We start from the raw sequence: 115,343 nt of genomic DNA on the forward strand, positions 1-115,343 counted from the left end.
GCTACCGCAATTCGTTTCGGCATGAGTCATACTTTTATTCTCCACCTTTATCATAATCTGTTATGCGGACATGATATCAGACGGTTAGCGATGAAACAATGCCTTTTCGGATGGCGGATTATTATCTACGCTTAAAACGCAAGTTTCCAGAGCGAGATATTCACCAAGTAGTTATCTATCTCAAACCCACAAGTTCGGATTTAGTGAGACAAACAAGCTATAAAACTCCCGTAATGACTCATAAGTTTAGAGTAATTCGGTTATGGGAAGAACCTGTAGATGTGTTTTTAAGTACGCCAGGACTATTACCTTATGCGGTACTAAGTCGAGCAACAGATAAAGAAAGGGTGTTAGCGCAGGTCATGAGAGAGTTAGAGCAAATCACAGACTTTAGAGAACAGAGTAATTTAGTAGCGGCAACGAGTATCTTAGCTGGCTTACAATTAAATGAGCAAACGATCCAACAATTGATGAGGAGTCCAGTCATGCGTGAGTCTACAATGTATCAAGCTATTTTACGTGAAGGTCGGGCTGAGGGTCGCACCGCCGAAGGTAAAGCGCTAGTCCTCAAGCAGCTTACTCGTAAATTGGGTAGTCTATTAGATGAAGTGACTGCAAAGGTAAGCAATTTAAGTCTGGAAAGATTAGAGGCTTTGGCTGAGGATTTGTTGGATTTTACGAGTACGGCGGATTTGGAATCTTGGTTAAGATAATTGATTTAACTAATGCCTAATTTTTGAGTTCTCAAAGGCGTTCTTAAGTAAGGAGTCTACTTACTTTATTACTTTACTGTTTGAATAGTCGTCAAGATAAAATTGCTATCGCACTCTCAATATTTTCCCGCAGAGATTCAGCGCAAGTATGCAGCGCAGCTAATTCCGTCTCCGTAAGATTTAGTTCCCATATCTTGGCAATACCACCACAGCCTAGACTACAGGGAACACCGATAAAAATATCTTTTAATCCATACTCACCTTGCAAGTAAGCGGCTACAGGCAATAACCGCGATTGGTTGATTAGTATTGATTCCACCATCAAACAAATAGAAGCCGCCGGAGCAAAATAAGCGCTTCCCGTCTGCATCAATTCAACAATCTCTGCGCCACCATTACGAGTTCTAGTTACTAAACGCTCAATAGTTGCCTCATCCATCAATTCTGTAATTGGCACACCCGCCACCGTAGAATAACGCGCTAGAGGAACCATCAGGTCGCCGTGACTGCCCAAAACCATCGTTTGCACATCCATTACCGATACGCCTAATTCCATCGCAATAAACGCCTGAAACCGGGCTGAATCTAATACTCCCGCCATGCCCATAATGCGATCGCGCGGTAATTTTGTCGCTTGCCATGCTAAGTACGTCATCACATCTAAGGGATTTGTAACAACAATTAAAATTGCATTAGGAGAATAAGCGATCGCACTGGTTGCCGCTTCTACAACTATTTTGGCGTTAGTCTGCATCAACTGATCTCGACTCATTCCCGGTTTGCGCGGTAATCCTGCCGTAATTACCACTACATCAGAGTCAACGGTATCTGCGTAGTCTGTTGTCCCTTTGATTTGGCGATCGCACTGGGAAATGCCTTTAGCTTCTACTAAGTCTAATGCTAACCCTTGGGGCATTCCCTGCATTACATCTAGCAGTACAACATCGGCTAAATTTTTCTCAACAACTTTTTGGGCTAAAGTGCTGCCAACTTTACCCGCGCCAATGATAGTAACGCGGGGTGGATTGCAGACCAGAGGAGATGAAACAGCAGCTTGCATAGACAAAAGCGATCGCTCTAAGGGGTAAATTGTTCTAATTGATCTACACGCAGCCAAATATTAGGCGTAGGTACTTGTCCAAACACTACTAAGGCGTATTCTCCTCTAATATCCACCACCTGACCTTTAGTTTCAAACAGATAAGGTGGAAAACGAATGTCACTAGCTTGCGCTTCTAAACTATTTTCTAACTTTTCTCGGACAGCACGGACTGAATCGCCTTTTTTGACTGCCATAACTTGCTTTAATACTTAATGCGTACTTAGAGATTCTAGAACGTTTACGCACTTAGTCAAGTGAAAAAAATGGTGATTACTGTAGAGACGTTGCACTGCAACGTCTCTACAAATAGATTTTTCCCTGACAGTGGGGGCAAAAGTGAGATGATCGCCCAGCTAACCTAATTCGCTCAATTGGCGTACCGCAAATTCGACAAGGGTTGCCTGTGCGGTTGTAAACCCATGCTAGACCGCCATAATTGCCGTTAATCCCTTCTACGTTCAAAAAATCGCTAAAAGTAGTCCCACCTGCCGCAATACTGGCTTCTAGTACCTGAATAATCGCCGCTCTTAATGCTGTTATTTGCTCAATTTGCAAGCAATTACATAATGTTGCCGGGGGGATTTTAGCGATAAATAATGCTTCATCTGCGTAAATATTGCCAATTCCCGCAATAATTGTTTGATCTAACAAAGCTGCTTTAATCGAACGGCGGCTATTGCTGAACTTTGCCGCTAAATATTCTCCTGAAAACTCAGCACTGAAAGGATCTAAACCTAATTTTGCAAGTCCTGTAATTACTGAATAAATCGGTTTTTCTGGGGGAACCCACCACATTTGACCAAAGGTGCGTTGATCGACAAATCGTAATTCGCGATCGCCTCCAAAAAATAATCTTACTCGCGTATGCTTATGTAATAGCGCAGTAGGATGAACCCAAAGCAATTGTCCAGTCATCCGCAAATGTACGCCAAGATAGCTACAATTACTTAACTGTGCCAGCAAATATTTACCCTGACGTTGCCAGTTAGCGATTACATTTTTTTGCAATCCCTTTAAAAATTCATCATTAGAAAGCGGGTAGGCGATCGTGCGACTAAGTAGCACATCGCCCCCCGTAATTTCTTGGTTTAGTGTAACTTTATCTAAACCGCGCCGGACTGTTTCAACTTCAGGCAGTTCAGGCACAATTTACCGAGATTCCGTACCTTGGTTAGCATCGCCAACTACTACACCACTGCTATCGCCAGACTCTGGACTAGCAGCCGGGTTAGAAGCTTTTGGACTTGAAGGCGTACCTTGCCCTGTGGTGCGGGTGCGCTCGTCCAGGGTGGTTTGCTGACCGCCAGGAGCCGCCGTAGAGGCTTTTTTGGCTTTTGCTGTTGGTTTTGCTACTTCCAATAGTTCGCTGGTGGCGAAGTTATTGGTGTTTACACCTGCATAATTGAGGTTAGTGAAGCGCACAATTACCGGATAGCGAATGCCACTTTGGTCAATTGAAGCTACTGTTCCGGTATCTTGAAACCAGTAAGATTCTGGTCTGAGAACCCGCACTTTAGAACCACGTTCTACCATGAGTATTTTCCCTTTGATTTATTAATCGCCCAGTGAATACGGCTAATTGTTCTCACTCTACAACAAGGGCTGCAACCTGCTGTGCTATTTGGTGTTTAAGTTTTGTTGCTAGAGCTAAATTAGTAGCTACTTTCTAAACAAACTGTTCGCACTAAGTAATTATTTTAGCTATGTCCAGAAAAAAATATCCCACGACTCGCAGGCGCAGACCTAACATTGGAAAAATGCTTTTAACAGCAGTAATCAGCTTTATAGCCATGCTATTACTAATTTACGGCGGTTTAGGTTTAACTCGTCCACCCCGTACAGATTTAGAGCAACAATTGTTTACTGGCGTTAGTTATCAGCGTGAATTTCGTTCTATACCGCGCCAAACTATGCTGCACATTGTCACTATTGACTTAACTACCCCTAATCTGAAGTTCTTAGTTACCCCCGGAACACCCAGTACCGATGGCAAAGAAGTTAAAGCCCGGACAACTTCAAACTTTTTAAGCGAGTTTGGAGTAAAACTTGCAATTAATGCCAGCTTTTTTATGCCTTTTTACGAGCGAACGCCTTGGAATTATTATCCGCACGTTGGCGATCGCGTCAACATATTAGGTCAAGCTATTTCTAATGGCAATATCTACTCTCCTGGCGAAAAAATTTGGCCAGTAATGTGTATTTCTCCCAGTAACTCAATTCAAATTCGCGCCGAAAAGTGTCCAGAAGGTACTATTCAAGCTATCTCTGGTAATAGGTTGCTGGTAGAACGCGGCGAACCGATACCTTTAGACATTGATGAGTCGGAGGCTAAATTTTTGCCTTGTACCGCCGTAGGAATTAACGAAGCGGGGGACAAATTGTGGATTATTGTGGTGGATGGTCGTCAGCCTTTCTACAGTGAGGGACTCAATTTAGCTCAGTTAAGAGATATTTTTATAGAGTTAGGTGTTTACACGGTTTTGAATCTCGACGGTGGCGGTTCTTCAACCTTAGTTGTGGCACAAAATGGGCAACCAAAGGTATTAAATGCACCTATTCATACGCGCGTCCCCATGCGTCAGCGTCCCGTTGCTAATCATTTGGGTATTTATTTTGGTAATGGGTAATGGGTAATTAGTAATTGGTAATTGGTAATTGGTAATTTAGGCGGGAATGGCGGCTAAGTGGGACTCAATAGCTGCGGGGTTAAGTTTGCGTCCGATAAAAACTAGCTTTGTTTGCTTTAATTCATCTTGTTTCCAGGGGCGATCATAAAATTGCTCAAATCGTGTCCCTACTCCTTGCAAAACTAGCCGCATAGACTTGTTTGGGACAGAGATAAACCCTTTAATTCGATAGATATCTTGCTCTTGGGCGAGTTGTTGCAACTGGGTTTGTAAGGCTATAGGGTTGAAACTGCGATTTAAAATTACATGGGTTGAATTAATTTCCTGATCGTGATCGTGGTCTTCTTCGGTGTCGTGATGGCTGGGACGGTTATCTAGATTGTCTTCTACCGCCGCTTGTAAGCCCAAAAGGATTGATAAATCAAGTCCTGTGCGATCGCACTTTACAATTTTTACACCTTGGGGTAATTCAGGTTTAATCGACTTTAGTACGCTTTCTTGGGTAGCCTCATCAACTAAATCCGTCTTATTCAAAATCACTAAATCAGCACAAGCTAACTGATCCTCAAATAGCTCTTGTAAGGGCGTTTCGTGTTCTAGATTAGGATCTGCCTGTCTTTGAGTGTCTACGGCTTGCGGATCGCTGGCAAACGTCCCCTTAGCTACCGCTTCGCAATCAACTACCGTAATCACTGAGTCCACCGTTGCCGCGTTACGAATTTCTTGCCAGCGAAAGGCTTTTATTAATGGTTTTGGTAAAGCTAACCCCGAAGTTTCAATCAAAATCCAATCTAGTTTGTCTCGTCGCTTGAGCAATTCCAGCATTGTCGGCAAAAATTCTTCTTGGACGGTGCAGCACAAACACCCGTTAGTTAATTCAACTATATTTGCTTTTTCGTCGGCATCATCAGGGCAAACTTGACAAGAATTGAGAATGTCGCCATCAATCCCTAATTCGCCAAATTCGTTAACTAATACAGCGATTCGTAACCCTTGATTATTTTGCAGCAGGTGACGAATTAGAGTAGTTTTACCGCTACCCAGAAAGCCAGTGATTACCGTTACAGGAAGTTTTGCAGCCATTGAGAAAGTTAATACAGGTGTAGTTATAGTATTTTAGTTTGACGGAGGCGATCGCGCTTTATCCCTGGCGTTACTAAATTCACGGATAAAAATGATTTCGCGCGATTTTAAGACAATGTAGAGTTGCAATGCAACGTCTCTACATTAAAATTCATAGCAACATTTCTACATCAAAATTCATTCTTCATTAGCCTAGTTTGCCAAAAATCAAGGGGCAGATTTCGTAATTTTTCCCAGCTTCTCACCGAAAAAAACTACCAAACCTGCCCCAAAAACTCTACTTATTGCTTACTCAGCAGTAGCTAGTTCTGTGCTACCACGATTGCGGCGACGGGTGAGAGTATTAAACAACATTTGTCCGATGGATTTAATCAAGCTACCTTCCATTTCTTGAAATAGCTTCATATTCATGCCAAAAGCGGCGTTTGCTTCTTCAACAATGCGACTTGCTGTAGCATCATCTATAGGTAGCTCGTCTAAAGCTTGTCTATAGCCGACCTTAAACTGCTTTTCGTCGGGAATGTCTTGGAACTCATAAAAAGCTGTACCTTCGCCATCAGCTAGGTTCATTGCCCGGACAGCGATGTTTTTGAGGATTTGTCCCCCCGACAAGTCGCCAATGTAGCGAGTGTAAGAGTGAGCAATCAGCAATTCGGGAGCAGAATTAGCAATTTCCCGAATCCGGTTTACATAAGCTTGACCTGCGGGAGAAAGTACGATTTGCGACTTCCAATCAGCACCATGATAAAAGTTCAAGTCTTGCTCTAAACTGCGCTGGCGGTTTAGCTGCTGGTAGTAAATTTTGCCTAGTAAAGGATGATCTTTATGGCGATCCATTTCTTCTTCCATCGCGCTGTAGATGAAATAGAAATTGCCGATTAGCTTGCGGTAAGAATTTTTTTCTACCACTCCTTTTAAAAAGCACTTCACAAAACCCATGTTTTCCGCCATGCTGTGGGCTTTTTTAGTCCCTTCACGTAATTTTGTTGCTAAATTGCTACTCATGTAAATTTCCAAATTTTAAGGTTAAGTTTTCTGGAATAGAGAGGAAAAATTAAAAGCCACTAAATCGTTAGATTAAAACAATTTGATGAGAATTTCTGTTAAAAATTCTAAAGCCAGCCTAAAAATTAACAAACTTTAGGCTGGCTATAGGCAGAAATGTTTAAGCTATGTGCTTAAATGTCAAGTTCGGCAAAGTTGAGACGAGGGCCATAGGTTTCAATAAATTCACGCCTAGGAGCAACGCGATCGCCCATCAACACTGTAAAAATGCGATCAGCTTCGGCAGCATCTTCAATCTCTATCCGCTTCAGGGTACGCGATTCGGGGTTCATAGTTGTATCCCACAGTTGTGTTGGCATCATTTCACCCAAACCTTTAAAACGCTGGATAGTGTAGTTAGCGTTGGCGGGAAACTCGTTTTGAGTCAAGTTATTAAGTTCGCGTTCGCTGTAACAGTAGTAATGATTGCGTCCGCGCTCAACTTTGTACAAGGGAGGACAAGCAATATAGATATATCCTTGCTCTACCAGACTGCGCTGATAGCGATAGAAAAACGTCAAAATTAGGGTTCTGATGTGCGCGCCATCTACGTCAGCATCAGTCATAATCACTATACGGTGATAGCGAAGTTGAGTAGGATCAAACTCCTCGCCTTTAACACCTAATCCGAGGGCGGTAATTAGTGCCTGGATTTCAGTATTTTTGTAGATTTTGGCATCGTCAGTTTTTTCGATATTGAGGATTTTACCGCGCAAAGGTAGAATTGCTTGGAATCTGCGATCGCGTCCTTGTTTGGCGCTTCCCCCCGCACTATCTCCTTCAACTATATAGATTTCCGATTCGCTGGGATCTCTGGTGCTGCAATCTGCTAGTTTTCCGGGTAAAGGGGACGATTCTAATACAGATTTACGTCTAACTAATTCTCGCGCATGACGGGCGGCTTCGGCGGCTTTAAATGCCTGAATTGCTTTATCTAAAATTTGGTCGGCGACGGGGGGACGAAACTCTAAATACTCTGTGAGAACTTCTCCCACCAAAGAATCAACAATTCCTCTAACTTCGGTATTGCCTAACTTTGTCTTGGTTTGTCCTTCAAATTCTGGATTGGGAACTTTAACAGAAATAACCGCCGTTAAACCTTCTCGGACGTGTTCGCCGCTAAGGTTTGGTTCATTGTCTTTGATTTTATTACGCTTACGGGCGATCGCATTCATGGTTCGCGTCAGCACCGCCTTTAATCCTTCTAGGTGCGTTCCGCCGTCTACAGTACGAATATTATTCGCAAAACCCAGCACGTTATCTGTATACGAATCTGTACACCACTGCAAAGATACTTCTACGTGGACGTTGTTGCGTTCTCCCTGCACATAGATAATTTCTTCGTGCAGAGGTTGCTTATCGCGGTTCATGTAAGAGATATATTCTTTAATACCGCCTGCATATTCGTAAGTTTCTGTTTTTGGTTCATCGCTTTTGAGCAATTCTAAGCGGCTATCGGTGAAAGTTATTTTTACTCCCGCATTCAAATAAGCCAATTCTCGCAAACGACTAGCTAAAGTAACGTAATCAAACTCTATACCAACAGTAAAAATTTCCGTGTCTGGCTTAAAAGTGATAGAAGTTCCAGTACGTGTTTCTTTGTCTGGTTTTGACTGGAGGTCGCCGATGGGAATACCGCGCTCAAATCTTTGCGTGAATACGCGCTTTTCTCGCCATACTGTAACTTCTACAAACTCCGACAGAGCATTGACGACCGAAATACCAACGCCGTGCAAACCTCCCGAAACTTTGTAACCGCCGTCGCCAAACTTGCCCCCAGCATGTAAAACTGTCATTACAGTTTCTAATGCCGATCTTCCGGTTTGGGGGTGGGTATCGGTGGGAATCCCTCTCCCATCATCGGTGACGGTTACTGAACCATCGGCGTTGAGTGCTGCTTCTATATGGGTGCAGTGTCCCGCCAGAGCTTCATCAATCGAATTGTCTACTACCTCGTAAACTAAATGATGGAGTCCCCTAGGCCCGGTAGTGCCGATGTACATACCCGGTCGCATCCGGACGGGTTCCAAATCTCTCAGAACTCGGATCTGATCTGCACCGTAGCTACTCGTCATAAAACAGGTTCTCCAAAATAAGGTTACAATCGCCTATTGGCTTATAAAACAAGGAATTAGTTATTAAGTCTAACATAAAAGGCTCTAGGGCGACGTTAGAGCAGTCTAAAGACCAATTTATTTAAGGGACGTACCCAGCTATTTATTCTAATTCTAGTTTGATTGTAATTTGCGGCGCTACAGCTACAGGAAAATCTAGCTTGGCTTTAGCTTTGGCAAAAAGGTTAAAGGCGATAATTATCAGCGCCGATTCGCGTCAAGTTTACCGCGAGTTTGATATTGGGACGGCAAAACCCACTTTAGCAGAGCAAAAAGCAGCAGCGCATTATTTGATTGATATTTGCGAACCTACAGAGACTTTGACTTTAGCAGACTATCAGCAGCAAGCCCAAGAATTAATCAATTCTGGCGTTTCTCCGGCTTTATTGGTGGGGGGAACGGGTTTATATATTCGCTCGATAGTGCAGGGTTTGAAAATTCCCAGAGTTGCGCCTAATTATGAATTACGAGGTCAATTGCAAAAGCTTGGTCAACTCCAACTCTACGCTATGTTGCAACAAGTAGACCCCGTAGCGGCGCGAAAAATCCATGCTAACGATGGGGTGCGGACATTACGAGCGTTAGAAGTGTTTTATGTCACAGGATGCCCGATTTCTGAGCAACAAGGGGAAAATCCGCCTAATTATCCAATTTTACAAATTGGCTTAGATTGTCCTAACTTAGAAGATTTACAAAAGCGCGTTGAACAACGTACTGAACAGATGATTGAGGCGGGATTAGTTGCAGAAGTTGAGTTGTTGTGTCAAAAATACGGTGTGGATTTGCCTTTACTCAATACTTTAGGCTACCAAGAAATTAAAGAATATTTGCTAGGCAATATTAGCTTGTCTGAAGCAAAAAAGTTAACGGTTTTGCATACGCGCCAATTTGCTAAACGTCAGCGTACCTGGTTTAGAGCTTATCCAGAAATTGCCTGGTTTGACTCGGACGATCGCCAATTAATTGAAAAAGTATGCCAAAAAGTTGGGGAATTTGGGCAATTGCTGTAAAAACCAATACTATGCGATCGCCCACAGCACAATAAATTAAAACAATCTTGTCACTACAAAGGATTCACAGCTTTAGGCGGAATACGAAATGACAACCCAGCCTGTAACATAGGTTGGTCATTATGAATCATCACCAATTACCAATTACCCTTAAATGCCCAATATTTATAACCTTACAACTTTACCTCTATTAGTTTTTATAGCTTTTTTTACCGCTCAACCAACCTTTGCGGCTTTTCTCCAACCACTAACAACTAAACGGGGAATGGTAGTATCCGCCCATCCTTTAGCAAGTCAAGCAGGACTTGATATACTGCGGAGTGGTGGTAATGCGGTAGATGCTGCGGTTGCAACAACTTTTGCTATTTCTGTAGTTGAACCCTTTTCGGCGGGAATTGGTGGCGGTGGTTTTTTGCTCTTACATCAAGCCAATAAAACGGAAATGAAGGCGCTAGATTTCCGCGAACGCGCTCCTTTAAAAGCTACCAGAGATATGTATTTGGACGCTCAAGGCAAAGTACGCCCAAATTTAAGTATTGATGGCTATTTGTCTGTGGGCGTACCGGGTACAGTCGCCGGACTTTATCAAGTGCATCGCCAGTATGGAAAATTACCTTGGGCGAAATTAGTTGCCCCGTCTATTAAGTACGCTCAAGAGGGGTTTGTCGTAACAGAGCGGTTTGTAGGGGCAGTGGAAAGCCGCAAAAAGCAAATTTTGAGTAATCAAGCCGCTCGACAGGTTTTTACGCGCAATGGCACAATGTACGCGGCTGGAGATAAGTTAATACAAAGGGACTTAGCGAAAACTTTACAACAAATTGCTACCGAGCCTCAGAGTTTTTATACCGGAAATATTGCTAGGGCGATCGCATCTGACATGGCAACTAATGGCGGTTTAGTTACTTTAGAAGACTTAAAAACTTATGAACCTATTTGGCGTACCCCAGTTTGCGGAACTTTCCAAAGTGCGCGAATTTGCTCTATGCCGCCGCCTTCATCTGGGGGCGTACACTTATTACAGATATTAAATCTCATTGGCGACACCGATCTAAAAGCCAAAGGATGGCATAACCCGGACGTACTGCACTTAATGGTAGAAGCGATGCGAATTGCCTACGCTGATAGATCGGAATATTTAGGCGATCCCGATTTTGTCAAAGTGCCAGTACAACAGCTAATTAGCCCCGAATATGCAGCTAAAAGACGGCAAGAAATCCGCGCCAATGCTACCCCGTCAACTAGAGTAAAACCCGTCAATAAAGCTACTTTAGAACGCTTTACCAAAGCTGAATCGCCCGACACTAGCCATTTAACGGTTGTAGATGAACAGCGCAACGCCGTTAGTTTAACTTTTACTATTAATTACGGCTTTGGTTCTGGAGTCGTTACGCCGGGAACGGGTATTTTACTTAACGATGAAATGGACGATTTTGCCGCCGCTCCTGGCGTACCCAATGCTTACGGATTAATTGGCGGAGACGCTAATGCGATCGCACCACGTAAAACTCCCCTTTCTAGCATGACACCCACCATAGTTACCCAAAATAATCGCTTCAAAATGGCAACGGGTGCGCCCGGTGGTAGCACAATTATTACTACTGTTTTGCAAGTTATTCTGGGCGTTCTAGCCTACGATATGAACGCCGGGGAAGCGGTTTCGGCTCCCCGCATTCATCATCAATGGTTGCCTGACGAACTGAGAATGCAGCCCTTTGGGTTAGATACGGCTACTATTGCCGAACTAAAACGAAAAGGACATAAAATAGTTGTGCGAAATCCTTGGGGAAATGCCAATGCGATCGTTGTTACCTCAGACAATAAGCTCGAAGGAGCCGCCGATCCACGCGGTGAAGGTTCTCCTAGTGGTTATTAAAAACTTCTACTTCCATCGGGGCAAATTCTTTAGCTCTAGCACTAGGTACTAAAGTCCAGCCTGCTTTTAGCAGTTTTTGGTAAGTTGCCCAACCTTTAGATCCTCCTGGTACGCGATAGTCGGGTACGGCAAGATGGCGAAAAGCTGTATAAGGTTGCCAAGAACTACTTGTTTGCGTCTGCAAATGCAGTATTTTTTCACCATCATCGCCATGTCTAGATAACCAACACATTTGCCCTGCCATATAACCACTCCTCAATTCAATAGAACCTAAAACAGGTACTTTGCTTTGTGCAAAACAGCAATAAGAATTAATACTCAATATTCGGGTATACGGCTAAGTATTTTAGTATCCAAGTTAACAAAACTTAAAAAATCTTTACTTTACCTCGCATCACCCGCTTCTAAAAAGGCTTGGACTTTGCCGTTAGGATTAAACCGCAAGCGGATTCTAGGACTTTGACCATTTTGGTTTGCTGAAACAAAGCGTTCGCCAATTAAAGGCATTCCTGTGCGGTCGAGATAAGTTCTTGAGGCTAATCCATAGGGTTCAATGACTTGAATGCTACCGTCTACATCTAGAACAATGCTGTACTCTAAAGAACTCCTCAAGTTAGAAGGTGGCTCCCAACGCCCGTTAAAGTAATTGCTAACTTCAGCTACTTGAGGATTGGCAACAAAAGCGGTACGGGTAGCGGTAGTAGTAGGCTTGGGTGGTGTTGGCGCTTCCCTAGAATTACTATCTTGTTGGACTTTTACAGTAGTGGTTGTTGTAGAAGGGCTAGGAGTGGCTGATGATGATAAGTTAGGACTGGGTAAAATAGCAATCGGTGGCGTTGTCCGATTAGTCGCTCCAGGAACAGTTACGGTAGTCGTAGTGGTGGTAGTTTGTGCCGCCGGAGGATTAATAACAATTGGTTGGGGTGGTAAGCCGTTAGCTACAGGATTAATTTTAGTGCCGGGTCTTACCGTTTGTGGGACTGGAGCCGTACTTGGTGTAGAAACCGCACCAGTAGCAGGAATACTACTATTGGGTGACGGTACTAAGATTGTTGTTGCCGGAGATAAGCTAGGAGGTGAGGGGACAAGGGCAACTTGGGGATTAGGAGTGGTTTTAGGACGATTATTGATATTATTAGCGGTTTGGGGATTAGGACGATTAAAAACTTGCAATCCTACCGCCGTAACGCCCACACCTAACAGCAACACTGCCGCAATATTTGCCCAAGCTAAAAGAGGGGAAGTTTGAGAGTGGCGAGCAAGAGTTGGTAAGGCGATTAGATCGTTCTTATATTCATCAAGAGCGGTCGCTAAATCAAATAGTTGCAGTACGCTAAGTTTGACAAGTTCCCCTGTTTGTGGTGTAGCTAAAGCTCCGAGAAATAGGTTATGAGCTACTTTTGATGCTGGTTTAATGGCAAAAGAATTACTTTGAGCAATTAGGCGATCGCCCTTTGCAGGGTTAGGGGGAAGATCCTCCGCAGGCAATAGCCACACATCGCTTTCAACGTCTACTGGTGGTGACAGTGTTTCTTGACCTAAAGCTGCAAAGCTTTCTGGCGATAAGGTGAGTAACTCTTGAATATAGTCTGTAACTACTGTGTGGAGAGATTCTAATTGCTGGCGATCGCCTGTAATGCTAAATTGTTTCTCGGACGGGGATCTTGGATCGTCAAAACGTAAGTCAAACTGTACTTCTTTTACTACTTTAGAACCTACCCAACGGGATACAGGCGAACTATAAGCCACAACTTGCAGCGTACAAGTAGGGGGAGTATAGCGATGTAGAACCGAATTTGATAAGGACATAGTGGGTAATAGTTTTGATCGGTGTGAGTTGGGAATTTTTTTTAATCAAATCTCCTGGTGAGGAGCTAGTTATTTTTGACTGCGATCTAAAAGTGCCAACCACAAACGCCGATGACCTCCAGGACTACTATAAAACAGCAAATCTACTAAAAGTTTGAATGCTAATTGAGTTAGGTTCTCAGTAGAAATGTTGCGATCGTCTTCCATGCGTTCTAAGTAGGTGTTGTTAAAAGCATCAAGATAATCTCCAAGCATTGCCGTTCTATGAGGTTCGCTGTCATTTTGGGCTGCTTGTTCGAGCAAGTCAATGGCACGGCGGATTAGTTCTTGGTGCTGTTTGGCAAGAAAGCAGCTAATTAACACCAGACTTCGCGCTTCTTCTATATCCAGCTTTTTGCGTCCACCTTCACCTTTGCGTAAGGGATTTGATTGGCGCAATCGCCACAAAGTCACGCGATCGGGTATTTTTGATTCTAGGTTCAGCGCTGATGCGGCTTGCAGCATAGCCTCAGACCCAATACCCGCTAAGGATTCCAACGCTAACAGCACCAAATCTATTTGAGTTTTGATGTTGTCAAGTTGGGTTGTGTCAGGCTGGGCGCGGTTTAGTTCATCCCACACCGGAGATGACCCAGCGCTAGAATGCGTATCTTTAAGCATATAAGCTAAGACAGGTATCGATAGAGTTGTTACCTATTTTGAAACCAGACTCTTTTAAAGTAAATTTGGTTTCTAATAGCATAATCTGTCCGCTTACACCTGTCAGCTATTAGCGCTTCAGTTTTGAGCAGGCTACTACTTGTTTGCTTACTTAACAATTCTACTTACTCAAGTTATTTGCTTACAAGCTTGACATAGTGTGATTTTTATTCCTTGCCAGTGGAGCAATTCCGCTATTAACTCAGTAAATATACATAAAGACTCATTTACTTTAATACAAAATTGAAATAATATATACCAAAGGTACGTAAAGAAGTAAGCAAAAAACGAATATTTTTCGGTCTGGAAAATAAGCGTTAGTTGAAACACACTTTATCTAAAGTTTGAATAAAAAATTACATTGGAGTTTAATTTGTGAATAAGCTAAGTTTACGTGCGATCGCATTAATAGCCGTTACATCAGGCGTAGCGATCGCCCCTCAAGTTCAGGCAGTAGGTTTAACTGGTTTAACTGGAGACAATACTTTAGTCAATTTTGACTCTGCAAGCCCTGATTCTGCTAGTTTTGTCCAAGTTACAGGAGTTGTTGGTAACTTACTAGGAATTGATTACCGTCCAGCCGATGGTCAGCTTTACGGGCTTGCAACTAGCAACAACATTTATACAATTAATGCTGGCACAGGAGCAGCAACTTTCGTTAGTACGCTTTCTGTTCTTGCATCATCAGTAGGCGTAAAATCAGGACTAGATTTCAACCCTGTTGTTGATCGCTTACGGGTGGTTGGTAGCAACGATCAAAACTTCCGCATCAATGTAGATACTGGCTTAACTTTAGTTGACGGAACCTTAGCTTATGCGACAGGGGATACCAATTTTGGGGTTAATCCTAATCTTACTGCTGCATCTTATACCAATTCATTTCTCGGCGCTCCTAGCCCTACTCGGACAACGGAGCTATACAACATTGACTTTGCCCTTGACACCTTAACAGAACAGAATCCTGCTAATGCTGGCACTCTTACAACCGTCGGTTCCCTTGGCTTCGACTTCAGTCCTAGGGGGGGATTTAGTATTTTCACTGATAATAATGGTGTAAATACAGGTTTTGCTGCTACGGATTCTGAACTATATAGCATCAACTTGAATACTGGTGCATCTACTTCGTTAGGCGTTATCGGTGGCAGTCGGTCATTGATTAGTCTTGCGTCAAAACCCGTACCTGAGCCTAGCAGTGTAATCGGTTCATTAGCTGCGGTTACTTTAGGTGGTGTAGCGGTAATGCGTCGCCGTCGTCAGATCAAGTTTTAAGCCTCTTCAAAAATTTAGAAATTAAAACTGAGAAAGCCTGCGATCGCAGGCTTTTTTTGCTCGTAAATAAGCGATAGTTTTTATACCAGATAAGCTACCGTTACACCTGTACCACCATCAACTTTTTGCGCGTCTTCGTAGCGGCTAATTAAAGGATGCTGGCGCAAAAACTCGCGCACTCCTTGCCTCAATTTTCCCGTACCGTGTCCGTGAATAATCCACAGTTGCCCGGTAGCGGTTGAAATTGCATCGTCTAACGTCCTCTCCGCATCGGCGACTCGTGACCCGCGTAAATCTACAGTGTTTTTAGAAGTCCGAATTACTGGTACTGGAGTAGTTTCTACAGGTTTTTCTTCAATTGGTTCTGGTTTTTTCTTTTTAGCAACTACTGGTTTTTCACCGTCTAATGATTCAATATCTTCTAGGTTTACAGTCATTTTCATGATTCCAAACCGGACAATTAGATCCCCTTCGTCACTGGGGACGCTTAAAACTTCTGCCGTTTGACCTAACTTTGGAATGCGAATGCGATCGCCTAGCTGTGGTTTAAATCCTGCTTTTGGTTTTAATGGTGGCGCTATATAGTTGGCGGCAATTTGATTAAGTTCGTTAGTTGCTTGCTGCGCGTCGGTCGCCGTTACTGTACCTTTTTGCAGGCGGCGAATGACCTGGGCGATTTCGCCTTTAGCTTCAGAAATCGCATTTTGCACAGCAACATCTTGAGAGGCGCGTAAATCTCGTTCCCGTGCTTGCAAGGCGGCAGCTTTTGCCGATACTTCTTGATAAAAACGTTCAGCTTGTTCTACTAACTTTTGCGCTTCGGCGGCTTTGGTTTCTTGGCGTTTTCTTTGCGCCTCTAAACCCGCAATTACTTGGTTTACATCGTCATTTGCACCGCCTAAATGCTTTTTAGCTTCCTCAATAACCTCTCGTTTTAAGCCTAAGCGCTCGGCAATAGTTAGGGCGTTAGAACGTCCTGGGATTCCCCACAGCAGCCGATAAGTTGGCGAGAGGCTGATTTCATCAAATTCTACTGAGGCATTCTCAAAGCGATCGTCTTCGTATTTTAGGGCTTTAAGTTCGCCAAAGTGGGTTGTAGCAATACTTAATTGAGCGTTGTTAGCTAAGTATTGTAATAATGCGATCGCTAAAGCGCTTCCTTCTACCGGATCTGTTCCCGCTCCCACTTCATCTAAAAGCACCAAAGAGCAGCTTGATTCGTCTATAGCAGTTAAAATTCGACTAATTCGGCGAATATGACCCGAAAATGTCGATAAACTTTGTTCTAATGATTGCTCGTCGCCGATATCGGTTAATACCTGCTCAAACCACGGCATTTCTACGGGTTCGCGCGCGGGAATAAATAAACCCACTTTTGCCATCAAAGCGGCTAAACCTAGAGTTTTGAGGGTGACAGTTTTACCGCCCGTATTTGGACCTGTAATCGTGACAACGCGAATGTTAGGTTGAATAAATAAATCGACAGGTACAACATTGCGATCTTGTTCGTGCTGCTGTTGCCATACTAAAAGCGGATGGCGCAAGGCGCGCAAATTAATACTTTCGCCATCATTGCGGTTGATAAAGCGGGGTGGATTGGCTTTAAGCCAAAAACTGTAACGAGCGCGAGCGGTGGCAAGATCGATAATAGTTGCGATCGCTAATAATCTTTCCAAGTCTGTACTAACTTCGGCGACAAGCTTAGTTAAAGTGCGGCGGATTGCTTCTTCTTCTACCTGTTCTTTGCGGACTAATTGCCGTAACTGATTGCCCAAAGGAACAACGCCACTTGGTTCTATATACAAAGTTGCGCCGCTTGTCGAGGTATCGTGAACAATGCCAGGGATAGCATCTTTTTGGGGTGCTTTAACAGGAATTACAAAGCGATCGCCCCTTTGGGTAATTATTTGCTCTTGGACGGCGTTAGGGTGGCGTTGTAAGATGTTTTGCAGCGAGCGATTAATTTGGGTTCTTAGCTGTTTTATTTGGGTGCGGAGGTCGCCTAAAATCGGACTAGAGCGATCGGTTACTTTTCCTCGCTCATCAATACATCTATGAATTTCTTGCTCTAACTCTGGATAAGTTCGCAACTGCGAGACTAATTGCTGTAGTACGGGAATAAATGGTTGATTATCGATAAAGCGGCGCAATTGCCTAGCACCAAATAAAGTTGTGGCAATTTCTAGCAACTCATTTCCGGCTAAAATTCCTTGTAACTGCGCCCTTTCTAAAGAGTCGCCAATATCTTGAATACCATCAAAAGATAACCCTGTAGTTAGCCGAGTTTCTAAGTCATAAACTTCTTTAGTCTGAGCTAATAATTCTTCGCTCTGTAATTGAGATGTGGGTATTTGGAGATTACGCGCAGCAACAGATCCGAGTTTAGTAGCTGCAAAGGTAGATAAATGTTGACAAAGGCGCGACCATTCTAATAGTTCTAGAGTCTCAGATTGGATCAAGGCTTACCTGTAAAATCGCGTTAAGAAAGCTAATTCTATTCTAGCGGATACATTTACAGCTAGGCAGTGTATCGGGCGATCGCCCCCCGCAATTTGATAGGCTATGTTTTAACAGAATCGGAAGTGAGACAAAACAAAAGTGGATATCGAAATTGGGCGGGGTAAAAAAGCAAGGAGAGCTTACGGAATCGATGAAATTGCTTTAGTACCAGGCAATAGAACCCTAGATCCGAGTTTAGCAGACACCAAATGGCGCATCGGTAATATTGAGCGAGAAATTCCGATTATTGCTAGTGCTATGGATGGGGTTGTAGATGTTCGCATGGCGGTTTTATTATCCGAACTCGGCGCACTAGGTGTACTCAATTTAGAGGGTATTCAGTGCCGTTACGCCGATCCTAAACCAATTTTAGAACGCATTAGTTCTGTAGGCAAAGATGAATTTGTCGGCTTGATGCAAGAATTGTATGCCAAACCTATCGAACCACAATTAATCGCCCAGCGTATTCAAGAAATTAAACAACAAGGGGGAATTGCCGCCGTCAGCGCTACTCCCGCCGGAGCAATGAAATACGGCGAAATGGTAGCAAAAGCAGGAGCAGATTTATTTTTTGTCCAAGCAACGGTGGTTTCAACTTCTCACCTGTCGCCCGAATCTTTGACACCCTTAGACTTGGCGCAATTTTGCCGAGAGATGCCGATTCCAGTAATTTTAGGCAACTGCGTTACTTATGAAGTTACCCTGAATTTGCTCAAAGCTGGAGCGGCGGGGGTATTAGTAGGAATTGGGCCAGGAGCCGCTTGTACCTCTCGTGGAGTCTTGGGGGTGGGCGTACCTCAAGCTACGGCGATCGCCGATTGTGCAGCAGCCCGTGACGACTATTATCAAGAAACAGGCAACTATGTACCAATAATTGCCGATGGCGGCTTAATTACTGGGGGCGATATTTGCAAATGTATTGCTTGCGGAGCCGATGGGGTAATGATTGGTTCGCCCTTTGCAAGAGCTTCAGAAGCTCCAGGAAATGGCTATCATTGGGGCATGGCAACCCCCAGCCCTATTTTGCCACGCGGGACGCGGATTCGGGTGGCTACAACGGGTACTTTAGAGCAAATTTTACGGGGGCCGGCTTTATTAGATGACGGTACTCACAACTTGCTAGGAGCTTTAAAAACCAGTATGGGGACTTTGGGAGCCAAAAATCTCAAAGAAATGCAAGGTGTAGAAGTTGCGATCGCCCCTTCGTTACTCACTGAAGGGAAAGTTTACCAAAAAGCTCAACAATTAGGCATGGGCAAATAGCAAAAAATTGGCTATTGCCTTGTTGCTCAATTGGAACTATCATCCAGCAAAACCATTTCCTGTCGCTTACAATAAGAAGGATCGGAAAAAAAAATTTTCCGTTCACTCCTCACACCACACTCCGCCCAATTAATATTGGGCGGTTTCTTATTTTTAAATAAGTCTTCGCTCCCTATTGGGAATTGTTCATTGAAATTACTACCCATTACCAATTACCCATTCAGCTATATCGATGTATCCATAGCAGGGTTTTTTAGCTTTATATTTTTGTTTATACTCCTTTGGTGGGCGTGGATTGGGACAACATTCTATGCCAATCGTTTTGACTAGAAGTAAGTATCGGTTTGTCGCCGCCGCCTTGCTGATTATTCTAGCGACTTCTGGAGTTGGTTTGTCTCCCCTAGTTATAATCGCTCTTGTAGCAGTAGTTTGTGCGACTCAAGTTAGGCAAGATTTGTATCAAAGCGGTCAATTAATTCAATGACAATGTTAGAAGTACAGCAGATATTACGCGATCGCTATCAATTACAAAAACTGTTAAGTCATAATCCTTTACGGCAAACTTGGCTGGCAATGGATACTGACCGCCAAGAGCAAGTTGTAGTCAAAATATTGACTTTTGGGGCGGTAGTAGATTGGGCTAATGTTAAGTTATTTGAGCGGGAAGCAAAAGTTCTCCAACAGCTTAATTATCCCCAAATTCCTCAGTATCGAGACTATTTTTGCCATGAAGCGCCAGATCCTAAGTTTGTACTTGTCGAAGATTATATTCTTGGCTTTTCTTTTCAAGAATTATTAAACCAGGGGAGAAAGTTTAGCGAACTTGAAGTAGAACATATTGCTAAAGAAATTCTGCAAATTCTCATTTATTTGCACGAACAAAATCCCCCGGTACTCCATCGAGATATCAAGCCTAGCAATCTAATTTTGGGGGAAGGCGATCGCGTACATCTAATAGATTTTGGAGCCGTACAAGACCGTGTAGCAGTTGTAGGGTCTACTTTTACGGTAGTAGGAACCTATGGTTATGCGCCGATGGAACAATTTGGCGATCGCGCTGTTCCCGCTACAGATTTGTATGGTTTGGGTGCAACTTTAATTCATTTAGTTACAGGGACAAGTCCGGCGGATTTACCCCAAAAAGAACTAAAAATTCAGTTTAAAAGTTGTGTTAGTCTTAGCCCATTTTTTACTCAATGGTTAGATCACCTAACCGAACCTGCACCCGAACGCAGACCTAGCAACGCTCGTCAAGCGTTGGAAATGCTAGAACTTAAGCAACCTATAGTTTCTAGTATTAGTAAAAACTTTCAACCTCAAGCTACCCGAATTAAGTTAACTAAATCTATTGATGAATTAAATATAGCTATACCGCCGATAGATAAAAAGATTGGCAGCTTACCTTTTTTTCTCATATCAACAGTTTTTATTACGCCCTTTTTAGCTGTTGCCTCAATGCTAACAGTAGGGTTTTTACTCGAACCGGGGATTACTTATCTGATTCCATCGGTAATTATTTGTTCGATTTTAATTCCTTTTGTATTTATGTGGTTTCGCACGTTAGAAAGTTCTTGCGGACGAACGGAAATTGACTTAAACAGAGGAAATTTTTTAGTTAAATTAAAGTTATTTGGCTTTACTTACAGCCAAAAGCAAGGCTATAGTTCAGAAATCCAAAACATTTTTCCGACAACGTTAGAAAGAAATATTGAATATTCTAGGCTGGCATTAGTTATCGAAACCGTCGGCAAAAAATATTCATTTTCTCCACCGTTAACAGAAGTAGAACGTCTTTGGTTAATTCAGGAAATTAAAGAGTGGTTAAAAATTAGCTGAAAACCCAATTTTAGTTGTTATAAGCGCAGAAAAAAGGCGTTTTTTTTTGAATAAACTAAGTAGCGATCGCGTTATCAAACCTTAGAGGACGAGTTAAAAGTCTTTTGATTATTACCCGATTGTTATACTCTTGCTTCAAAATGGTGGCTAATAGATATTTTCCCCCTTTTTTAAGGGGAGTCAAAAAGCGGTGTAGCTGAACCTGATCGCTTTGTTGACGTGGGTTAGGGGGGATCTACCGCGCAACGGAGTGTTGCAAAACAGAGATGATTTTTACGGAGTTGACTAATTAACCAAACGCCCTAATGTCCCCACAATCAACCCAAAAATTCCGGTTCCTGCCAATATTAAATTTGTGTGAAATTCACTGAAAGATAATAGTAATTGACTTTCCGCACTTAACAAGCTACAAACACCAACCCAAGCAGTACCAACAACAAATATCCAAATTACAGTAAACGTAATGCCACTTGTAACTGAGCCTAAAACTATACCTATACCGCAACTTAAAAGCCAACCCCAGCCTAAAAGTTTAACCCAACTGACAATGCCTACTTTAGTCCAAGCCAAACTCCAAGTTAAAGTCAAAACCAAAACGGCGATTGTAACTCTTAGTAATACTAAATCCTTGCTATTAGATAGAGCTTCATTTACGCCCAAAGCATCAGCCCAAAGTGAAGCCCAGGCAAAGGAAGATCCAACTATTACATAGCACGATAAACCAAAGAGCAATTTGATTAAAATAACAAGATCACTCAAAATCGCTCCTAAATTGACTCTTATGCACCAAAATAACCCGAAGTTTGGCGCTGATGCTTACCCTTTTGAGCAACGCAAAAACTGGTATAGTTCTGTAGCAGAAGCTTACAATCAGGTTAGACCGCGTTATCCCCAAGCTTTGATAACTCGCATAATTGAACTAACCCAACTTCCCCCCAGCGCAGCAATTCTCGAACTAGGATGCGGCCCAGGAAATGCAACCGTTGCCTTTGCTCAAAAGGGTTACAAAGTAGTTTGTATTGAGCCAAGTAAGGCTGCTTGTCAGTTAGCTAAACAAAACTGCGCGACTTATCCACAGGTAGAGATTAACAATACTACCTTTGAGGAGTGGGAACTAGAGGCGGAAAGATTTGATGCTGTTTTGGCTGCAACTTCTATTCATTGGATGACACCAGAAATTGTTTATTCAAAAGCGGCGGCAGCTTTGCAAAATAACGGCTATCTAATTTTGCTCTGGAATATGACAGCGCAACTCCCCTATGAAGTTTGCCAATCGTTAAAAGAAGCTTATCAAAAATACGCTCCAGCCCTGGGAAAATACGAAGACAAGGAGACTCAAACAGAAATTCTCAGAAAGTTGGGACAGATAGTTGCTGATTCTGGGCATTTTGGCGGCTTGGTGTCCGAACAAATAGCGTGGGAGGTTACTTACAGCCTTGATGATTATGTATTGCTACTAAACACTTATACGCCCTACATAGAGCTAGAACCACAGCAAAGAGACAAATTATTTGCTGCGCTAAAGGAAATATTAGAACAAGACGGCAAAAAAAGCGTTCAACTGTCTTATCTCTCAGCTTTCCATATTGCTCAAAAAACGCCGTAAGAGCAAAAATTTTACGCAATACTGGAAGAAATAGAAGCTTTGAGCGAGATACAAAGGATGGAAATTCGAGCAGTTGATACGCCATTATTAGATTGGGCTGGCGATGCCCTAGTATTGGGTTTATTTGAAGATACTGTAGAACAATCGGATTTATTGACCCAGTTAGATCAAAAATTTGCTGGTGTGTTGAAAGAAGTAATCGCCGAGACAGAATTTAAGGGCAAAGATAACAGTAGTGTTGTAACTAGAGTCGGTGGCGCAAGTTCGGTGCGTAAAGTGCTATTAGTAGGACTTGGCAAACCAGACAAACTAAAATTAGACAATTGGCGGCGGTGCGGCGCTGCGATCGCTAAGTTAGCCAAAAAAGAAAAGTGTCAAACTGTAGGTATTAGTTTACCCGTCTGGAACGACGATCCAGAAGCCACTGCCGGAGCCATTTGTGAAGGAATTGAACTTGGTTTGTACCAAGATCGGCGCTTTAAATCAGAGCCAGATGAAAATAATTTTAATCTAGAACGAGTAGATTTAATTGGTTTTTCCGGGCAAGAAAACGCAATTTCCCGCGCCCAGCAAATCTGTTCGGGAGTAATCTTAGCCCGTCAACTGGTAACAGCCCCAGCGAACACCGTAACCCCGATGAGTATGGCGCAAACAGCCGAAGAAATCGCCACTTCTTATGGTTTGCAAGTAGAAATTCTCGAACGCGAAGAATGCGAACAGTTGGGTATGGGTGCTTTTTTAGGTGTCGCCCAAGCCTCAGAAATGCCCCCGAAATTTATTCACCTCACTTATAAGCCTGAAGGAACCCCCAAAAGAAAACTAGCAATTATTGGTAAAGGCGTAACCTTTGATTCTGGCGGTCTGAACATCAAAGGGGCAGGGAGCGGGATTGAAACAATGAAAATGGATATGGGCGGTGCGGCGACGACTTTAGGGGCAGCTAAAGCTATTTCTCAACTCAAGCCCGATGTTGAGGTGCATTTTATTAGCGCCGTAACTGAAAATATGATTAGCGGTCGTGCTATTCACCCCGGAGACATTCTCACCGCTTCTAATGGGAAAACTATTGAAGTCAATAATACCGACGCTGAAGGGCGGCTCACCTTGGCGGATGCGCTGGTTTTTACCGAAAAATTAGGGGTAGATGCGATCGTTGACTTGGCAACGCTTACAGGCGCTTGTGTCATTGCCCTAGGCGATGATATTGCCGGACTGTGGAGTAGCAACGATGAAGTTGCCAATCAATTAGTACAAGCGGCAGATAAGGCAGGAGAAAAAATTTGGCGAATGCCAATGGAAGAAAAGTATTTTGAAGGGTTAAAGTCTCCCATTGCAGACATGAAAAATACTGGCCCTCGTCCTGGTGGATCTATTACAGCAGCTTTATTTTTGCAGCAGTTTGTTAAAGAAACTCCTTGGGCGCACATTGATATGGCTGGCCCCGTTTGGTCAGACAAGGAAAACGGTTACAACAGCGCTGGTGCTACGGGTTACGGGGTGCGTACTTTGGTTAATTGGGTAATGAGTTAGTTATTTTAATCCCCTTTTTAAAATATTTTCCCCCTTTTTTTAGGGGGGATCTCTAATTACTACTTAAGTTCTGGATGGGTTGCGGCGATCGCAGTGTTACCCATTTGATTAATGGCTGCGATCGCCTGATACAATCGCCCTAGGTCGCGCTGATTGAAGTGCAGCACCAAACGCGGTAGCTTCACCGTTTCATCTTGGGCTTCTTGAGGTAAAGCAATACTCTTTTCAATCCTGCCTTTAACTAAAATGTCGCTAAAATCAGTGTTTAACTGTTCAACTTGAGCTTCTGACAATTCAGTTTTCAGGCGAATCACTAATTTTTCTTTGACATAGCGGCTGGAGTGGTACACCTGATAAAAAGCCGTAATCGCGTTGCAAGCTACCTCTAAGTTATCGGTAATGGTGTAAAGACTTGGATCGTCTTTGCTGACTAAACCTGTTTTGACTAGATTTTTGTCTATATAAGCGCTCCAATCGTGCCAATAAGAGCCGCCCGGACGATCAATTAATACAAGCGGTACGGGCCCAAATTTTCCAGTTTGGCTCAAAGTCATACATTCAAAAGCTTCGTCTTGAGTGCCAAAACCACCAGGAAACAAAGCTACAGCATCGCTTTCTCGCAGTAAAAACAATTTACGCGTGAAAAAATACTTAAAATGAATTAATTTGCGATCGCCTTCAATAAAGGGATTGGCTTCTTGCTCAAAGGGCAACTGAATATTTAACCCAAAGGAATTTTCTTTACCAGCGCCTTCATTGCCTGCTTGCATAATCCCACCACCACCACCCGTCATTACCATAAAGCCTAATTTGGTTACGCAACGAGCAAAGTCTGCCGCAATTTGATATTCCGGTGCTGTAGGTAAGGTACGAGCCGATCCAAAAATCGTTACTTTGCGGACATGGCGGTAAGTACGAAATAACTGCAATCCTTTTTCCATATCCGCTAGAGATGCTGATAAAATTTTCCAATCCAAGCGATCGATGTCGCTACTAGCTAGACGGACAACTGTTGCTAACGTTTGCTCAATGAGTTGCCGATGTTGCAAGTTTGGCAGTTGCGCCATTAATTGGGTAACATCTTCGGGAAGAGAATCAAGGGGATCAGAGGATGGTATTAGATTCATGAGTGCCATTGCCCAACTGGCACTCTATTGTACCGATTTTTGGACGAGTAGCTGTAGTTCCTTTACCAATAAAAAAGCACCTTAGATTACTTAGATCCAAGGTGCGTTATTTAATTTATAGTTAAAACTACTTTTAAAGATACTTTTCTAAAGTGTTAGATAAAGTTGTCTTGGGTACTGCTCCAACAACCATATCGACTCTTTGCCCACCTTTAAAAATCATCAAGGTAGGAATGCTGCGGATACCGTATTGGCTGGCAACATTAGGGTTTTCATCAGTGTTAAGTTTAACAACTTTAATTTGACCGTCGTACTGTTGGGCAATTTCATCAACTACCGGGGCTACCATCCGACAAGGGCCGCACCAAGGAGCCCAAAAATCAACCAAAACTGGAACTTCACTGTCTAATACTTCTTGCTTAAATGATGCGTCTGTAACTTGTACGGCTGCTGACATTCCTATAAATCCTTGCTTATTTTGTTTATTACTTTGTTGAAAATTCTATCATAGGCTTAAGACTATATCTTATCTATCAACGGTATATGTTTAGACAGATTTTAGTTAAATATAACTTTTGTATCAAAGTTTTGTATGTCTACCATAAATAGACTAGCTAATACATATTACTCTACAGCTTGTCAACCTCTAAGAGGTGAATTAAAAATTAAGATATTGTTGTAAGCTCTAGTTTTTTCGTTGATTATGTTTGCGGGTAAGTTTGATTATTTAAACACTTACTTTTTATGTAAGGTGAGGATAAGTGCGATCGCATTTGTAAATTTTTGTTTGGTAATTTGCGATTTGGGCGATCGCGCTTTAGTTAAGTTTTTCAACAAACTTAGGATTTTTCCCTGCAAACTCTTAACTAAAATAACCGTTAATAAATTACTGCTTAAACTAACGAAAAATTAGATTTAGCCGATCTTGAGCAGTTTTTAGGGCAGAATTAGGGGTACTTTTTCCTAATAGTACCGATTCTAAAGCCCTGCCTAAGCTTTCAGACAAGCGACTGTAACGAGGAAAAATTGGACGCGATCGCCCATATTTTGCCTGGTCTAAAAATACCTTAACGGCGGGCTGCTCGGCTACAAAAGTTTGGTATTGTTGGCTTTGTCTAGCTGCAAGATTTATAGGCAAGTAACCTGTATTAATCGCCCATTGGGTTTGAAATTCCTCGGCGATCGCAAATTGGGCAAACTTCAAGGCGGCGGCTTCTTGCTTAGGGTTAGACTTAAAAACAAACAGATTCTCCCCTCCGATAGCGGTGGCAGGTCTTAATTTAGTTGGGATAGGAAAAACATCAAAATCGACCCCGGTTGCCTTTAATTGTCCCAAAGTCCAAGGCCCAGTAATTTGCATTGCAACTTTCCCTGCTAAAAAGTCGTCAATCTCGAAACCTCTTTCTGGTGACGATAGCACGGCGGAACCATCGGCGATTAAACTCTGCCAAAATTCCATTGCCGAAATTGCCCCTTCGTTGACAATTGCTGGGGTTTGGTTGTCTTTAGCTACTAATTCGCCGCCACCACTCCACATAAACGGTAGCCACAAAAATACAGCAAATTCTCCCTTCCCTAAAGGTAAAAATATCCCGTGCTGGTCTACTTTGCGATCGCCATTAGTGTCTATAGTCAATTTACGGGCTACTTGGCGCAATTGTTCCCAAGTTTGAGGTAATTCGGTAATTCCTGCCGCTTTAAATAAGCTGGGACGGTAGAATATACCCACATTATTTGTAGCAAAAGGTACAGACCAAGTATGTTTTTGATACTCCATTGACTCAAATAAAGCCGGATCGATTTGGCTAAATTCTGGTATGTTTTGCAACCAATTTTCAAGGGGAAGAATAGCGTTTAGTTCGACTAATTGCCCGGTAAGAGTTGCATTAAACCATAATAAATCTGGGGGTGTATTTCCAACTACGGCGGCTAATATTTTTGGTAGTTGTTGTTCGGCTTGTCCTACGTACAGCGATTCTACTTTAATATCTGGGTGTTGTTGATTAAACCTGTCTACAAGCTTTTGCAATACATCGCGGTTTGATGGTGGGTTTACTCCTTGCCATAAAGTTATCTTAGTTACGTCGGTAGATTTTGGGGTTTCAATTAAGTTTTGACATCCAGTTAAAAACAGTACGGTTGTAAGTAGTAATATTACAGAACATTTGCGGAGGAAACTAAACAAATTTACCCAAGTCAGATAGTTAGGTAGGGAAATATTACTTATGCTGAAAAAACTTATATTGGTTTTGGTGTTGGTTATTTTTAGCACAGGGATTTTTACAGGCTGTAATAGTAGCAGACAAGCAAATAATGATGGTGTTGTTACTATAACTCTTAGCGGCTGGAGTAATTTATTAGAAAAACAGCTTTTACAGCAGGTGGTTGAGAAGTTTGAAGCGTTGAATCCGACTATAAAAGTTAGGTATGATGCGATCGCTGATGAGTACATGGATGTACTTAAAACCCGGCTAATTGGCGATACGGCGGCGGATGTATTTTACTTAGATGCGTTGGAAGCACCAGCGATGATTTCTCCGGGTGTGCTTCAACCATTAAATGATTATTTAAAAGCCGATTTTGACTTGCAAGATTTTGCCCCAAACTTGCTTAAAGCCTTTGTGCGCGACGGTGTAATTTATGGCTTACCTAAAGATGTTTCTACTTTGGCACTTTTTTATAATAAACAAGCTTTTGCTGCGGCTAATTTAACTCAACCGCCTAGTAATTGGAATGAGTTACGCAGGGATGCCCAAAAGCTAACTATTGATCACAATCGAGATGGCAAAATTGAACAATATGGCTTAGGTATTTCTCCAGAATTAGCTAGGCAAGTTTTTATGATGAAAGCTTTTGGCGGCGAGTTAGTTGACGCTAATAATAATGCTATTTTTGCGTCAACAGAAAGTTTAAAAGGTTTGCAATTAGTTGTCGATCAGTACGTTAAAGATAAGTCGGCGGCGCAACCTAGTGATGTCGGTACAACTTCTGGGGGAGAAATATTTGGACAAGGTAAAGCGGCGATGGTAATTGAAGGTCCTTGGATTATTTCTTACTTAAAAGAGACGTTTCCCAGCCTTGAATATGGAGTTGCGGAAGTGCCAACAATAGCAGGTAAAAAATGTACAATGGCTTACACTGTTGCCTATGTCATGAATAAAAAATCACAGCATAAATTAGCCGCCTGGAAGTTGATTGCTTATTTAACTGGAAAAGAGGGAATGACAGCTTGGACAAAAACTGGTTTGGCGCTACCAACTCGCGCCTCTGTAGCTAATAAGTTAAGTTATGACAAAAATGCTTTATATGCCCCCTTTGTTGCGGGTGTAAACTATGCAACTATATGGCAAGCCGGGGAATACTTACCTTTGATAGTTAATAATTTTAATAATCAGTTTGTTAGTGCAATTATCGGTGAACAATCGCTAGAATCTGCAATGCGAAAAGCCCAAGAAACTGCCAATAAAGAAATTAAACTATTACAGTAAATTACCGATGGCAAATATTTTAAAAAAATCAAATAAGCAGTTTACAGATTTAGTTAGTGCTTATATATTTATGAGTCCTACAATTATCATTCTGGCAATTTTTTTAGTATTGCCAATCTTACTTGCTATTGGACTTTCTTTGTATAAAGTACAACCTTTAGGCGATATTAGCTATGCTTTTAGGGGTTGGAAAAACTTTGTTCGGGTTACCCAAGATGAACGAGTTGCGATCGCCCTTAAAAATACTGTCGAATATGTATTAATTGTTGTTCCCATTCAAACAATTCTTGCTCTAGGTTTAGCTTTAATATTAAATGCTCAAATTAAGGGTAAAAATATATTTAGAGTTTTATTTTTTTTACCAACAGTTACATCATCCGCCGTATTAACACTAATTTTTATGTGGATATGTAACTCTAATGGGTTGCTAAATAACTTCCTAGCTTTTATACATTTACCTACCTACAATTGGTTAGGAGATCCAAAGGTTGCTCTCAAAGCAATTATGCTGATGAATATTTGGTCAACGGCTCCTTTATTTATGGTTATTTATTTAGCAGCAATGCAAGATATACCTGAAAATTTGTATGAAGCTGCTACTATTGACGGTGCGAATTGGTTTGATAAGTTTATTTGGATTACTTTACCGTTTTTAAAGCCAATTACTTTTTTTGTACTTGTGATGGGTATTATTGGCACTTTTCAATTATTCGATCAATCTTACATATTTTCTCGTGGCTCTGGCGGTCCTAATAATTCAACTTTAACGGTGGTACTATTGATATATCAGTATGCTTTTAAAAATCTAGATATGGGTTATGCTGCGGCTTTGGCTTTGCTGCTAACTCTAGTAATTATGACTGTAACTTTAATGCAACGTTATTTATTTAAAGAAGAAAGATTTGATTAATTATGCGTTTTTCCGCCACAAAAGCAGCTTTGTATTTAATTTTAGTTTTGTATGCACTCATTACTATTATTCCTTTTATATGGGCGCTTTCTGCTTCTTTTAAACCTTTAGCAGAAATTGTCGGCGGTGGAAATAGTTTTATTCCGCAACAGTTTACTTTAGCAAACTATCAACAAATATTTAGTCAAGAACCATTATTTGGACGTTGGTTATTTAATAGTGTCGTAGTTGCTGTTAGTGTAACTGCTTTTAATTTGCTATTTAATTCAATGGCTGGTTATGCTTTAGCTAGGCTGCATTTCCCAGGAAATAAGTTTTGGTTTTTCCTGATTTTGGCAGTTTTAATGATTCCGGGACAAGTTACTTTAATTCCTACTTTTTTAATTTTAAAAAACTTAGGATGGTTGAATTCTTACCAAGGTTTGATTGTGCCTAGTACGATCAATGCAACTTTTATATTTATGATGCGGCAATTTTTTATAAATTTTCCTAAAGACTTAGAAGAAGCAGCAGCTTTAGATGGTTTGGGACACTTAGAAACCTTTTTTCAAATAGTTTTACCTTTAGCAAAACCTGCCCTAGCTGCCCAAGCAATATTTGTTTTTATGGGTGCGTGGAATAATTTTTTATCGCCATTGATGATTTTGTCAGATTCAACAATGTTTACGCTACCTTTAGGTTTAAACATATTTAAAGGTCAATATATAAGCTACTGGAATTATATAATGGCGGCTTCGATGATGTTTACTTTACCTGCATTGGCTATTTATGCCTTTTTTAACCGCTACTTTATTCAAGGTGTAACTTTTACTGGTGGCAAATAAAGTCTGATCTCATTAGAACTGCTATAGTAAAAATGAAGAAATGTAACAATTCTCATGTAGTGCAATGGTAAGGCTTGATTCTCCGCCAACTCTTTCAAACCCACCGCTAACCTATGATTACGATTTAGCGATTTCTGGCGGTGGCATTATCGGCTTAACCTTAGCTAGTGCCTTAAATAATTCTGGGCTAAAAGTTGTTGTAATTGAAGCAAAACCCCAATCTATCGCTGCCGCTAAAGGGCAAGCTTACGCCATTCATCTCCTCTCAGGGCGCATATTTGCGGGAATAGGCGTATGGGATAAGATACTGCCCCAAATTGCTCATTTTTGTCACGTTCAGCTTTCTGATGCTGATTATCCCCAATCTGTCAACTTTGAAACTAATGATTTGGGTACAGAAGTCTTAGGCTACGTCGCCGAACATCAAGCGCTACTAAAGCCATTACAAGACTTTGTAAGCGGATGCCCTAATATTACTTATTTATGTCCGGCACAAGTGCTAGAAGCTCAGTATCAGCCCTCTGGAGTTGAAATTAGCCTCCGGGTGGGTAACGAAGTAAAAACTATCCGTACCCGCCTGATTGTCGCCGCCGATGGTGCAAAATCTCAAATTCGTCAAGCGGCGGGAATTAATACGCGCGGCTGGCAGTATTGGCAGTCATGTATTGTTGCTTTTGTCAAGCCCGAAAAAGGACACAATAATACAGCTTACGAAAAGTTTTGGAGTAGTGGGCCCTTTGCGGTTTTACCTTTGCCAGGGAATCGTTGTCGGATTGTGTGGACTGCACCCCACGCAGAAGCAAAAGCAATAGTTGCTTTGAATGACGAGGACTTTTTAGCCGAACTTACTAGGCGTTGTGGCGCACAAATGGGCAAGCTAGAGTTAGAGGGCGATCGCTTTGTGTTTCCGGTACAGTTAATGCAGAGCGATCGCTATGTTTTGCCTCGTCTTGCTTTAGTTGGCGACGCTGCCCACTGTTGTCATCCCGTTGGTGGACAAGGTTTAAATATGGGTATCCGCGATGCGGCGGCTTTGGCGCAGGTATTGCAGCAAGCCTATAGTCAAGGTGAAGATATTGGCAACTTGGCAATTCTCAAACGTTACGAAAGCTGGCGCAAGCAAGAGAATTTGACGATTTTGGGGTTTACAGATTTATTAGATCGAGTATTTTCTAATAACTTTTTGCCTGTAGTTATAATTCGCCGAATTGGTTTATTAGTATTGCGTCGAGTACCGCCGATTAAAGTATTTGCTTTAAAACTAATGACTGGTTTAAAAGGACGTACCCCAGAAATAGCCCAGAAGTTTTAGTTTTTGAGCTATTTAATAGCAATAGTTTTTTGCGGCTCAATACTAACAGTTTTAGTATGAATGTCTAATTGTGCCTTTTGAGCTATTATCCAGTACATTCCTAGCCCTTTAACGCTTTTGATTCTACCCAATCAAAAAATGACACCGCGCTGATATTCCCGGTCGAGTTTTAATCCTGAAGCACCGAAAAAGCAGAGCGCCTAATATAGCTTCCATAGGAAATTTGCTTGAATATCTAATTCTTACCTTTATTTTAGCCTTGGGATACATGACTTTACTTTGTTGGTTAGTTACGAAATCTTTTAGGATTTATTTGCTGTAACTTAAAGGTGCAGTAGGCGATAGCGCGAAAACTAATGGATGACTCAATATTTATTATTTTTATTGCTTTTGGCTGTTTGTGGGCAGTAATGGGAACGGCGATTGTTGTTTTATTTTTCAAAAGCGATGGAGAGCAAGAATTTAAAGTTGGTAAATGGGGGCTAATAGTAGCTTTACCGATTGTAATTCCGATGGCGATCGCCTTTGTGTATGCCGCTATCCACCGCTAATGGTTTAGACTTGATCTCAAAAAAAATTTAGAAAAATAACTATTTCTGCTGTAGCGAGCGCTACAGACGGATCTCTATTAGCTTCTAGGCGATCGCCCACTTGACCCTAGGTTTTTTACAATGCTCTTTCAGTGCGATCGCACTTTCTACTTTATTCGGTATAGAACTTACGATAGATGGCAGTGGAAACGCGGAAACAGTAATTTTGTATCAGTTGCTTTTTTATTGATTAAATGCTTACTTCACAAAAACCCTTAAAAGATGTATTCTTTTGTCCAGAAGAATCAAATTTTTATTCCTACTGCTTGCAAAGCTTAGTATTAAATAATTGCTTAAGTTCGGAAACTATTATTGAATTTGGCTCTGGAGATGGTAGCCCAGTTATTAATTCTTTAAATAGTACAGAATTTGCTGGAACAGTCCAGGGATTTGAAATAAATAGTATGTCTTGCGCTTTGGCAAATGAAAGAATAAATGTCTGTGGTTTGAGGGAAAAATATATAGTTCATAATCGCTCGTTGTTTGACACGGCTACACCTCAAGGGGATTATCTAATATCTAACCCTCCTTACTTGCCAGCCATAGATAACAAAATATATCAGCCATTTTTGCACGGTGGTATAGACGGAATAACAGTTACAAAACAGTTATTATCTTTGGGTTATAAAAACGTCTTAGCAATGATTGCTAGTTATTCTAATCCTGTAGGTGCAATTGATTACGCCCTAACTAAAGGCTATCATATTACAGATTTTATTATCTCCCCTTTAAAATTTGGTTATTATAGCTCAGAGCCAAAAGTTAAAAATAGAATTGAAGAATTGAAGCAAGATAATATGGCTTTTTATTCTAAAAATATCTATCTATTAGCAGGTGTATTATTTACAAAGCAGAGTAGTAGTAGCCAAGAAAACTTGTCTACAGAGTTAATGCAATTAATGACTTGTCTGTAAGCATCTATGGGTTGCAATAATTTGATACAAGTAGGGCGCGGATTATACTCTTATTAGAGCGTGAATCCTCGTTTTAATTTCTGAGCAGCGATCGCAAAAACCGCCAAAACTTTCCAGGGAAGGGAAAAATCCTTGCATTTAAGGAGACGTTAACAGTCCTGTCTAATTAATGAGAAGATAGAAAAAAACTTAAATGCAAGGCAACTATGGCAACAATTCAGTTTTCTAAAGGTACTGATGAAGATGTAACCCCCGATGTACGTTTGACTCGTTCGCGGGATGGAAAGCAAAGTACAGCAACGTTTTACTTCCAAAATCCCTCAGTTTTAAACGGTGGTAACGCCGATGATATTACGGGAATGTATATGATTGATGAGGAAGGGGAAATAATTACCCGCGAAGTTAAAGGTAAGTTTGTTAATGGCAAGCCAGAAGCTTTGGAAGTATTTTACATTATGAATTCAACGAGCGAATGGGAGCGGTTTCTCCGGTTTATGGAACGTTACGCCGAGAAAAACGAGCTAGATTTCAACAAATCGTAATATGCAACCCCACCCCGATACAGGCAAGATAGTAATTAACTGTGCGGTAATTACTGTTAGCGATACGCGATCGCACCAAACTGATAAAAGCGGTCAGTTAATCCAACAGTTGCTCTTAAATGCCAATCGCGCGGTGGGATATTACACCATTATTAAAGACGAACCAACGCAGATTAAAAGCCAATTACAAGCACTAAATAACATTGATGTCGCAATTTTTAATGGTGGAACGGGGATAGCGCCTAGAGATACAACTTATGATGCTATAGCTAGTTTGTTAGAGAAAACTTTACCAGGCTTTGGGGAGTTGTTTCGGTATCTTAGTTACAAAGAAATTGGTTCAAGAGCGATCGCATCACGAGCGATCGCTGGTACATACCAAAATATCTTAGTATTTTCTGTTCCAGGTTCTAGCAACGCCGTCAAACTAGCTATGAATGAGTTGATTTTGCCGGAAATAGAGCATTTAGTTAGTCAATTACGAGCTTAATCAATTGTGCCAGCAAATACTCGCTCTTGCGCTCCAGTCATGTAGAGCCTTTGATCGGGTTCTGACCATTCAATCAGTAAATCACCGCCGGGGAGTTCTACTGTCGCTTTGCGATCGCACTTAAGAGTAAGTACGCCAGCTACTAGCGCCGCACAAGCACCAGTACCACAAGCTAAGGTTATACCTGCGCCTCTTTCCCAAACGCGCATTTTTAGGCGATCGCGTCCGATAACTTGAATAAACTCGGTATTAATTTTTTGCGGAAAGGCGGAATGATGCTCGAATTGAGTACCAATTAGTGCTAAATCTATTGCAGCAACATCTTCAACAAAGGTGATGCAATGAGGGTTTCCCATACTTACACAAGTAACTAACCAATTTTTCCCCGCGACTTCTAAGGATTCGTTTATTACTTTTTGTTCTGGAGAACTTAAGGTAGTAGGAATTTCTTTTGCTAGGAGTTTTGGTAAACCCATATCAACTTTTACTTGACCATCTGCCAATAACTGAGGACAAATAACGCCTGCTAAAGTATGAATGCGATATTGAACTTCTTTATCGTGGTTTCCTTCTAAATCAGCGATAAATCCAGCTAAACAACGAATTCCGTTACCACACATTTCGGGTTCTGAACCATCGGAATTGATGATTCTCATTGTGTAGTCTGTACCTTCAAGACCTGGAAGGGCAAAAATTACCCCATCTGCGCCAATGCCAAAATGGCGATCGCATAACTTAATTGCTTGTTCTGGCGAAACGATAAGTTCTGATGACGAGCGATTGTCAATTAAGATAAAATCGTTTCCTAGTCCCTGATATTTAACAAACTCGATAGACACGTTTTTGATTTCTCCCGAAAGTAGCAGGCAAAATACTATAGTTGAATGATATTTACCTATTTTTACCCAACTAATTACAGTATTTGCTAGGAATTAATTGATGAAAAGTGATTTTGATGTAGCTTCACCCAGCATAAAGCAAGTACAGATGCTGATCAAAGAAGCTAAAGCTGTAGAAGTAAAGTTGCTAAGTGGCGATTTACTTAGTGGTAGGCTACTATGGCAAGATCAAACCTGTATATGTCTAGTTGATACCAGCGAACAGAGTATTACTATTTGGCGACAAGCGATCGCTTTTATCAAAACCACAAACTAATTAGGCGTTGCTGGATTTAGAGCGCGAAAATGATTTCGCGTGATTTCAAAACCAATGTAGAGACGTTGAATGCAACGTCTCGTTGCCAAAATTCATACATCTAATCAGCTAGAGGATTGGCGACTATTACAGGGTTTTCCTTACTAGGTAAGTCAGCTTGCAGCCGGATTAAGCCTCGTCCCGAAGAAAGGTAAGTTATTTCGTAGTTTTCTAGCAGATATTGGTTCTTTTCATCAATTAAAGCTGCAAAGGGAATGAGGTTTAGTTGACTATCAGGAGGAAGCAGAATATTACGTTTATTGCCCAATTGCTTGCGGATGGGCTGCATCAGCATTGCATCTAAAGTTCTCGCCGCCTTTTTGAAGGGCTTTTGATCACCGATTTTGGTGCGAATTGTGCGGCGAAACTCAGTTACAGCTTTGTTGATCGTTTCCGCATCCCCCAGTTCTATCCATGTTGGTTCTCCTTGAGATTGCAGGACGTAGGCGACGTAGCGAGGTTTGCCAAAGCGATCGCCATATTTTGCTTTAGGATTGTAATGTCGATAAAGGACAATTTCTACTAAGGCGGCATTAGCAGGAATTAGTTTTTGTACTCCTTCAATGGTAACGCTTTGATTTTGGGTACGAAATTTTGCACTGCGACGACTGATAGCAGCTTCTATTGTCTGTTCCTGTTGGAATAGAGTTGTGATTTAATTGCCGAATTGCTCTAGTGGTGTGTTGCCTGCGCCTTTAAACGTCAATGCTGCAAGCTGGGAACGAGCCATTGCCAGCTTATCGAGGAGAACTTTGTCTTTGGGGTTGAGGCGACTTTTCAGGGCTTGTAGGCTGTCGGTTAGAGCATTGAGAACCCGACCTTTGCGCCGCAAAATGGTAGTGAGAGCAAGTTGTGCAGATTGAGGGTTCGTCGGACTTCCTTGGACGTGCAGCTAAAACCTTATGGGTATCATCACCTCCTATCAGGATAATTCCGTAAAAATCAGGGCAAATCTTTCATTAATGCAACATTAGTTTAATGATAGGTACAAACTTGAATAGCCTGTACCCATAGCAATTACCTTAGCTTAGAGAGCGGATTTGAGACTTGTAAGCATTGCTATCTAAGCCATTACCTACATTTGCCCTTTGGGGATCGATCGCGCGTTCTAGGGCCACAATGCGATCGCCCGTTGCTGGGTGGGTACTTAAAAAAGTAGGAGTTGAGCGAGATTTTAGCAGCTTTTTCATAAACGAAACCATCCCAGACTCAGCATAACCCGCCCGTCTCAAATTTCTTAAACCGACTTGATCGGCTTCTAATTCATCTTTACGACTATTAGGACGACGCAACGCCAAATCTACCCCAATTTGCACCGCCGCGTTGCGCTCTAAACCCGCAGCTTGTGAAACACCTTGAGCGAGGGCGCTTTCCCGCATTTGCTCTACTAAATGCTTCCCGGTAATATGCCCGATTTCGTGCGCCATAACGCTAGCAAGTTCCGCTTCATTATCAGCTAGTTTAAGCAAACCCGTATTGACATAAACAAAACCTCCCGCCGTTGCAAAGGCATTAACGCCTTTATCATCAACTACTTGGAAAGTATAAGGCAGATTTGGGCGATCGCTTGCGGCGGCTAACTGTCTGCCAATTTGCTGTACATAAGAATTTATATCTTGATTGCGATAGATTCGTACCTCTCGCTTTATCTGCTGATCAATTTGCTTGCCAAGTTGTACTTCTTGGCGAGCGGAAATATTCGACAATTGAATTATCTGCACGCCTTGGCGGAGCAAATCAAATACAGAAATTGCTTGAGATGGCATTGAACTTACAGTAATACCAAGCGCCACAAATATTGACAACACTGGGTAAAACCAACGCCGCCCACGATCAGGGAAAGAAAAAAACTTCAACATACGGCAGTAATTAGGAAAAGAGGACTTATCTATAATTAGACGGTTTGACCGGGCAATTGTTGCAATTAATTAGTAAAGTCTCTACCTTTAACCGCCGTTTTTGCCCTTGTCATAGCTATGATAAGCTGACACCAGATTAGATCGTTGTTGCTGTTATCTAAAAAAATTTATATGGCTATTTTAGATTCTCAAGGTCGTTTATTCGGCAAAATAAATTTGCTCGATTTGGGTGCTGTTTTAGTAATTGTCCTAGTCATCATCGGCATTTTCTTATATCCTGGCACTTCTGGTTCTGTTGCTCAAAATACTGAGGCGACTAAACCCGTTGAAGTTGATTTAGTGGTACGCGGGTTGAATATCAAAGATCCACAACAACTATTTTCTCAAGGATTTACCAAAGGCGGCAAAACAAACATTGTCATCCGCAATCAACCCCACGGAAGTCTTGAGATTAAATCTGTGCAGCAGTTGCCTAGAACCATATTAGTAGCTCAACCTGATGGCTCTTTAAAAGAGTACACTGACCCCCGACCGAACCAGTTTAGTACCGATATGCTGTTAACTTTAGTCGGCAAGGCAACAATTAGACCCGATGGCGCAGTAATTAGCAATAGCAAACTAAAAATTGGTAATCCCATTGAACTTGAAGGCTTTAATTATAACTTCAATGCCACAGTGATTGATGTCCGCGTCAATGACAGCAAATAACTCGTCTACGCCAATAAAGGTAAAAATCGGCGGATTAAGCCAATAGTAACGGCGGGTAATTCTAGCTGGGGTGTTAGTCCCACGTCTTCTAATTGCTGAAAGACTTTAATTGCTTGGGGATTAGTCGCCGCAAGACGTTGACCTATTTCCGGGCCTGTAAATTGAGATTTTTGTCCCCAAATTATTGCTGTCGGCGTAGTTAGCTGCCCAATATAAGTAGATAAATCAAAACACAGGTCGCCGCGTACAAATGATAGCGCGGCGTATTCAGCATTGGGTTGTTTAGCAGATTCTAAGTAAGCATCGACGATTTCTTCGCTAATTCGGCTAGGACGGGCAAATTGTCGTTGTTCTAAAAAGCTGCGAATGCCGTTAGCTGTTGCTAATCCCGTGCTGTAAAGTATCCGGTCAAGAATGGGCGTACTAATCAATTGAGCAAAGAAACTTCTTGAATAATCATTGCCAAAATCCGCCAGTCCCGCCGGGGTAGTAAGAATTAATGACTTAAATAACTCAGGACGAGCGATCGCAAGTCTAATTATAAAGGCTGCCGTCAACGATGAAGCAACGACTGTTACAGGAATGCTGGAAATTTGGGTTAAAAATTCGCCAATAGTAGTTAAATAATCTTCAATTTGATAATTTCGCTCTATATGCTCCGATTCTCCCCACCCAATCAAATCTGGAGCGATAATTTTATACTCGCTGGCAAAGGCTGGGTATACTTTAGACCATTCGTAGGCAGAAGAACCACCGCCGAAACCATGCAAAAATACTAAGGTTTCTGCTTGAGCAAAATCGCTCCAAGGTACTCCACTATTGGTGTAATATACCATTCTGCCTAAAGAAGTTAGTACAGACTTTTGTTCAAATCCAAGCGGCTGAAACATTGACGCACCTTAATATTAAACGACTTAATCAGAGCTTAATTGAGCTTTTTCTACCGTTTTATCGTTCACCCCTAAAGTTAGTTGTAAAGCTGCTTTTTGAGGATAAGCTTTAACTACTTGGCGGTAAACTTGGTAGTTTGCAGGCAAGGTTTGCACTGTGGTTCCTGCGGTATAACTTAGTTGATAATCTACTGATTTAATCAGTTGCGGACTACCAGGTTTTTGATCGGATTTTCTTCGTTGGTCAATTTCGTCTACCGTTGGTCTTGGCGGTAAAGCCGCCCACCACAAACCTTTGTCGTCGGGGCCTGTCACGGCATTTTCTGGCTTAATGCCATTACGATTGACTAAAGACGTTGAAGCAAAAGTTTCATAGCGAGTTAAATTATCGTTACTTTGGTTGACAAAATACTCAACTTGCCAAGTGTAAGTAGTCCGCGCTGTGGCTTCGTATTCGGTAGTCGTTACGGTAGAACAACTATTAAGGAAAATTGTACTTAATAAAAAGATTAATTTGCCTCTAGTAGCGATCGCGTTAATCATTTAATAATTGCTAAAGTTAGGACTTGCCATCAATTTCCGCCTATAAAAATATCAAATGCAACTGGCTCCATTTTTTCCCGTTCTCTACCGCATTTTACAGCCTACTTTTCCTAATTGTCTGTGGTCAGGCAATTCTTACACTAAAGAAATTGCTTTAACCTTTGACGATGGCCCTCATCCAGTTTACACTCCCCAACTGCTCAAAGTTTTAGACTACTACTCCATCGAGGCGAGTTTTTTTTGGTTGGGTGCTTGCGTCCATCGCTACCCCACCGTTGCTAAATCGGTGTACGACTGCGGACACGCGATTGGGTTACATGGCTACGATCATCGCTCTTTTCCCCTCCTTACCACTGCCGAATTGCAACAAAGCTTAGAATCAACTCAAAGCGCAATTTCTACTGCGATCGGCATAAATGGGGCAAATATCCGCGATGTTCGCCCTCCTAACGGGTTATTTACTCCCCAAACTTTAGAATTATTAACTAAGTGGCAATACCGCTCGGTAATGTGGAGTGTAGTTCCTGAAGATTGGGTACGACCAGGAATTAATCTTGTCGTGCAGCGCGTCTTAGAACAAGTGCAAAATGGCTCGACAATTGTTTTACATGACGGGGCGTGTGGCGGTATTGATGTTGCCGAAACTACCCAAATCTTGATTCCCGAACTTTTGCGGCGCGGCTATAAGTTTGTTAATATTGATAGCTTTTGGCGCGATCGCAACAGCTATTTGAAACCGTAATAATTTGTTATATGCATCCAAACTTGCAAATTATTTTTGTCCTACGTGTAATTACAGATATTTATTCACTACAATAGCGAGAGAACTTCGGTGATTTGTCAAGTTCTCTGAGGTTGAAATTTGAGCAATCGTCAGTTAACTTAGACAAAGACAAGCAAGTTTAAGTTTAGGTTAATCAAAAATTAGTGTTAATGAGCCATAGTGCAGAACCTCTGACTTTGAATTTGAGGTAATTTACACTCACGTTCCCAACACTTTTTATTGATAGCAAATTATCCGAAACTCAATTAAGGTAGAAAACATCAAGCTTGATGACTGAAAACCTCCATGCCTAAGCAACCAATAAAATGCTAACTATTCCACTCAAAAACCGGGAATTGATGGCAATTAAGCTAAGCAAGTTTAAAATATTAAACAAGTATGAGAGCAGTTAAAACCTTCGGAGCCATTAATTTAATTGCCTCCGGGTATTACATTGCCCTCAAAAAAACAAGTTAAACTAAGGACTGTTGTAGATTTTACAATCGAAACATTAAATGCAGGCAATTTCTGTGAAACAGGCTACAATCGGAGGGGTCTTAGCAACTCCAAGCATTAATAGCAGCTTTTAAAGCCACTATTAAGCATTAGATTTATACAAGAATAAAGTCTTGTTTTAGGTAAATAAATAGTGCGATCGCATTGATAATTTTTAATATCTATGCCTGGTCTATTTGAAATTGCCCTTAACAATACAAGCAATTAAAACTCTTATTAAATAAGCTACTAGCACTGTTAATAAGAGTACGAAATAAATGTTGATAGATTGATAGTTGACTCAAGGAGCATGAGGAACGCGGCATGAACCAGGCTAACAACGTACTCGAAACCATTAATCAGCCTGAAATCAAAACCCTTAATCAGCCTGAAGGCACTTTAGGCGTTTTGATTGAAGAAGAATTTGACCCTTTAGACCTAGACGAACAAGATGAATTGATAGAAACCAAACCTGAAGAAGCAAAATCTACGAAAGTTGTCAAGTCTCGTCGTCGGGCGCAAACTAAAAAGAAGCACTATACAGAAGATTCAATTCGCCTGTATTTGCAAGAAATAGGTAGAATTCGGCTGCTAAGAGCGGATGAGGAAATTGAACTAGCTCGGAAAATTGCCGAATTGTTGGAAATGGAGCGGGCGCGGGAGAAGCTTTGCGAACAGTTAGAACGAGATCCCCACGACACAGAATGGGCGGAAGCGGTACAGCTACCGATAAATTCCTTTCGTTATCGCCTCCATGTCGGACGACGCGCTAAAGATAAAATGGTGCAGTCGAACTTGCGTTTAGTAGTTTCGATTGCCAAAAAGTACATGAATCGCGGTCTATCTTTTCAAGACTTGATTCAAGAAGGAAGTTTAGGACTAATTCGGGCGGCGGAAAAGTTTGACCACGAAAAGGGTTATAAGTTTTCAACTTACGCTACATGGTGGATTCGTCAAGCAATTACGCGAGCGATCGCTGATCAATCAAGGACAATTCGTTTACCCGTCCACCTTTACGAAACTATTTCCCGGATTAAAAAGACGACCAAGCTGCTTTCTCAGGAAATGGGACGCAAGCCAACAGAAGAAGAAATTGCAACTCGCATGGAAATGACTATTGAGAAGCTGCGATTTATTGCTAAATCTGCTCAATTGCCAATTTCTTTAGAAACTCCCATTGGTAAAGAAGAAGATTCTCGCCTGGGAGACTTTATTGAGTCGGATGGAGAAACACCAGAAGACCAAGTTTCTAAAAATCTGTTGCGCGAAGACTTAGAGAAAGTTTTAGACGGTCTTAGCCCCCGCGAACGCGATGTATTGCGCCTGCGTTATGGTTTAGATGACGGTCGGATGAAGACGTTGGAAGAAATTGGACAGATATTTAACGTTACTCGTGAACGTATCCGGCAAATTGAAGCTAAAGCTTTACGCAAATTACGCCATCCAAATCGTAATAGTGTTTTAAAAGAATATATCCGGTAAAGCAACTTAGGTTTTGATTCGCTCAAACGCTGATGGCTACGGCTGTTAGCGTTTTTTGCTTAAAAAATGACCTAGGAGATTCTTGTGATCTCCTAGGTCAATAAATTCCTTGTCTTTGATACTTTGATTATTCTTTCTAGGTACTACATGATGCCCCAGAAGTGGAGAAAACCTTGTCCAGAAAATAACTCAATTCCGGCGGCGGCTAGAAAGCCAATCATTGCTAGACGACCATTCCAGATTTCTGCTTGAGGAGTAAAGCCGTAGCGCCAGGCGTTGCGGTCTTCCATTACTGGGGGTGTAACTACTTTAGTTGTGCTTTGCATAGCGTTTGTTCCTGTTAGTTTGTTAATTTATGTTTCCTTCTATGTAAACTAATGTAACACCCCTATTTACAATTTGTCTATACCTTAGGGTAGGTAATGGGTAATGGGTATTAATTTCAATAACCAATGACCAATTCTCAATTCTTCTAGTCATGCCAAATTGCTTTACCTGTATCGGGGTCAAAGAAATGCAGCTTATCGGGGGGAAAAGACAGCCATAGCCGATCTTGGTATGATACTGGGCGATCAGGGGGAATGCGGACTTGCATAGAAGCCACATTCGCTGAATTAGTAGGACTAACGGAAAGATAAGTTTCGTTGCCTAGGGCTTCTATTAGGTCTACTTGTACTGGGAGATTGCTGGGTGCGGCATCGCCTTGACTCAAATGTTCTGGTCGTATACCGAGGATTAGCGGTTGGCGATCGTATTTGCTGAGAGCTTTTTCCCAGACTTTGGGGAGATTGAAGCTAAACAAAGGGTGAGAAATTCCTAGAGGCGATTGAAACTCTACTTCTAAAAAATTCATTGGTGGGGAGCCAATAAACTCGGCGACAAACTTAGTCGCTGGGCGATTGTAGAGTTCTAGAGGACGAGCAACTTGTTGTAATTGACCTAAATTCATGACCGCAATGCGAGTTCCCATAGTCATTGCTTCGGTTTGATCGTGAGTAACGTAAATAGTTGTCGTCCCTAACTGGCGTTGCAATTTAACAATTTGGGCGCGAGTTTCGGCGCGGAGTTTGGCATCTAAATTAGAAAGTGGTTCGTCCATTAGAAAAACTTGCGGATTGCGCGAAATTGCCCGACCTAAAGCTACGCGCTGCTTTTGTCCGCCAGAGAGTTGTTTGGGTAGTCGCAGTAATAACGCTTCAATTTGAAGTAAAGAGGCAACATTTTTTACCCGCTTATCTACCTCTTGTTCGCGATCGCTCTTGTAACGTAGAGGTGCAGGAAAACGCCGTGTCATGCCAGAGAGGGCATTTTTACCCCAACTTGCTAAATCCTTGTTTTGTTCCCCGCTTGCCCCGCGACGTAGCCCAAAAGCGATATTGTCATAAACTGTCATGTGGGGATAAAGAGCATAGCTTTGAAACACCATCGCAATATCCCGCGCCTTGGGAGGCAAATCGTTGACTAAGGCATCCCCCACCCAGATATTGCCCCCAGTCATTTCTTCTAACCCTGCAATCAGCCGCAATAGGGTACTTTTGCCGCACCCAGAAGGGCCCACCAGTACCATAAATTCCCCATCCGCCACCGTAAGATTGATGCGCCTTAAAACGTTAACGCTATTTAAGTCTGGTGCGGTTTCCTCCACCGAGGCAATTAATGGCTGCAACGGAGACTTTACTTTTTCTGCCTTCCCAGCGTTGGGAAAGCTTTTATAAATGTTTTCTAAAACTACCTGTGCCACAAGCTTTTTTATCACTGAAACTGTTTACAATTACTTCCAGGCAATTTATCTAGCCCCAGTTGCCAAAACATTTACGGCAATAATCTTCTCATCGCCCTTAAGTTCAGCAATCCTACTTCCTGTACCTTCTTTGCCCGTAACACTAATAGCACTTGCAGGCAACTGTAACAAGCGTTGATTGGTTGTCACCGCCAACATTGCCGAACTTGGAGCTAAAACTAAACTCACCAAAGCATCAAACTTACTTGTAAAAGATATTCCTTGAGTGCCAATATCGCCGCGATTACTACGCCGCAGAGATCGCATCGGCATTTGTTTAGCGTATCCTAGCTGAGAAAATAGGATTAAATTCTCCTCTAAATCGGCTCCTGTAACGCAGCCTACTAATTTTTCATTTTTCCGCAATCGCAAAGCTTGCAAGCCTACCGCCGTGCGCCCTAGAACCTGTAATTGCTCATCATCTACTCTAAATCTCAGCAACCGCCCCCCCGCCGTCGCTAATATGGCTTCTTCCCCCGCTCCTGTAATTCGACAAGCCAATAATTGATCGTCATCTTTAAACTTAATTACCGTCAAACCGCGACCGTTTAACCCTGCCAATTCCTCTAAAGCTAAACGTTTAATGCGCCCCAACTTTGTTAATAAAACCATCTGCGCCGGAAAGCTTGGTAACACAAATTGAGTAACTAAGCTTTCTGTAGCGCTAGGAAGTAAACCAATCAACGGCGCACCCCGTCCCGATAGGCGACCTGATAACAAAGGCACATCCCCCACCTTAACCGGGTAAACTTTGCCATTACTGGTTAGCACTACTAGGTCTTGCTTAGTATTGGCACTTATTACCTGCACCACACAATCATTATCTACGGTGCTGTTAGACTTTTTCCCTGGCTTTTGACCATTGACTAACCTTCTCACATAGCCGCGCAAAGTAACTTCTAATACCGCCTCCTCGCCTTGTTCTTCTTTCTGGGCGTTCTCTGCGTCTCTACGGTTGTTGTTTTCTCTTTCTAAACGCAACAACTTTTCGTCTACAAACCGAGTCCTGCGCTCGTCTCCGTACTTGCGTTTGAGGCTGCGTAAGTCTTTTTTTAACGCCTTTAATAACTCGCGGCGATCGCTTAAAAGCCTTTCTAAACCTTCAATTTCCGCTCTTAAGCGCTCAAATTCTGCTTGTAAATTCTGCTTTTCTAAACCTGTCAATCGGCGCAAAGGCATTGCCAGCACAGCATCGGCTTGTACTTCACTCAATCCAATGTCGCTTTGCAGAGCTATTTTTGCTGTACTTCCATCGGCTGCTTGGCGCAAAATAGCAATAACTTCATCTAGCCTCAAAAGCGCCAAATTCAACCCTTCCACCGTATGAATTCGCTCTTGCGCTTCCGCTAATTGGTAAGAGTAGCGACGGCTAAGAGTTTGTTCGCGGAACTTTAAAAACTCCTCTAATAATTGCCGCAACTTTAACTGTCGCGGTTGTCCTTCGACGATCGCCAGCATAATCGCCCCAAAATTTATTTGTAAGGCTGTTTGCTGATATAAACTTTGCAACACGGCGTGGGAGTTAGCATCGCGTCGCAATTCTATTACTACTCGCATCCCTTCGCGATCGCTTTCATCACGAATATCAGAAATGCCTTCTAACTTGCCTTGGTTTACAAGTTCTGCCATTTTCTCAATCCAAGCGGCTTTATTGACCTGGTAAGGCAACTCTGTAATCACAATCGCTGTCCGCCGCCTGCTGTTTTTTGTGGCAGGAATTTCTTCCATCGCCGCCACTCCGCGCAACACAATACTTCCTTTCCCTGTGGTGTAAGCTTCCTTAATTCCCCCAGTCCCGACTATTTGACCCCCCGTAGGAAAATCTGGCCCCGGAATTAACTCTAATAGCTTCTCCTCGGCTAACTCTGGCTGGTCGATTAAGGCAATCAAACCATCTACTATTTCGCCCAAATTGTGCGGCGGAATATTCGTCGCCATCCCTACAGCAATGCCCGAACAGCCATTTAATAGTAATAAAGGTAGTTGGGCGGGTAGTACCGTAGGTTCTTGCTGCGAATTGTCAAAATTGCTAATAAATTCAACAGTTTCTTCGCCGATATCTGCCAGCATTGCCTCGTGACTAATGGGCGATAGGCGCGTTTCGGTGTATCGCATCGCCGCCGGGGGATCGTTGTCTACCGAGCCAAAATTGCCATGTCCCGCTAGTAATGGGTAGCGGCTAGAAAAATCCTGCACCAGCCTAACTAAAGCCTCATAGACCGATTGATCTCCATGAGGATGATACTTGCCTAGTACGTCTCCTACTACCCGCGCACACTTACGATAAGGGCGATCGGGGGTCAATCCTAGTTCGTGCATGGCGTACAATATCCGGCGATGGACGGGTTTTAACCCATCGCGGACATCCGGTAATGCCCGCCCGACAATTACACTCATGGCATACTCAAGATAAGACCGTTGCATTTCTGTATGCAGGGCGGTGGCGATTACCTGTCCCGTAGGGAGAAGGTTTAACTGTTTTGCCATGATGTTTTCCTGTCTAGACGAAGAAATTTTAAGAGTATAGAATCATTTTTGACAACTTACCAGCGCAAGTTGTGGGGTAATGCCCAGCATTTACTTGTTGGTGTCGATAAGTAAATGAATTTACTTATTTTTTGAGGATGCGTTAATTTTAGTCATAGCTTCAATATTTTTAACTATTAATATTCAATAGCTTGCACCCCATAAAGTATGAAAACGGTTTTGATTGTGGAAGACGATCCGATTAATGCGCGTGTTTTTGCCAAAATTTTGACCAAACGTGCAGGTTTAGGGGTAAAGCATACAGAAAATGTCGAAGAAGTAATGCAAATTGCCTTGAATAAACTCGCAGACATTATTTTGATGGATGTTTCTCTCTCTCGCAGTGTGTATCAAGGTAAGGCTGTTGATGGTATCAAAATTACCCAAATGTTAAAAGCTAACCCCGAAACGGCTTCTTTGCCTGTAATTTTAGTTACCGCCCACGCTATGGAAGGCGATCGCCAGAGCTTTCTTAGTCTAAGTGGTGCTGACGGCTATATTTCTAAGCCTGTGGTTGACCATCAAGAGTTTGTCGATCAAATTCTGGCGCTCATGCCTTTAAGTTAGTGCAATTGTACTATACAACAGATTAGGCGATCGCTACTTTTGGCAAAAATAGTAGCATCAAACAAAGCCCCCAACCCCTAGAACAAAAGAGTTGGGAGCCTAGGGAACTAGCTAAAATCTGAGTAATCTTAGAGGTTAGACATTACTTCTTTTGCGGCGGCTAAAGTTTGGTCAATATCAGCCTCGGTATGGGCGAGGGAGCTAAACCCAGCCTCAAATTGTGAAGGGGCTAAATAAATTCCCCGCTCTAACATTCCGCGATGGAAAAGGCTAAACTTGCTTAAATCCGACTTTTTCGCATCTTCGTAGTTGTGAACCGGCCCTAAAGTAAAAAATAAACCAAACATCCCGCTAATTTGACCTGTGTAAACATCTTGACCTGTTTGCTTGGCAATCAGCCGCAACCCATCAGTCAATTTTTTAGTAATTTGGTCTAAATACTCGTAAGTACCAGGCTTTTGCAACAATTCTAAAGTTTTAATCCCCGCCGTCATTGCTAAAGGATTTCCCGAAAGCGTCCCCGCTTGATACATTGGCCCAGATGGCGCAACCATAGACATAATATCTCTACGACCGCCATAGGCTCCTACAGGCAACCCACCGCCAATAACTTTACCCAACGTTGTCAAGTCTGGCGTAACTCCAAACTTAGCTTGAGCGCCACCGTAAGCAATCCGAAACCCAGTCATTACTTCATCAAATACTAGCAACGCTTCATTTTCTTTGGTTATTAAGCGCAACCCTTCCAAAAAGCCAGCATCAGGAGCAATAAAACCCGCATTTCCTACTATTGGTTCTAAAATGACTCCAGCAATTTGACCTGGATGTTCGGCAAATAAAGCTTTAACTGCTTCCAAATCATTGTAAGGCGCGGTCAAAGTATCGGCTGTGGTTGACTTGGGTACTCCGGGGGAATCGGGTAAACCTAAAGTCGCAACCCCCGACCCAGCTTTGACTAGAAACATATCCGCGTGACCGTGATAGCAGCCCTCAAACTTGATAAGTTTATCGCGTCCGGTGAAAGCTCTCATCAAGCGCAGAACAGCCATACAAGCCTCGGTTCCCGAATTGACAAAACGTACCATTTCAATGCTGGGAACGGCATTAATTACCATCTCTGCAAGGACGTTTTCGAGGAAACAGGGCGCACCAAAGCTAGTACCTTTTTCTAAGGCGGTTTGCAAGGCGCTAATTACTTCTGGGTGGGCGTGACCGCAAATAGCCGGCCCCCAACTACCTACGTAGTCGATATACTGATTGCCATCTACATCCCAAGCTTTTGACCCCTGGACGCGATCGAAGACAATCGGTTGTCCGCCGACAGATTTGAATGCTCTTACTGGAGAATTTACACCCCCAGGCATTAAATTCTGGGCGGCGGCAAAGATTTCCTCAGATTTGGTAGTTTTAATAGTGGTATTAACCAAAGTTTTCTCCTAAAACGGTAGCGTGCCTGGCTTAGAATTCTTATATTAGTCAATTTATGCCTAGCACAAAAATAAAATTATGCGATGTATAACAGGATGTAGTAGCTATATTACTGCTTAATTTAAACAATTAAGGTTTGTTGAAGCGCCGCTAAGAGTATAGAAATGTATTTTACTAAAGAATTAACTGTACTGGTATAACTCTTGAGCAATAGGCTGAAGAAGTCGCTAATGGTATCCTTGAGCCAATGAGTTATTGCCTAAAATCCCCGCAACTATGTCTTCCGTACAACACAATTTTTCTGCTCAAACTATGTTGTCTCAACTTCGCTACGACGATCGCGGTTTAATTCCAGCTATTGTTCAAGACTATCTAGATGGTACGGTGCTAATGCTGGCGTGGATGAATATTGAATCAGTACAAAAAACTCTAGATACTGGCGAGACATGGTTTTGGAGTCGTTCGCGGGGGGAACTATGGCATAAAGGCGCAACGAGTGGGCATATTCAAAAAGTAAAAAGTTTTCGTTACGATTGCGATCGCGATGCCTTACTTGTGGGAGTAGAACAAATTGGCGATATTGCTTGTCACACCGGGGAACGCAGTTGTTTTTACTCTGATGCAAATGGGGAAGTTGTCGCCCCTCCTGGGGATACTTTATCGGAATTATTTAAAGTTATAGGCGATCGCCGAGACAATCCTACAGACAACTCTTACACTTGTCAGTTATTTGCTGATGGGGATAACAAAATATTAAAAAAGCTCGGTGAAGAAACCGTGGAATTAGTGATGGCTTGTAAAGATAATGATACTGATGCGATCGCCTCGGAAGCGGCAGACTTGCTGTATCATGTTCTGGTTGCTCTAGCTCACCATCAAGTTGATATCAAAGACGTTTACCGCAAATTGCAAGCTCGTCGGCGCTAAATTCTATCTTTAAGCATTTGGTCTAAATAATCCAAAATTCCCAATAATACCGTTACACTTGCTGCTAACCCTAGCCAAAAATTATCGGCAAATGCTGGAGTTTGATCTAACGCCCAGCCACCTAGGGGCGGCCCAATAAAATAGCCTGCGGCCCAGCATAAAGAGCTAATGGAAAAATAAACCCCTAATTGGGATTTGGGCGCTAATTCGGTAATTAAAGCTGAAGCCGAGGGAGTATAAGAAACGATCGCCATTGCAAATACACTTAATGCCGCAATTGCCCACCATAATTGATAGTCTGTGGCAACTCCTGTTACCCACATTAAACAAAATCCCATTGCCCACATTACAGCCGAAAACATCAGCGATTGGGGATGAGTAAAACGCTTTAAACCACGAACTACAGGCAATTGAGTAAATATAGCGACAGCCAAATGCCAGCCAAAAATTATACTAATTGTGCCTTCGGTAAATTCTGCACCTGAGGCGTTTAAAGCAACAAAATTCTTTAAATATAAGGGTAAAGTGCTTTGCAATTGGGAAATATAAGTAGTGAAAATAATATTGACTAAAACGTAAATTAATAATCGGCGATCGCTTAGGGCTATTTGCCAGCTAGATTTTAGAGAAATAGCCACTTTCGCATCTACGGGTTTATAGGTTTCTTTAATGGCAAAATACACTACGCCAAAAAACACCACAAAGGAAATTGCATCAATTATAAAGAGCGATCGATAAGCCCCGGTAGTGCTAATTAATGCCCCACCTAAGACAACGCCCATACCTAATCCTAGATTATCTGCAAGTCTGGTAATGGCGTAAGCTTCATGACGTTGTTCGGGAACGGTTAAATCGGCTACTACTGATTCGTTAGCCGGCCAATACAAGCCTTGTCCGAAACCAACTAGCAAGTTGCCCATAACTAAAACGGTGAAATTATTGGCGCTGGCAAGTACAAGAGATGCGATCGCGCTAATCGCCGCCGAAAGCAGCAAAGTCTTACGCCGTCCCCAATACTGCGAATCAGAAAACGAACCGCCCAAAATGCGCCCCACTACCCCAGAGATAGAAGCACTACCTAACGCAAAACCTACCGCCGTTGCCGATAGCCCTACATGATTGACAAAAAATATTGGGGCATAAAATAAAGTAAACCCTGTACCGACTTCTGATAAAAAACGCCCAAATGCCAAAATCCAAACTTGAGGATTTAGTTGCGGCATCCAGGGAAATAAGCTATTTTTTGGAGAAAACTTCATTCAATCTTTAGACATATAGGGAATTATTGAGTGATTTAAGCAACTAATTAGGGAACTCTAAATGCAGAAACGTTTACTCAACTCACTTCTGGGTAATTTCTGTAAATCCAATGACTCTTTTAATCCTAAAGTTATTTATTTCAATAGCAATACTGTGTTTTTTATATTTTCTTTATGGGCGTAAAACTAAAGCTAAACCCAGGTACAAGGCAAAAGTTATTTCGCCTAGTCAAAATAATAAACCGCAAGCTTCCAGAAATCTGCAAATAAAACTCTTAAGGTTACTGCATAATGATCGCCATACCGCAAAGAGACTAATCGCCCTAGCAAAAGCTAGGAATCCCGATAAATCTATTGATTGGTGGGTAGAAAAGGTAATTTTTGACTTGGAACGCGATCGCGGCAGGTATTAGTTTTCACTTTGCAGCCAAGAGGCTACATCGGTAATAGCCACAAAATCTAGTAAAGCTACAGCTAATTGTTCTAGGCGATCGCTTGTTAAGCTGCGAATTTGCTCTAAAATGGTAGCGTCAACACTTCCAAAGCGGCGTTCTAGTAGGCGTACAACCAAAGTCGCTTCTCCTTCCCGTCTACCTAATTGTTGTCCTTGTCTGACTCCTTCTTGGAGAATTTGTTGATAAATAACGGATTCCTTCATAATGTCCTCTCTAAATAATTGATTGATTAAATTTTGCTCGAATCTCAAACCCGCTAATATTTCTACACTTGCAGCCACATTTTGTCTTTGTGGCGTTGATTCAATCCTAGCGACTTGCGCGCCTACTTGCTCTAATAAACGTCTCGGCGAGTCTGTCCTTGCAAGGGCAGCTAGGGGTAATAAAGCATTATCGGCGAGTAGTGGGGCGGGATCTTGCTCCCACAGCCGAATTACTCTGTAGCGATGCCAAGTGTTAGTAGCGGTAAATTCGTTGACAAATACAGCTTCGGAAGTTGTGGGTTTAAGAAAAATAATAACTTGTTCTATTGGACATCGATATTGCCGATATAGTCGTAGCCAGTAATCAAGCATCCGCAAGGGTAATGGCGGTTCTAATACTGGTAAAGTTTGAAACTCTAGATGTAAGATTTGGTTAGAACTTTGCAACAATGTCACCGAATCAGCGCGGATTGGTTCTAGACTTAATTCGGTTTTTAGTACCTCAACTTCTGTTGCTTGGGTGGGAAATAGCCAACGGGCAAAATTAAGGGGGTATTCTTCAGCTAAATATTTGCAGATATTGTCGTAAGTCATGGCGAAATCTATTGCTTTTGCTAACCTTATGAATTGTTAGCTATAACGAGTCGTCATGAAATCATTTCTATTTGTAACCGATTTAGATAATACCCTCGTGGGAGAAAGTCGCGCCTTAGCCGTGCTGAATGAAAAGCTAAAACAGCATCGAGAGGAACACGGTACAAAAATAGTTTATGCCACCGGGCGATCGCCTATATTATTTGCCGAACTCCAAAACGAACAGCAACTTCTAGAACCGGATGCCTTAATTGCTTCCGTTGGTACAGAAATTTATTTCAAAGGTAGTAATACAAGCGATCGCACTTGGTCAGATAAACTTTCGCATCAGTGGAATCGAGATACTGTAGTTGCGGCTACCGCTCATTTTGCTGACTTAGTAATGCAGCCAGATTCCGAACAGCGCCCGTACAAAGTTAGCTTTTGGCTTACAGAAGACTCCGCCCAAGAAGTTTTACCACAACTCAAATCTTTGTTACAACAGCAAGGCTTGGATACTAAATTAATCTACAGCGCGGGTGTAGACTTAGATATTTTGCCTCGTCATGGTGATAAAGGTTTAGCGGTGCAATATCTGCGCTCTTTATGGGGAATAGACGCAACGCAGAGCGTTGTTTGTGGTGATTCTGGCAATGATATTTCGCTATTTTCGTACAATGAAGAACGCGGCATTATTGTCGGTAATGCGAAGTCTGAACTATTGCAATGGCATAACGAGAACCCGGCAAACTATCATTATTTAGCTCAAGCTTTTTGTGCGGGTGGTATTCTAGAGGGCTTAAATCATTTCGGTTTTATTGCATGATTAGCTATCTTAAAGGCATCGTTGCAGGCATTTCTAAAACTACTACGGGTCGCGTTACCTTGACTTTAGAAGTCAATAATTGTGGCTACGACTTACTAATTCCCGCCCGATTGGTGCAGCAATTGCCTCCTATTGGCGAAACTGTCCAGATTTTTACTCATTTGCAAATTAGAGAAGAACAACCTTTACTCTATGGATTTAGCACTTTAGCGGAACGAGATTTATTTCGGCAATTGATTAGTGTTACGGGGATTGGGGCGGCAAATGCGATCGCCCTACTCGATACTTTACCTGTACCCGATCTAATTAGCGCGATCGTTACTAGCAATACTCAACTATTGATTCAAACTCCTGGCGTGGGCGGAAAAACTGCCGAGCGGATTTGTTTGGAATTGCGGAAAAAGCTGGCAGATTGGACTAATATTCCGGGCTTAGTTGCCCCTACAGGTGGCCCTAGTCCTGCCATTTTAGAAGATGTGCAGATGACCTTACTTGCTCTAGGTTACAGCCCTAGTGAAGTTTCTAAGGCTTTGCAAGCGGTGAGTCAACAAGTAGGGTTGGCAAAAAATGCTAATGCCGAAGATTGGATTCGTCAGGCGATCGCACACCTGAGCAATTAAGCTAATTATTAGCCATTATTAGCCAAATTTTACTTTAAATCGCTTTTATAGCTATTTAGCTAAGCTCCGCAGCCATTAGGCTAAGTTATCTCCCTAGAACGATTGCTTGATGGCGGACATCTTGAGAAAATATGGATGTTGTGTTTTTATACTTAGACTACTTACATGGCAACTCCCATAGAATTTAATTTATTTGCACCGAATAATAAAGGAGCCGCATTAGTTGGCGAATTTTCCGATTGGAAAGATGTACCAATGGAAAAAGGCGAAGATGGTTACTTTCGTACCACTGTAAAACTAGAAGATGGCTCTTATCAGTATAAATTTCGCGTTCAATCTAAATCGTGGTTTTTTGAACCCGATCAATGGGTAGAAGTTGTCGATCCTTATGCAACTGATATTGATAACCCATCACAAAATGCTGTATTACGGATTAAAGATGGCGAACGAATTGTTGACACTTATGTTTGGCAACATGACGACAAACCATTGCCAGAAGACCGCGAATTAGTCATTTATGAACTGCACGTTGGTGACTTCTCTGGTGGTGAAGCAGATTCAGACGCGCGGGGACAATATCAACACGTTGTCGAAAAATTAGATTATCTCTGCGACCTTGGGATCAATGCAATTGAATTAATGCCAGTCAAAGAATATCCAGGCGATCGCAGTTGGGGATATAACCCCCGCCATTTTTTTGCGACGGAATCTAGTTATGGTACAACCGAAGGCTTAAAAAACTTAATTGATGAGTGTCATGGTAGAGGCATTCGCGTGATTATCGATGGTATTTATAACCACTCGGAAGCCGGAGCGCCACTAACGCAGATTGACCACGATTACTGGTACCACCATTCACCGCGCGATCCTGATAACAATTGGGGCCCAGAGTTTAACTACGAATTTTACGACGAAAAGCTGCAAACATACCCAGCACGGCGGTTTACTGGCGATAACCTCCGCCACTGGATTCAGGAATTTCATATTGACGGCATTCGCTTTGACGCAGCGCGGCAAATTGCTAACTATGACTTCATGCACTGGATAGTCCAAGAAGCTAAGACAACTGCTGGGATGAAGCCTTTTTATACCGTTGCCGAACATATTCCAGAAACGCCTAGCATTACGGGTGTAGACGGGCCAATGGATGGTTGCTGGCACGATAGTTTTTATCACTGTATTCTAGAGCATATTAAAGGCGACACCTTTGATTTAGAACGGCTGAAAAGTGTAATCGATTGTAAGCGCCAAGGCTTTATGGGTACGGTTAATGTAGTAAATTATCTGACTAATCACGACCACAATCATGTCATGGTAGATTTGGGCGATCGCCAGATATTTGATGAAGAAGCCTTCAGACGCATCAAGCTTGGTGCTGCCATCCTGATGACAGCCGTTGGTATACCTTTGATTTGGATGGGTGACGAGTTTGGCGAATATAAAGCTAAAACACCTGATTCAGCCAAAATTGATTGGATGCTGTTAGGTAATGATTCAAATCGTCGCTTGTTTGAATATTACAGAGGTTTAGTTAACTTGCGTGAACACAATCACGCCCTCTACACAGAAAACATTGACTTCATCCACGAAAACCCAGAAGCAAAAGTTCTAGCCTACAGTCGTTGGAATGGTGAAGGTTCGCGGGTGGTTGTCGTAGCCAACTTCTCGGAAAACTTCCTCGCTGGGTATCAAGTTCCTAACTTCCCCCAAGCTGGAACATGGCATGAGTGGACAGGCAATTATTATGTCGAAGCGGGAGATGATAGCATTATGCTTGATATTGGCCCTTATGAAGCTAAAGTTTTGGTTTGGCAGTAATAAATTTGATACCCGTCTAGGGGTTACATCCAGTTGCTTATAGCTAAAGCTGACTGCTAAAAGTATTTATTTAAACACGTCTTTCTGTAACAGAAAGACGTGTTTAGTAATTTAAGCTTCTTCACCCCCTGCTACAGTCGGCTGATTCAACTTTCTTCGGCGGCGACTAATTAATCGCTCGTAACGATTCATGAGCGGCGTTGTACTAATACCGTGTAAAATCACCGAAAGTACAATAGTAATGTATGTAATCCAGGCAATTTGTTCGCCCAAGGAGTCTTTCAATCCATGCCCGAATGCATAACACAAATAATACATAGAGCCTACACCGCGAACCCCAAACCAGCCAAATAAAGCGCGGGTAATTGGTTTGTAATTACCCCCTATGGTACTAATCCAAGCACCTACAGGACGGATTACAAATAGCAATAAGCCTCCAACTAGCAGCGCTTCGCCCAAATGCTGCCAAATTGCTTGGACACGCAACATCGAACCCAAAATTAAAATTGTCGCCACTTCCATTAATTTCTCAACTTGCTCGGTAAATTCAAGTTGAGAATGACGTTTTTCTTGGTCTTCGTATTGCTTCTGTGCTGCTATACCTGCGACAAAAACCGCTAGAAAGCCGTAGCCGTAAATAAATTCAGTTAAGGAATAAGTAAGTAAAATTGTACTGATAGCAATAAAATCTGCCATCAAATCGTCTATTGGGGTATGTTTTTCTAACTTTTGCTCTAGAAAAACTACAGCTTTGGCGACAATAATACCCATTCCTACCCCCGCAACTACTGCCCAGATTAGGTCTACAGCCACCCATTCTTTAAACCAATCTTGCCAATTATTGCCCTTCTCTAGCCAATGAATCCCAAAATATACAAAGGGAAAGGCTAAAGCATCGTTTAAACCACCTTCGGAAGTTAAGCCAAAGCGCAACTCATCTTTATCATCGGTATCAGCTAGCTGGACTTCTGAAGCTAGTACGGGGTCTGTAGGGGCGAGAATTGCGCCTAATAATATAGCTGGTCCCCACTCCATTTTTAAACCCCAATGACTTATTGCTGCGATCGCAAAAATTGAAATTGGCATCAAAAAGCCAATCAGCCGTATTGTCGAACGCCAAGCCCCAAAGTTTAGCGGCCGATTCATCTTCAAGGCGCAACTATACAATGAGACAATTACGACAAATTCTGTTAATCGCTCCAGAAAATTAGCATCTGGTTTTAATTGAACAATTTTGAACCCATAGGGGCCTAAAGTAATTCCGACAATCAAATAAATTAAGGCAAAAGAAATCGGTAATTTGTCAATCCAGCCTGATCCTAAAGTAACCAATAGTAGCAATAGACCAATTACGAATAAATTGATAAGATATATGTCTAAATCCAAACCCATAGAAACTTTGCCTGACAAACAAGTGAGCCGCTCCTCATGAGTTTATAGTGAAGTCTCTTTGCTCTAAATCTACTTAAGACAGATTACGGCAATAATAGAGTTAAAAATTATCGTAAATTAGCGATTTTATGACACTACCTGATGGGCCCAAAACTTTGCCGTTTATCCAAATGCTTCAGTGGATTGCGAATCCTTTGGAATTTATGGATAATTGCAGTCAGCGTTACGGTGATTGCTTTACAGTCCGGTTGGCGAACTTTAAACCAATGGTGTTTTTTAGCAATCCGCAAGCAATTGAAGAAATTTTTACTAGCAATCTGGGGCAATTTGATTCTGGTAGAGCAAATTCTGTTTTACAACCTTGGGTAGGGGATAAATCCTTACTCTTACTAGATGGACGCAGCCATCAAAGGCAAAGAAAGCTACTTACACCGCCTTTTCATGGCGATCGCATGAAGTCTTACGGCGAGATGATTTGTAGTATTACTGAGCGCGTAATTAGCGCTTGGCAAATTGGCGAAGCGTTCTCCGTGAGATCGGCTATGCAGGAAATTTCTTTATCAGTTATTTTACAAACGGTGTTCGGTTTACAACCAGGCGATCGCAGCGAAAAACTTAAGCAACTTTTGACAAACTTGCTCGATATGACTGCTTCGCCATTGAGTTCTACTTTAGTTTTCTTTAAAGCATTACAGCAAGACTTGGGTGCATGGAGTCCTTGGGGGCGTTTTGTGCGCCAAAGAGCGCAGATAGATGAGATTATTTATGCCGAAATAAGCGATCGCCGCCAGCATCCCGACTCGTCGCGGGTAGATATTCTGAGTTTGTTGATGGCGGCTACAGATGAAAACGGCGAATTAATGAGCGATGTAGAATTACGTGACGAGTTGCTGACTTTACTTGTAGCTGGTCACGAAACTACGGCTTCTGCTCTAACCTGGGCTTTGTACTGGATTCACCATTTGCCAGAAGTTAAGCGCAAACTTTTAGATGATTTAGCTACGGTAGGAAATCTAGATTTTGGTGCGATTTCAAAACTGCCTTATCTAAATGCCGTTTGTCAAGAAACGCTGCGAATTTATCCGATCGCCATGCTGGCTTTTTTCCGTATTTCTAATTCACCAATTAGTATTATGGGGCAATTTGACAAAGATACGTTGCTTACTCCCTGCATTTATCTTACGCACCACCGCCCAGACCTTTACCCCGAACCTAACCAATTTAAGCCAGAGCGCTTTTTAGAGCGGCAATTTTCCCAGTACGAGTACATACCCTTTGGGGGCAGCAATCGGCGCTGTATTGGCATGGCATTCGCCTTATACGAGATGAAATTGGTGCTGGCAACTGTAATGTCTCGCTATAGTTTGGCGATTTCTGGAAGTCAAGCAGTAAAACCTGTTCGTCGTGGCATAACCCTCGCACCTTCGGGCGGTAAGTGGTTAGTTGCAACGCAGCGTCATACTTCTAAAGAACTTGTTAGTAGCCAATAAGTTAAGAGGATATTTTGAAAGTCTTTTGATTGGTAGTTAATAAAGAATATTCCCCCCCCTTTTTAAGGGGATCTTACCGCTCCCACAAGTTACTTTTAAAGCTCAACGTAAATAGGGAAATTTGGCACAATTGCTGAATTTATTATCTGTCCATCTGAGTTAAAAAAACTCATTTCCCCATTTTCATTACATAACCAAAATTCTGCTGCACCAGCTTTGAAATAAAGTTCTTTTTTAAACTTCATTTCTTCTTGAGTATTGCTAGATGATTTTATTTCGATGCAAATTTCTGGAGCAATGGAGCAAACATCGTCATTTTTAATTTTTTGATATCGCTCTCTAGAAATCCACACCACATCAGCTACTTTTACATTATCTTCTGTTTGAATTGGACATTCTGGATAAGTTAAGCCTTCTTTAATCATCGATTGAATTATTGATTGAATTACCCCTTGATAAACTGAGTGTTTATTTTTCGCTGGACTCATAACAATTTGTCCCCAGCGATTAAGCTCAATTTTGTAGGGAATATTTTGCAATGCTGTGTCTGCACAAACTTCTTGCCAGTTCATAAGTTATTTTGGCAATTTGATTCCCCGAATTGAATAATCTAATAATTCTATAGGGTGAATTACATCAATTTTTCTACCTTGCATTTCTAAATGTTTATTTATTTGCAAAGTACAACCAGGATTAGACGAAGCAATTAAATCTGCACCAGTATTGAGGAGATTTTGAACTTTTTGATTGCCTAATTCCTCCGCAATTTCTGGTTGCAGCATATTATAAACCCCTGCACTACCACAACATAAAGCCGCATCAATAGGTTCAACTAACTTGACTTGGGGAATTTGTTTTAACAATTGACGCGGTTGGACGCTAATTTTTTGACCGTGTAATAAATGACACGCATCTTGATAGACAAGAGTTAAGGTTTCCTCAGTAATTGGCAGCAGTTTAGCTGTCAATCCCACCGTTGCTAAAAACTCTTGAACGTCTTTAACTTTACTTGCAAATTCCTGAGCTTTTTCTTTGTATTCTGCGTCATCTTGTAAAATATGACCGTATTCTTTTAAAGTATGTCCGCATCCAGCAGCGTTAATAATTACGGCATCAACTTCCGTATCTGCAAAACTATCAATCATCTGTCTCGCCAAGCTTTGCGCCTGTTCCGTTTGTCCTTGATGTTCGGGAAGCGCAGCGCAACAGCCTTGACTTTTGGGAATGACAACTTCGCAACCATTAGCAGTTAAAACTCTTACCGTCGCCTCATTAACTGGCGAGAAAAATAAACGTTGTACGCAACCCAAAATCATGCCTACACGGTAGCGTTTTTCTCCTTGAGCGGGAATAATTGTAGGTAAGTTATCTTGAAAAGCTTTAAGAGTAACTTTTGGTAAAATTGATTCCATCGCTGCTAGGCGTGGGGATACTATTTTAAGTAAGTTTGTAGAACGGACAATTTTTTGTAAGCCTAGCTTTTGATACACCAATAAAGGCGCAAGTAAAAAGCGTAATCTATTCGGGTAAGGGAATAAAGAAAAAATGATTTGTCTAATTAATTTATCAGGCAAACTTCGGGGATAGTTGCGCTCAATTTGTGGGCGAGTTGCTACTAATAATTTGTCATACTGTACCCCAGATGGGCAAGTTGTAACGCAAGCAAGACAACCTAAACAAGAATCAAAATGTTCTACCGTAGCTTCATTTAAAGGTATTTTTCCTTCATTAATAGCATCCATTAGATAAATTCTGCCTCTAGGCGAATCCATCTCTTTACCAATTACTCTGTAACTTGGACAGGTAGAAAGGCAAAATCCACAGTGGACGCAAGTATCAATTAGTTGAGGATTGGGTGGGTTTTGCTCGTCAAAGCCATTAATATTACTTAGAGTAGCAATTTCACTTGGAAGATTTTCGGAAGTTTGCATAAATTTAAAACTTATCTAAATTCCGCCGACAAAACGGTGAGGATTGAGTACATTTTTGGGGTCAAATTGATATTTAATTTTACGCATCAATTCTAAAGAGTTACCAGAGTAACCCCACACATCTAACTGTTGCTTGCAGCCAATGGGTGCTTCTAATATTGTAAGAAAACCGCCCCTACTTTGACAAAGCGATCGCACCCTTAAAATCTCTGCTACTGTAGTATCGGCTGGACATCGCCATACACCTAACCCACTAAGGGCGTGAATTAAGCTCATTCCCCGGCTTACGCTATCAAGAAGCAACATTACCTCCACGGCGGCGGCTGGTAATACACCGATTTTGCAAGTAATTTGCTCTGTATCAGTTTGGCGCATTTGTTGCTGTAATTCTTGCCAGAGCCTAGCTTCATCTTTATCTATATAAATTGAGCTATACAACCCTAACTGTTTCCCTACTTCGACTAGAGTAGCTGACTGTTGTTTTACGCTTTCCTTTAAGCTGGCAAAACTAGCAACTAATCCCATCCCCTCACCTAAACGCAAATTTGTAACTAATTCTGGTGATAATAAATCAAATTTAGCAGGGGTTAAAGCCGAAGCGCGGAGGGTTTTTGCCGCTTGAGTAAGGTTTTCTACATTCCCTGTCAATACAACAGTTATGGAAGCTTCTGGGAGCGGATAAACTCGCAAAGTTGCTTGACAAATTGCGCCTAGTGTGCCGTAAGAGCCAGTAAATAATTTCATTAAGTCGTAGCCAGCGACATTTTTTACTACTCGTCCTCCAGCTATTGCAATCTGTCCATCGGCGCGGACAAAAGTAATCCCTAGCAACAAATCTCTTACCCCACCGTAGCGTTGGCGCAGCGAACCAGCATCCGCCGTAGCGATAATACCTCCGATAGTAGCAAATTCGGGGCTGGCGGGGTCGAGGGGGAGAAACTGCCCAGATTTTGCTAAAACAGCCTGCAAATCAGCAAGTTTTGTGCCAGCTTCTACCGTTACCGTTAAGTCGCCTACAGCGTGTTCAATTACTTGGTTTAAGCGTTCGATGCTGACAACTACATCTACATTTTGTACCAATCCACCCCAACTAAGTTTGCTACCACCGCTACAAAGTAAAATTTTCCCGTTGTTATCGTGAATGTATGCAATGACTGCGGCTATTTCTAGCTGATTTTGGGGATAAACAATACACTGTGGATTATCAGGAGATGCGAAGTTTTGTGTTATTTCTTTTTGTTTGGTAGAGTCGAGGTTTTCCCACAGGCAAAAATTCTCCTGACTAACTAGGGTCTGGATTTGAGAGAAATTCGCATTCATCCTAATTTATCTATTAATAGCAGCAGTAAATCTACTGATTTAGTTTATATTATCTTGCTTTAACCCCTAAGCCAAACAATTATATTGGTAATTAGTTTTTAAATCTGCAACTATTTAAGGCATATTGACAAATTAATAAATAATTTTTGATTAATGACAATCGCTTTAAATAATAAATTCTATGAATCAATTGCTAGAGGACGTTTTACTCGTAGGCAAATCCGAAGCAGGGAAAATACAATTTAATTCAACTCACCTAGATTTAATTAGTTTTTGTCTACAGTTAGCAGAAGAAACACAAAGAGCGCAGGTAGCAATCATATTATTAATTGTGTTATTCGAGGTGATGATAGCAATGCTTATTTAGATAAAAAATTAACACATCATATTTTTTTTATTAATCTACTTTCTAATGCTATTAAATATTCTCCTCAAGGCGGGAAAGTTGATTTTAGTTTAACTTGCGAGGCTCATCAAGCAACTTTTGAGATTAAAGATTGTGAGATAGGTATTCCTGCCAAAGATAAAGAACAGTTGTTTAGTTCTTTTCACCGGGGTAGTAATGTTAAATCAATTCAGGTACGGAATTAGGATTGTCAATTTTTAAACAATAGGTAGACTTGCACGGCGGCACAATTACAGTTAACAGTGAAGTAGGCACTACATTTACAGTTATACTAACTTTTATTTTCAACAATCTGATGATAGTGAAAAGTAATTTTAATATATTTAGCCAGCTAAGGTAAAATATATATTGATATTTTAAATACTAGGTAAAAGAATTTGTTAGCACTTTTTACTTCGTCATTATTAGCAATAAATAGCGTCTCGCTCAACTCTCCCTCCCTCCCGCAAAAACTATTATCGCCTGCACCTATTGCCCAATTTCTCCCCTCAGATACACCCGTCTTAGGGTTAGTCGATACCAAAACTGAAAAATGGCAAAGTTTAAGCAGATTTGAATTATTTGCTCAAATTTACAGTGCCGTAGAAAATATATTACCTGCTCAAAGGGGTTTAAATTATCAAACAGATATTAAACCCTGGTTAGGAGAACAGGCAGCCTTTGCATTTATGCCCCGAAAAGAGGCAAAGCTAGTTAGTTTAAATGATAGTTTTCTGCTTCTAGTGGCGGTGAAAGATAAACAACAATTGCAAGCATTTATTGAAAGATTCAAGGAGAAAAGTTCGCAAGAAGTAACAGCAAGACAGTATAAGGGCGTACAAATTTTGGAATGGAAGCCTTCTGCACTTGATTTGCCAAAAAATACTCCCCCATCTACATTGCCCTTAAAAACTTCTAAACTACCAAAGTCATTTATGGCTGCAATCTCAGACTTACCCAGATTACCAGTACCTAAACCAGATAGTATCAAAAACAAAGGTATGGCGATCGCACTGTTACCAAAATACATAGTTATAGCCAGCACCGCTAAACCTATTGAACAGTTACTAGACAAGCCTCCAGGAGGTGCTAATTTAGCCCAAAACCCCAATTTTAAACAAATAACCCAGCATCCTCAATATAGTCAAGCATTATTTACACTCTACCAAGACCCTAATAAGTTTCTCTCTTTATTCAAGTCTTTTTCTACTGACCCTAGTTTACCTTTTCCTATTCCTCTTAGCGCCATTAATACCGCCCAAGTAGAGCAATATAACTCGATAAGCGGTTTAGTATGGGAGCAACCAGAAGGCTTACGCTTGCAACTTAACGCCTACCGCAAACAGCCGAGTTTAGCTAATGTCTTAGCTCCCAATACCACGCAATTACTTCCGCGCCTTCCTGCACCAGCTTACGGTGCAACGACTGGAAGTAATATTTATGGTCAGTGGCAAATGTTAGTAACTGTGCTAAACAGCAATCCACAATTTAAAGATGTATTAGCGCAGTTTAATCAAAGTATTACCAGCATTACCAAACTAGACCTAAGTAAAGATATTTTAGGCTGGATGGATGGCGAATATGCTTTGTTTTTCTATCCTACCAAACAAGGCTTAATAAGTAGGGAATTAAATATGGGGCTAGGCTTTTTTGTCCAAACCACAAATCGCCCTAAAGCTGAATCTACTTTAAACAAATTAGGTGAATCTATCAAGACTATTTCTAGCGGCGCTTTATCTACTAATACTCATGATAATATAGATGGTTTCAATATCAATACTTGGGAAATTGGCGAACAAAGTGTATTTGCTCATACTTGGATAGATGATAAAACTCTATTGATTTCAACGGGATTAGGCGCAATTACAGAATTATTACCCCAGCCTCAGCAACAACTAGCAAAAGATTATAACTTTGCTACGGCTACAAGTTCTTTACCTTTTCCTAACCAAGGTTACTCTTACATCAATATGGGTTCTTCTTTGTCGTGGATATATAGTCTCGCACCGACAACATTTAATAATCCAAACTTTCAAAGTTTTAAGCAAGTTATTGGTAGCGTGCGTAGCTACAGTACAACAACTACCACTACCAGCAAAAAAGAACAATATGACGGCTTACTTGTGTTAGCACCTGCTAAAAAGTAATAGTTAGAGTGGGGTTTAAATCCCACTCTAACAACTAAAATCTCTTGGACAAACTAAGGTTTTACTAAAATAACTCTACTTTCTCAAATTGCTTCAGATTTTGAGCATTTGCAGCTTCTCCGCAAGTACGGGGAGTAGGAAATATTTTATCTGGATTCGCTAAACCTTTCGGGTTAAATGCTGTGCGTACATACTGCATAGTTTCTAAATCTATTTCTGTAAACATACTCGGCATATAACACTTTTTATCTGCGCCAATGCCATGTTCTCCAGAAAGACTACCCCCTACTTTTACGCAAAGCTTGAGAATATCGCCGCCTAATTCTTCGACCTTTTCAAACGCTCCAGGTACGGCATTATCGTAAAGAATTAATGGATGTAAGTTGCCATCTCCGGCATGAAACACGTTAGCAATTTTGAAGCCGTATTTTTTGCTTAAATTTTCAATCTCTTGCAGTACAAAAGATAACTTAGTCCGAGGAATTACCCCATCTTGGACGTAATAATCTGGGCTAAGATTTCCCGCCGCCGCAAAAGCAGCTTTGCGCCCTTTCCATAACTTATTGCGCGTTTCTATATCTCTTGCTGAAGTAACATTTCTCGCCCCGTTTTGTTTGCAAATAGCCGCAATTCTTTTTTTAGTTTCGTCTACTTCTACTTGCAAACCATCTACTTCTACGAGCAGAATTGCCTCCGCATCGCGGGGATAACAATTTGTCGCTACTACATCTTCTACAGCGTTAATGCTGAGATTGTCCATCATCTCCATACCCGCCGGAATTATCCCCGCGCTGATGATATCGGAAACCGCCCCCCCCGCCGCTTCAATACTGGTAAAATCTGCTAGTAAAACGCAAATTGATTCGGCAGTTTTAAGGATTTTTAAAGTAATTTCTGTCGCAATGCCTAACGTGCCTTCTGAACCTACAAATATTCCGGTAAGATCGTAACCAGGCATCTCTGGTATTTGTCCGCCAACATCAGTAATAGAGCCATCTGGCAATACTAATTTGAGTCCCAAAACATGGTTAGTAGTTACGCCATACTTGAGGCAATGTACGCCCCCGGAGTTTTCTGCTACATTACCACCAATAGAGCAAATGATTTGACTAGAAGGGTCAGGCGCGTAGTAAAATCCTGCACCGCTTACAGCTTGCGTTACCCAGTTGTTAATGACTCCCGGCTGCACAGTGACGCACTGATTCTCTAAATCAATATCAATTATTTGCCGCATTAAAGCTGTAACAATTAGTACGCAATTTTCTGTAGGCAATGCGCCACCTGATAAGCCCGTACCCGCGCCACGCGCTATAAATGCTATAGAATTGCGATCGCATACCTTAACTATCTCTGCTACTTGCTCTGTGGTTCTTGGCAATACTACTACTTCTGGGCGGTGGCGATAGCTGGCTAACCCGTCACACTCATAGGTTATCAATTCTTCCCGGCGCTGCACTACCCCTTTTTTACCAACAATTGCCTCGAATTGCTTAATTATTGGCTTCCAGTTACGTTGTTTAGTTGCTTCAACTAACATTAAATGGCTTTCCAGTATTAATCTTTATATCTATTATGATGAGTTAAAATATTGTGTATTTTTGTAAAGATTTTAATTCTTTTCTGATTTACGCTTGCGTATTTCTACTCATTGACATATTATTTTATAATGGAGATATCAGCAAAAATATTATTAATGTCAATATTTCCCATTATAACATAAATTTTAAACCAAAAAGCCCCCGAAGTCAAGCCCCGTCTCTCTTATTTACTCAGCTTTTTTGCTTGTAAAAACTCCCTAACAACTTGTTTTACATCACGCTTTTCGCCTTCTACTTGATAATTCAAACGCCGCATTTGTGATTCATCAATTAAACCGCCTAATTGCGCGATCGCATTACCTAATTCTGGATGCTGTTTTAAAGCCGCTTGACGCACAATTGGCGTAGCTTCGTAAGGGGGAAAGTATTGCTTATCGTCAGTCAGTACAACCAAGTCTAAGCGGGGAATTGCCCCATCGGTAGAGTTTCCGGCAACTATATCTACTTGCTTTTGCTGCAATGCTTGGTAGAGCAAACCTAAATCAATAATTTTAGGTGGTTTGGTAAACTTGAGATTGTAAGTTTTACTCAGTCCTGGTAAACCGTCTTCTCTTTCGCTAAACTCGTAGCCAAAGCCTGCTTGCCACTGGGGAGTATATTTAGCTGCTTGAGAGATTGTTTGCACATTTTTCGCCCTAGCCTCATCGCCACGAATAATCATAGCAAAGGTATTCTGAAAACCCAAGGGCGGCATAACTTCTAGCTGAAATTGCTTTGAGTAAGCTTGTTTTAATTGCTGATAAACTTTCTTGGGGTCAGTAATTGCCTTTTGTTTTAAAATCGTAGTAAAAGCTGTGCCTGTATATTCAACATAAGCATCAATTTGTCCAGACTTAATCGCCTCGTGACAAATAAAAGTCCCGCCAAGATGCAGGCGACGATTGACCTTTAGCTTAGTATTTGCTTCAATATGCTGCGCTAGAAGTTCGCCTAAAATATCTTGTTCGGTGAAATCTTTTGAGCCAATCGTAATAGTATTGTTAGGAGCAGAACAACTATAAATCCCAATTATTAAAGCAAAACTGACTAAGCATAACGCCAAAAACCTTTTCATCTTCTACTTACCTTTGTACGCCCTTCAAGCCAACCAATAGCTACATCTAACAATAAAGCGATCGCAGCAGCCGGAACAGCACCCGCTAAAATTAGTTCGTTATTTAATGTCGCAATCCCTCTAAACACAAATTCACCTAAGCCACCCGCACCTATCGCCGCCGCAATCGTCGCTACACCAACACCAATTACCGCCGCTACTCGCACCCCCGCCAAAATTACCCCCAAAGCTAAGGGAATTTCTACTTGCAATAATAACTGACGGCTTGTCATCCCCATACCTCTACCCGCTTCACGAATAGCCGGATCGATATTAACGATTCCAGTGTAAGTATTGCGGATAATCGGTAAAAAAGAATATAAAGTTAAGGCAATAATTGCTGTGCGATCGCCAATACCGCCAATATACGGGATAGGTAGCAAAAAACCAAACAATGCCAAGCTAGGGATTGTTTGCAAGATATTAGCAATACCTAAAATTGGTTGACGCAGATTCTCCCGACGAGTAATAACAATACCCAAAGGAATACCGATAATTGTGGCAAAAAATATCGCCGTACCCACTAAAAATAAATGTTTGCCCGTTGCTTGAATAATCTCTGCGGCATACTTAAATAAGAAAAAATCTAACATTCATTTATGGCTTGAACATCCCTAAACATTCTAAAAATGCGATCGCTTCACTTTGGGAAGATTTTAAAAATTCTGCGGGTGTTTCTAATACTACCAAGCGTCCAGCTTCCATTAAACCAATGCGAGAAGCTAAAACAAAAGCTTCTTGAATATCGTGAGTCACAAAAACAACGGTTTTATTTAATTGCTGTTGCAGCCGATGAAATTCCTGTTGCAATTCTAAGCGCGTAATCGGGTCTAGTGCGCCAAAAGGTTCATCCATTAATAATATCGGCGGATCGGCAGCTATTGCCCTTGCTACGCCGACTCTTTGGCGTTGTCCTCCTGATAATTCGTGGGGATAGCGATCGCCAAATTGTATCGGATCTAAACCAACTAATTGCAATAGCTCATAAACCCGTGCTTTGATTTGTTTGGGGTTCCAGCCTTCTAAAAACGGAACTAAACCAACATTGCGGGCGATCGTAAAGTGGGGAAATAAACCAATTTCTTGAATAACATAGCCGATAGTGCGCCGCAACTTAATTAAATCCCAATCCTTTGTCGATCGCCCTTGTACCCTAACTTCGCCTTGCGTGGGTGCAAGTAAACCATTAATTAGCTTCATGGTAGTAGTTTTCCCGCTACCACTACGCCCAAGAAGTATTAAAGCTTCACCTTGATACACAGAAAAATTGAGACTAGATACTAAAGAGCGAAGTCCCACATTAAAAGTAACATTATCAAACTCCACAGCAATTTCTTTATCTTCTGGCATTACTTTAAACGTTCGTTTGCCCTTTTCTTTGCATAGACTCTAAGTTAGATAAACTGGAAGCAACCCAACGACTGCAACTATTATGGTACAAAGCAGCGAAACTGATACCCCAATATTTCCCCCCAGCGACTTATTGAGCGACGAACCACCCTTGGAAACTTACCGCCACCTCAAACAAATCATTTTGCTACTAACTAGCCTAGAACGCCTGTGGCAAGCACGTCAGGACTTTTTTGCTGGGGCTAACTTAAGTATTTATTACAGCACTCGTCAACGCAAATCTGAAGATGTGCGAGGGCCAGATTTATTTGTAGTTCTAGACACCGAACGCAAGGAGCGCAAAAGCTGGGTAGTTTGGGCGGAAGATGGCAAGTATCCCAACTTTATTTTAGAAATTCTGTCCGATTCCACTGCTAAAACTGACCGAGGTTTGAAAAAGCAACTGTATCAAGATATTTTTCGTACTCCCGATTACTTCTGGTTTGACCCTTATACCCTCGAATTTGCGGGGTTTCAACTTAATTATTGTCAATACGAGGCGATTTCTCCTAACGATCAAGGCTGGCTGTGGAGTAACGAATTACAGCTATATCTAGGCATTCTTAACGAACAATTACGGTTTTTTACGCCGGAGGGAGATTTAGTTTTAATCCCAGAGGAAGCAGAAGTAATAAGTAATCAAAGGACTACTCAAGCCGAAGCAGAGTTACAAACTGAGCGCCAAAGAGCCGAAACTGAGCGCCAAAGAGCCGACTTCTTGCTACAAAAACTGCAAGAATTAGGCATCGATCCAGAAACGACAATGTGACCTCTAACTCTTGACTAAAATTACCCAGTTTGGCGATCCTAGGGCTAGAAGGTTTTGTTATTGGTATTTGAGGTAAATTGAGTGGATATTCAGCAACTACGCCAATCATTGAAAGTTAAATGGCTTCTTTACTATCGGCGCAATCGTCCTTGGATGACAAAATTACGCATTTGGGGAACCTATGACGGTCAGCGTCGCCCTTCATCTAGTTTTATTTTGGCAACTCTAGTAAATTTGGAACCGCAACTAATCCAAATGTTTCCCTTTATTGTGGCTTTGAGCAATCATCCTGACCAAATTGTTGCAGCTTTGGGACTAAACTTTAACCCTGAAGTAGAGATTAGAGCGCTAACGGAATCAGTAAATAATGCAGAAATTACTGCTACAGCAAATAATACGGAAATTAATGCAAGTTCCAATGGACTGACTTATAACAGTACGGTAGTACAGACAAATAGCAAAAATGTTTCTGCGCCAAAGCTTTCAGAATCAAGTTTGGAAGTGCGCGTATCCCCTGCAAGTAAAGTTAGTAATATTGCGTCTTGGGTAGATGAAACTTGTACGGGTGTAGGGAGTAGCATCGATAGTTAAAGGGAAGCTTGTAAGGCTTCCCCTGATTATTTGCAATTAGAAAGTGAAAGTAGTTCGGAGCGCTCCAATTACGATATCGTTGTTATCTTGGTTAAATCCAGGGGCGGTAATCCAAATAACCCCTGGTGTAATTGAAATATTTTCTGTCACTTGAAATTGATAAAATCCTTCAATATGAAAGGAATTATCTTCATCTGCTCCTAATTCTGCATCAATGTCTGGGTTTGTGGAACTAATGCTAGAATCAGTAACTTTTGGTTCCATTCCTACCACAAAACCTAGCAAGTTGCCTTCTTTACCCAAATCTGGGAAGGCTAAAGTTACAGCATAATTCCAGATATTGATATCACCGCGATCAAATAATCCTCCTGCTGTAGAAAGTAACTGAGTATTGGTATAACCAACCCAACCACCCAAAACAAAGCGATCGCTCAATTGCCATGATAATTCCAAACCATAGGAATTACTGCTAGTTGGTACATCGACCGACTCTAAACCCAAGTCTTCAAAAAATGTATCATCAAACCGAGCAAAGCTATTTCGACCGCTACCAGTACCAGTATCATCAGCGTTGTAGGAATTGATGTAAGTTAAACCAATATTCAATCTTTCGCTGGGCTTAATTACTACTTGCGCTAAAGTGCTGTAAGGGCCTTGAAACAAACCTTCGCCTTCATTTGGGCTATTAGCGTCTCCTGCCAAGTATCCTAAACTAAGTTCTAATCTTTCCCCTAGCTCTTTTCTAATCCCTAAACCCGCACCATCTCCCAAATAATAAATAGGATTGCGCGTACCAAAGCTAGACAACGCCCCCGATCCGCCATCTCCATCCAAAAAATTAACGGTACTTGCAAAGTCATCAAAGGCTGTACCTACTGCACCGAAAACAACTTCTGTACTCTCACCAATAGGCAAGCTATACAACAGCACTTCTAAGCCAATCTGATTACTCTCATCTTGAGTAAAGCCTAACTCTCCCTCGGCTGTACCTGTCACACTCGAAAACCCCGCAAAGTTTCCGGTAGCAAGCCGTGTTAGCAGTGTATCTCTCCCTGTAAAACTTGTGGCAAATTCTAACCGCATTCTGTCTACAAGTACGGCGGATGTATCAAGATCATTACCATCAATATCATCTCCTGTAACAATCCCAGCTACCCCAGCTACTACTTCCCCACTTAACTTCGTTGTAGTCGAAAATTGATTTGCTTCTAATTCGGCTACTTGCACTTCCACTGAATCAACTCGTCCGCGCAGAGTGGCTAATTCGGTGGCGAATTCTTCTTGCAATTTTTGTAATGTGGCTAAGTCTTCTCTTTTTGCTAAATCGCTCGTAGCAGTACCTATTAACTCGTTTACCTTATCCAAACAAGCGTTTAACCCGGCAGCAAATTCATATCTAGTTAAAGCTCGATTCCCTCGGTAAGTGCCGTCAGGATACCCTGCAATACATCCATAACGCTCTACTAACGATTGCAATGCTTGAAATGCCCAATCTGTAGGTTGAACGTCCGATAATTGCGAAACTGACGTAACTTGCGCCATTGTGTCGTTTGCGGCTGGTTCTTGAGCGATCGCACGACTCGACACCAGCATTATTACGCAAACAACTGGACTCACTAACAAAAATTTCAATAGACTTTTGTGCATTTTTTTTACTCCTCACTACCTAACTTCTTTAAAACTACTTTCACGCCTCAACCGCCAGACGAACAATTCGAGAATTTGAACCAATCAATCCGATCCCCATTGGACAAGTCCAAAAAACAGATAGAATTCACGTCTCAAATTTTTGAAGTAGTTGCTCAATCATATTTACATTAGGTTGCTCGTTTGTTCTTGAACGATTCTTACAACCTGGTTTTTTAACGCCTAAGTCAGGCAGTCACCCCCTGACTTAGGACATCTATCTACTAATCGCAGCCAGATACACCCGCAGCACAGTAGACACTCCACCAAGGATCTACCTTTGTCTTGTCTTCTGGAGCATTACTCATCCTTAATAGCTCATTGAAGCTAGATTTAGCATTTGCATATCTCATGTGCATATGAACTGGCTCGCCGTGAGGCGCTCGCATAATCACATAATAAAAGTTATTGCAAGCCGCGTCTCCTGATGCCAATTCAAATAAATCCCAAATAGATGTTTTAGATTGCTGTGGGTAATAAAACGGGTCGCCTGCTGCACCTTTATAGACGTAACGGCATTGTTCAGCTATGGGCGTAAATCCTTCTAAATCTTTATAAAAAGAAAAGAATTCCATTTTCTGGAAAACAATTCGCTTCGGGTTACGCGGATCGATAGCAGAAATTTCCTTGGTATCAACAGTAAAAGCACCATCTACACCAAGGTACGGAACTTTAAAAGCATTAGGCGAATAAACTGTACCTTCGTCTCTAACTCGATTGAATTGACCTAATGCTGTTGATGACCCAGCAAATATATAGCCAATTGCTGATATTAGACAGAGGGCAAAAACTCGTTTCATATTCTTAAATACTCCTCAAACAATAATTACAATTTGGAAAGAGCGATTCTCGCTCCTCGCAGCCAAATCTTAGGCAGATTGTGCTGTATTTTTGTTTTAGAATGCAATGCCCCAAGAGGGCATTTGACAAGTGCTGGCATTTACGAGCAAAAGCTGGCTTGCGTATGAGACTGATTATCATTATACCAAATGTAATGATAATCAATCTCATTTAATTACTGCTCAAAATGCGAAGTTAAAATTTACTGATAACAGGATTAATATTGTCAGCTTTAGCAGGCTGCAACCAGTCTTATTCCCAAGGAATGCAACCATCTCCAGCACCCAAGCTTAGAGTAGTGACAACCTTTTTGCCGATGTCCTGGTTTACAAAAGCCGTAGTTGGAGAGGAAGTAGAGATTTTAATTCCACCAGGTACAAAACACGATTACCAAGCAATGCCAGCAAATGTAAGTGCGATCGCAACGGCTAATGTATTAGTCAAAAATGGTATTGACTTTGAACAGTTTTTAGACGGAACTACAAAATCTGCTCAAAATTTTCATTAGTTATATGCCGCAAAATTTTATTTTTGATCGCATTTTTCCTATTTGCATCCGGGAATTGGTAAGAATGGGTTAGGTAAAAAATAAAAGCATAGTAATTTTTTCTCGCTACTATCATCAGTAAATACAAACAGCTATTACCCAAGCTTTGCGGCGAGTAAATACAGAACATTTACAACACATCAAGAAAACTTATTAGCTACTTACAACCCCACTACACCCAAATCTTTGCAGCACTAGACTTTTAACTTCGATTACAACTAATTGTTTCTAGTTACATCAATAGTGATTTTACCGCTAAAGTCAGGAATCGGAGCCGCAGGTTTGCTTAACTGAACTCTAACTTGCGCGATACCACCCACATCTAAAATAGATTGTGCTATTTCTGTGGCTAACTTTTCCACCAAAGCAAACTTAGAAGTTTTAATTAGCTGCTGAACATTGCTAATAATACTGCGATAATCGATGGTATCTGTAATGCGATCGCTTTTACCCGCTACAGACAAATCTAACCACAGCGTCACATCAACCTCAAACCATTGTCCTAAAACTTGTTCTTCCGCTAAGTAGCCAGTGTAGCCATAGCTGCGAATCCCCGTCAATTGAATCGAGTCCATAGTATTCCCCAAACCAATAGTTAAAATAGTATGAGCTTACTTTAATGATGGGGTTTATCCCCGATTGATGATTGATTATAGAAACACCAACTTACTTTTTGCTTCTGTACTAACAGAAACGTTAAAGCGTCTAGGATTAACTACCGCCGTCATCTGTCCAGGATCGCGTTCTACGCCCCTTGCGATCGCCTTTGCCAGCCAAATAGGTATAGAAGCCTTACCAGTCCTTGACGAGCGTTCGGCTGCCTTCTTTGCCCTGGGAATAGCCCGTAGATGCAAACTTCCGGTGGCGCTGGTATGTACTTCGGGTACGGCGGGAGCAAATTTTTACCCTGCAATCATTGAAGCTAAAGAAAGTAGAGTACCATTACTTGTTTTAACTTGCGATCGCCCGCCAGAACTTAGAGACTGTCATTCGGGACAAACTATCGATCAATTAAAATTGTACGGTACTTACCCAAATTGGCAAACAGAACTTGCTTTACCATCGGTGGACATGGGAATGTTGGCATATTTGCGCCAAACAATTATTCATGCTTGGGAAAGGGCGCTTTATCCTGTAGCTGGCGTGGTGCATATAAATGTCCCTTTTCGAGATCCTTTAGCGCCGCTTCCTGACGGGATTGCAGATAACTTGTTGGAGGAGGAATTTTTTAGTAGCATTTTTCAGCAATCATTTAAACATATGTACAACGTGCCTAATTTTCCGGTGCAATGGCAGAAATCTCAGCGCGGTATTATTATTGCTGGGGTTGCACAACCAGAAAATGCGCGAGAGTATGTAAATGCGATCGCTCATTTATCTAAACTCCTTCAGTTTCCCGTATTAGCCGAAGGTTTATCCCCAGTTAGAAATTACGCAGACTTAAATCCTTATCTTATTTCTACCTACGATTTACTGCTAAGAAACTCTGAGTTATCTAAGCAGCTTCAGCCAGAAGTTGTAATTCAAATAGGCGAACTACCTACGAGTAAAGAGTTACGAAACTGGCTAACTTCTTCTCAAACTGAAAGATGGATTATTGACTCTAGTAATCATAATTTAGATCCACTTCATGGGAAAACAACTCATTGGCAAACTTCTATAGAGCAATTAACAGAAACTTATAACTTTTCCCCCAAAGCTTACAACTCTTATTTACAATTATGGTGCGAATGTGAAGCTAAAGCTAGAGCGAATGTAGATAGTACAATGGTAGAAATAGAGCAAATATTTGAATGTAAAACTGCTTGGCTATTGTCAAAAGCCCTACCTGCAAAAACACCGTTATTTATTTCTAATAGTATGCCTGTAAGAGATGTAGAGTTTTTCTGGCAACCTAACAATTCAAACATTCAAACCTTTTTTAATCGCGGTGCAAATGGGATTGATGGTACTTTGTCAACAGCTTTAGGTATAGCGCATCGTCAGCAAAGTAGTGTGATGTTAACAGGAGATTTAGCTTTGTTGCATGATACTAATGGATTTTTATTGAATAACAAATTTAGTGGACATCTAACAATTATTTTAGTTAATAATAATGGTGGCGGTATTTTTGAAATGTTACCTATTTCTAGATTTGAACCACCTTTTGAAGACTTTTTTGCTACTCCTCAAAATATTGATTTTGCTAAACTATGTGCAACTTACAATGTAGAACATGAATTGATTAATTCTTGGGAACAATTGCAGCAAAGATTAAAAAAGCTTCCAAGTTCAGGAGTTAGAGTTTTAGAGTTACAAACTAATCGTAAATTAGATGCAAAATGGAGACAGGAAAATTTAGGTAAATTTGCAGCAGATATAGTTTAAACTTTAACAAAAATTAGCAAATGCTGAGATGGTAAAAAGCTTTTAGTTTCTACCCATTTTAAACCTACGGTTGACATCTCTTTGATTGCTTGGTTTTGAGTCATTTTGTGTAGCTTTTTAATCGCAATAAACGGATTTTCTCGCCGATATTCAACTAATACTACTTTGCCTTTTGGTTTTAGGGCTTTAACAACTTCTTGCATTACTTCACGGGGTTGCGATAACTCGTGATAAGCATCAACCATAATTGCTAGATCAATGCTATTTTCCGGCAAGTTAGGATTAGTAAGACTTCCTAAAATAGGCTCTATATTAGTAATTTTATTTTCATTTTTTAAAAACTCAATAATGTCTAACATCTCTGGCTGAATATCTACAGCGAAGACCTTGCCTAAAGATAACTTTTGTGCTAACTTAAAGCTAAAATAGCCTGTACCTGCGCCTATATCCGCTACAACATCTGTAGGTTCAAGATTCAAAGCATCTATTAGCTGCTGCGGCTGTTCTTCAACTTCCCGCGATGGACGTTCTAACCACAGTGCCTCAGTATGCCCCATAACCTTAGCTATCTCTCTACCTTGGTAAAACTTGCCGATACCATCAGGGCTGTGGATAGTTTTGGATTGATAAATATTATCAGTGGTTGCGGCTACTGTTGCACATCCACTTAACAGCAGACAGCAGCAAAGAATGCAGAGTTTTAGGGTGAGAAAATGCTTAAACATATTACTTCCAGCCTTTCTCGGCTTGCTCTAATACATAGGCTGAGACATCAACAATTTGCTGTTGTGTGAGACGACCTTTGTAAGCTGGCATAGCATATTGACCATTTTTGATTAATTGAGCGATCGCATCAGTGGAATCCATCCCAAATTTTTTTAATGCTTTTGACTTTAAACTCTTATTACGCCTAACAATATTACCACCGTTGATATGGCAACCCGCACAGTTATTAGTAAAAAGTGTTGCTGTCTCCCTTGTTGATGTCGCCAAAGCTGGAGGAGTGACAAGGATTATAAGTGCGATCGCACTTGCTAAAATAAATATCAACTTTCTCATTAATTTACCCAATCTTCTTTAATACTTATTTTAGTAGCAACCTCAACATCCATCCTTTAGCTACCTTAAGGTTTTCATTATTAGCTAAGGAAATTGCGACTCGCCTAAGACTATTATTCGGTAGGCTTATAAAATAAAAAGTAAATATGCTAGTGCGATTTCTAAACTTTAAAACCACTTAATTTCGTCGTAATGCAACCACCCATTCCCCTGCAAACAGTTCTTCAAAATCGCTATCGTTTAATTAAAATTTTAGGTCAAGGGGGGTTTGGGCGTACCTATTTGGCAGAAGATATAGGACGATTTAACGAGTTAGTCGCCCTCAAAGAGTTAATTCCTTTTCAAAGTACGCCAGAGTCTTTAGCAAAGGCAAAACAGTTGTTTCAAAAAGAAGCAACGGTTTTATACAAAATTCATCATCCCCAAATTCCGCAGTTTAGAGCTACTTTTGAGCAAGATGGGCGGCTGTTTTTAGTCCAAGACTATATAGCAGGCAAAACTTACTGGAAATTACTCCAAGAAAGGCAAGGGATAGCTAAAACTTTGACCGAAGTAGAGATAATCCAACTATTGCAGCAAATATTACCTGTACTTGCTCATTTACACGTTAGGGGCATTATTCACCGCGATATATCCCCTGATAACATTATTGAGCGTGAGGTCGATTCTAAGCCCATATTGATTGATTTTGGTGTAGTCAACGAAATAGCTACTCAAATTCAAGCAATTAATCCAGCTTCAGTTACAACAGTAGGGAAGCTAGGCTACGCGCCGATTGAACAAATGCAAACCGGGAGGGCTTACGCTAGTAGCGATCTGTATTCCTTGGCAGTCAGCGCTATAGTTTTACTTACAGGCAAGCAGCCTCCAGAATTATTTGATGACGAACAATTTACTTGGAATTGGCAAAAGTGGACAAAGGTAAGTCCAGAATTTGCACTTCTACTTGATCGGATGCTTAGTTACAGACCAAGCGATCGCTATCAGTCAGTTGCAGAAGTCGCCAAAGTCCTGCAATCAGTTGTAGAACCCCCGTCCCAAAAAGAGAAATTACCCGCCTCAGCAAGTCCGCCACCAGTCGCTACGTTGCCGCAAAAAGAGGCAACTTCGCCCCTCCCAACTATTGCCCCCTCCCAAATAAATACAATGGCGATCGGTCGCCGTCCTGACGAAATTAAACCAATTCCTACCAAAAAATTACACCCAATTACCAAGCTATCGATTTGGGAACGTTGGTGGGCGATCGCTTTAATCTTTGTAACAGTAGCTTTAATTGCTGGCGGTACTTCTTTGTTATTTGTAAGTTGGTTATTAAGTCAAAATGACAAAGGAGCGCCGCAAACTTTCCCGTCGCCGCTAATTTCTGAACCCTCTACTAATTAACAGGATATTTTGAACGCACTACTAATTACAGGTACAGATACAGAAACAGGTAAAACTGTTTTAACCACAGCACTAGCAGCTTATTGGCAAAGGTTTGTTTCTCCTAGTTTGGGGATTATGAAGCCTATTCAAGCCGGAATTGGCGATCGCGAACTATATTCGCAATTATTTACTCTCAACCAATCTATCGACGAAATAAATCCTTTATACTTTGACGCACCTTTAGCCCCGCCTATTGCCGCCGCCAAGGAAGGACGCACGATAGACTTAGGTTTAGTATGGCAAAAGTTCCAACAATTAATATCGGCGCGAGATTTGGTGTTAGTAGAAGCCTTGGGAGGGTTAGGATCTCCGATAACTAACGAATTTACCGTCGCTGACTTAGCCGCCGAATGGCGATTGCCAACGGTTTTAGTAGTTCCGGTAAAATTAGGCGCAATTTCTCAAGCTGTAGCTAATGTAGCTTTAGCTAGGCTAACGGGCGTTGCTCTTAAAGGCATAATTTTAAACTGCGTGCAACCAGTTACAAAAGCGCAAATTAACGATTTGACACCCGTAGACTTAATTCAATCTCTAACTAATATTCCTGTATTAGGCTGTTTGCCTTACTTAGAAAGCCCCACAGACTTAGACAAACTAGCTCAAGTAGCGGCAAATTTAGACCTAGAAAGATTAATGCCTCTTACATTACCTTTTGTCAATCGTAAACCGATCGCCTTGCTCTAATTTGGTAAAATTTAGTTAAATCTCTAATCTAAAACATGGTTGCCACTTCAATAAATCCGCTTAATATCGATTTATCGAGCATTCGGGCAGAAATTAGAGCATTACAACCGCAAATTGTGCAATGGCGGCGAAAACTTCATCAATACCCAGAATTAGGCTTTAAAGAACAATTAACAGCGCAATTTATCTCCCAAAAGCTGCAAGAATGGGGTATTGAACATCAAACAGAAATTGCCCATACGGGAATAGTTGCAATTATCCGCAGCCACAAAGTCGGGAAAGTATTGGCAATTCGGGCGGATATGGATGCTTTGCCAATTCAAGAACAAAATGAAGTAGATTATTGCTCAAAGCACGACGGCGTAATGCACGCTTGCGGTCATGACGGACACACAGCGATCGCACTCGCTACAGCTTGCTACTTAGCCCAGCACCGCGATGAGTTTACAGGTACAGTCAAAATCATCTTCCAACCTGCCGAGGAGTCTCCAGGGGGCGCTAAACCAATGATTGCCGCCGGGGTGTTATCGAATCCCGATGTAGATGCAATTATTGGGCTGCATTTGTGGAATAATCTTCCCCTGGGTACGGTGGGAGTGCGCGAAGGTGCATTAATGGCGGCGGTGGAGTGTTTTCGCGCGCGGATTTTGGGCAAAGGCGGACACGGTGCAATGCCTCATCAAACTGTAGATTCTATTGTGGTTGCAGCGCAAATTGTCAGCGCTTTACAAACCGTTGTGGCGCGAAATATCGACCCCATAGAATCTGCTGTAGTAACGGTGGGCGAATTTCATGCAGGTACAGCATTGAATATTATTGCCGATACCGCCCAGCTAAACGGTACTGTACGTTATTTCCATCCCAAATTTGCCGGGTTTATCCAGCAAAGAATCGAACAAATTATTGCCGGAATATGCAGTAGTTACGGCGCAAAGTATGACTTAGAATACTGGCAACTTTACCCGCCAGTAATTAATAATAAAGACATTGCTCAATTAGTAAGGGAGCAAGCTATGAACGTTGTAGAAACTCCCGTGGGAATTGTGCCAGAATGCCAAACAATGGGCGGCGAAGATATGTCATTTTTCTTGCAAGAAGTACCCGGTTGTTATTTCTTTTTGGGTTCTGCCAATATTACTAAAAACCTAGCTTATCCTCATCACCATCCTCGCTTTGATTTTGATGAAATGGCGCTGATGATAGGAGTTGAAATATTTGTCCGCTGCGTTGAAAAATTTTCCCCTCAATAGCTGTCAAACTAGGGCGACAAATTACAAATACTAGCAATGCTGTCTGTGCTAGTAAAAAGCTGATTAGTAAAGGCGACTCCCTTTCCCCAAAGTCAAAGAACTGGTACTAAGCTGGAATTGTTTAGCTTGTGGATGGGCTGATAATTTATTTGATTGTATAGATAGCAAAAACTAACTTGTCACTTCCCTAAGCCTTTAAACAGAGGGGGTTGCTGGAGAGATTAAACTAACGCTAGAAATTAAGTTGAAGAAAATTTTGCTACCTTCTGGAATAGGATTGATAGTAGTGTAGCTTGAACTACTGGGTTACTCAAAACTTGATTCGTGAATTGCGAGTATGATAATTGCGGACTTAATTGATTGGTTTGAAGGTTGGGCAAATCCGACTTGGCAGGAAAAGTGGGACAATTGCGGCTGGCAAATTGAGCCTGGGGTACTAAACCAGTCTGCACGAGTATTAGTGTGCTTAACGCCTACTTTAGCAGTAATGGAAGAAGCGATCGCGCTGCAAAAAGCAGGTACAGAAGTTAATCTAATTTTTGCTCACCATCCGCTAATTTTTAATCCGCTCAAATCTTTACGCACGGGAGAGGCAATTACTGAAATAACTCGCCTAGCTTTTAGCCATCAAATCGGTATATACACCGCTCACACCAACTTTGACCAAGTGCAAGAAGGAACCGCCGATATACTAGCAACTTTGTTGAAATTAAAACAAGTCACCCCAATCGTACCAACTGGAGCTAATTTAGGTTACGGACGAGTGGGAGAACTAACCCCAACGTTAACTTTAGCGGAGTTACTCGCTCAAATTCAAACTCTTTTAAATCCGCCAAGTTTAATAATTTCTCCTACCGCCGATTTGGAGCAAACTATAGACAAAGTAGCCGTTTTAGGGGGAAGCGGTGCTAGTTACATTTCTGACGTAGTCAAAACGGGGGCGCAAGCTTACTTAACCTCTGATTGCAAATTTCATCAATTTCAAGAAAGTCGCGATCGCGGTTTAATATTGATTGATGCTGGACATTATGCCACCGAACGCCCTGCTTGCAAATTCTTAGTTACAAAACTTACAGCTTTAGGTTTGGAGTGGGTAAATTTAAGCAAAAAGGATGAGGACTTTCGCTACTTTTTTCAACAATGTAAGTCTACTTAAATTCTTATTTAGACTATAAGATTACTGGAGGTATTTTCTTAATTTAAAAATAGTAGATGTAAATATATCTATTTGGTGTTTGACTAGATTTAATGGAGGCTTATTTATATTTCGGCAATCAATAAACTTAACTAAGTTACTAATTAATATTTATTAGCTAATTATTGCTTCACTCCATAATCTAGTTTTGTCTAAATACAAATATCTCCAACTTAGAAAATAAACTATTATGAGCCACGATTTAAGTAGGTCAACGCCTGCAACTCCAAGAGTTTTAATTTTATCCATGCGTAACTTTGTGTCTCATGTTGGTCGCAGCTTCTTGTTTGAACTTGAGTACTCTGTGTGTGATTTTGAGCAAGTTGATGTACTTGCACCTAATTTCTCGCCAACTATTTTCAATAAAATTACCAGAAAAATTTCGCAGTCTACTTTTGAGGCTACAGGAAAAACCCTTCCTATCGGTTCAACCTACAATCAATTCTCTCTAAATCAAGAATATGATTTATTTTTATTTATTTGTCAATACCCTATAGAACTATATTATTTAAACTCCATTAAAGACTGGCGGAAAAAATGCCGCAAAGCCGTTTGTTGGTTAGACGAATTATGGGCTAGAGAGGTACATCTATTTAAGCCGCAATTAACAGCATTAAAAGACTTCGACCATGTGTTTATGGACTTGAATTCTAGTGTTAAAAAAGTTGCCGAGACAATTGGGCGTCCCTGCTCTTATCTACCACCAGGAATTGATGCGCTCAAATTTTGTCCCTATCCTTCACAGCCACAGAGAAGTATTGATGTATGTAGTATAGGTCGCCGTCCAGCTTCAATTCACGAATCTTTGCTGAAGAAGGCAGACAAAAATAATTTCTTTTATATGTATGACACAATGAGAAAATCATTTATGCGTAACTATAACGACCATCGAAGTTTATATAGAAATATAGTTAAAAGAAGCCGCTATTTCATTGCTTACAAACCCAAGTTCAACTTAACAACTCACACCGGGGGTCAAGAGGAGCTAAATGTTCGTTTTTTTGAAGGCGCAGCCGGGGGAGCAGTAATCCTAGGAATACCCCCAAATTGTGATGCTTTTCCGCAAAACTTTGACTGGGTAGATGCCGTAATTTCTTTACCTGAAGATACAACCAATATAGAAGAAATAATCGCTCATCTTGATACTCAACCGGAGCGATTAAATAAAATTCGTACTGATAATGTAGTTAACTCTTTACTTCGCCATGATTGGGTATATCGCTGGGAAAAAATCCTAGAGGCGGTAGATATCCCGGTTTCTCCAGGAATGATACAAAGAAAAACTAAGTTGAAAGAACTAGCTAAAATTGTTACAGAAAACAGTAATTTTACTAACTCAATACAGTAAAGTTTTATGCAAACAGCACCTTTTCCTCTTGGCTCAAATTCCCAACCGCGCATTTTAGTTTTATCGATGCGTGACCTTGAGTTTCACATATCACGCTCCTATATAAGTGAGTTTGAAAATTGTATTTGTAGTTTTGATGATGTAGATTTATTTAAGCTACCTTATGTTAATAAAAACTTTACTGAGAAGGTAGTAAACAACGTAGCTAGAAAAATTTTTCAAATAAGTAGCAGCAATCAAATATTTAATCTTTTCAATGAACGCTATAGTTTAAAAAAACAATATGATTTATTCCTTTTTATCTGTCAAGAACCTATAGATTTATTATATTTAAGCGCTCTTAAAGACTGGCGTAGTCGATGTAGTAAAGCTGTTTGCTTGCTAGAAGAAGTATGGCTGGAAAATTTTGCTAAAGAGCAAAAACAATTGTCGGTATTAAAAGAGTTTGATTATGTTTTTATGAACTTAAGTTCTAGTATCAAAGCTGTTGCTAATACAATACAAACACCTTGTATATATATGCCTTGTGGAGTTGACGCTGTAGAATTTTGTCCTTACCCTCTACAACCGCAACGGAGTATTGATGTTTGTAATTTTGGTCGTAGTCCACCAACCGTACACCAATCGCTATTGAATTTAGGAGAAAAAGAGAATTTTTTGTATATGTATGATACGATCAAGGATTTGTTTACAAAAAATCATCAAGAGCATCGCACTCTGTACCAAAATATAGTCAAAAGAAGTAAATACTTTATTGGTTATGGAGCAAAATTCAATCTCAAAGGTGAAGTTGGAGTTCAACAAGAGTTAGGTAGCCGCTTTTTTGAAGGAACATCAGGAGGTGCGGTAATTTTGGGAACACCACCACAGACTGAAACTTTTACCCAAAACTTTGATTGGTCTGATGCAGTAATTGAACTTCCCTCTGATGCAACTAATGCCGCAGAAGTCATCGCCGACCTAAACTTGCAGAGCGAGCGACTAAAAGAAGTACGCAAAAACAATGTAGTCAATTCTCTGCTCAGACATGACTGGGTATATCGCTGGGGTCAGATTTTAGATCGAGTAGGTCTGAATCATACGCCTAAAATGGCACAAAGGCGAGCTTATTTACAAAGTTTGGCTGATATGGCAATACAAAAAAGTAGTTAAGCCTTGGCTTTTTTGTGAAGTCTGCTAAAGAATAAGTTAATATTAATTGTGTTGGGTCAAACTTTGGTGGAGACGTACTCCAAGCTGAAGTCACTCAAACAGCCGCACCCGGCGGCAGGATGAAAGCTAGAGGGAAATTTTGGGCAAAGGATAAAAATCATCGCCATCTTTCAACTTAATCAAGCTCTGAGTTTTGTGAAAGTTAAAGCGCGCGAGTTCCAAAAAATTATCCGCATCCATCTCAGTGAACCCGTTTTAGATTCGGGAGCGACAAATAGCTAGGGACGCAAAATCTACATGAAATATTTATTAATCGCCAAGTCGCTAACTACATATTGGTCGCCACTGAAAATTAGAGCCGTAAATTCGCCACAAGTAGGGAAGAATTACAGGTTCAAGCTCCATCAAATTACAAATTTAACCACACTTAAAAAGGCAGAAGCAATACATGCTACACCGCAAGATTTATCAACTTTGTTGCGATGGGCGTGAAGTATCTATTTTCTTAAGAGATCAGCAACGCTGGATTGAATGCGCCCGGATTATTGATATAGAAGGGGATTTAGTAACTTTACGTTATGAAATCGACGATGAAGAGGAAGTTTGCTCCTGGGAGGAAATGGTGCGCTTAGAAAGTATTGGTGCTGTATCCCAAAAACTATCATCCGTGCTTAGAGGTAATTTCGATCCTCTTGTGTCTGATGATTGCCCAGAGGCAGAGCGAATTCCTAACCACCATAACGATTCAAATCCTGAGTAAGGTAAACTTATTTAGTTAAAAAGGTTCGGGAAAAAGTAATTTTCCTGAACTTTTTTGCTTTAACTAAAAAATTATTCTGCTTCGCTGTCGCTGGGATTGTCAGCATTAAGGCGCTCAAAAACTGGGCAATAGCCTTCGGGGGTGACTTTAAAGCCAAATAGAGGCGAAGCTTGGTTCCAACAACGTTGATTGCGGTGGAATTTACAAGTACCGCAACAGTTTAAGTTAGCCCAAGCCAGAGAATCGCGATCGCCAGTATTAAGTAATTCGCGGGAAGATAAACCCCGCAATACCAATTCTTCCCCTTGCCAACGAGCAGAAACAAGCCCTGTATCGGCAAAATTTCGCCAACGCGGGTCGGTTGTAACGGCATCAGGAAGGGTAATTGCGACTACACTACCTAATTCATTAAGCTCGCCTTCATAGCTTGTTTCTGGCGGTGCTGGGGGCTGCAAAAACATTTCGCCAATTCTTAGTTCTACCAAAGTACCCGCCGATGGGGTATGTAAGTGATAGCGATTTTGCAATTCTTCTAAGCTAGTTAAGTCCGCTAAGTAAGTAGGAGAGCCGTGAATAAAAATTACATCTTGGGGGCGTAAGTTGTGGATTAGTTGGGTAATCCCTGGCCCATCGCTATGTTGGGCAAGTAAGTAGGTTTCAATATTGGTAGTAGAGTGATTGATGCTCGCATAATCAGGTTTTTCGGGCAAAAAGATTAACCAACCAGTATCGGGCTGACAATATTGGCTCCAATCTTTGGTGTTATCGGTCAAAACTATACAAGGCTTTTCCTGATTCGGGCGTTGATTGGGCTGCAAACGCCGCATCCGGGGACGAACTCGTTCATCCCAAAACAAAGGTTGATGACGGGCAAAGTTTTGTACAGAAGCCGGGAGATAGGGCAGCAGTTGTAAATAGGCATCGCACCCAGTGGCTACACTGCCATCTACCCAGATATCTAAATCGCGCCCAGTAAAATTGTGGTGGCTGCGGAGCAACATTAAAATTTCTTGTCCTAAGCCTAGAGTAGGTGTAGGTAGTAAGACAGAATAGTTTGAGGCGATCGCGCGTTCAATGCGTTCTGCTAAAGTATTTTCTTGAGTACGGCGGTGAGGATGGCGCGAAGTGCCATAACTGCCTTCAATAATTAGCACATCTGGCTCTAAACCGCGTAATTCTTCTAAATGCAACCCATCCACTAAGCGGGAATTTGATAAGAAAAAATCCCCCGTATAAAGCAGCTTGTAAGAGCGCTGGGCGTTAGTGTAGGTAAGCAAAATTGCCGCCGCTCCGGGTAAGTGTCCGGCGGGGAACAATTGGACAACTAAGCCGTTATGGAACTCAATGGGCGATCGCCAAGGCAAAGCATGACAAAATTGTTGAGCCTCTACTTCTTGCCAATTTAGCGGTAATAACTGAGTTGTAACTTCGCTGGCGTAAATGGGTAAAGTCGGAAAAGCTTGATGCAGGTCTAATAACCCTCTAGCATGGTCTGAGTGAGCATGACTGCATAAAACTAAGTCTATGGGGTGTTCTAAATTTTGAAGCGGCGAAATATCTTCAATTCCGCAGTCTAACAAAATCCGGTATGGCCCCATTTTTACTAATAAACATACCCCTTCTCCCTGATGATGAACGCCGTAGGGCAAGCATTCTAGCTCAGAACCCGCTCCTCCAATATTAGAGCTAGGGGAGGATGTATTATTACTCCCCATTGCTAACAACTAATAAGTTTGCCGATATTACGCGTCTGAACTTCTTAAAATGCGCCCAACTTGAGGTTTTTTGCATTACCACACCCGCCCCAGAGAAAATAATAATTATTGCTCTAGCAGATCCTTTTCTTCTCCAAGCTGGCACGAGTGAGGGGTGAAAAACATTAAATTTTATGTAGCTTGGATTCAATGAGCCGAACCATTGCCATGATAGTTTTTTGAGTCATAAAACCCATTTTTAGTCCCAAAAAATAGGCAAGAGATTGTAAATACTACCGTTAAACCTACTAATATCAGCTTGATATCCATTTTTGCTTGTCTCCGTAATAACTGTACTGCTTGCTTTGTAATTATTACAATTGAGCTAGACCGTGCAATGTTACTTTAGCTAATTTGCTTTGCTTAATTCAACAGTATTTAATCAAATTGTACCGAATTTTTTGGCGCGTCCAGCAACAGAAGTTGCACCCTTACTTTTAGGCTGCGTTTTGGTACGTCAATTACCGAATGGGCAAATTATCCGGGGAGTAATAGTCGAAACGGAAGCTTACGCGGCGGGAGATCCAGCTTTTCATGCTTACAAAAGTCGTACTGATCGCAATGGCGTTGTTTTTGGCGCGCCGGGAATCAGCTATATTTATTTAATTTATGGGATTTATCATTGCTTTAATGTGGTTACAGACCTTGATGGAGTGCCAAGTGCGGTATTAATTCGGGCTTTGCAGTTGGAAAACGTACCAGAAGGGGAAAACTTACACAAGTTCGCCGCCGGGCCAGGGAAATTGTGTCGAGCAATGCAAATTGATCGCAGTTTAAATGCTTGTCCGTTACAGCCAGGTTCGGCGCTATGGTTAGAGCATCGCAGCGAGGAATTTATAAACAAATTGGCAACAGGAGAGATTGGTTTTGTCCAAACTACCCGCATTGGGCTTTCTAAAGGTGTAGAGTTACCTTGGCGGTGGTATATCAAAAATTGTCCGGCGGTTTCAAAGTGGTAAGAGCGCGGAAGATTTTTGCCCAACATTGGCTAAAAAACGAGAAGGTGCTGCAAAAAATAATTAAAGCAGCAGAAATTACAAAGAGCGATCGCATTTTAGAAATTGGGCCAGGTACAGGGGTATTGACTCGCCAATTGTTACCTCTAGCTGAATCGGTAGTTGCCGTGGAAATTGACCGCGATTTGTGCGGTTTACTAGCAAAGCAACTCGGTAAAGTTAGCAACTTTTTACTGTTGCAAGGAGATATTCTCAGTCTACAATTGCCAGATTACGCCGCCTGCGCCAATCTTAATAAAGTAGTGGCAAATATTCCTTACAATATTACAGGGCCAATTTTAGAAAAGTTGCTGGGGAAAATTTCCATCCCACCCGCGCAAAACTTTGACTCGATTGTAATATTGGTGCAAAAAGAAGTCGCCGAGCGATTGTACGCCAAACCCGGTAACAGAGCTTTTGGGGCGCTATCGGTGCGAGTTCAGTATTTGGCAGAATGTGAATTAGTTTGTCCTGTCCCCGCGCACTGCTTTTCGCCACCGCCAAAAGTAGATTCAGCCGTTGTGCGGCTGCGTCCTCGGCAAACACTACCCCCAGCAACTAATCCGCAAAAGTTGGAGACTTTGGTAAAGCTAGGTTTTGCCACTAAGCGCAAAATGTTGAGAAATAATCTGATTTCTGTAGTAGAGCGAGAGAAACTTACTCAATTGCTAGAACAATTAGAAATCAACCCCCAAGCTCGCGCGGAGGATTTGAGTGTAGCTCAATGGGTGACTTTGAGCGATCGCCTAGAACTTTAAAAAGAAAAAATGCAATAGTTGCAGCAGATTCTGATAAGTTAGCCGAAGTATTATTTAGTGATTATTAATTTTTGCTGGTGTAGCTATGTCTCTATGCGAATTTAAGCCCGGATTGGAAGGCATACCCGCCGCCGAATCGAGTATTAGCTGTGTCGATGGACAACTGGGAATACTTGAATATCGGGGCATCCGTATTGAAGAATTAGCCGAAAAAAGTACATTCTTAGAAACGTCTTACTTACTAATTTGGGGTAAACTACCAACCACACAAGAACTTGCCGAGTTTGAGCATGAAGTTCGTTACCATCGCCGGATCAAGTATCGGATTCGAGACATGATGAAATGTTTTCCCGAAAGCGGACACCCAATGGATGCGTTGCAAGCCTCCGCCGCCGCTTTGGGCTTATTCTACTCGCGCCGCGACCTAGATAACCCTGTTTACATCCGCGATGCGGTGGTGCGCCTTTTAGCCACAATTCCGACAATGGTGGCCGCCTTTCAACTCATGCGTAAAGGTAACGATCCGGTGCGCCCGCGCGATGACTTGGATTACTCCGCCAACTTTCTCTATATGCTCAGTGAAAAAGAACCCGATCCCTTATCGGCGCGGATTTTAGATATTTGCCTCACCTTGCACGCCGAGCATACAATGAATGCCTCAACTTTTAGCGCCAGAGTTACAGCTTCAACTTTGACCGATCCTTACGCGGTGGTTGCTTCCGCCGTTGGTACGTTGGGCGGCCCTTTACATGGCGGCGCAAATGAGGAAGTAATCGGGATGTTAGAAGAAATTGGCTCGATAGAAAACGTCCGCCCTTACATAGAAGACCGATTGCAACGCAAAGCAAAAATTATGGGCTTTGGTCATCGCGTGTATAAAGTCAAAGATCCCAGAGCAACTATTTTGCAAAACCTAGCAGAGCAACTGTTTGAGAAGTTTGGGCATGATAAATACTACGATCTTGCTTTAGAGATGGAACAAGTAGTTGCTGAAAAACTCGGTCATAAAGGAATTTACCCAAATGTTGACTTTTACTCAGGTTTAGTGTACCGAAAGTTAGGGATTCCCACCGATTTATTTACGCCAGTATTTGCGATCGCTCGTGTAGCGGGATGGTTGGCTCATTGGAAAGAACAACTAGCAGAAAACCGAATTTTTCGCCCCAGCCAAGTTTATAGTGGGTTGCACAAAGAACTTTATGTGCCGATTGAGCAGCGATAAACGGTGTAATTAACTTCTCTAGGCAAGGATATACTAAGCAGTGGAATGTGTAAAAAATCTTTACTCTCGTTTTTGTTAGTTTAGACAACCAAACACAAAGTAAATTTACAAGCTTTAGCCGTCAGCTCTAAGAGTGTAAATAACTTAAACCTTTGATGTGAAGAGCGTAAACATGAATTCAGGCGTAGACCTCCAAGGAACCTTTATTGAATCTCTAATCCAGCTAGGCTTACCTGCGGGTACAGCTAAAGCTATTTGGATGCCATTACCAATGATATTAATGATTATTGGGGCAACCGTAGGGGTATTAGTTACTACCTGGCTAGAGCGAAAAATCTCCGCCGCCGCCCAGCAACGAATCGGCCCTGATTTTATGGGCCCTTTTGGGTTACTTGCTCCGGTGGCTGATGGATTAAAGCTAGTTTTTAAGGAAGATGTAGTACCAGCAAAAGCCGATTCTCTGCTATTTACTTTAGGGCCAATTATTGTTGTAATTCCAGTATTTGTGTCTTTCTTGGTAGTACCTTTTGGGCAGAATCTTGTAATTACCGATGTCGGTACAGGGATATTTTTATGGATTGCTTTATCTAGCATTCAGCCGATTGGCTTACTAATGGCGGGTTACTCCTCTAATAATAAATACTCCCTCTTAGGAGGGTTAAGAGCCGCCGCCCAGTCGATTAGTTACGAAATACCCCTATCATTGGCGGTACTTGCGATCGTGATGATGTCTAATAGCCTTAGTACCATTGACATTGTTAATCAACAGTCAGGTTACGGAATTTTGGGCTGGAATGTATGGCGACAGCCTATCGGTTTTATTATCTTTTGGATCTCCGTACTTGCCGAATGCGAACGGATGCCCTTTGACTTACCAGAAGCTGAGGAGGAGTTAGTAGCAGGCTATCAAACCGAATACGCGGGGATGAAGTTCGGGCTTTTTTACTTAGGCTCTTATGTAAACTTGGTACTTTCTTCTTTGCTAGTAGCAGTTTTATATTTGGGTGGTTGGGATTTTCCAGTTCCCATTGAATTATTAGCTAACTTGTTCGGAGTCAGTGAAACAAGTTCTTGGCTACAGCTAATTGATGCTTCTTTGGGCATCACTATGACGGTATTAAAAGCTTACTTTTTGATATTTGTGGCGATTTTGCTGCGTTGGACTGTACCGAGAGTTCGCATCGATCAATTGTTAGATTTAGGATGGAAGTTTTTACTACCTGTAGGTTTAGCTAACTTACTCCTCACCGCCGCCTTAAAATTAACCTTTCCCGTTGCTTTTGGTGGTTAGCCCGACTTCGGAAAAATTAGAGAGAGACACTACCTATGTTCAAGTTTCTTAAGCAAGTTGGCGATTATGCCAAAGAAACGGTACAAGCTGCCCGATACATCGGTCAAGGGCTATCTGTCACCTTTGACCATATGCAGCGCCGACCGATTACCGTACAGTATCCTTACGAAAAACTGATTCCTTCAGAGCGGTTTCGCGGACGGATTCATTTTGAATTTGATAAGTGCATTTCTTGCGAAGTTTGCGTTAGAGTATGCCCGATTAATTTGCCTGTAGTTGATTGGGAATTTGACAAAGCCAGCAAAAAGAAAAAACTCAACCATTACAGCATTGATTTTGGTGTTTGTATTTTTTGCGGTAACTGCGTAGAGTATTGCCCGACGAATTGTTTATCAATGACTGAGGAATACGACCTTTCTACCTACGATCGCCACGAGTTAAATTATGACAGCGTAGCCTTGGGCCGTTTGCCTTACAAAGTCACCGACGATCCGATGGTGACACCACTGCGCGAATTTGTGTACTTACCCAAAGGCGTTTTAGAACCCCACAATTTGCCCAAGGATAGCCTTCGTGTTGGTAAGATGCCCGAAGAAATTGCCGCGCAAGAAAAACCAGTAACGAAATAGTTTTAAGTTTTGAGTCTGTTATCAATAGGCTCAAAACTACTAGCCAATCAGGAGACTAATAAAAAAGTGAATTTAGCAGAAGGCGTACAAATTGTTTCGTTCGGCATTTTGGCAGTAATGACCCTTGCCGCAGCCTTGGGAGTAGTGCTACTGCCTAACATCGTTTACTCTGCCTTTTTACTTGGAGGCGTATTTATTAGCATTGCGGGGATGTATTTATTGCTCAATGCTGACTTTGTAGCCGCCGCCCAAGTCTTAATTTATATCGGGGCAGTCAACGTATTGATTTTATTTGCAATCATGCTAGTAAACAAACGCGAAACTTTTAAGCCTTTAAATAATGCTTGGCTACGTCCAACGCTAACCGCCGTAGTTAGTGCAGGCATATTTAGCTTGTTGAGCGCAATGATTTTGGCTACCCCTTGGCAGCTTTCGCCCACTATGATACCGGGTACTAGCTCAACTATTATCATTGGGGAGCATTTGTTTACAGACTTTTTGTTGCCCTTTGAACTTGCTTCAATTCTCTTACTAATCGCTATGGTGGGGGCAATTATCCTCGCACGGCGCGAATTTTTGCCTGATCAAACCATGTCACCTAACAAAGAACAGCCAATTTTAACTTTGGCAGAACGTCCCAGAGAACTTGTCGGCGTATCTAGCGATAAAACTAGCAGCCTTGACGACGGGCGGCGCGGATAATTTAGGTGCTTACAAGTCAGTAAAAAAGCAGGAAAACTATGCAACTAGAATACTTTTTATTAGTAGCGGCGGCTTTATTTTGTATTGGCATTTTTGGCTTAATTACTAGCCGAAATGCCGTCAGAGTATTGATGTCTATAGAATTGCTGCTAAATGCGGTGAATTTGAATTTGATGGCATTTTCAAACTACTTAGATGCTCAAGAAATTAAAGGACAAGTATTTACAGTATTTGTGCTAACGGTAGCTGCGGCGGAGGCGGCGGTAGGTCTGGCGATCGTGCTAACTATTTATCGTAACCGCGACACGGTGGATATGGAGCAATTTAACCTTTTGAAGTGGTAATCGGGTGGAGTTAAAGCAGGTTATTATTGCTCATAAAGCCGCCGATACCCAAAGTCGCCAATGGGCGGAGAAATGCGCGCGGCAATTAGAAAGCCTCAATTGCCGCATTCTCATGGGGCCAAGCGGGCCAAAAGATAACCCTTATCCAGTGTTTTTAGCTTCTGCAAGCCAGCCAATCGATTTAGCGATAGTATTAGGCGGAGATGGCACGGTACTAACAGCAGCCAGACATTTAGCCCCTCACAATATCCCGATTTTGGCGGTGAATGTGGGGGGACATTTGGGTTTTTTGACGGAGGCTTTTGAGGAATTTAAGCGTTCAGAAGAAGTATGGCAGCGTTTATTAGAAGATCGCTATGCTATTCAAAGACGAATGATGTTGCAGGCGGCAATTTATGAAGGCGATCGCACTAACACCGAATTGATGAGCGATACATACCTCGCCCTCAACGAAATGTGCATTAAACCCGCCTCGGCTGACCGGATGATTACATCTATTTTAGAAATGGATATTGATGGGGAAATCGTCGATCAGTATCAAGGTGATGGGTTAATTATTGCTACGCCCACAGGTACTACAGGCTATACTGTATCTGCTAACGGGCCGATAGTGCATGATGGCATGAAAGCCATTATCGTTACGCCTATTTGTCCGATGAGTCTTTCTAGCCGTCCGTTGATTTTGCCTGCGGGTTCTGTCGTTAGCGTTTGGCCCTTAGCCGATTACGAGCTTAATACTAAGTTATGGACTGATAGTGTTTTAGGTACATCTATTTGGCCCGGACAACGGGTAGATGTAAGGATGTCTGAGCATCAAGCTAAGTTTATTATTTTAGAAGAAAACTATTCTTATTATCAAACCTTGCGCGAAAAACTCCAATGGGCGGGGGCGAGGATTCATTACGATAATAACCATCGCAATAATTGAACTTACCCAAATTATTTATCTATGCAAGATTTCAACAACGCTAGATACCTTAGCGATCAAGAAGTTTATCCTTGCCCAATTTGCGCTGTAGGTGAAATTTCGACTATGCCTTTGATGGAAGTTATGGCGTGTCAATTTTGCCGTCATATTTTTACTGCGGACTATGAAAACCAGCAGTTGCAAATGGCTGATAGACAGCCGCCTTTAATGTGGCGCTGGAATGGCAAATCGTGGAGTGACAGGCGCTTAAAAGATGTAGAACTAGGTTGGGGTTATACTTTGGGCGCGATCGCCTTTGTTATTTTGCCCACTACTTTAATTGGTATCACAGTATACGCTAGACCGCCCGTACCTAGCAGCCCGTTGTCTTGGTTTCCGGTGTTTTGGACAGGGTTAACTTTTGTATTGCATTTAGGCATTATTGCCCAGTTAATAATTGAGTTTTTAGATTTTCCCCTTGGGGCTTATTTGCAACAAAAGTTGCAAAACCTGTTACCGAGGTAAGGATTTAAGGCAACCAAGGGAAAGAGCGAAAGTTGGGGGGACGTTTTTCTAAAAATGCTTGTTTGCCCTCCGCACCTTCTTGAGTCATGTAGTAGAGCATAGTAGCATTGCCTGCGAGTTCTTGTAACCCTGCTTGTCCATCACAATCGGCGTTAAAAGCAGACTTTAGACAACGAATAGCGATCGGGCTTTTTTCTAGTATTTCTGTTGCCCATTGGATGCCTTCGGTTTCTAATTGTTCCACAGGTACGATGCAGTTAACTAAACCCATTTCCAAAGCTTGAGTAGCGGTGTATTGGCGACAAAGATACCAAATTTCCCGCGCTTTTTTTTGCCCGACAATCCGCGCCAAATAACTAGCACCAAAACCACCATCAAAACTACCAACTTTAGGGCCTGTTTGCCCAAATATGGCGTTATCGGCGGCAATAGTAAGATCGCAGATTAGGTGTAAAACGTGACCACCACCGATCGCATAGCCTGCTACTAAGGCAATTATAACTTTGGGCATAGAACGAATTAGACGTTGCAAATCTAAAACGTTGAGGCGGGGAATGCCATCATCATCTATATAGCCAGCATCACCGCGCACGCTTTGATCGCCCCCCGAACAAAAGGCGTATTTGCCATCGGTATGGGGACCATAGCCAGTAAATAAAACTACACCAATACTTGTATCTTCTCTAGCATCAACAAAAGCATCGTATAGCTCAAATACTGTTTTTGGGCGGAAGGCATTGCGCTTGTGGGGACGGTTGATGGTAATTTTGGCAATCCCATCAGTTTTGTGATACAAGATATCTTCGTAAGTTTTGGCAGTTTCCCAAATAATTGTCATAGTAAAGGCGCATCGTTTTAGCCCCAGAATTTTAACGCGGGTAGTGACTTTGAGCCAAATACCTATTTAGTCTTGACTACTAATTAAGGGGGAACCGAGAGTAGTGAGATTAAGCGCATAGCCCCCAGTAACTAAGTAAACGCTGTCAGAAATCGCGCCTATGCGTCGGACTAAATTACCCAGGCGATCGCGAAAGGTTCTACCACTAGGATAGGCTGGTACGACACCCCAGCCTGTTTCTTCGGCGACAAAAATTATTTCTTGATTACAACGATCGCGCAAAGTAAGTAACAACTCTTGGACAATTTGCTCCCATTGAGTAGCGTCTTTGTCTAATAAAGCAGCCACCCAAGTACCTAAAGAGTCAACCAATAGGCAACTAGAGGCGGGAGAAGTTGCGATCGCGCTGATTAATTGCAATTCGGGTACTTCCCAAGTCAACCAATGCTCTGGGCGACGTTTTTGATGTTTGCTTAGGCGCTCTACCCAGTCCAAATCTTCAAGATTTACTAAAGCGGTGGCTAGATAGATGACGCAATTATTTGACTTAAGTGCTAAATTTTCTGCCCATTCACTTTTTCCCGACCGAGCGGGCCCTGTAACTAAAACAATGCCCATAGAATTGTCGTTGCAGGTACAAATTACCAATATTTTTGAATTAATTGTTCGTCTTCGATACAATTAGCACCAACCCATAGCAAGGTAAAATAACTAAATTACCCTGTACCGAGTAGACATTCAGCCAAAACATTAACATGAATAGCTGTCCAATTGTAAGCTTTAGCTATGGTTAGTTTGAATTATGAAAGCAGATTTAAACAAAATTTTGGCAGCCTTGCAACAGTTAGAACAAAACCCTAATTCTAAAAGTCACCCTGCCACCTCAAATCTAGATAGCACTCTAGGTATTACTTCCGAGACGAGCAAAGCCAGTCAACCTGATGCTTCTGCACCCATTCCACCACTACAACCAAACCGTCAAGCGCCTAATCTACCTATATTCAATTCTACTAGCGAAGATGCCCCAGCCGAGGAGCCTATAGTAGTAACCACGCCGCCTACTTTTACTCAGGACTTACAGCAAATTATCCAGCAAATTGAAAGTCTTTACAGGGAAGGGCCAATTGTTGATGGTTGGCTAGAATCCTATGCTTGTGAATCGACACCAAGTAACGACAACGGAGCCGTTGATGATGTGGCGACTCCTTTAGAGTATGTCAAGGCGGCTAGGAGCTTGCAACAAGATCAGGTAATTTGTGAAGCTCCACGCTCTTGCTACCGTCTCAATGGTGTAAGTCTAACAGGTCAACAGTGGTCTTATCCATGCCCTATTGAACAGTTGCCTAGTGTAAGTTTAGCGATCGCCCGTTACGAAAAGCTACTACAATTACTCAACCGCAAATACGACTTAGAAACCCGCCTTAAATCACTGTAAATATTTACTCGTTCATATTGCGATAGGTAGCGACGGCGGAAGGAGAAATTCTGTTGAGATAGCGAAAGATCCAATACTTAAATATAGTGTCTAATATTACCGGAAAGGTAGCAATAAACAAGAAGATAAAACTGTGATTTTCAGGTAGTCCTAAATGACGAGATACACCAGATAAAATTACTTCCCAACCGTGAGGAGAATGGAAGCCCACAAAAATATCTGTAAATAAAATAATAATAAATGCTTTGGCACTATCGCTTAAGCCATATACTACCTGGTCGATAAAATCTTTGAGAATGGCAATCTCGCGTTTGCTAGTAATAAGTAGCCAGATAAAAGCTGCTAAAGCACACAAATCAGCAAATACGTTTTCAATGGCATCGGTGCTTTCATGCCGATACATTTTAGCAATATCGCCTACTTTAGCTTTAATTTTTTCTTCTAAAAATGGTGGGGAAAATTCGGTACCAGTTAAGAGTTGCTCAAACTTTAGCTTTTCCTCATATTTTTGCATTTGCTCTAAAGCTTTTTCTTCCATTTCATAATTAAGAAATATCTCTGATGCGGAGGTGCTTCTTACTCGCTCAACTATTGGGCTAACAATTAAATGTTTTGATAATTGAAAAGTCAAAAAAGGTACTATTACTAGCAATAAAACTAATTTTATGGATACAAAAGTTCGCCTTTGAGAATAACGAAACTTTTGGACAACATCTTCCTCAGATTTAGGGTCTAATTCAATCTTTAAGCGATTGAGGGTGCGGAGGATCGAGCGGGGCAAAACACTGGTTTCTTCTGCCTTGCTCTCTGAGCGCTTAGTTAACTTAGGTGGAGGTGATTTTTGCGGAATATTATCAGTAGCGATTCGTTCAATATTGGTAACTTGCGGAGGTACATCTACAGAATATTCTTTAATATCTGTGTATTTTCCTACTACTTGGTCGATAAAAGTTAGTTTGTCTAAAACAGCATCAGCATAGGTTTTAGATTGAATGTCCAAAGTATTATTAACTATAGACAAACCATTATTTCTTGCTAGTTTGAGGGTTTTTTGATTAAAATTACTAAACCACGAGCGGCTAAAATTAAACTCTGTTAAGCTCATGCGGACAGTTTTTAAAAACTTGTTAAGTTCCGAGTGTAGATAATTCATCACACTGCTACCATACAAGGCGTGTTGAGCGGGGATCTGCTCACCGTTAAAGTATTCGTCTTCCATAGCCTTAATTAGGGAAGCAGCTTCATGGGCCCTGTTGAGACTTCGCTCGGTAGTTTGCAAGTAGCGTTGATAAAGAGCGTGTAAGTAGGAAGATATATTAGAAAGCAAACTAGACTTTTTCATCGCAGAAAATTATCCAGCCTTATTCGGGCAATTTTTAAGCTTACATTAATGTACGAGGGATCTTAGCAAATCTACGAGGTAACAGTTGGTACGATTAGATTCTGTTTGGGTAACAGGTTCGAGTAATACGGGTAAAACTACGCGCTTAGTAGAGCAATTCTGTCTGTGGATGGAGTCAAAAGCCGAAAACTATAGCCAATCTCACCCCACAAAGCAAAAAGCGCTAAAAATCCCGCCAAAGTTAGATTGGCAAAAAACCGAGCCAGCAGTGTTAGTTTTTGCTGCAAATAACGACAACCGCCAAGATTTAGTAGAGCGCCTTGTCGCCGCTACTGGTGGGAGATATCCTATTCGCGCCAAGACACCCTTGGGTTTTTTGCAAGATGAGGTAATTTTATATTGGCCGTTGTTGATTGGGTTATTGAATCTCAAGGCGCAATTTCCTGTAAGACTGCGCCCAGAAACCGAGCAAGAATTAGCAACTAAACTGTGGAAACTAGATGAGGGAATGATCGCGGGAGTGGGTGAGTATCGGTTGGTGCGGCGCATTTTGGACTTATTGCAATTAGCAGCTTATAGCGGTACGCCAACGTCAGATATTGCCACAGTTTTAGCCCAAGGCTTAGAAGATGAAGTAGAGGGAATAGACTACGCTCAATTATTGCTACATTGGCGGAGTTGGTGCATGGAGAGAGGTTTATTAACCTACGGCATAATTACCGAATTGTACTATCAATATTTATTACCCGATCCAAATTACCAGCAGCATTTATTACGGCGCTATCGTTATCTACTAGCAGATGATGTTGATGATTATCCGGGGGTAGCGCGGCATTTATTTGACTTTTTGCTAGATCGAGGAGTTGTAGGCGCTTTTAGTTATAATCCTGACGGGGCGATTAGATTGGGGTTAGGCTCCGATCCTGAGTATTTAGGGGGTTTGGCTGCGCGTTGTAAAAAAGTAGAAACCTTAATAGCGTCACCCGTAAAGACTCTAGCAGAAGTGGCTATACTGATGACGGAAGTTGTAAGCCAACCACTAACGCTTGTTAGTTTACCTAGCTGTGTACAAACAATTGCGACTACTTCCCGCGCCGAATTGCTTAGAGAAACTGGGGAAGAAGTCGCCCGCGCTGTAGAATCGGGAGTAGTACAGGCGCAAGAAATAGCGATAATTGCTCCGGGCTTAGATGCGATCGCCCGTTATAGTTTAGTTGAAATTCTGCGTAAAAAAGGCATTGCTGTAGCGCCTACAAACGATCAGCGTCCTTTAAATAGTTATCCAGCAATTCGCGGCTTACTAACCTTGCTGACCTTAGTTTACCCAGGTTTAGGGCGATTGGTAGACAGAGATGCGATCGCCGAAATGTTAGTTGTCCTCAGTCCCGATTTAACTACTCAAAACACCTACAAAATCGACCCGATAAGGGCTGGTTTAATTGCCGATGCGTGTTTTGAACCTCACCCCGATCGCCCGAACTTGCTGCCCTTTGCAGCCTACGATCGCTGGGATAGATTGGGCTACACTACAACTACTGCTTACGAGCAACTATTGGCATGGATAGAAAAACAGCGCTCTCAGTACGAGATGCGGCTTTTACCTAGTCCAATTTCGCTACTAGACCGAGCAATTCAAGATTTTTTATGGCCTGGTAGCAATCTTCCTTACGACCTTGTAGCAGCGCTGCGAGAGCTATTAGAGACGGCTCAACATTATTGGGAAGTTGATATGAGATTGAGGCAAATTGAAGGGGGCGACGCGCCCGTAAACGCTACCATAGCTCAATTTATTAGCTTGCTTAGGCGAGGAACTATTACCGCCAATCCTTACCCCGTGCGTCCTATTGGTGCAGCAAGTCGCGCTGTTACTTTAGCAACTATCTTTCAATATCGCTCTAGTCGTCAGCGTCATCGCTGGCAATTTTGGTTAGATGCGGGTTCTCCTTTGTGGTTGAGTGGTGGAGCGGCGACTTTATTTGGTGCTAATTTATTTTTGCAACATCGATTTGCGCGTCCTTGGACAGCTGAGGAAGCTAGAGAGGCTGATGAGGAGCGTTTGCAAAGAATTATCCGCGATTTATTAGGGCGGGTGGAGGAGCGAGTTTACTTGTGTCATAGCGAATTAGCTGTAAATGGACAAGAGCAGCTAGGCCCATTATTAAACTTAGTTAATGCCTCGCTTCCCGTTGTTTCTGAAGCTCTAACCAGTCCCGAATCTCTTGAGCTAACCAAATAAGTTCAGCTTCGCTCAATGTCCGTCCAAAAGAACGTCTAACAAAGTGATTCAAGTAAGGGCCGAAGGCAATAGTTATACCTTTTTGTTTTCCGTTGTAGGTTACATAAATATCTTGAATATGGGCGATAAATTCTGTGTGTTTAAGATAAGTTATTTTAAATAATTTTCTTTTTATCTCTAAACTTTCAGGATTAAAGTCAATTTTTGTGTTGCCAAAATAATAGCTGATGGTATTAGCAGTAACAGGAGTAATAAAGAGTAATCCAATTATTATTAATAATATTGGAGAGCCAAGCCCAGCTATAAAACTGAAAAATACTCCAGTAGTCAAGTACAGAGCTAAAAATATAAAAATTGGATATTGTATTTCCCCTAATGCTTTTATTTGAATCTTTAAATGTGAAAAAGATTTATTTATTTTAACCTGAGTGTTGTCTGGGCGCTGGACTTTTGCGCCCAAATAAAATGATTGCCGTCTCAAATTGCTTTGATTTCCCAGCGAAGGATTTGCCAAGGCTTCGAGAGTTTGATTAACACTGCCAAATCTTCTTTCTAAACTTGGGTCTGTCAATTGTTCAAGCCAAAACACGAAACCGGGGCTAATATTTACTTTGTCGCTAAAGTGAATCCGAAAATCTTTTTGAGGCAAATCCGCCGGAGCAATACCTGTTAGTAAATGAATTAAAGTTGCTCCCAGGGCGTACAAATCTGAGGCGGGAACTGCTCTACCGCCAAACTGTTCAATTGGTGTATATCCGTAAGTTCCAACTACTGTAAATGTTCTTCCTTCTTTAGCGGCGCTATCTTGTACTGCTCCAAAATCTACTAGATAAACTTGCTCGTCTTCTCCCATAATCAAATTACTAGGCTTAATATCTCTATGCAATACTGGAGGGTTTAATTGATGCAGATATAGCAAAATATTTAGTATATCAAAGGCTATTTTAGTTACTTGTTTTTCGGTAAATCTCTGGTTTTGATTGAGTAATTCTTTTAAAGAAGCACCAGGAATATAGTTTTCTACTAGCGCAAACCACAACGATCGCTCGTCTATGCAAAAGTAATCTCTATACTTAGGAATATGAGGATGATTTAGTTGTTTGAGTACCTGTGCTTCGCGTTCAAATAGTTTGAGGTTTTCCCACTGTATTTGTCCGCCAAAAGCTAAGAGTTTAATTACAACTTGCGGATTGTCTGGCAATTGTGAATCTATGGCTAACCAGGTTTGACGCGCAGGATTATCACCTAACTTTTGTTTGAGTTGATAACGATCTTGTAGTATTGTTTCTGCTTCTAACATTTTACAATTATTAAAACTCTATTATCTCTTTATGGGCTGGTTATGTAGACAATCTAACTTGAGAGCCAGTTTGCGCTTTATACACTTCAATTCGCGCACTGAAGGCTTCTTTAAAATACGGCATATGCGTAACGGCTAGAATACAAGCAAAATCAGGAGCGATCGCATTTATTGCTGCAATTAGGCGATCGCATCCTTCCCGATCTTGCGTCCCAAAGCCTTCATCGATAATCAACATTTGCAGAGATGCACCAGATCGTTGAGCAAGGAGTTTTGCTAAAGCTAGGCGAATAGCAAAGTTGATTCTAAAAGCTTCTCCCCCTGAATAAGTTTCGTAAGCTCTTGTTCCCCGCGCATCGGCAATTAAAATATCTAAGGTATCGATCAATTTAGCTGTTTTCTTGGCGGCTTTGCTACCTTTTCCGGCTTTTTGAGTCACAAATTGAACGTGCAATTGGTTTGCACTTAGTCGCGCCAGTAATTGATTAGTTTCTGCTTCTAATTGCGGCAATATATTCTCAATCATCAACGCTTGAATGCCGTTTTTACCGAAAGCTTGAGCTAATTCTTGATAGACGCGATATTGTTGCTTAATTCCTTGCAACTGCTGTTGCTGTTGCTCGTACTGAACTTGCAAAGCTTGTAGTTGCGCCGCTAATTGTTGTAATCCGCCGAGTTTGCTTAAGTTTTCGTCAAGTTCCCTGCGCCCTTGGGCTAACTTTTGTTCTAATTCTTGAATTTCTACCGTAGTATTAGGCGAAGTTTCTAATTGTTTAGTTAGGCTGTCTATTTGTGTTGCTATTAGTTGCTTTTCTGTAAGTCTCGATTCTGTCGCCTTAGTTAATTCTTTGATCCGCTCTTGAAGTTCGGGATACTGTTTCTGAGCAGAATTTAGCTCTTGAAAGCGCAATTGCCAAGCTTGAGAATTTCTTAATGCTACTCGCACGGCGTTATGTTGCTCGGTATTGTAACCAATTTCTTGAATTGAACTTTCTAAAGTGGCAATTTTTCTAGCAATGGGTGAATTAGTTGCTTGAATAGCGATTTGGGCTTGCAACTGGGCAATTTGTGCCTCTATTTCTGGCTTACGGGCGGCGATTTGCGCTTGCCTTTTTTGAGCATCTTTGATTTGCCCTTGACGAATTTCCGCCCAGCGCCACCGCTCGATTTCGCTCCGTGCTAGGGCGTGATCTTGCTCGTTGTAGTTGAGTTTTTGCAATTGCGCCTCTAATTGACGCAATTCTATTTGCTGATCTGGGGCATAATTTCCCGTAGTTAAAGCTGTTTCTAATTGCTGCTTTTCTACGGCAATTTGGCTTAATCGCTCTTTTTCGTCGCCAGTTGCAGTTAATTGGGCAGCTAATTGTCCTCTTTGCTCTCGTAAAGCATCATAATCGGCTAATTGTTGATTTAATTCTCGATATTCTTGGCGCAATACTTGAATTTCACTGTCTGAAGCTGCCATTTGCTCTTTACCTACCCAGAGCTTTTCTTGCACATCTTGCTGTTGGGTTTGAGTTTTTTGAACTACGCGATTCCAGTGATGTTCGTCTAAAGGGCGATCGCATAATGGGCAACTAGCATCAGGGTTTTGCAACATTTGCATTTTTTGCTCTAATTCCCCGATTAGCTTCTCACAGTCGCTTTGACGGGCTAACAGGCGCTCCATAAATTGACGGCGCTCTTGTCCTTTTTCGCGCACTCTCTCTAAATAAACCCGTTTTTTCTCTAATACCTCAATCTGCTTTCCGATTTCTGTTACCGCTTGTTGCAGTTGGGGTTGACGTTGTTGTTTAGTATTTAATTGTCTTTCTGAAGCTTGGAGTTCTTCTATTTTGGCACTTAGTCGCGCTTGCAGTCGTTCTAGTTGAAGTTGCAGCGCTGCGCGTTGTTGCAAAAGCGGCAATACTTGCAGTTGTAAATTATCTAATTGCTGTAACCGATTTTTGGCTTCCGCAAGTTGCGCTAAAGCGCTTTGAACTTCAGCAGCTTTACTCAAAGTTTGGTTAATTTCTTGCTCTTGCTGCTGTAAAGCTACTAATTGCCCTTCGGAGTTTTGCAACTGGCGATTAATAGAGTTGATTTGCTCTGCTTTCTCCTGCTGCAATTGCTGCATCTCTACGGTGGCGCGGGAATGCTCGTGAAATTTGCTTGCTAAGGTTTCTTCGGTAGCTTGCAGGCGTTGATGTTCTTGATAACCAGATGCGATCGCCTTTTCTTGACTTAATAGCTCTCTAATCGCTTCTAATTGTCCTTCTACGTTGATTCGATCTTGAGTTAAACGGCTGCTTTCTTGACTTAAGTTAAGATGTTGTTGGCGCAAAAAACCTAATTGTTGCTCCCAATTTTGCCTTTGGTGCTGCACTACTTGCAAGCTTTGTACTTTTACATTGTCGTAAGCTTGTTGTTGTTGCAGATAGTTAACTTTTTCTTCTAACTGAGTGCTTAAAGCCGCTACTTCTAAGCGTTGCTGCAACTGAGTCTGCATAGATTCAATGGAGCGCTCAACTTGTTCTGCTTGTGCTTTAAAAGAGCGAGATAAATCTTTAGCCCGATCTTCCAAATCATCGTATTGATTGAGTTTCAACAATTCTGCTAATATCTCTTTACGCTCGTTGGGACGCTTGAGCATAAATTCGTCGGCTCTACCTTGGCGCAAGTATGCCGAATTGATAAATGTGTCGTAGTCTATTTTGATATGAGTTAATATCTCTTGCTGGGTAGCGCGCACACCTTTAGCGGTTAAAGCTTTAAATCCGCTCGGTGTATCAACTTGAAACTCTAAAGAGCTACTTTGTCCCCGGTAGCGAGTGCGAATTACTCGATATATTTGGTTGAAGCTTGTAAAAACAAAATCAACTCGAACCTCTTTAGCTCCGGTTTGAATTACATCATCTTCACTAGAGGCGCGACTTTCTCCCCAAATGGCCCAGGTTATCGCTTCTAATAGAGAAGACTTACCCGCACCATTAGCACCACAAATACAAGCTGTATGCAACCCATTAAAATCTAAGGTGGCATCGCTGTAGCTCAAAAAGTTTTTTAAAGTTAGTTGTACAGGAATCATCCAAGCTCAAGCGCCATCTACCTTGGGTCAAAACAGTACATATGCACTGTTGCCTAGTCTATCTATTGAGCAACAAGGATTCTAGCTATTTGGCTCTCAATTTTACAATTCTTAATGCTAGGAAGGCGATCGCCGATAAATCCACACAAAAAAACTCCTGGGAGTCTTGCCGTGTTTCGACCCCAAGAGCTTTTTCGATTCTGTTCGCTCCTCACACAAGATAAATATATGTTGGATGCTTAGGGAGGGGATCGAGGGGAGTGACACTTTGAGTATTGTCACCTAGGTAAAGCTGAGTCGCCGTAAAATAGGGGTTATGCCCATTAAAATCAGCTTCCAATGACCGAAAACGCGATTAATACTGAAAATCTCTGCCGTAATTTTGGTAAAGTCCAAGCGGTAGACAATCTTTGTTTGCAAGTACCCAGAGGAGTTGTCTTTGGTTTTTTGGGGGCTAATGGTTCGGGAAAAACTACAACAATTCGGCTGCTATTGGGGTTATTAGAGCCAACAAGCGGATGCGCCGAAGTGTTGGGCTACGATACAAAAAATCAAGCTAACTCTATTCGCCGTCGCACGGGGGCATTGTTAGAACATCCCGGCTTATACGAACGTTTGAGCGCGGCGGACAATTTAGAATTTTACGGCAGAGCTTGGCGTTTGCCAACAGCTAAAAGGCGATCGCGCATTAAAGAATTATTAAATAATTTGGGATTGTGGGAACGCCGAAACGAAAGTGTAGGTAATTGGAGTCGTGGTATGAAACAGCGTTTAGCGGTGGCTAGAGCAATGCTACACAATCCCCCATTGATTTTTTTGGATGAACCAACGGCGGGACTAGATCCGGTGGCGGCGGCGGCTTTACGGGAACAATTGCAAACAATGGTAGAAAGAGAAGGAGTAACGGTGTTTTTAACTACTCACAACTTAGGAGAAGCCGAAAAATTGTGCCAGCTTTTGGCGGTAATTCGTCAAGGAAAGTTAATTGCAGTAGGAAATCCCCAGGAGTTACGAGCTAAAGCCAGCGTTCCCCGGATTGAAGTTGTAGGTAGTGGGTTTACGCACGAAGTGCAAAGCTTTTTACAAACCCAACCAGGGGTAACAGAAGTAAATATTGCTGGGGAAGTTTTGACGATAAATTTAGAAAAACCGATAAGCGCTGCGCCATTAGTAAATTTGTTAGTGCAAGCAGGAGTAAAAATAGAAGAAGTCCGTAAAGATAGCGCCAGTTTGGAAGAAGTATTTTTAAATTTGATGGGGGCAGATAATTAGAATCTCTAGAATAGATACCAAGGTAGCCTTTCAGGTAAAAATTATTAGGTTTACGGTTCAACTTAAAAGTGTTTTCCGTTAATATAATGAGTAAAATATGTATTAACGAATAATCATATGTTTACAGTTCAACTTAAAAATGGGGATACTTTGCAAGTTCCACTAGACGAACTAGAGGAGTTTTTAGAGAAAAACCGCGATCGCATTCAAGTTCGACAGAAAAAGATGGAAAAGCGACGCACTGCGGTAGTTATTCCAACTAATTAGCAGTAAATAACTACTGTCACATCACTTAGAGAATATATATACTCTCCTCTATCAAGCTGCTCATCAGTTTCAGCAACGGACACTATACAATTTCTAAACAACCTGTACTCAGTTTTAGAATTGTCTTGCGAGGAAGGCGTGTATTCTTCTTCTATACCTAGTTCGACGTATACAGGGAAGCTTTTTTGTCTCTGGATCTCACCATATACATATCCACCACTGTTTCCCTCTATAAATTCCTCCCGTCTAGTTCTAATTCGTAGCACCATAATTTATTAGCTGTGAAAGTATTAGATAAGTAATGAACATTAAGGCAGACTTTGCCGATATTTGGACGGTAATGTGGAAGGAATGGCGCGAATTACTATTTAGTCGTGGCAATTTACGGTCAATTTTATTAAGTTTACTGCCATCAGTATTAATATTCGGCATTTTGTTACCTGCTCAAGTCGGGCGCGTGTGGGTAGATTCGCCGATGTCAATGGTATTGTGGGGTTGGCTAGCAATGCTCCCTGTAACGGCGATAATTGCCGATGCTTTTGCGGGTGAAAGAGAGCGCCATACTCTAGAAACTCTTTTGGCTAGTCCCTTATCGGAACAAGCAATATTACTCGGTAAAGTAGGCGCGGCGGTAAGCTATGCTTGGTTGCTGGCGCTGATTATGCTGCTTGTGGCTTTAATTACGGTTAATGTTGTTGATGGCAATGGTATATTGCTTTACCCTGTAGAAGTTGCCTTTGGTGGGGGCATTTTAGGCTTACTAACTGCAACCTTGTCTGCAAGTATTGGCGTACTTGTTTCTTTACGCGCGGCTACAGTAAAACAGGCGGCTCAACAATTGGTTTTTGCTTCGATTGCTGTTACTTGGCTACCGTTATTTGCTCTAAGTTTGCTGCCAATGCAGTTACAGGAAAACTTGACAATATCGGCTAAAAGTGGTAGCGAAACAATTTTTTTGTGGGCTTGTGTCGTGCTGCTTGGGTTAGATTTTGGCTTATTAATGCTGGCTATGGCAAGATTTAAACGATCGCGTTTAATTACTGATTAACAGAGCGGGGTAGGATAATTGTAAAAGTTGAACCTTGATTAAGCTTGCTTTCTACCTCTATTTTTCCTCCCATTAGCTTTATTAAGCGATCGCTAATTGCTAATCCTAAACCTGTACCGCCGTGCTGACGGGTAATAGTTTGGTTTACTTGGTGAAATTCTCTAAAAATATCTTTAGTATTTTCCTCAGCGACCCCAATCCCTGTATCGCTAATAGAAATCGCTATTTGGTCTAAAGGCAACTCCCAGGCTTTTATTTTTACGCCGCCAACATCGGTGAATTTAATAGCGTTAGATAGCAAGTTGACTAATACTTGACGTAAGCGATCGCTATCATTGATAGCGATCAGGTTAGCTAAGTCTAAGTGTACATCAAAATCTAAGTTTTTTTGCTTTACTAAGGAATCATACTCAGCCTTAATTTCATTTATTAGTTCAACTAAATTAAATTTTTGCGGGATAAGTTCTAAACTATTAGCCTCTATTTTGGCAGCTTGCAGAATGTCCTCAATTAACTTTAGTAAATGCTTGCCATTACTAAAAATTCTCTTTACCATGTTTTGTTGATTTTCGGCAAGCGGTGAGTTTTGTTGACGCAGTAGTAGTTGAGAAAACCCGACAATTGCATTCATGGGGGTACGCAATTCGTGAGACATAATCGCCAAAAAATGGGATTTTAAACGCGCATTTTCTTGGAGTTGTAAATTATGCAACTGAACTTCACGCAGAGTTTCTTCGGCTTTTTTACGTGCTGTAATGTCACGCATTTGCCAGCGCAGACTTGTAGGTCTACCTTGATTGTCGCGGATAATTGATACGGTTAAAGAGGCATCAATTGTAGCAGCAAGGCGCGGACTAATCTTCACTTCCCATTCTGTCAATTTATCGGTATGGTGCAGTTGATTCAACCGAGCGCGAAAAGCTTGACGCTGATCTAATTGAATATAGTTAGCTATTGGTTTGCCAGTTAAATAAGTTTGAGAGGTATTGAGTAATTTTGCCGCCGCGTAGTTAATTTCCCGGATGAGTCCTACACAATCGGTCACTAAGTAGCCATCGGGAGCAAATTCAAATAAGTCATGATAACGTCGATTTTCGGCTTTAATTTGAATGTTTGCGATCGCTAGTTGGTCATTTTGCACCCTCATTTCTTCTTCCGCTACCCGGAGTTCTTCTAAAGCCGTTTCTAATTCTGCCAAAGCTTGGGAGGTTATTGGTTGCGGCTGGCTAGGTGATTGACCATGTTGATTTTGCAATTTTGCGGCGCGATCGCGTACTATATTAAGCTTTCGCCCAAACTCATCTAAGTTGTCCATTGCTTCTTTCACAGACCTTAAACTTGATTTCTAAAATTATTGTTTAGTATTACCGTTAGGTATTGCAGGGAAAAACGTTAATTTTGATATAATTTTTTATAGCTATATTTATTTAAATAGTAAGCTATATAATTATTTTGTAATCTACTTTAGAGCCTATATATTATGTACTACCTAAGAAGGAGTCAGAAGCGATAACTTTAATATTTTGCTATTCTGGTGTATTTATTGCTTCAACCAAAACAATTACGCCGCGAATTTTATCCAATTTACCCACCAAAGAACTACAGGTAACTTTAGCCTGAAATGTTTTACCACGACGGTTAACGGTACTCAAGCTTAGTTCTACAGTTTTGATATCTCCACTTAAACAGTCACGAATTGGCTGGCGCAATTGCTCAACGGGCAAACCAATATCTAAATTCATAAAGTGCTGTCCCACAACTTCCTGACTCCGCAACCCCCACAAATCTTCACTTTTTTCGTTCCAAATTTGAATTATTGATTCTCGATTTAAAACTGCAACTCCACCCGTCAAGCTATTAAAAATTGCTTCTAAAAAGCCATTAGCTTGATTGAGTTCTTCACTTCGCAAACGCAACTCTGCGTTGATTGTCTGCAATTCTTCGTTAGAAGATTGCAATTCTTCGTTCATCGTCTCTAATTCTTCATTGGTAGATTGCAATTCTTCATTAGTTGTTTCTAATTCTTCATTAGCAGATTGCAATTCTTCATTAGTTGTTTCTAATTCTTCGTTAGTAGACTGCAATTGCTCGTAAGCCATCTCCAATTCTTGGTTGGCGTTTTCAATTTCTTCTTGCAGCTTTTTATAGCGACTAACTTCGACAAAGACAACACTAACTCCTAGCAAGTTTTGGAGCAGGTCGTAAAGGGGAGTAATTTGAACATCAAAGTAGTTAACGTTGTTATGAGCGATCGCCCAGCCAATGCTACTAAGAGCAGCAGCACGATGGGTATTAATAACTTCGTCAATAGGCGATCGCAATTCTACCGGGCGGTAAGAAACTTCCAAGTCTTGCAGAGGGCGGTTAATATCTTTTGAACTAAGTTTAAATAATAGTCGTGCTTGCTCGTTGGCTAAAATCAATAAACCATTAACATCGACAACTATTTGAGCGTAGTTACCAATATCAAAAACTGCATCGCGCAAAAGACTGTTATTAGCTATAAAATTGGGGTCTTGATCTTTATCATAATTGCTTACCATAAAATATTCCCGGCTACGAGCAAGACCAGCTTTGATAAATATGCGCTGTTTCAAGTTTAACGGCACGAAAGAAATGTTAGAAGTAAGCAATAGCTCGGCTTTGCCTAATACTAAAAAACTGCCTTCATTGAGGGCAAAATGAAACCGAGAGATAATTTTTGCTTGAGTTTCGGCATGAAAATACATTAATGTATTACGACAAGATAATAGATCGATGCGCGAAATCGGCGGATCTTGCAGCAAGTCATGACGACCAAAAATTACCGAGCGGCGCAAATCTGGACAAAAAGTATAAGAGCCATTGCTGTGATTAAAGTATCGCTCTAACAAGGGTGGGGGTATGCCTTCTACTTCTTTGGCGTTGTAGGTAGCTTGGCGCGCTTGATGGAGGGCTATTTCGTCTACATTGGTAGCATAAATTTTTACTTTTTGGTGGAACTCCTCAAGCCCCAAAACTTCGGCGAGTACCATTGCTAGGGTGTAGGCTTCTTGCCCCGAAGCACACCCTGCACACCATACGCGGATGCGGTCTGTGGATAAATTTTTGCGCGCTACAATTTTGGGAACTACGTCTTTTTCTAAATACTCCCACACTGCGCGATCGCGAAAAAATGCAGTAACGTTGATTAAAATTGTGTTGAATAGGTAAGAAAATTCTTCGGGATGTACTTCTAAATAATCGGTGTATTCTCCGTAGGTTTGAATGTCGGTATTTTGCATCCGAACCTGGACGCGACGCATTAGACTGGGACGTTTGTAGCCTGTGAAGTCAAACCCACGATTGTGTTTGATGTATTCAAGCAATGCTTCAAATTCGGGGTCTATTTCGGGGGTGTTCATGAGGGCTTGTTTAAAAAAACCAGGACTTGGGGGTTTAGTTTGTAGCCCCCCGAAACTCTGCAAAAGTATCTTTGTGGCTACACTTTTGGGCAATCTGAGTTTTGTAAGCATTTATTTTACAGGCAGGGAAGGAGAAATATTTTTTATTTTTGCCTTTTTGCTACTTACTTAATTTTTGTTAACTTAACTAAAGTTTGAGCAACTTCTGCCAGGGGCAATACTTGAGCGTTGTCAACATACTCTTGATGTATGGTTTCTTCTCCTTGTACCACGATCGCATAACCTCCGGTTTCCCGAATTGCCCTTAAACCCATGATGCCATCTTTGCCTGTGGGATTAAGTATTAAAGCGATGACTTTTTCTCGAAAGCTTCCGGCGACAGATTCAAACAACAAGTCAGCCGATGGCTTTGCAAAATGCACTAATTTAGACGGCAACAATGCCAAACTACCGTCAGGATTAACTAATATATGGTGGCTTTTAGGGGCAATATAAACTGTCCCCGGTCGCAATATATCTCCTGATGCTGCAAGTTTGACATTAAAGCTAGTACCACTACTAAGGTTAGCTACTAACTCCTGATCTTGGTCGCCTTGCTGTGTCACAATAATCGCACTTTCAATCCCTTCTATCTGGGCTAAAACTTCTTTTAGATCCTTGGTATCGGCGGTCAGAGCGATCGCGATTACGTGCTTATTAGTATCGTTGGCATATTCTGAGGGAGAAACTGAGCTTACTAAATTTTGCTGTTCTAATTGATCGTTGACAACAGCCAATTCTTCGCTAGTATCAGAGCTTAAAAGCATCTGGCGGACAAGCACCGCACTTTGTTGGCTGTCGTGGGCTTGGGTTTGAAAACGTTGGGCTGAGATAGTTTGACTGTTGGTCTGGGCGCGTTTAGCCATGCGATCGGTGAGGGCGGCTTTTTCTTCTAACGCCCTCAAGGCGCTCCATAAAGCTACTTCTAAAGCGTCGTTTTGTTCAGCAAGTAAGCTATTAATTGAGTAAGCATGACCTGTACGACAGCGAAAACGAACCAGCTTGCCTTCTTGCAATTCCCATAATGTACCGCTACATTCAGGACAAGCAAAGCCCGATGGTTTGCCAGGACGATTGGGGTTTTGCATAGTGTCTAAGTCAAAGTGGGCAATATTTGCTTCCATTTCCAATAGCTGAGGTATGGGCGCTTTTGACTCTACAACAGGTTGGTCAGCTAAGTAGGTTAAAGTTTTAGCAATATCACCTACTTTAAGAATGTAATCTACATCAACATTTTCAATCGCACTGGTGGGCATTCCTGAATATAATGCTTCTTCTGGATCTTGAGCAATCGCTACTCCACCACGTTGCTTAATTACTGCTAATCCTGCCGTACCGTCATCTAGCAAGCCCGATAATATTACACCTACAACTCTTTGACCATAACTACGGGCGGCGGTACGAAATAATGGATCAATGGCGGGGCGATGGCTGTTTTCCCGCGCACTTCTTGCTAGATGAATACAACGATCTTTAATTAATAAGTGTTTGTCAGAAGGGGCTACATAGATTCTTCCTGGGCTGATTACTTCGCCGTCGGTGGGATGACGTGCTTGCAGCGATGACAATTCTCCGTGCTGTTTGGCGATCGCCCGGTTCAAAATTGTGGGCAACATACTTTTGCCATGAACGGGAATATGCAGCACAATAAACACGGCGGCGGCTAAGTCTTGAGGTAAGCTACTTACCAGTTGACAGAGCGTTTCTACTCCCCCGGCAGAAGCGCCAACAACAATAATGTCATGTCCAGACATTTTCTTAATTTTTCCTTTAATTTGCCTTAATTAAATTAAGACTAACCTAATCTAGAGTTTTAACTTGTACTATTTTAGAACAGTTATTGGCGGTTGCATTTCTATCTGACGAGGCAAACAAACGTAAAAAGTTGAGCCTTGCCCTAGGGTACTTTCTACAGTAATTGAACCTTGCATCATATCGACTAAGGATTTAATAATCGCAAGTCCCAATCCTGTACCTCCGTATTGTCTGGTAGTAGTTTGATCGACTTGTCTAAATTCTTCAAAAATATGTTCTAAGTCCGACTCAGCAATTCCCACGCCTGTATCTTGGACACCGATTAATATTTCGTTTGTCGCCGTTTCGCTGAGGCTAATTTCGACGTTGCCTAAATCGGTAAATTTGATGGCGTTGGAAAGCAAATTAACTAAAATTTGCCGCACTCGCGCACTGTCATTAATTACTATCGGGCTACTAAGCTGGCGGTGAAACACAATAGGTAGCTGCTTTTGCTCGGCAAGGGGGCGAAGTTCGGCGATAGTAGTGGCAATTAATTTATTTAAGTCAAATTCCTCTTGCTTTAATTCCAAACGTCCAGCTTCGATTTTAGATAAATCCAGGATGTCGTTAATTAGGGCTAAAAGATTTTTGCCATTATTCAAAATCCGCTCTACCATGTCGGCTTGCGCTGAAGAAAGGGTAGCTGTACGCTGTCGCAACAACACTTGGGCAAAGCCGATCACTGAATTCATGGGGGTACGCAGTTCGTGAGACATGGTAGCTAAAAACTGCGATTTTAGTCGCGCCGCCTCAATTAGCTGCAAGTTTTGCTGGGCAATTTGATTGTGAGTTGCTTCTAGTTCGTGGTTTTGTTGGGCTAAGATTTCGTTTTGCAAACCTAAACGTTCTTCTCGTTCTTCGAGGGCATTAATTAACCGCGCGTTGTTAATGGCGATCGCGGCTTGTTCCCCCACAGCCTCTAAAAGGTTGCGATCTTCCACATCAAAAGCCTCAGTATTGCGCCAATTGCCAATCAACATTACTCCCAGTCTCCCGGATGCAGCCGACTCAATAGCTACAGCATAAATAGACGCAGGTTCTTGCAGTGACTGGGCTGGGGATACTTTACTTTTTTGGACTAATTGGGCGGTTCCGGTAGAAAACACGCGATGGAGTAAATTAGCTTGAGTAGATAATAAATGTAAGTTTGCTCTTTCAATACCCGCCGTAGCCGTGAGTTCTAACTGCTGGCTTTGAGGATCGTGGAGAGAAATTATTGCAAACTCTGCCTCACCAATGCCATCACAAACGGCTGCCACCATTACTTGCAATAATCCCGGCAAGTTGGTCAAACGCTGGTTTAATAGGTTTGTGATGCGCTGCAATACTCTTAATTGTTGCTGTTGTTCGCCTAAAATAATAATTGCTCGGCGCAAATTTTCCCCAATATCAGTAGCTTGCTGATAAAGACGGGCGTTATCGACGGCTAAGGCGGCACGACGGGCTAAGTCTTCCGCCCAGATTAAATCGTTTGAATCATAGAGCCTTTGTCCGATTCCGCGTACTAAGCTAATCGCCCCCACCGTCCGTCCGCGTACTTTCAAGGGTACGCACAACAGCGAATTGAAGCCCAAACTCTCCATAATTTGCCGTTGCTCAGTATCGGCCATTGCCTTTTTAATTTCTGGGCTAATTTCTGAGTATAGTTGTGCTTGACCGTTCTTAATTACCTGAGATACACCAACTTTCGCTCTCAAGTTGACTGGATAACTCCGCAATTGCGCTAACTGGGGCATTTTTGCGCCGTCTCTATGGGTTGAAGCCACCGGGCGCAGGGTCGAATTTTGGTCAAGGACATCTATAGTACACCAATCGGCTTGACCGGAAACGATCGCCATTGCCAAGTTGGTAAGAGTAGTTTTGTAATCTAAAGAAGTGGCTAATAAGGCGCTGGCTTCGGCTAAAAATCGCTCTTGTTCTTCAATGCGCTTGCGTTCGGTGATATCCCAAAAAACCCCTACGCTACCTCTAGCTTTGCCTTGTTCGTCAAACAAAGGTACAGAATTAGCGACTAACTTAATTTTTTCTTTGCCTTCAGCAAGGATGATGTCCATTTCGCTATCAATTATACTAATGCCCTTGGCGGTAGCTTGTTGCATGGGTAATTCGGCTGCTTCTAGCTCTCTACCTTGGCTGTAAACTTTGTAGCTTGGGCGAAGGGCGAGGGGAGCGCTTAACGAAACATTTGCGTTTATTGGTAAATTGAGTAGTTTTGCTAAAGCTTGATTGACTTTAATATGCTGACATTGGGGATCAAGAGCGATCGCAATCCCAATCGGAATTACGTCAAGTAGCGTCTGCATTTCACTTACTCGGCGCACTAAGTCTCGATTGAGTTTACCAATTTTGGCATCGGAGCGTTTGCGATCGCTTAAATCGATTACAAAGCAAATTGCTGTTTGTTCAACGCCTTGGACTAGCGCCCCGCCAATCAATACTGGTACGCGGCTGCCATCAGCGCGGATGTATTCTTTTTCGTAAGGCCCAAATACACCTTGTGCTTTTAGCTCAGTAGCGGCTTTTTTGTCGGCTTTTTCGTACTCGTTGGGGGTAATTACTGACCCCTGCAATCGACCCAAGCGCAAGTCTTCAGCGCTGTAGCCCACCATACTTAAAAAAGCTGCATTAGCTTCAATTACTCTGCCTTGGGCGGTGACAATAATGCCAATGATATTTGCGTCGGCTAAACGTCTAAAGCGCACTTCACTAGCTTCTAAGGCTAATTGTAGTTGCTTCGATTCGGTGATGTCGCTAATAATTCCTGACATTCGCAACGGACAACCAGCGCGATCGCGTTGGGCTTTTCCTCTAGCGACGCAGTAACGATATGATCCCGACGAATGTAAAATCCGAAACTCAGCTTCGCATTTTGCTCCGTTTTGCAAGTGATTGGTAATGGCTTGACGAATTTTTGACCCATCATCGGGGTGCATTCGTGCCATTAAATTAGGGGGAGTAAGGTTAAATTGATTTCGTTCCTCGCCAATAATTTCTAACAGGCGATCGTTGCAATACACTTCGTTTGTAGAACAATACCAATCCCAAATCCCATCGTTTGCCCCTTCTAATACTAAACGATAGCGTTCTTCACTTTCTCTTAGTCGTTCATTAGCAACAGTCGCGGCTTGCTCCGCACGGTACAAACGTATAGCTTGACGGAGGATTTGATATAAGTTTTCGGGGGTAATTCTTGACTTGGGTAAGTAATCAAAAGCTCCAGCTTTCATAACTTCTACGGCGATTCTTTCGTCACCTTGCCCAGTGAGTACAACTATCGGAGTAGTAATACCCAAGGCGCGGAGTTGCTGGACTAATTCTAAACCGTTGCCATCAGGCAGTAGATAATCAAGAAAAATACAATCAAAGGTTTGCGCTTTGAGAATGGCGATCGCGCTGCTGCATTCGGTTACTTCTTGCCATTCCATTTCTACCCCCGCAGCAGAGAGACATCGCTTTACCGCCATGCGATCTACTTCGTCGTCGTCTACTACCAGTATTTTGACAATCTCGTCCATGCTTTTTAGCTATTAGCTAATAGCTTTTTTTATAGAAGTTATTATTTGGCTTTATGGTATTTCTACCAAACTCCAATATTTATTCATAGTTGCTACAGTTTCGACGAAGCTTGAAAAAGTTACTGGTTTTAAAATATATCCAGCTACATTGAGCTTATAAGCTTCTACTTTATCTTTATCTTCGTTTGATGTAGTTAGAACAATTACCGGAATTGATTGCAATTGATCGTCGGCACGCAAGACGCGTAAAAACTCTATGCCATTCATTTTTGGCATATTCAAATCTAGTAAAATTATTCTTCTTTCTTGGGGTATAAATTTTTCGGCGTTGCTACCTCTTAGTATAGATAAAGCTTCTAGTCCATTAGAAGCAAAAAAAAGTGGATTTGTAATGTTGTTTTTTTTAAATGCTCTTTGCACGTTCATTACATCCACTTCGTCATCTTCGACAAGCAGGATGTTCATCATTTTGTCTGTCATTATATTTTGAGTATTACGTTATTGATTATCGTGAATAAAGTAATAAAAGCAATCAATCATTAGACAGGTTAATGTTTTGGTACTTTAAAATATTTAAAGTAAAATTAAGTTTGTTTTGCCAATTTTTGCTCTTTTTGGGTTATTTATTCCAGCTAAAGCTAAACTTTGCTCCTTTGCCTTCGGTAGACTCTATTTTTATTTTGCCACCTTGATTTTCGACAATCTTTTTGACAATAGCTAAACCGATACCAGTATTTTCAGTGCGATCGCGCGCTTCTAAAGTTTGAAAAATGCCAAAGATTTTTTCGTGGTATTCGGGCGCTATACCTTTCCCATCATCGGCAATCGCAAACTCGTAAGCCGAACCTAAGTCTTGACAAGAAATTTGCACTTTACCATCAAAACGGGGATGGTGCTTAATTGCGTTGCTAATCAAGTTAGAAAATACTTGTTCTAAGGGCAATCTCTCGGTAACTAATGTTGGCATATTGGGGGCAACTTCAATAGTAAACGATTCGGGAGGAGCGAGAGAGTCAAGGATTTCGGCAAGGACAGAGGCAACAGAAACGGAGGATTTGTCTGTAGATCG

General features: G+C 41.7%; 107 protein-coding genes and 2 pseudogenes (1 of these 109 running past the window's edge). 56 read left to right on the plus strand and 53 right to left on the minus strand.

The window, feature by feature from the left end; all coding sequences use genetic code 11:
• Window positions 1–110 precede the first annotated feature (110 nt).
• Window positions 111–713 carry a DUF4351 domain-containing protein gene (locus C7B70_RS07505; protein WP_199192121.1) on the plus strand — a complete coding sequence of 201 codons (603 nt, stop codon included), beginning with the start codon at window positions 111–113 and terminating at the stop codon, window positions 711–713.
• A gap of 91 nt (window positions 714–804) precedes the next feature.
• On the opposite strand, the gene mdh is transcribed toward C7B70_RS07505, so the two are convergent.
• The 4 genes from mdh to C7B70_RS07525 all read right to left on the minus strand — a co-directional run bounded on the left by mdh (window position 805) and on the right by C7B70_RS07525 (window position 3,348).
• The gene (mdh, locus tag C7B70_RS07510) at window positions 805–1,773 is read right to left on the minus strand and encodes a malate dehydrogenase (protein WP_106368444.1); all 969 of its coding nucleotides are present in this window, start codon (window positions 1,771–1,773) and stop codon (window positions 805–807) included.
• Between the two features lie 17 nt (window positions 1,774–1,790).
• On the minus strand, window positions 1,791–2,009 hold the full coding sequence (locus C7B70_RS07515) for an NAD(P)H-quinone oxidoreductase subunit O (protein ID WP_106368445.1): 219 nt from the start codon (window positions 2,007–2,009) through the stop codon (window positions 1,791–1,793).
• A gap of 106 nt (window positions 2,010–2,115) precedes the next feature.
• Complete coding sequence (locus C7B70_RS07520) at window positions 2,116–2,961, minus strand: DNA-formamidopyrimidine glycosylase (RefSeq protein ID WP_106368446.1); 846 nt, start codon at window positions 2,959–2,961, stop codon at window positions 2,116–2,118.
• A 3-nt stretch (window positions 2,962–2,964) separates the two neighbouring features.
• Window positions 2,965–3,348, minus strand: coding sequence for a photosystem I reaction center subunit IV (locus tag C7B70_RS07525; RefSeq protein WP_106368447.1), 384 nt, complete (start codon window positions 3,346–3,348; stop codon window positions 2,965–2,967).
• A gap of 224 nt (window positions 3,349–3,572) precedes the next feature.
• On the opposite strand from C7B70_RS07525, the gene C7B70_RS07530 reads away from it, so the two are divergent.
• Window positions 3,573–4,442 carry a phosphodiester glycosidase family protein gene (locus tag C7B70_RS07530; RefSeq protein ID WP_199192122.1) on the plus strand — a complete coding sequence of 290 codons (870 nt, stop codon included), beginning with the start codon at window positions 3,573–3,575 and terminating at the stop codon, window positions 4,440–4,442.
• A gap of 36 nt (window positions 4,443–4,478) precedes the next feature.
• On the opposite strand, the gene cobW is transcribed toward C7B70_RS07530, so the two are convergent.
• The 3 genes from cobW to gyrB all read right to left on the minus strand — a co-directional run bounded on the left by cobW (window position 4,479) and on the right by gyrB (window position 8,644).
• On the minus strand, window positions 4,479–5,525 hold the full coding sequence (gene cobW, locus C7B70_RS07535; protein WP_106368448.1) for a cobalamin biosynthesis protein CobW: 1,047 nt from the start codon (window positions 5,523–5,525) through the stop codon (window positions 4,479–4,481).
• Window positions 5,526–5,813: 288 nt separating this feature from the next.
• Entirely contained in the window at window positions 5,814–6,530 is a 717-nt protein-coding gene (locus tag C7B70_RS07540) for a heme oxygenase (biliverdin-producing) (RefSeq protein ID WP_106368449.1), read from the minus strand.
• 173 nt (window positions 6,531–6,703) lie between these two features.
• The gene (gene gyrB, locus C7B70_RS07545) at window positions 6,704–8,644 is read right to left on the minus strand and encodes a DNA topoisomerase (ATP-hydrolyzing) subunit B (protein WP_106368450.1); all 1,941 of its coding nucleotides are present in this window, start codon (window positions 8,642–8,644) and stop codon (window positions 6,704–6,706) included.
• Window positions 8,645–8,802: 158 nt separating this feature from the next.
• On the opposite strand from gyrB, the gene miaA reads away from it, so the two are divergent.
• Window positions 8,803–9,693, plus strand: a complete 891-nt coding sequence (gene miaA / locus C7B70_RS07550) for a tRNA (adenosine(37)-N6)-dimethylallyltransferase MiaA (RefSeq protein WP_233220850.1) — start codon at window positions 8,803–8,805, stop codon at window positions 9,691–9,693.
• A 154-nt stretch (window positions 9,694–9,847) separates the two neighbouring features.
• Entirely contained in the window at window positions 9,848–11,566 is a 1,719-nt protein-coding gene (ggt, locus tag C7B70_RS07555) for a gamma-glutamyltransferase (protein ID WP_106368452.1), read from the plus strand.
• Here ggt and C7B70_RS07560 read toward each other — a convergent pair.
• From C7B70_RS07560 to C7B70_RS07570, 3 genes are all read right to left on the minus strand, one after another.
• On the minus strand, window positions 11,553–11,810 hold the full coding sequence (locus C7B70_RS07560) for a hypothetical protein (RefSeq protein WP_106368453.1): 258 nt from the start codon (window positions 11,808–11,810) through the stop codon (window positions 11,553–11,555). The two genes, ggt and C7B70_RS07560, sit on opposite strands and share 14 nt — an antisense overlap.
• Window positions 11,811–11,950: 140 nt before the next feature.
• Complete coding sequence (locus tag C7B70_RS07565) at window positions 11,951–13,375, minus strand: DUF4335 domain-containing protein (RefSeq protein ID WP_106368454.1); 1,425 nt, start codon at window positions 13,373–13,375, stop codon at window positions 11,951–11,953.
• A 69-nt stretch (window positions 13,376–13,444) separates the two neighbouring features.
• Window positions 13,445–14,035 carry a DUF3038 domain-containing protein gene (locus tag C7B70_RS07570; RefSeq protein WP_106368455.1) on the minus strand — a complete coding sequence of 197 codons (591 nt, stop codon included), beginning with the start codon at window positions 14,033–14,035 and terminating at the stop codon, window positions 13,445–13,447.
• Window positions 14,036–14,449: 414 nt separating this feature from the next.
• Between C7B70_RS07570 and C7B70_RS07575 the strand changes: the two genes are divergently transcribed.
• Window positions 14,450–15,343 (plus strand): DUF4394 domain-containing protein, encoded by an 894-nt coding sequence (locus C7B70_RS07575; protein ID WP_106368456.1) that lies wholly within the window; start codon window positions 14,450–14,452, stop codon window positions 15,341–15,343.
• A gap of 80 nt (window positions 15,344–15,423) precedes the next feature.
• Here the strand turns inward: C7B70_RS07575 and C7B70_RS07580 are convergent, their stop codons facing one another.
• Entirely contained in the window at window positions 15,424–17,802 is a 2,379-nt protein-coding gene (locus tag C7B70_RS07580; RefSeq protein WP_106368457.1) for an endonuclease MutS2, read from the minus strand.
• A 139-nt stretch (window positions 17,803–17,941) separates the two neighbouring features.
• Here C7B70_RS07580 and C7B70_RS07585 point away from each other — a divergent pair, with 139 nt between their 5' ends.
• The 3 genes from C7B70_RS07585 to C7B70_RS07600 all read left to right on the plus strand — a co-directional run bounded on the left by C7B70_RS07585 (window position 17,942) and on the right by C7B70_RS07600 (window position 20,941).
• Window positions 17,942–19,105, plus strand: a complete 1,164-nt coding sequence (locus C7B70_RS07585; protein WP_106368458.1) for a GuaB3 family IMP dehydrogenase-related protein — start codon at window positions 17,942–17,944, stop codon at window positions 19,103–19,105.
• 310 nt (window positions 19,106–19,415) lie between these two features.
• A complete protein-coding gene (locus C7B70_RS07595; RefSeq protein WP_199192123.1) occupies window positions 19,416–19,589 on the plus strand; it encodes a hypothetical protein in 174 nt (57 codons plus the stop codon).
• Window positions 19,586–20,941: a serine/threonine-protein kinase gene (locus tag C7B70_RS07600; protein WP_199192124.1), complete on the plus strand. Its 1,356-nt coding sequence runs from the start codon at window positions 19,586–19,588 to the stop codon at window positions 20,939–20,941. The genes C7B70_RS07595 and C7B70_RS07600 overlap by 4 nt, the downstream gene beginning before the upstream one ends.
• Before the next feature lie 285 nt (window positions 20,942–21,226).
• Here C7B70_RS07600 and C7B70_RS07605 read toward each other — a convergent pair whose 3' ends face one another.
• Window positions 21,227–21,700 (minus strand): hypothetical protein, encoded by a 474-nt coding sequence (locus C7B70_RS07605; RefSeq protein ID WP_106368460.1) that lies wholly within the window; start codon window positions 21,698–21,700, stop codon window positions 21,227–21,229.
• Between the two features lie 22 nt (window positions 21,701–21,722).
• On the opposite strand from C7B70_RS07605, the gene C7B70_RS07610 reads away from it, so the two are divergent.
• Both C7B70_RS07610 and C7B70_RS07615 read left to right on the plus strand, forming a co-directional pair.
• The gene (locus tag C7B70_RS07610; RefSeq protein WP_106368461.1) at window positions 21,723–22,547 is read left to right on the plus strand and encodes a class I SAM-dependent methyltransferase; all 825 of its coding nucleotides are present in this window, start codon (window positions 21,723–21,725) and stop codon (window positions 22,545–22,547) included.
• A gap of 57 nt (window positions 22,548–22,604) precedes the next feature.
• On the plus strand, window positions 22,605–24,077 hold the full coding sequence (locus C7B70_RS07615) for a leucyl aminopeptidase (protein ID WP_106368462.1): 1,473 nt from the start codon (window positions 22,605–22,607) through the stop codon (window positions 24,075–24,077).
• A gap of 59 nt (window positions 24,078–24,136) precedes the next feature.
• On the opposite strand, the gene C7B70_RS07620 is transcribed toward C7B70_RS07615, so the two are convergent.
• The 4 genes and pseudogenes from C7B70_RS07620 to C7B70_RS07635 all read right to left on the minus strand — a co-directional run bounded on the left by C7B70_RS07620 (window position 24,137) and on the right by C7B70_RS07635 (window position 27,389).
• A complete protein-coding gene (locus C7B70_RS07620) occupies window positions 24,137–25,204 on the minus strand; it encodes an LOG family protein (protein WP_106368463.1) in 1,068 nt (355 codons plus the stop codon).
• 133 nt (window positions 25,205–25,337) lie between these two features.
• Window positions 25,338–25,685: pseudogene (gene trxA, locus C7B70_RS07625) on the minus strand (thioredoxin); the annotation flags it as partial.
• Between the two features lie 254 nt (window positions 25,686–25,939).
• Window positions 25,940–26,062 (minus strand): hypothetical protein, encoded by a 123-nt coding sequence (locus C7B70_RS28285; protein ID WP_255409316.1) that lies wholly within the window; start codon window positions 26,060–26,062, stop codon window positions 25,940–25,942.
• Window positions 26,063–26,102: 40 nt separating this feature from the next.
• The gene (locus tag C7B70_RS07635; protein ID WP_233220851.1) at window positions 26,103–27,389 is read right to left on the minus strand and encodes an ABC transporter substrate-binding protein; all 1,287 of its coding nucleotides are present in this window, start codon (window positions 27,387–27,389) and stop codon (window positions 26,103–26,105) included.
• Window positions 27,390–27,429: 40 nt separating this feature from the next.
• Between C7B70_RS07635 and C7B70_RS07640 the strand changes: the two genes are divergently transcribed.
• From C7B70_RS07640 to C7B70_RS07675, 8 genes are all read left to right on the plus strand, one after another.
• Complete coding sequence (locus tag C7B70_RS07640; protein ID WP_106368467.1) at window positions 27,430–28,692, plus strand: ABC transporter substrate-binding protein; 1,263 nt, start codon at window positions 27,430–27,432, stop codon at window positions 28,690–28,692.
• A 7-nt stretch (window positions 28,693–28,699) separates the two neighbouring features.
• Entirely contained in the window at window positions 28,700–29,602 is a 903-nt protein-coding gene (locus tag C7B70_RS07645; RefSeq protein ID WP_106368468.1) for a carbohydrate ABC transporter permease, read from the plus strand.
• A 2-nt stretch (window positions 29,603–29,604) separates the two neighbouring features.
• Entirely contained in the window at window positions 29,605–30,426 is an 822-nt protein-coding gene (locus tag C7B70_RS07650; protein ID WP_106368469.1) for a carbohydrate ABC transporter permease, read from the plus strand.
• Between the two features lie 64 nt (window positions 30,427–30,490).
• A complete protein-coding gene (locus C7B70_RS07655) occupies window positions 30,491–31,738 on the plus strand; it encodes an FAD-dependent hydroxylase (RefSeq protein WP_106368470.1) in 1,248 nt (415 codons plus the stop codon).
• Between the two features lie 356 nt (window positions 31,739–32,094).
• Window positions 32,095–32,289 (plus strand): hypothetical protein, encoded by a 195-nt coding sequence (locus tag C7B70_RS07660; RefSeq protein ID WP_106368471.1) that lies wholly within the window; start codon window positions 32,095–32,097, stop codon window positions 32,287–32,289.
• 233 nt (window positions 32,290–32,522) lie between these two features.
• Window positions 32,523–33,242: a methyltransferase gene (locus tag C7B70_RS07665; RefSeq protein ID WP_106368472.1), complete on the plus strand. Its 720-nt coding sequence runs from the start codon at window positions 32,523–32,525 to the stop codon at window positions 33,240–33,242.
• Window positions 33,243–33,448: 206 nt separating this feature from the next.
• Window positions 33,449–33,784: a photosystem II reaction center protein Psb28 gene (gene psb28 / locus C7B70_RS07670; RefSeq protein WP_106368473.1), complete on the plus strand. Its 336-nt coding sequence runs from the start codon at window positions 33,449–33,451 to the stop codon at window positions 33,782–33,784.
• 1 nt (window position 33,785) lies between these two features.
• Window positions 33,786–34,274, plus strand: coding sequence for a molybdenum cofactor biosynthesis protein B (locus C7B70_RS07675; RefSeq protein WP_106368474.1), 489 nt, complete (start codon window positions 33,786–33,788; stop codon window positions 34,272–34,274).
• On the opposite strand, the gene dapF is transcribed toward C7B70_RS07675, so the two are convergent.
• Complete coding sequence (gene dapF / locus C7B70_RS07680) at window positions 34,271–35,113, minus strand: diaminopimelate epimerase (RefSeq protein WP_106368475.1); 843 nt, start codon at window positions 35,111–35,113, stop codon at window positions 34,271–34,273. The genes C7B70_RS07675 and dapF overlap by 4 nt on opposite strands.
• Before the next feature lie 100 nt (window positions 35,114–35,213).
• Here dapF and C7B70_RS07685 point away from each other — a divergent pair, with 100 nt between their 5' ends.
• On the plus strand, window positions 35,214–35,429 hold the full coding sequence (locus tag C7B70_RS07685; RefSeq protein WP_106368476.1) for an RNA-binding protein hfq: 216 nt from the start codon (window positions 35,214–35,216) through the stop codon (window positions 35,427–35,429).
• Window positions 35,430–35,529: 100 nt separating this feature from the next.
• On the opposite strand, the gene C7B70_RS28700 is transcribed toward C7B70_RS07685, so the two are convergent.
• The 3 genes from C7B70_RS28700 to C7B70_RS07695 all read right to left on the minus strand — a co-directional run bounded on the left by C7B70_RS28700 (window position 35,530) and on the right by C7B70_RS07695 (window position 37,327).
• On the minus strand, window positions 35,530–36,123 hold the full coding sequence (locus C7B70_RS28700; RefSeq protein WP_339376672.1) for a CHAT domain-containing protein: 594 nt from the start codon (window positions 36,121–36,123) through the stop codon (window positions 35,530–35,532).
• Window positions 36,124–36,300 (minus strand): hypothetical protein, encoded by a 177-nt coding sequence (locus C7B70_RS26275; protein ID WP_158260472.1) that lies wholly within the window; start codon window positions 36,298–36,300, stop codon window positions 36,124–36,126.
• A 190-nt stretch (window positions 36,301–36,490) separates the two neighbouring features.
• On the minus strand, window positions 36,491–37,327 hold the full coding sequence (locus C7B70_RS07695) for a M48 family metallopeptidase (RefSeq protein WP_106368478.1): 837 nt from the start codon (window positions 37,325–37,327) through the stop codon (window positions 36,491–36,493).
• Window positions 37,328–37,498: 171 nt separating this feature from the next.
• On the opposite strand from C7B70_RS07695, the gene C7B70_RS07700 reads away from it, so the two are divergent.
• The gene (locus tag C7B70_RS07700; RefSeq protein ID WP_106368556.1) at window positions 37,499–38,035 is read left to right on the plus strand and encodes a DUF4330 domain-containing protein; all 537 of its coding nucleotides are present in this window, start codon (window positions 37,499–37,501) and stop codon (window positions 38,033–38,035) included.
• Window positions 38,036–38,040: 5 nt separating this feature from the next.
• Here the strand turns inward: C7B70_RS07700 and C7B70_RS07705 are convergent, their stop codons facing one another.
• A complete protein-coding gene (locus tag C7B70_RS07705) occupies window positions 38,041–38,925 on the minus strand; it encodes an alpha/beta fold hydrolase (protein WP_106368479.1) in 885 nt (294 codons plus the stop codon).
• 24 nt (window positions 38,926–38,949) lie between these two features.
• Window positions 38,950–39,468, minus strand: coding sequence for a hypothetical protein (locus tag C7B70_RS07710; RefSeq protein WP_106368480.1), 519 nt, complete (start codon window positions 39,466–39,468; stop codon window positions 38,950–38,952).
• 55 nt (window positions 39,469–39,523) lie between these two features.
• Here C7B70_RS07710 and C7B70_RS07715 point away from each other — a divergent pair, with 55 nt between their 5' ends.
• Together C7B70_RS07715 and rpoD are read left to right on the plus strand one after the other, a co-directional pair.
• Window positions 39,524–40,210: a polysaccharide deacetylase family protein gene (locus C7B70_RS07715; protein ID WP_106368481.1), complete on the plus strand. Its 687-nt coding sequence runs from the start codon at window positions 39,524–39,526 to the stop codon at window positions 40,208–40,210.
• A gap of 840 nt (window positions 40,211–41,050) precedes the next feature.
• A complete protein-coding gene (rpoD, locus tag C7B70_RS07720; protein ID WP_106368482.1) occupies window positions 41,051–42,208 on the plus strand; it encodes an RNA polymerase sigma factor RpoD in 1,158 nt (385 codons plus the stop codon).
• A gap of 143 nt (window positions 42,209–42,351) precedes the next feature.
• Here the strand turns inward: rpoD and C7B70_RS07725 are convergent, their stop codons facing one another.
• From C7B70_RS07725 to gyrA, 3 genes are all read right to left on the minus strand, one after another.
• A complete protein-coding gene (locus tag C7B70_RS07725) occupies window positions 42,352–42,534 on the minus strand; it encodes a chlorophyll a/b-binding protein (RefSeq protein WP_106368483.1) in 183 nt (60 codons plus the stop codon).
• A gap of 146 nt (window positions 42,535–42,680) precedes the next feature.
• Window positions 42,681–43,949, minus strand: a complete 1,269-nt coding sequence (locus C7B70_RS07730; RefSeq protein ID WP_106368484.1) for an ABC transporter ATP-binding protein — start codon at window positions 43,947–43,949, stop codon at window positions 42,681–42,683.
• 45 nt (window positions 43,950–43,994) lie between these two features.
• The gene (gene gyrA, locus C7B70_RS07735; protein WP_106368485.1) at window positions 43,995–46,475 is read right to left on the minus strand and encodes a DNA topoisomerase (ATP-hydrolyzing) subunit A; all 2,481 of its coding nucleotides are present in this window, start codon (window positions 46,473–46,475) and stop codon (window positions 43,995–43,997) included.
• A 207-nt stretch (window positions 46,476–46,682) separates the two neighbouring features.
• On the opposite strand from gyrA, the gene C7B70_RS07740 reads away from it, so the two are divergent.
• Entirely contained in the window at window positions 46,683–47,081 is a 399-nt protein-coding gene (locus C7B70_RS07740) for a response regulator (RefSeq protein WP_106368486.1), read from the plus strand.
• A 128-nt stretch (window positions 47,082–47,209) separates the two neighbouring features.
• Here the strand turns inward: C7B70_RS07740 and hemL are convergent, their stop codons facing one another.
• Entirely contained in the window at window positions 47,210–48,508 is a 1,299-nt protein-coding gene (hemL, locus tag C7B70_RS07745) for a glutamate-1-semialdehyde 2,1-aminomutase (protein WP_106368487.1), read from the minus strand.
• Between the two features lie 277 nt (window positions 48,509–48,785).
• Here hemL and hisIE point away from each other — a divergent pair, with 277 nt between their 5' ends.
• Window positions 48,786–49,436: a bifunctional phosphoribosyl-AMP cyclohydrolase/phosphoribosyl-ATP diphosphatase HisIE gene (gene hisIE, locus C7B70_RS07750; RefSeq protein WP_106368488.1), complete on the plus strand. Its 651-nt coding sequence runs from the start codon at window positions 48,786–48,788 to the stop codon at window positions 49,434–49,436.
• Here hisIE and C7B70_RS07755 read toward each other — a convergent pair.
• The gene (locus C7B70_RS07755; protein WP_106368489.1) at window positions 49,433–50,695 is read right to left on the minus strand and encodes an MFS transporter; all 1,263 of its coding nucleotides are present in this window, start codon (window positions 50,693–50,695) and stop codon (window positions 49,433–49,435) included. The two genes, hisIE and C7B70_RS07755, sit on opposite strands and share 4 nt — an antisense overlap.
• Window positions 50,696–50,805: 110 nt before the next feature.
• Between C7B70_RS07755 and C7B70_RS07760 the strand changes: the two genes are divergently transcribed.
• A complete protein-coding gene (locus C7B70_RS07760) occupies window positions 50,806–51,108 on the plus strand; it encodes a hypothetical protein (protein ID WP_106368490.1) in 303 nt (100 codons plus the stop codon).
• On the opposite strand, the gene C7B70_RS07765 is transcribed toward C7B70_RS07760, so the two are convergent.
• Complete coding sequence (locus C7B70_RS07765) at window positions 51,105–51,947, minus strand: DUF4351 domain-containing protein (protein ID WP_106368491.1); 843 nt, start codon at window positions 51,945–51,947, stop codon at window positions 51,105–51,107. The two genes, C7B70_RS07760 and C7B70_RS07765, sit on opposite strands and share 4 nt — an antisense overlap.
• Window positions 51,948–52,002: 55 nt before the next feature.
• Here C7B70_RS07765 and C7B70_RS07770 point away from each other — a divergent pair, with 55 nt between their 5' ends.
• From C7B70_RS07770 to C7B70_RS07780, 3 genes are all read left to right on the plus strand, one after another.
• Window positions 52,003–52,752: a sucrose-phosphate phosphatase gene (locus C7B70_RS07770; protein WP_106368492.1), complete on the plus strand. Its 750-nt coding sequence runs from the start codon at window positions 52,003–52,005 to the stop codon at window positions 52,750–52,752.
• Window positions 52,749–53,372: a Holliday junction branch migration protein RuvA gene (gene ruvA / locus C7B70_RS07775; RefSeq protein WP_106368493.1), complete on the plus strand. Its 624-nt coding sequence runs from the start codon at window positions 52,749–52,751 to the stop codon at window positions 53,370–53,372. Before C7B70_RS07770 ends, ruvA begins: the two co-directional genes overlap by 4 nt.
• A gap of 165 nt (window positions 53,373–53,537) precedes the next feature.
• A complete protein-coding gene (locus tag C7B70_RS07780) occupies window positions 53,538–55,190 on the plus strand; it encodes an alpha-amylase family glycosyl hydrolase (RefSeq protein ID WP_106368494.1) in 1,653 nt (550 codons plus the stop codon).
• Between the two features lie 111 nt (window positions 55,191–55,301).
• Here the strand turns inward: C7B70_RS07780 and C7B70_RS07785 are convergent, their stop codons facing one another.
• Complete coding sequence (locus C7B70_RS07785) at window positions 55,302–56,582, minus strand: sodium:proton antiporter (protein ID WP_106368495.1); 1,281 nt, start codon at window positions 56,580–56,582, stop codon at window positions 55,302–55,304.
• Between the two features lie 128 nt (window positions 56,583–56,710).
• Between C7B70_RS07785 and C7B70_RS07790 the strand changes: the two genes are divergently transcribed.
• Window positions 56,711–58,072 carry a cytochrome P450 gene (locus tag C7B70_RS07790; protein WP_106368496.1) on the plus strand — a complete coding sequence of 454 codons (1,362 nt, stop codon included), beginning with the start codon at window positions 56,711–56,713 and terminating at the stop codon, window positions 58,070–58,072.
• 95 nt (window positions 58,073–58,167) lie between these two features.
• Here the strand turns inward: C7B70_RS07790 and C7B70_RS07795 are convergent, their stop codons facing one another.
• From C7B70_RS07795 to C7B70_RS07805, 3 genes are read right to left on the minus strand one after another with little or no spacing between them, the layout of a single operon-like run.
• A complete protein-coding gene (locus C7B70_RS07795; protein ID WP_106368497.1) occupies window positions 58,168–58,644 on the minus strand; it encodes a Uma2 family endonuclease in 477 nt (158 codons plus the stop codon).
• Window positions 58,645–58,647: 3 nt separating this feature from the next.
• A complete protein-coding gene (locus C7B70_RS07800) occupies window positions 58,648–60,003 on the minus strand; it encodes a (Fe-S)-binding protein (RefSeq protein ID WP_106368498.1) in 1,356 nt (451 codons plus the stop codon).
• A gap of 15 nt (window positions 60,004–60,018) precedes the next feature.
• A complete protein-coding gene (locus C7B70_RS07805) occupies window positions 60,019–61,323 on the minus strand; it encodes an FAD-binding oxidoreductase (protein ID WP_106368499.1) in 1,305 nt (434 codons plus the stop codon).
• A 273-nt stretch (window positions 61,324–61,596) separates the two neighbouring features.
• On the opposite strand from C7B70_RS07805, the gene C7B70_RS07810 reads away from it, so the two are divergent.
• Together C7B70_RS07810 and C7B70_RS07815 are read left to right on the plus strand one after the other, a co-directional pair.
• Window positions 61,597–61,914, plus strand: coding sequence for a sensor histidine kinase KdpD (locus C7B70_RS07810; RefSeq protein ID WP_106368500.1), 318 nt, complete (start codon window positions 61,597–61,599; stop codon window positions 61,912–61,914).
• A 192-nt stretch (window positions 61,915–62,106) separates the two neighbouring features.
• Window positions 62,107–63,855: a DUF3352 domain-containing protein gene (locus tag C7B70_RS07815; protein ID WP_106368501.1), complete on the plus strand. Its 1,749-nt coding sequence runs from the start codon at window positions 62,107–62,109 to the stop codon at window positions 63,853–63,855.
• A gap of 64 nt (window positions 63,856–63,919) precedes the next feature.
• Here the strand turns inward: C7B70_RS07815 and glcD are convergent, their stop codons facing one another.
• From glcD to C7B70_RS07835, 3 genes and pseudogenes are all read right to left on the minus strand, one after another.
• On the minus strand, window positions 63,920–65,392 hold the full coding sequence (glcD, locus tag C7B70_RS07820; protein WP_106368502.1) for a glycolate oxidase subunit GlcD: 1,473 nt from the start codon (window positions 65,390–65,392) through the stop codon (window positions 63,920–63,922).
• A 224-nt stretch (window positions 65,393–65,616) separates the two neighbouring features.
• Window positions 65,617–67,139 (minus strand): annotated as a pseudogene (locus tag C7B70_RS28705) (glycine betaine ABC transporter substrate-binding protein).
• A gap of 4 nt (window positions 67,140–67,143) precedes the next feature.
• On the minus strand, window positions 67,144–67,896 hold the full coding sequence (locus tag C7B70_RS07835) for an ATP-binding cassette domain-containing protein (RefSeq protein ID WP_106368505.1): 753 nt from the start codon (window positions 67,894–67,896) through the stop codon (window positions 67,144–67,146).
• Between the two features lie 82 nt (window positions 67,897–67,978).
• Between C7B70_RS07835 and C7B70_RS07840 the strand changes: the two genes are divergently transcribed.
• Both C7B70_RS07840 and C7B70_RS07845 read left to right on the plus strand, forming a co-directional pair.
• Complete coding sequence (locus tag C7B70_RS07840; RefSeq protein ID WP_106368506.1) at window positions 67,979–68,704, plus strand: Uma2 family endonuclease; 726 nt, start codon at window positions 67,979–67,981, stop codon at window positions 68,702–68,704.
• An 81-nt stretch (window positions 68,705–68,785) separates the two neighbouring features.
• Window positions 68,786–69,295 (plus strand): DUF5331 domain-containing protein, encoded by a 510-nt coding sequence (locus tag C7B70_RS07845; RefSeq protein WP_106368507.1) that lies wholly within the window; start codon window positions 68,786–68,788, stop codon window positions 69,293–69,295.
• Window positions 69,296–69,331: 36 nt separating this feature from the next.
• On the opposite strand, the gene C7B70_RS07850 is transcribed toward C7B70_RS07845, so the two are convergent.
• The gene (locus C7B70_RS07850) at window positions 69,332–70,942 is read right to left on the minus strand and encodes an iron uptake porin (RefSeq protein WP_106368508.1); all 1,611 of its coding nucleotides are present in this window, start codon (window positions 70,940–70,942) and stop codon (window positions 69,332–69,334) included.
• Window positions 70,943–71,205: 263 nt separating this feature from the next.
• Window positions 71,206–71,781 (minus strand): hypothetical protein, encoded by a 576-nt coding sequence (locus tag C7B70_RS07855; RefSeq protein ID WP_106368509.1) that lies wholly within the window; start codon window positions 71,779–71,781, stop codon window positions 71,206–71,208.
• A 263-nt stretch (window positions 71,782–72,044) separates the two neighbouring features.
• Between C7B70_RS07855 and C7B70_RS07860 the strand changes: the two genes are divergently transcribed.
• Window positions 72,045–72,329: a metal ABC transporter solute-binding protein, Zn/Mn family gene (locus C7B70_RS07860; protein ID WP_233220852.1), complete on the plus strand. Its 285-nt coding sequence runs from the start codon at window positions 72,045–72,047 to the stop codon at window positions 72,327–72,329.
• Window positions 72,330–72,586: 257 nt separating this feature from the next.
• Here the strand turns inward: C7B70_RS07860 and folB are convergent, their stop codons facing one another.
• The gene (gene folB / locus C7B70_RS07865; RefSeq protein WP_106368510.1) at window positions 72,587–72,943 is read right to left on the minus strand and encodes a dihydroneopterin aldolase; all 357 of its coding nucleotides are present in this window, start codon (window positions 72,941–72,943) and stop codon (window positions 72,587–72,589) included.
• Window positions 72,944–73,007: 64 nt separating this feature from the next.
• On the opposite strand from folB, the gene menD reads away from it, so the two are divergent.
• A complete protein-coding gene (gene menD, locus C7B70_RS07870) occupies window positions 73,008–74,735 on the plus strand; it encodes a 2-succinyl-5-enolpyruvyl-6-hydroxy-3-cyclohexene-1-carboxylic-acid synthase (protein ID WP_106368511.1) in 1,728 nt (575 codons plus the stop codon).
• On the opposite strand, the gene C7B70_RS07875 is transcribed toward menD, so the two are convergent.
• Complete coding sequence (locus C7B70_RS07875) at window positions 74,732–75,460, minus strand: class I SAM-dependent methyltransferase (protein WP_106368512.1); 729 nt, start codon at window positions 75,458–75,460, stop codon at window positions 74,732–74,734. The two genes, menD and C7B70_RS07875, sit on opposite strands and share 4 nt — an antisense overlap.
• Window position 75,461: 1 nt before the next feature.
• Window positions 75,462–75,794: a cytochrome c6 PetJ gene (gene petJ / locus C7B70_RS07880; RefSeq protein WP_106368513.1), complete on the minus strand. Its 333-nt coding sequence runs from the start codon at window positions 75,792–75,794 to the stop codon at window positions 75,462–75,464.
• A 192-nt stretch (window positions 75,795–75,986) separates the two neighbouring features.
• On the opposite strand from petJ, the gene C7B70_RS07885 reads away from it, so the two are divergent.
• The 7 genes from C7B70_RS07885 (at window position 75,987) to C7B70_RS07915 (ending at window position 83,608) form a co-directional block, all read left to right on the plus strand.
• Window positions 75,987–77,177 (plus strand): serine/threonine-protein kinase, encoded by a 1,191-nt coding sequence (locus tag C7B70_RS07885; protein WP_106368514.1) that lies wholly within the window; start codon window positions 75,987–75,989, stop codon window positions 77,175–77,177.
• A gap of 9 nt (window positions 77,178–77,186) precedes the next feature.
• Window positions 77,187–77,903 carry a dethiobiotin synthase gene (gene bioD / locus C7B70_RS07890; RefSeq protein ID WP_106368515.1) on the plus strand — a complete coding sequence of 239 codons (717 nt, stop codon included), beginning with the start codon at window positions 77,187–77,189 and terminating at the stop codon, window positions 77,901–77,903.
• A 35-nt stretch (window positions 77,904–77,938) separates the two neighbouring features.
• Window positions 77,939–79,153: a M20 family metallopeptidase gene (locus tag C7B70_RS07895; protein ID WP_106368516.1), complete on the plus strand. Its 1,215-nt coding sequence runs from the start codon at window positions 77,939–77,941 to the stop codon at window positions 79,151–79,153.
• 337 nt (window positions 79,154–79,490) lie between these two features.
• Window positions 79,491–80,309 (plus strand): Nif3-like dinuclear metal center hexameric protein, encoded by an 819-nt coding sequence (locus C7B70_RS07900; protein ID WP_106368517.1) that lies wholly within the window; start codon window positions 79,491–79,493, stop codon window positions 80,307–80,309.
• Window positions 80,310–80,538: 229 nt separating this feature from the next.
• Complete coding sequence (locus C7B70_RS07905) at window positions 80,539–81,696, plus strand: glycosyltransferase (RefSeq protein WP_106368518.1); 1,158 nt, start codon at window positions 80,539–80,541, stop codon at window positions 81,694–81,696.
• Window positions 81,697–81,702: 6 nt separating this feature from the next.
• Window positions 81,703–82,848, plus strand: a complete 1,146-nt coding sequence (locus C7B70_RS07910; protein ID WP_106368519.1) for a hypothetical protein — start codon at window positions 81,703–81,705, stop codon at window positions 82,846–82,848.
• A 448-nt stretch (window positions 82,849–83,296) separates the two neighbouring features.
• Entirely contained in the window at window positions 83,297–83,608 is a 312-nt protein-coding gene (locus C7B70_RS07915; RefSeq protein WP_106368520.1) for a DUF6679 family protein, read from the plus strand.
• 71 nt (window positions 83,609–83,679) lie between these two features.
• On the opposite strand, the gene C7B70_RS07920 is transcribed toward C7B70_RS07915, so the two are convergent.
• Complete coding sequence (locus C7B70_RS07920) at window positions 83,680–85,323, minus strand: MBL fold metallo-hydrolase (protein WP_106368521.1); 1,644 nt, start codon at window positions 85,321–85,323, stop codon at window positions 83,680–83,682.
• A gap of 186 nt (window positions 85,324–85,509) precedes the next feature.
• Window positions 85,510–85,632, minus strand: a complete 123-nt coding sequence (locus C7B70_RS28290; protein ID WP_255409317.1) for a hypothetical protein — start codon at window positions 85,630–85,632, stop codon at window positions 85,510–85,512.
• Between the two features lie 89 nt (window positions 85,633–85,721).
• On the opposite strand from C7B70_RS28290, the gene C7B70_RS07925 reads away from it, so the two are divergent.
• The 9 genes from C7B70_RS07925 to C7B70_RS07965 all read left to right on the plus strand — a co-directional run bounded on the left by C7B70_RS07925 (window position 85,722) and on the right by C7B70_RS07965 (window position 92,735).
• Window positions 85,722–86,321 carry a DNA-3-methyladenine glycosylase gene (locus C7B70_RS07925; protein ID WP_106368522.1) on the plus strand — a complete coding sequence of 200 codons (600 nt, stop codon included), beginning with the start codon at window positions 85,722–85,724 and terminating at the stop codon, window positions 86,319–86,321.
• Window positions 86,315–87,115, plus strand: a complete 801-nt coding sequence (gene rsmA / locus C7B70_RS07930) for a 16S rRNA (adenine(1518)-N(6)/adenine(1519)-N(6))-dimethyltransferase RsmA (protein WP_106368523.1) — start codon at window positions 86,315–86,317, stop codon at window positions 87,113–87,115. The genes C7B70_RS07925 and rsmA overlap by 7 nt, the downstream gene beginning before the upstream one ends.
• Before the next feature lie 85 nt (window positions 87,116–87,200).
• Window positions 87,201–88,337, plus strand: a complete 1,137-nt coding sequence (locus tag C7B70_RS07935) for a citrate synthase (protein WP_106368524.1) — start codon at window positions 87,201–87,203, stop codon at window positions 88,335–88,337.
• Window positions 88,338–88,509: 172 nt separating this feature from the next.
• A complete protein-coding gene (nuoH, locus tag C7B70_RS07940; RefSeq protein ID WP_106368525.1) occupies window positions 88,510–89,628 on the plus strand; it encodes an NADH-quinone oxidoreductase subunit NuoH in 1,119 nt (372 codons plus the stop codon).
• A gap of 35 nt (window positions 89,629–89,663) precedes the next feature.
• The gene (ndhI, locus tag C7B70_RS07945; protein ID WP_106368526.1) at window positions 89,664–90,257 is read left to right on the plus strand and encodes an NAD(P)H-quinone oxidoreductase subunit I; all 594 of its coding nucleotides are present in this window, start codon (window positions 89,664–89,666) and stop codon (window positions 90,255–90,257) included.
• Window positions 90,258–90,323: 66 nt separating this feature from the next.
• A complete protein-coding gene (locus C7B70_RS07950) occupies window positions 90,324–90,959 on the plus strand; it encodes an NADH-quinone oxidoreductase subunit J (protein WP_106368527.1) in 636 nt (211 codons plus the stop codon).
• A gap of 38 nt (window positions 90,960–90,997) precedes the next feature.
• The gene (gene nuoK, locus C7B70_RS07955) at window positions 90,998–91,303 is read left to right on the plus strand and encodes an NADH-quinone oxidoreductase subunit NuoK (protein WP_106368528.1); all 306 of its coding nucleotides are present in this window, start codon (window positions 90,998–91,000) and stop codon (window positions 91,301–91,303) included.
• 4 nt (window positions 91,304–91,307) lie between these two features.
• Window positions 91,308–92,231 carry an NAD(+) kinase gene (locus C7B70_RS07960; protein WP_106368529.1) on the plus strand — a complete coding sequence of 308 codons (924 nt, stop codon included), beginning with the start codon at window positions 91,308–91,310 and terminating at the stop codon, window positions 92,229–92,231.
• 21 nt (window positions 92,232–92,252) lie between these two features.
• A complete protein-coding gene (locus C7B70_RS07965) occupies window positions 92,253–92,735 on the plus strand; it encodes a hypothetical protein (protein WP_106368530.1) in 483 nt (160 codons plus the stop codon).
• Between the two features lie 4 nt (window positions 92,736–92,739).
• Here C7B70_RS07965 and menB read toward each other — a convergent pair whose 3' ends face one another.
• Together menB and cobU are read right to left on the minus strand one after the other, a co-directional pair.
• Window positions 92,740–93,573: a 1,4-dihydroxy-2-naphthoyl-CoA synthase gene (menB, locus tag C7B70_RS07970; RefSeq protein WP_106368531.1), complete on the minus strand. Its 834-nt coding sequence runs from the start codon at window positions 93,571–93,573 to the stop codon at window positions 92,740–92,742.
• Between the two features lie 66 nt (window positions 93,574–93,639).
• Window positions 93,640–94,191 carry a bifunctional adenosylcobinamide kinase/adenosylcobinamide-phosphate guanylyltransferase gene (gene cobU, locus C7B70_RS07975; RefSeq protein WP_106368532.1) on the minus strand — a complete coding sequence of 184 codons (552 nt, stop codon included), beginning with the start codon at window positions 94,189–94,191 and terminating at the stop codon, window positions 93,640–93,642.
• A gap of 184 nt (window positions 94,192–94,375) precedes the next feature.
• Here cobU and C7B70_RS07980 point away from each other — a divergent pair, with 184 nt between their 5' ends.
• Complete coding sequence (locus C7B70_RS07980; RefSeq protein ID WP_106368533.1) at window positions 94,376–95,008, plus strand: hypothetical protein; 633 nt, start codon at window positions 94,376–94,378, stop codon at window positions 95,006–95,008.
• A gap of 4 nt (window positions 95,009–95,012) precedes the next feature.
• On the opposite strand, the gene C7B70_RS07985 is transcribed toward C7B70_RS07980, so the two are convergent.
• Window positions 95,013–96,350: a proton extrusion protein PcxA gene (locus C7B70_RS07985; RefSeq protein WP_106368534.1), complete on the minus strand. Its 1,338-nt coding sequence runs from the start codon at window positions 96,348–96,350 to the stop codon at window positions 95,013–95,015.
• A gap of 85 nt (window positions 96,351–96,435) precedes the next feature.
• Between C7B70_RS07985 and C7B70_RS07990 the strand changes: the two genes are divergently transcribed.
• On the plus strand, window positions 96,436–98,586 hold the full coding sequence (locus C7B70_RS07990; protein ID WP_106368535.1) for a hypothetical protein: 2,151 nt from the start codon (window positions 96,436–96,438) through the stop codon (window positions 98,584–98,586).
• Here the strand turns inward: C7B70_RS07990 and C7B70_RS07995 are convergent.
• Window positions 98,519–99,886 carry a serine/threonine-protein kinase gene (locus tag C7B70_RS07995; protein WP_106368536.1) on the minus strand — a complete coding sequence of 456 codons (1,368 nt, stop codon included), beginning with the start codon at window positions 99,884–99,886 and terminating at the stop codon, window positions 98,519–98,521. The genes C7B70_RS07990 and C7B70_RS07995 overlap by 68 nt on opposite strands.
• Window positions 99,887–99,926: 40 nt before the next feature.
• Window positions 99,927–102,953, minus strand: a complete 3,027-nt coding sequence (gene sbcC / locus C7B70_RS08000) for an exonuclease subunit SbcC (RefSeq protein ID WP_106368537.1) — start codon at window positions 102,951–102,953, stop codon at window positions 99,927–99,929.
• A 339-nt stretch (window positions 102,954–103,292) separates the two neighbouring features.
• Between sbcC and C7B70_RS08005 the strand changes: the two genes are divergently transcribed.
• The 3 genes from C7B70_RS08005 (at window position 103,293) to C7B70_RS08015 (ending at window position 105,540) form a co-directional block, all read left to right on the plus strand.
• On the plus strand, window positions 103,293–104,225 hold the full coding sequence (locus C7B70_RS08005; RefSeq protein ID WP_106368538.1) for an ABC transporter ATP-binding protein: 933 nt from the start codon (window positions 103,293–103,295) through the stop codon (window positions 104,223–104,225).
• Between the two features lie 117 nt (window positions 104,226–104,342).
• Window positions 104,343–104,492: a M48 family metallopeptidase gene (locus C7B70_RS26905; RefSeq protein WP_146134018.1), complete on the plus strand. Its 150-nt coding sequence runs from the start codon at window positions 104,343–104,345 to the stop codon at window positions 104,490–104,492.
• Window positions 104,493–104,793: 301 nt separating this feature from the next.
• Window positions 104,794–105,540: an ABC transporter permease gene (locus tag C7B70_RS08015; RefSeq protein WP_106368540.1), complete on the plus strand. Its 747-nt coding sequence runs from the start codon at window positions 104,794–104,796 to the stop codon at window positions 105,538–105,540.
• Here C7B70_RS08015 and C7B70_RS08020 read toward each other — a convergent pair.
• The 6 genes from C7B70_RS08020 to C7B70_RS08045 all read right to left on the minus strand — a co-directional run.
• On the minus strand, window positions 105,530–106,867 hold the full coding sequence (locus tag C7B70_RS08020; protein WP_199192126.1) for an ATP-binding protein: 1,338 nt from the start codon (window positions 106,865–106,867) through the stop codon (window positions 105,530–105,532). The genes C7B70_RS08015 and C7B70_RS08020 overlap by 11 nt on opposite strands.
• A 199-nt stretch (window positions 106,868–107,066) precedes the next feature.
• Entirely contained in the window at window positions 107,067–108,923 is a 1,857-nt protein-coding gene (locus C7B70_RS08025; protein ID WP_106368542.1) for a CheR family methyltransferase, read from the minus strand.
• A gap of 164 nt (window positions 108,924–109,087) precedes the next feature.
• On the minus strand, window positions 109,088–110,716 hold the full coding sequence (locus tag C7B70_RS08030) for a chemotaxis protein CheB (protein WP_106368543.1): 1,629 nt from the start codon (window positions 110,714–110,716) through the stop codon (window positions 109,088–109,090).
• A gap of 69 nt (window positions 110,717–110,785) precedes the next feature.
• A complete protein-coding gene (locus tag C7B70_RS08035) occupies window positions 110,786–114,274 on the minus strand; it encodes a PAS domain S-box protein (RefSeq protein WP_106368544.1) in 3,489 nt (1,162 codons plus the stop codon).
• A gap of 51 nt (window positions 114,275–114,325) precedes the next feature.
• On the minus strand, window positions 114,326–114,754 hold the full coding sequence (locus tag C7B70_RS08040; protein ID WP_106368545.1) for a response regulator: 429 nt from the start codon (window positions 114,752–114,754) through the stop codon (window positions 114,326–114,328).
• Window positions 114,755–114,893: 139 nt separating this feature from the next.
• Window positions 114,894–115,343: the 3' end of a PAS domain S-box protein gene (locus C7B70_RS08045; RefSeq protein WP_106368546.1), read on the minus strand. Its footprint extends 1,413 nt past the window's final position; 450 of the gene's 1,863 nt are visible here — the last part of the coding sequence; its start codon lies off the right edge, out of view; the stop codon is at window positions 114,894–114,896.

This window comes from Chlorogloea sp. CCALA 695 (assembly GCF_003003885.1).
Classification (GTDB): Bacteria; Cyanobacteriota; Cyanobacteriia; order Cyanobacteriales; family Chroococcidiopsidaceae; genus Aliterella.

Excerpts from the sequence above, each read along its gene's own strand:
- C7B70_RS07505 (WP_199192121.1), top strand. The coding sequence starts at position 111 with ATGGCGGATTATTATCTACGCTTAAAACGCAAGTTTCCAGAGCGAGAT.
- mdh (WP_106368444.1), bottom strand. The coding sequence starts at position 1,773 with ATGCAAGCTGCTGTTTCATCTCCTCTGGTCTGCAATCCACCCCGCGTT.
- C7B70_RS07515 (WP_106368445.1), bottom strand. The coding sequence starts at position 2,009 with ATGGCAGTCAAAAAAGGCGATTCAGTCCGTGCTGTCCGAGAAAAGTTA.
- C7B70_RS07525 (WP_106368447.1), bottom strand. The coding sequence starts at position 3,348 with ATGGTAGAACGTGGTTCTAAAGTGCGGGTTCTCAGACCAGAATCTTAC.
- C7B70_RS07530 (WP_199192122.1), top strand. The coding sequence starts at position 3,573 with ATGCTTTTAACAGCAGTAATCAGCTTTATAGCCATGCTATTACTAATT.
- cobW (WP_106368448.1), bottom strand. The coding sequence starts at position 5,525 with ATGGCTGCAAAACTTCCTGTAACGGTAATCACTGGCTTTCTGGGTAGC.
- C7B70_RS07540 (WP_106368449.1), bottom strand. The coding sequence starts at position 6,530 with ATGAGTAGCAATTTAGCAACAAAATTACGTGAAGGGACTAAAAAAGCC.
- gyrB (WP_106368450.1), bottom strand. The coding sequence starts at position 8,644 with ATGACGAGTAGCTACGGTGCAGATCAGATCCGAGTTCTGAGAGATTTG.
- ggt (WP_106368452.1), top strand. The coding sequence starts at position 9,848 with ATGCCCAATATTTATAACCTTACAACTTTACCTCTATTAGTTTTTATA.
- C7B70_RS07560 (WP_106368453.1), bottom strand. The coding sequence starts at position 11,810 with ATGGCAGGGCAAATGTGTTGGTTATCTAGACATGGCGATGATGGTGAA.
- C7B70_RS07565 (WP_106368454.1), bottom strand. The coding sequence starts at position 13,375 with ATGTCCTTATCAAATTCGGTTCTACATCGCTATACTCCCCCTACTTGT.
- C7B70_RS07570 (WP_106368455.1), bottom strand. The coding sequence starts at position 14,035 with ATGCTTAAAGATACGCATTCTAGCGCTGGGTCATCTCCGGTGTGGGAT.
- C7B70_RS07595 (WP_199192123.1), top strand. The coding sequence starts at position 19,416 with ATGCCAATCGTTTTGACTAGAAGTAAGTATCGGTTTGTCGCCGCCGCC.
- C7B70_RS07600 (WP_199192124.1), top strand. The coding sequence starts at position 19,586 with ATGACAATGTTAGAAGTACAGCAGATATTACGCGATCGCTATCAATTA.
- C7B70_RS07610 (WP_106368461.1), top strand. The coding sequence starts at position 21,723 with ATGCACCAAAATAACCCGAAGTTTGGCGCTGATGCTTACCCTTTTGAG.
- C7B70_RS07615 (WP_106368462.1), top strand. The coding sequence starts at position 22,605 with ATGGAAATTCGAGCAGTTGATACGCCATTATTAGATTGGGCTGGCGAT.
- C7B70_RS07620 (WP_106368463.1), bottom strand. The coding sequence starts at position 25,204 with ATGAATCTAATACCATCCTCTGATCCCCTTGATTCTCTTCCCGAAGAT.
- C7B70_RS07640 (WP_106368467.1), top strand. The coding sequence starts at position 27,430 with ATGCTGAAAAAACTTATATTGGTTTTGGTGTTGGTTATTTTTAGCACA.
- C7B70_RS07645 (WP_106368468.1), top strand. The coding sequence starts at position 28,700 with ATGGCAAATATTTTAAAAAAATCAAATAAGCAGTTTACAGATTTAGTT.
- C7B70_RS07650 (WP_106368469.1), top strand. The coding sequence starts at position 29,605 with ATGCGTTTTTCCGCCACAAAAGCAGCTTTGTATTTAATTTTAGTTTTG.
- C7B70_RS07655 (WP_106368470.1), top strand. The coding sequence starts at position 30,491 with ATGGTAAGGCTTGATTCTCCGCCAACTCTTTCAAACCCACCGCTAACC.
- C7B70_RS07660 (WP_106368471.1), top strand. The coding sequence starts at position 32,095 with ATGGATGACTCAATATTTATTATTTTTATTGCTTTTGGCTGTTTGTGG.
- C7B70_RS07665 (WP_106368472.1), top strand. The coding sequence starts at position 32,523 with ATGCTTACTTCACAAAAACCCTTAAAAGATGTATTCTTTTGTCCAGAA.
- psb28 (WP_106368473.1), top strand. The coding sequence starts at position 33,449 with ATGGCAACAATTCAGTTTTCTAAAGGTACTGATGAAGATGTAACCCCC.
- C7B70_RS07675 (WP_106368474.1), top strand. The coding sequence starts at position 33,786 with ATGCAACCCCACCCCGATACAGGCAAGATAGTAATTAACTGTGCGGTA.
- C7B70_RS07685 (WP_106368476.1), top strand. The coding sequence starts at position 35,214 with ATGAAAAGTGATTTTGATGTAGCTTCACCCAGCATAAAGCAAGTACAG.
- C7B70_RS07695 (WP_106368478.1), bottom strand. The coding sequence starts at position 37,327 with ATGTTGAAGTTTTTTTCTTTCCCTGATCGTGGGCGGCGTTGGTTTTAC.
- C7B70_RS07700 (WP_106368556.1), top strand. The coding sequence starts at position 37,499 with ATGGCTATTTTAGATTCTCAAGGTCGTTTATTCGGCAAAATAAATTTG.
- C7B70_RS07705 (WP_106368479.1), bottom strand. The coding sequence starts at position 38,925 with ATGTTTCAGCCGCTTGGATTTGAACAAAAGTCTGTACTAACTTCTTTA.
- C7B70_RS07710 (WP_106368480.1), bottom strand. The coding sequence starts at position 39,468 with ATGATTAACGCGATCGCTACTAGAGGCAAATTAATCTTTTTATTAAGT.
- C7B70_RS07715 (WP_106368481.1), top strand. The coding sequence starts at position 39,524 with ATGCAACTGGCTCCATTTTTTCCCGTTCTCTACCGCATTTTACAGCCT.
- rpoD (WP_106368482.1), top strand. The coding sequence starts at position 41,051 with ATGAACCAGGCTAACAACGTACTCGAAACCATTAATCAGCCTGAAATC.
- C7B70_RS07725 (WP_106368483.1), bottom strand. The coding sequence starts at position 42,534 with ATGCAAAGCACAACTAAAGTAGTTACACCCCCAGTAATGGAAGACCGC.
- gyrA (WP_106368485.1), bottom strand. The coding sequence starts at position 46,475 with ATGGCAAAACAGTTAAACCTTCTCCCTACGGGACAGGTAATCGCCACC.
- C7B70_RS07740 (WP_106368486.1), top strand. The coding sequence starts at position 46,683 with ATGAAAACGGTTTTGATTGTGGAAGACGATCCGATTAATGCGCGTGTT.
- hisIE (WP_106368488.1), top strand. The coding sequence starts at position 48,786 with ATGTCTTCCGTACAACACAATTTTTCTGCTCAAACTATGTTGTCTCAA.
- C7B70_RS07755 (WP_106368489.1), bottom strand. The coding sequence starts at position 50,695 with ATGAAGTTTTCTCCAAAAAATAGCTTATTTCCCTGGATGCCGCAACTA.
- C7B70_RS07760 (WP_106368490.1), top strand. The coding sequence starts at position 50,806 with ATGACTCTTTTAATCCTAAAGTTATTTATTTCAATAGCAATACTGTGT.
- C7B70_RS07765 (WP_106368491.1), bottom strand. The coding sequence starts at position 51,947 with ATGACTTACGACAATATCTGCAAATATTTAGCTGAAGAATACCCCCTT.
- C7B70_RS07770 (WP_106368492.1), top strand. The coding sequence starts at position 52,003 with ATGAAATCATTTCTATTTGTAACCGATTTAGATAATACCCTCGTGGGA.
- ruvA (WP_106368493.1), top strand. The coding sequence starts at position 52,749 with ATGATTAGCTATCTTAAAGGCATCGTTGCAGGCATTTCTAAAACTACT.
- C7B70_RS07780 (WP_106368494.1), top strand. The coding sequence starts at position 53,538 with ATGGCAACTCCCATAGAATTTAATTTATTTGCACCGAATAATAAAGGA.
- C7B70_RS07785 (WP_106368495.1), bottom strand. The coding sequence starts at position 56,582 with ATGGGTTTGGATTTAGACATATATCTTATCAATTTATTCGTAATTGGT.
- C7B70_RS07790 (WP_106368496.1), top strand. The coding sequence starts at position 56,711 with ATGACACTACCTGATGGGCCCAAAACTTTGCCGTTTATCCAAATGCTT.
- C7B70_RS07795 (WP_106368497.1), bottom strand. The coding sequence starts at position 58,644 with ATGAACTGGCAAGAAGTTTGTGCAGACACAGCATTGCAAAATATTCCC.
- C7B70_RS07800 (WP_106368498.1), bottom strand. The coding sequence starts at position 60,003 with ATGCAAACTTCCGAAAATCTTCCAAGTGAAATTGCTACTCTAAGTAAT.
- C7B70_RS07805 (WP_106368499.1), bottom strand. The coding sequence starts at position 61,323 with ATGAATGCGAATTTCTCTCAAATCCAGACCCTAGTTAGTCAGGAGAAT.
- glcD (WP_106368502.1), bottom strand. The coding sequence starts at position 65,392 with ATGTTAGTTGAAGCAACTAAACAACGTAACTGGAAGCCAATAATTAAG.
- C7B70_RS07835 (WP_106368505.1), bottom strand. The coding sequence starts at position 67,896 with ATGCCAGAAGATAAAGAAATTGCTGTGGAGTTTGATAATGTTACTTTT.
- C7B70_RS07840 (WP_106368506.1), top strand. The coding sequence starts at position 67,979 with ATGGTACAAAGCAGCGAAACTGATACCCCAATATTTCCCCCCAGCGAC.
- C7B70_RS07850 (WP_106368508.1), bottom strand. The coding sequence starts at position 70,942 with ATGCACAAAAGTCTATTGAAATTTTTGTTAGTGAGTCCAGTTGTTTGC.
- C7B70_RS07855 (WP_106368509.1), bottom strand. The coding sequence starts at position 71,781 with ATGAAACGAGTTTTTGCCCTCTGTCTAATATCAGCAATTGGCTATATA.
- folB (WP_106368510.1), bottom strand. The coding sequence starts at position 72,943 with ATGGACTCGATTCAATTGACGGGGATTCGCAGCTATGGCTACACTGGC.
- C7B70_RS07875 (WP_106368512.1), bottom strand. The coding sequence starts at position 75,460 with ATGTTTAAGCATTTTCTCACCCTAAAACTCTGCATTCTTTGCTGCTGT.
- petJ (WP_106368513.1), bottom strand. The coding sequence starts at position 75,794 with ATGAGAAAGTTGATATTTATTTTAGCAAGTGCGATCGCACTTATAATC.
- C7B70_RS07885 (WP_106368514.1), top strand. The coding sequence starts at position 75,987 with ATGCAACCACCCATTCCCCTGCAAACAGTTCTTCAAAATCGCTATCGT.
- C7B70_RS07895 (WP_106368516.1), top strand. The coding sequence starts at position 77,939 with ATGGTTGCCACTTCAATAAATCCGCTTAATATCGATTTATCGAGCATT.
- C7B70_RS07900 (WP_106368517.1), top strand. The coding sequence starts at position 79,491 with ATGATAATTGCGGACTTAATTGATTGGTTTGAAGGTTGGGCAAATCCG.
- C7B70_RS07905 (WP_106368518.1), top strand. The coding sequence starts at position 80,539 with ATGAGCCACGATTTAAGTAGGTCAACGCCTGCAACTCCAAGAGTTTTA.
- C7B70_RS07910 (WP_106368519.1), top strand. The coding sequence starts at position 81,703 with ATGCAAACAGCACCTTTTCCTCTTGGCTCAAATTCCCAACCGCGCATT.
- C7B70_RS07915 (WP_106368520.1), top strand. The coding sequence starts at position 83,297 with ATGCTACACCGCAAGATTTATCAACTTTGTTGCGATGGGCGTGAAGTA.
- C7B70_RS07920 (WP_106368521.1), bottom strand. The coding sequence starts at position 85,323 with ATGGGGAGTAATAATACATCCTCCCCTAGCTCTAATATTGGAGGAGCG.
- C7B70_RS28290 (WP_255409317.1), bottom strand. The coding sequence starts at position 85,632 with ATGGATATCAAGCTGATATTAGTAGGTTTAACGGTAGTATTTACAATC.
- C7B70_RS07935 (WP_106368524.1), top strand. The coding sequence starts at position 87,201 with ATGTCTCTATGCGAATTTAAGCCCGGATTGGAAGGCATACCCGCCGCC.
- nuoH (WP_106368525.1), top strand. The coding sequence starts at position 88,510 with ATGAATTCAGGCGTAGACCTCCAAGGAACCTTTATTGAATCTCTAATC.
- ndhI (WP_106368526.1), top strand. The coding sequence starts at position 89,664 with ATGTTCAAGTTTCTTAAGCAAGTTGGCGATTATGCCAAAGAAACGGTA.
- nuoK (WP_106368528.1), top strand. The coding sequence starts at position 90,998 with ATGCAACTAGAATACTTTTTATTAGTAGCGGCGGCTTTATTTTGTATT.
- C7B70_RS07965 (WP_106368530.1), top strand. The coding sequence starts at position 92,253 with ATGCAAGATTTCAACAACGCTAGATACCTTAGCGATCAAGAAGTTTAT.
- menB (WP_106368531.1), bottom strand. The coding sequence starts at position 93,573 with ATGACAATTATTTGGGAAACTGCCAAAACTTACGAAGATATCTTGTAT.
- cobU (WP_106368532.1), bottom strand. The coding sequence starts at position 94,191 with ATGGGCATTGTTTTAGTTACAGGGCCCGCTCGGTCGGGAAAAAGTGAA.
- C7B70_RS07980 (WP_106368533.1), top strand. The coding sequence starts at position 94,376 with ATGAAAGCAGATTTAAACAAAATTTTGGCAGCCTTGCAACAGTTAGAA.
- C7B70_RS07985 (WP_106368534.1), bottom strand. The coding sequence starts at position 96,350 with ATGAAAAAGTCTAGTTTGCTTTCTAATATATCTTCCTACTTACACGCT.
- C7B70_RS07995 (WP_106368536.1), bottom strand. The coding sequence starts at position 99,886 with ATGTTAGAAGCAGAAACAATACTACAAGATCGTTATCAACTCAAACAA.
- sbcC (WP_106368537.1), bottom strand. The coding sequence starts at position 102,953 with ATGATTCCTGTACAACTAACTTTAAAAAACTTTTTGAGCTACAGCGAT.
- C7B70_RS08005 (WP_106368538.1), top strand. The coding sequence starts at position 103,293 with ATGACCGAAAACGCGATTAATACTGAAAATCTCTGCCGTAATTTTGGT.
- C7B70_RS26905 (WP_146134018.1), top strand. The coding sequence starts at position 104,343 with ATGTTTACAGTTCAACTTAAAAATGGGGATACTTTGCAAGTTCCACTA.
- C7B70_RS08015 (WP_106368540.1), top strand. The coding sequence starts at position 104,794 with ATGAACATTAAGGCAGACTTTGCCGATATTTGGACGGTAATGTGGAAG.
- C7B70_RS08025 (WP_106368542.1), bottom strand. The coding sequence starts at position 108,923 with ATGAACACCCCCGAAATAGACCCCGAATTTGAAGCATTGCTTGAATAC.
- C7B70_RS08030 (WP_106368543.1), bottom strand. The coding sequence starts at position 110,716 with ATGTCTGGACATGACATTATTGTTGTTGGCGCTTCTGCCGGGGGAGTA.
- C7B70_RS08035 (WP_106368544.1), bottom strand. The coding sequence starts at position 114,274 with ATGGACGAGATTGTCAAAATACTGGTAGTAGACGACGACGAAGTAGAT.
- C7B70_RS08040 (WP_106368545.1), bottom strand. The coding sequence starts at position 114,754 with ATGACAGACAAAATGATGAACATCCTGCTTGTCGAAGATGACGAAGTG.